Origin of the sequence: Prauserella sp. PE36 (assembly GCF_003311655.1) — a bacterium.
GTDB lineage: Bacteria > Actinomycetota > Actinomycetes > Mycobacteriales > Pseudonocardiaceae > Prauserella_A > Prauserella_A endophytica.
Window position 1 is genome coordinate 55,125 of sequence record NZ_QEQT01000101.1, and the last position, 97,458, is coordinate 152,582.

86 protein-coding genes and 2 pseudogenes (1 of these 88 cut by a window edge) are annotated in these 97,458 nt (G+C 72.3%); 46 read left to right on the plus strand and 42 right to left on the minus strand.

What is annotated here, in order from left to right; translation table 11 throughout:
- Nucleotides 1-1,227 carry the 5' portion of an aldehyde dehydrogenase family protein gene (locus DI005_RS32600; RefSeq protein WP_170200550.1) on the minus strand. It extends 231 nt beyond the left edge of the window, so the window shows 1,227 of its 1,458 coding nt (coding positions 1-1,227); its start codon is at nucleotides 1,225-1,227; its stop codon lies beyond the left edge, outside the window.
- A gap of 173 nt (nucleotides 1,228-1,400) precedes the next feature.
- On the opposite strand from DI005_RS32600, the gene DI005_RS32605 reads away from it, so the two are divergent.
- The 4 genes from DI005_RS32605 to DI005_RS32620 all read left to right on the plus strand — a co-directional run bounded on the left by DI005_RS32605 (nucleotide 1,401) and on the right by DI005_RS32620 (nucleotide 8,895).
- Entirely contained in the window at nucleotides 1,401-1,571 is a 171-nt protein-coding gene (locus DI005_RS32605; protein ID WP_233520399.1) for a hypothetical protein, read from the plus strand.
- A gap of 2 nt (nucleotides 1,572-1,573) precedes the next feature.
- Nucleotides 1,574-2,314 carry a GntR family transcriptional regulator gene (locus DI005_RS32610; RefSeq protein WP_228713928.1) on the plus strand — a complete coding sequence of 247 codons (741 nt, stop codon included), beginning with the start codon at nucleotides 1,574-1,576 and terminating at the stop codon, nucleotides 2,312-2,314.
- A 190-nt stretch (nucleotides 2,315-2,504) separates the two neighbouring features.
- Nucleotides 2,505-8,003, plus strand: a complete 5,499-nt coding sequence (locus DI005_RS32615) for a carboxyl transferase domain-containing protein (RefSeq protein WP_113644643.1) — start codon at nucleotides 2,505-2,507, stop codon at nucleotides 8,001-8,003.
- Nucleotides 8,004-8,010: 7 nt separating this feature from the next.
- Nucleotides 8,011-8,895, plus strand: coding sequence for a MurR/RpiR family transcriptional regulator (locus tag DI005_RS32620; RefSeq protein ID WP_113644644.1), 885 nt, complete (start codon nucleotides 8,011-8,013; stop codon nucleotides 8,893-8,895).
- A 52-nt stretch (nucleotides 8,896-8,947) separates the two neighbouring features.
- On the opposite strand, the gene DI005_RS32625 is transcribed toward DI005_RS32620, so the two are convergent.
- Both DI005_RS32625 and DI005_RS39805 read right to left on the minus strand, forming a co-directional pair.
- Nucleotides 8,948-9,868 carry a sulfite exporter TauE/SafE family protein gene (locus DI005_RS32625; protein WP_113644645.1) on the minus strand — a complete coding sequence of 307 codons (921 nt, stop codon included), beginning with the start codon at nucleotides 9,866-9,868 and terminating at the stop codon, nucleotides 8,948-8,950.
- Nucleotides 9,869-9,931: 63 nt separating this feature from the next.
- Entirely contained in the window at nucleotides 9,932-10,054 is a 123-nt protein-coding gene (locus tag DI005_RS39805) for a putative leader peptide (protein ID WP_369973642.1), read from the minus strand.
- A gap of 166 nt (nucleotides 10,055-10,220) precedes the next feature.
- Between DI005_RS39805 and DI005_RS32630 the strand changes: the two genes are divergently transcribed.
- The gene (locus tag DI005_RS32630; protein WP_113644646.1) at nucleotides 10,221-11,408 is read left to right on the plus strand and encodes an ROK family transcriptional regulator; all 1,188 of its coding nucleotides are present in this window, start codon (nucleotides 10,221-10,223) and stop codon (nucleotides 11,406-11,408) included.
- Nucleotides 11,409-11,774: 366 nt separating this feature from the next.
- On the opposite strand, the gene DI005_RS32640 is transcribed toward DI005_RS32630, so the two are convergent.
- From DI005_RS32640 to DI005_RS32690, 11 genes are read right to left on the minus strand one after another with little or no spacing between them, the layout of a single operon-like run.
- A complete protein-coding gene (locus tag DI005_RS32640; RefSeq protein ID WP_113644648.1) occupies nucleotides 11,775-13,613 on the minus strand; it encodes a long-chain fatty acid--CoA ligase in 1,839 nt (612 codons plus the stop codon).
- A gap of 14 nt (nucleotides 13,614-13,627) precedes the next feature.
- Nucleotides 13,628-14,242 (minus strand): VirB8/TrbF family protein, encoded by a 615-nt coding sequence (locus DI005_RS32645; RefSeq protein WP_113644649.1) that lies wholly within the window; start codon nucleotides 14,240-14,242, stop codon nucleotides 13,628-13,630.
- Entirely contained in the window at nucleotides 14,242-15,441 is a 1,200-nt protein-coding gene (locus DI005_RS32650; protein WP_113644650.1) for an MlaD family protein, read from the minus strand. The genes DI005_RS32645 and DI005_RS32650 overlap by 1 nt, the downstream gene beginning before the upstream one ends.
- Nucleotides 15,438-16,475: an MCE family protein gene (locus DI005_RS32655; protein ID WP_113644651.1), complete on the minus strand. Its 1,038-nt coding sequence runs from the start codon at nucleotides 16,473-16,475 to the stop codon at nucleotides 15,438-15,440. Before DI005_RS32655 ends, DI005_RS32650 begins: the two co-directional genes overlap by 4 nt.
- Complete coding sequence (locus DI005_RS32660; RefSeq protein ID WP_113644652.1) at nucleotides 16,472-17,569, minus strand: MCE family protein; 1,098 nt, start codon at nucleotides 17,567-17,569, stop codon at nucleotides 16,472-16,474. Before DI005_RS32660 ends, DI005_RS32655 begins: the two co-directional genes overlap by 4 nt.
- On the minus strand, nucleotides 17,566-18,555 hold the full coding sequence (locus tag DI005_RS32665) for an MCE family protein (protein ID WP_113644653.1): 990 nt from the start codon (nucleotides 18,553-18,555) through the stop codon (nucleotides 17,566-17,568). Before DI005_RS32665 ends, DI005_RS32660 begins: the two co-directional genes overlap by 4 nt.
- Nucleotides 18,552-19,547 carry an MCE family protein gene (locus DI005_RS32670; RefSeq protein WP_113644654.1) on the minus strand — a complete coding sequence of 332 codons (996 nt, stop codon included), beginning with the start codon at nucleotides 19,545-19,547 and terminating at the stop codon, nucleotides 18,552-18,554. Before DI005_RS32670 ends, DI005_RS32665 begins: the two co-directional genes overlap by 4 nt.
- Nucleotides 19,544-20,773, minus strand: coding sequence for an MCE family protein (locus DI005_RS32675; RefSeq protein ID WP_113644655.1), 1,230 nt, complete (start codon nucleotides 20,771-20,773; stop codon nucleotides 19,544-19,546). Before DI005_RS32675 ends, DI005_RS32670 begins: the two co-directional genes overlap by 4 nt.
- 2 nt (nucleotides 20,774-20,775) lie before the next feature.
- Nucleotides 20,776-21,624, minus strand: a complete 849-nt coding sequence (locus DI005_RS32680; protein ID WP_112268767.1) for an ABC transporter permease — start codon at nucleotides 21,622-21,624, stop codon at nucleotides 20,776-20,778.
- Nucleotides 21,624-22,433 carry an ABC transporter permease gene (locus tag DI005_RS32685; RefSeq protein ID WP_113644656.1) on the minus strand — a complete coding sequence of 270 codons (810 nt, stop codon included), beginning with the start codon at nucleotides 22,431-22,433 and terminating at the stop codon, nucleotides 21,624-21,626. The genes DI005_RS32680 and DI005_RS32685 overlap by 1 nt, the downstream gene beginning before the upstream one ends.
- A complete protein-coding gene (locus DI005_RS32690) occupies nucleotides 22,433-23,320 on the minus strand; it encodes an oxygenase MpaB family protein (protein WP_113644657.1) in 888 nt (295 codons plus the stop codon). Before DI005_RS32690 ends, DI005_RS32685 begins: the two co-directional genes overlap by 1 nt.
- Nucleotides 23,321-23,462: 142 nt before the next feature.
- Here DI005_RS32690 and DI005_RS32695 point away from each other — a divergent pair, with 142 nt between their 5' ends.
- Entirely contained in the window at nucleotides 23,463-24,656 is a 1,194-nt protein-coding gene (locus DI005_RS32695; protein WP_112268773.1) for a TetR/AcrR family transcriptional regulator, read from the plus strand.
- Nucleotides 24,657-24,753: 97 nt separating this feature from the next.
- Here DI005_RS32695 and DI005_RS32700 read toward each other — a convergent pair whose 3' ends face one another.
- From DI005_RS32700 to DI005_RS32715, 4 genes are all read right to left on the minus strand, one after another.
- A complete protein-coding gene (locus DI005_RS32700; RefSeq protein WP_113644658.1) occupies nucleotides 24,754-25,338 on the minus strand; it encodes a TetR/AcrR family transcriptional regulator in 585 nt (194 codons plus the stop codon).
- A gap of 108 nt (nucleotides 25,339-25,446) precedes the next feature.
- Nucleotides 25,447-26,346: a triacylglycerol lipase gene (locus DI005_RS32705; RefSeq protein ID WP_113644659.1), complete on the minus strand. Its 900-nt coding sequence runs from the start codon at nucleotides 26,344-26,346 to the stop codon at nucleotides 25,447-25,449.
- 152 nt (nucleotides 26,347-26,498) lie between these two features.
- Complete coding sequence (locus DI005_RS32710; protein ID WP_199543411.1) at nucleotides 26,499-26,750, minus strand: hypothetical protein; 252 nt, start codon at nucleotides 26,748-26,750, stop codon at nucleotides 26,499-26,501.
- Nucleotides 26,751-26,878: 128 nt separating this feature from the next.
- Nucleotides 26,879-27,631 (minus strand): TetR/AcrR family transcriptional regulator, encoded by a 753-nt coding sequence (locus DI005_RS32715; protein WP_113644660.1) that lies wholly within the window; start codon nucleotides 27,629-27,631, stop codon nucleotides 26,879-26,881.
- A gap of 97 nt (nucleotides 27,632-27,728) precedes the next feature.
- Between DI005_RS32715 and DI005_RS32720 the strand changes: the two genes are divergently transcribed.
- Both DI005_RS32720 and DI005_RS32725 read left to right on the plus strand, forming a co-directional pair.
- Nucleotides 27,729-28,664, plus strand: coding sequence for an ATP-binding cassette domain-containing protein (locus DI005_RS32720; protein ID WP_113644661.1), 936 nt, complete (start codon nucleotides 27,729-27,731; stop codon nucleotides 28,662-28,664).
- On the plus strand, nucleotides 28,661-29,461 hold the full coding sequence (locus DI005_RS32725; RefSeq protein ID WP_113644662.1) for an ABC transporter permease: 801 nt from the start codon (nucleotides 28,661-28,663) through the stop codon (nucleotides 29,459-29,461). Before DI005_RS32720 ends, DI005_RS32725 begins: the two co-directional genes overlap by 4 nt.
- A 127-nt stretch (nucleotides 29,462-29,588) precedes the next feature.
- Here DI005_RS32725 and DI005_RS32730 read toward each other — a convergent pair whose 3' ends face one another.
- Nucleotides 29,589-30,119: a hypothetical protein gene (locus tag DI005_RS32730; RefSeq protein WP_112268785.1), complete on the minus strand. Its 531-nt coding sequence runs from the start codon at nucleotides 30,117-30,119 to the stop codon at nucleotides 29,589-29,591.
- A 159-nt stretch (nucleotides 30,120-30,278) separates the two neighbouring features.
- On the opposite strand from DI005_RS32730, the gene DI005_RS32735 reads away from it, so the two are divergent.
- The 8 genes from DI005_RS32735 (at nucleotide 30,279) to DI005_RS32770 (ending at nucleotide 38,667) form a co-directional block, all read left to right on the plus strand.
- On the plus strand, nucleotides 30,279-30,794 hold the full coding sequence (locus tag DI005_RS32735) for a DinB family protein (RefSeq protein ID WP_112268787.1): 516 nt from the start codon (nucleotides 30,279-30,281) through the stop codon (nucleotides 30,792-30,794).
- A gap of 217 nt (nucleotides 30,795-31,011) precedes the next feature.
- Nucleotides 31,012-32,187 carry a MalY/PatB family protein gene (locus DI005_RS32740; RefSeq protein WP_113644663.1) on the plus strand — a complete coding sequence of 392 codons (1,176 nt, stop codon included), beginning with the start codon at nucleotides 31,012-31,014 and terminating at the stop codon, nucleotides 32,185-32,187.
- Nucleotides 32,184-33,425: an MFS transporter gene (locus DI005_RS32745; protein WP_113644664.1), complete on the plus strand. Its 1,242-nt coding sequence runs from the start codon at nucleotides 32,184-32,186 to the stop codon at nucleotides 33,423-33,425. Before DI005_RS32740 ends, DI005_RS32745 begins: the two co-directional genes overlap by 4 nt.
- Entirely contained in the window at nucleotides 33,422-34,003 is a 582-nt protein-coding gene (locus DI005_RS32750) for a hypothetical protein (protein ID WP_113644665.1), read from the plus strand. Before DI005_RS32745 ends, DI005_RS32750 begins: the two co-directional genes overlap by 4 nt.
- A gap of 71 nt (nucleotides 34,004-34,074) precedes the next feature.
- Entirely contained in the window at nucleotides 34,075-34,878 is an 804-nt protein-coding gene (locus DI005_RS32755; protein WP_113644666.1) for a PPOX class F420-dependent oxidoreductase, read from the plus strand.
- 77 nt (nucleotides 34,879-34,955) lie between these two features.
- Nucleotides 34,956-36,377 carry an APC family permease gene (locus tag DI005_RS32760; RefSeq protein ID WP_112268796.1) on the plus strand — a complete coding sequence of 474 codons (1,422 nt, stop codon included), beginning with the start codon at nucleotides 34,956-34,958 and terminating at the stop codon, nucleotides 36,375-36,377.
- Nucleotides 36,378-36,470: 93 nt separating this feature from the next.
- Nucleotides 36,471-37,655 (plus strand): beta-1,3-glucanase family protein, encoded by a 1,185-nt coding sequence (locus DI005_RS32765; RefSeq protein ID WP_113644667.1) that lies wholly within the window; start codon nucleotides 36,471-36,473, stop codon nucleotides 37,653-37,655.
- A gap of 13 nt (nucleotides 37,656-37,668) precedes the next feature.
- Complete coding sequence (locus tag DI005_RS32770; protein WP_113644668.1) at nucleotides 37,669-38,667, plus strand: chitinase; 999 nt, start codon at nucleotides 37,669-37,671, stop codon at nucleotides 38,665-38,667.
- On the opposite strand, the gene DI005_RS32775 is transcribed toward DI005_RS32770, so the two are convergent.
- Nucleotides 38,656-39,162: a 2'-5' RNA ligase family protein gene (locus tag DI005_RS32775; protein ID WP_113644669.1), complete on the minus strand. Its 507-nt coding sequence runs from the start codon at nucleotides 39,160-39,162 to the stop codon at nucleotides 38,656-38,658. The two genes, DI005_RS32770 and DI005_RS32775, sit on opposite strands and share 12 nt — an antisense overlap.
- Nucleotides 39,163-39,323: 161 nt before the next feature.
- Here DI005_RS32775 and DI005_RS32780 point away from each other — a divergent pair, with 161 nt between their 5' ends.
- Nucleotides 39,324-41,333, plus strand: coding sequence for a sorbosone dehydrogenase family protein (locus DI005_RS32780; RefSeq protein ID WP_233520400.1), 2,010 nt, complete (start codon nucleotides 39,324-39,326; stop codon nucleotides 41,331-41,333).
- A 100-nt stretch (nucleotides 41,334-41,433) separates the two neighbouring features.
- Here the strand turns inward: DI005_RS32780 and DI005_RS32785 are convergent, their stop codons facing one another.
- A complete protein-coding gene (locus DI005_RS32785) occupies nucleotides 41,434-42,183 on the minus strand; it encodes a sigma 54 modulation/S30EA ribosomal C-terminal domain-containing protein (RefSeq protein ID WP_112268805.1) in 750 nt (249 codons plus the stop codon).
- A gap of 74 nt (nucleotides 42,184-42,257) precedes the next feature.
- Nucleotides 42,258-42,932 carry a phosphoribosyltransferase gene (locus DI005_RS32790; protein ID WP_112268807.1) on the minus strand — a complete coding sequence of 225 codons (675 nt, stop codon included), beginning with the start codon at nucleotides 42,930-42,932 and terminating at the stop codon, nucleotides 42,258-42,260.
- 148 nt (nucleotides 42,933-43,080) lie between these two features.
- Between DI005_RS32790 and DI005_RS32795 the strand changes: the two genes are divergently transcribed.
- Together DI005_RS32795 and DI005_RS32800 are read left to right on the plus strand one after the other, a co-directional pair.
- A complete protein-coding gene (locus DI005_RS32795) occupies nucleotides 43,081-44,142 on the plus strand; it encodes an NAD(P)-dependent alcohol dehydrogenase (RefSeq protein WP_113644702.1) in 1,062 nt (353 codons plus the stop codon).
- Nucleotides 44,143-44,262: 120 nt separating this feature from the next.
- The gene (locus DI005_RS32800; protein WP_113644671.1) at nucleotides 44,263-44,865 is read left to right on the plus strand and encodes a hypothetical protein; all 603 of its coding nucleotides are present in this window, start codon (nucleotides 44,263-44,265) and stop codon (nucleotides 44,863-44,865) included.
- A 44-nt stretch (nucleotides 44,866-44,909) separates the two neighbouring features.
- Here DI005_RS32800 and DI005_RS32805 read toward each other — a convergent pair whose 3' ends face one another.
- On the minus strand, nucleotides 44,910-45,206 hold the full coding sequence (locus DI005_RS32805) for a dsRBD fold-containing protein (protein WP_112268811.1): 297 nt from the start codon (nucleotides 45,204-45,206) through the stop codon (nucleotides 44,910-44,912).
- 760 nt (nucleotides 45,207-45,966) lie between these two features.
- Here DI005_RS32805 and hpnC point away from each other — a divergent pair.
- From hpnC to hpnH, 7 genes are read left to right on the plus strand one after another with little or no spacing between them, the layout of a single operon-like run.
- Entirely contained in the window at nucleotides 45,967-46,833 is an 867-nt protein-coding gene (gene hpnC / locus DI005_RS32810; protein WP_112268813.1) for a squalene synthase HpnC, read from the plus strand.
- The gene (locus DI005_RS32815; protein ID WP_112268815.1) at nucleotides 46,830-47,687 is read left to right on the plus strand and encodes a squalene/phytoene synthase family protein; all 858 of its coding nucleotides are present in this window, start codon (nucleotides 46,830-46,832) and stop codon (nucleotides 47,685-47,687) included. Before hpnC ends, DI005_RS32815 begins: the two co-directional genes overlap by 4 nt.
- The gene (hpnE, locus tag DI005_RS32820) at nucleotides 47,684-49,015 is read left to right on the plus strand and encodes a hydroxysqualene dehydroxylase HpnE (protein ID WP_113644672.1); all 1,332 of its coding nucleotides are present in this window, start codon (nucleotides 47,684-47,686) and stop codon (nucleotides 49,013-49,015) included. The genes DI005_RS32815 and hpnE overlap by 4 nt, the downstream gene beginning before the upstream one ends.
- The gene (locus DI005_RS32825; protein ID WP_112268819.1) at nucleotides 49,012-50,019 is read left to right on the plus strand and encodes a polyprenyl synthetase family protein; all 1,008 of its coding nucleotides are present in this window, start codon (nucleotides 49,012-49,014) and stop codon (nucleotides 50,017-50,019) included. Before hpnE ends, DI005_RS32825 begins: the two co-directional genes overlap by 4 nt.
- Nucleotides 50,020-50,024: 5 nt before the next feature.
- Nucleotides 50,025-51,926 (plus strand): squalene--hopene cyclase, encoded by a 1,902-nt coding sequence (shc, locus tag DI005_RS32830; protein ID WP_233520405.1) that lies wholly within the window; start codon nucleotides 50,025-50,027, stop codon nucleotides 51,924-51,926.
- The gene (locus DI005_RS32835; RefSeq protein ID WP_113644674.1) at nucleotides 51,910-53,430 is read left to right on the plus strand and encodes a 4-hydroxy-3-methylbut-2-enyl diphosphate reductase; all 1,521 of its coding nucleotides are present in this window, start codon (nucleotides 51,910-51,912) and stop codon (nucleotides 53,428-53,430) included. The genes shc and DI005_RS32835 overlap by 17 nt, the downstream gene beginning before the upstream one ends.
- Nucleotides 53,427-54,437, plus strand: coding sequence for an adenosyl-hopene transferase HpnH (hpnH, locus tag DI005_RS32840; RefSeq protein ID WP_112268825.1), 1,011 nt, complete (start codon nucleotides 53,427-53,429; stop codon nucleotides 54,435-54,437). Before DI005_RS32835 ends, hpnH begins: the two co-directional genes overlap by 4 nt.
- A 264-nt stretch (nucleotides 54,438-54,701) precedes the next feature.
- Here hpnH and DI005_RS32845 read toward each other — a convergent pair whose 3' ends face one another.
- The 4 genes from DI005_RS32845 to DI005_RS32860 form a co-directional block, all read right to left on the minus strand.
- Nucleotides 54,702-55,442 (minus strand): SDR family oxidoreductase, encoded by a 741-nt coding sequence (locus tag DI005_RS32845; RefSeq protein ID WP_113644675.1) that lies wholly within the window; start codon nucleotides 55,440-55,442, stop codon nucleotides 54,702-54,704.
- Nucleotides 55,439-56,329: a DMT family transporter gene (locus DI005_RS32850; RefSeq protein ID WP_113644676.1), complete on the minus strand. Its 891-nt coding sequence runs from the start codon at nucleotides 56,327-56,329 to the stop codon at nucleotides 55,439-55,441. Before DI005_RS32850 ends, DI005_RS32845 begins: the two co-directional genes overlap by 4 nt.
- Complete coding sequence (locus DI005_RS39600) at nucleotides 56,326-58,713, minus strand: wax ester/triacylglycerol synthase domain-containing protein (protein WP_113644677.1); 2,388 nt, start codon at nucleotides 58,711-58,713, stop codon at nucleotides 56,326-56,328. The genes DI005_RS32850 and DI005_RS39600 overlap by 4 nt, the downstream gene beginning before the upstream one ends.
- 82 nt (nucleotides 58,714-58,795) lie before the next feature.
- Nucleotides 58,796-60,385 carry a hypothetical protein gene (locus tag DI005_RS32860; protein WP_113644678.1) on the minus strand — a complete coding sequence of 530 codons (1,590 nt, stop codon included), beginning with the start codon at nucleotides 60,383-60,385 and terminating at the stop codon, nucleotides 58,796-58,798.
- A gap of 237 nt (nucleotides 60,386-60,622) precedes the next feature.
- Here DI005_RS32860 and DI005_RS32865 point away from each other — a divergent pair, with 237 nt between their 5' ends.
- Nucleotides 60,623-61,972, plus strand: coding sequence for an MFS transporter (locus DI005_RS32865; protein WP_158559933.1), 1,350 nt, complete (start codon nucleotides 60,623-60,625; stop codon nucleotides 61,970-61,972).
- A 4-nt stretch (nucleotides 61,973-61,976) separates the two neighbouring features.
- On the opposite strand, the gene DI005_RS32870 is transcribed toward DI005_RS32865, so the two are convergent.
- Nucleotides 61,977-63,641 carry a CdaR family transcriptional regulator gene (locus DI005_RS32870; protein WP_113644680.1) on the minus strand — a complete coding sequence of 555 codons (1,665 nt, stop codon included), beginning with the start codon at nucleotides 63,639-63,641 and terminating at the stop codon, nucleotides 61,977-61,979.
- 126 nt (nucleotides 63,642-63,767) lie between these two features.
- Between DI005_RS32870 and DI005_RS32875 the strand changes: the two genes are divergently transcribed.
- Nucleotides 63,768-64,220 (plus strand): heme-binding protein, encoded by a 453-nt coding sequence (locus DI005_RS32875; protein ID WP_112268839.1) that lies wholly within the window; start codon nucleotides 63,768-63,770, stop codon nucleotides 64,218-64,220.
- A 4-nt stretch (nucleotides 64,221-64,224) separates the two neighbouring features.
- On the opposite strand, the gene DI005_RS32880 is transcribed toward DI005_RS32875, so the two are convergent.
- The 8 genes from DI005_RS32880 to DI005_RS32915 form a co-directional block, all read right to left on the minus strand.
- Entirely contained in the window at nucleotides 64,225-64,653 is a 429-nt protein-coding gene (locus tag DI005_RS32880) for a RidA family protein (RefSeq protein WP_112268841.1), read from the minus strand.
- Nucleotides 64,646-66,226: a gamma-glutamyltransferase family protein gene (locus DI005_RS32885; protein ID WP_233520401.1), complete on the minus strand. Its 1,581-nt coding sequence runs from the start codon at nucleotides 66,224-66,226 to the stop codon at nucleotides 64,646-64,648. Before DI005_RS32885 ends, DI005_RS32880 begins: the two co-directional genes overlap by 8 nt.
- Nucleotides 66,226-66,582, minus strand: coding sequence for a non-heme iron oxygenase ferredoxin subunit (locus DI005_RS32890; protein ID WP_113644682.1), 357 nt, complete (start codon nucleotides 66,580-66,582; stop codon nucleotides 66,226-66,228). Before DI005_RS32890 ends, DI005_RS32885 begins: the two co-directional genes overlap by 1 nt.
- A gap of 11 nt (nucleotides 66,583-66,593) precedes the next feature.
- Complete coding sequence (locus tag DI005_RS32895; protein ID WP_113644683.1) at nucleotides 66,594-68,033, minus strand: aldehyde dehydrogenase family protein; 1,440 nt, start codon at nucleotides 68,031-68,033, stop codon at nucleotides 66,594-66,596.
- On the minus strand, nucleotides 68,030-69,244 hold the full coding sequence (locus DI005_RS32900; protein WP_112268847.1) for an NAD(P)/FAD-dependent oxidoreductase: 1,215 nt from the start codon (nucleotides 69,242-69,244) through the stop codon (nucleotides 68,030-68,032). The genes DI005_RS32895 and DI005_RS32900 overlap by 4 nt, the downstream gene beginning before the upstream one ends.
- Nucleotides 69,245-69,246: 2 nt before the next feature.
- The gene (locus DI005_RS32905; protein ID WP_233520402.1) at nucleotides 69,247-69,570 is read right to left on the minus strand and encodes a Rieske 2Fe-2S domain-containing protein; all 324 of its coding nucleotides are present in this window, start codon (nucleotides 69,568-69,570) and stop codon (nucleotides 69,247-69,249) included.
- A gap of 24 nt (nucleotides 69,571-69,594) precedes the next feature.
- Complete coding sequence (locus tag DI005_RS32910) at nucleotides 69,595-70,308, minus strand: TenA family transcriptional regulator (RefSeq protein WP_112268851.1); 714 nt, start codon at nucleotides 70,306-70,308, stop codon at nucleotides 69,595-69,597.
- A 132-nt stretch (nucleotides 70,309-70,440) separates the two neighbouring features.
- Nucleotides 70,441-71,661 carry a CdaR family transcriptional regulator gene (locus DI005_RS32915; RefSeq protein WP_113644684.1) on the minus strand — a complete coding sequence of 407 codons (1,221 nt, stop codon included), beginning with the start codon at nucleotides 71,659-71,661 and terminating at the stop codon, nucleotides 70,441-70,443.
- Between the two features lie 188 nt (nucleotides 71,662-71,849).
- On the opposite strand from DI005_RS32915, the pseudogene DI005_RS32920 reads away from it, so the two are divergent.
- The 5 genes and pseudogenes from DI005_RS32920 (at nucleotide 71,850) to DI005_RS32940 (ending at nucleotide 76,652) form a co-directional block, all read left to right on the plus strand.
- Nucleotides 71,850-72,641, plus strand: a pseudogene (locus DI005_RS32920) (ABC transporter ATP-binding protein).
- On the plus strand, nucleotides 72,634-73,368 hold the full coding sequence (locus tag DI005_RS32925; protein WP_113644685.1) for an ABC transporter ATP-binding protein: 735 nt from the start codon (nucleotides 72,634-72,636) through the stop codon (nucleotides 73,366-73,368). The pseudogene DI005_RS32920 and the gene DI005_RS32925 overlap by 8 nt, the downstream one beginning before the upstream one ends.
- Nucleotides 73,369-73,396: 28 nt before the next feature.
- Complete coding sequence (locus DI005_RS32930; RefSeq protein WP_112268859.1) at nucleotides 73,397-74,275, plus strand: branched-chain amino acid ABC transporter permease; 879 nt, start codon at nucleotides 73,397-73,399, stop codon at nucleotides 74,273-74,275.
- On the plus strand, nucleotides 74,275-75,324 hold the full coding sequence (locus DI005_RS32935; protein WP_112268861.1) for a branched-chain amino acid ABC transporter permease: 1,050 nt from the start codon (nucleotides 74,275-74,277) through the stop codon (nucleotides 75,322-75,324). The genes DI005_RS32930 and DI005_RS32935 overlap by 1 nt, the downstream gene beginning before the upstream one ends.
- Nucleotides 75,321-76,652, plus strand: coding sequence for an ABC transporter substrate-binding protein (locus tag DI005_RS32940; protein WP_113644686.1), 1,332 nt, complete (start codon nucleotides 75,321-75,323; stop codon nucleotides 76,650-76,652). The genes DI005_RS32935 and DI005_RS32940 overlap by 4 nt, the downstream gene beginning before the upstream one ends.
- A 495-nt stretch (nucleotides 76,653-77,147) precedes the next feature.
- On the opposite strand, the gene DI005_RS32945 is transcribed toward DI005_RS32940, so the two are convergent.
- Complete coding sequence (locus DI005_RS32945; protein ID WP_112268865.1) at nucleotides 77,148-78,293, minus strand: cysteine--tRNA ligase; 1,146 nt, start codon at nucleotides 78,291-78,293, stop codon at nucleotides 77,148-77,150.
- 124 nt (nucleotides 78,294-78,417) lie between these two features.
- Between DI005_RS32945 and DI005_RS32950 the strand changes: the two genes are divergently transcribed.
- Entirely contained in the window at nucleotides 78,418-79,611 is a 1,194-nt protein-coding gene (locus tag DI005_RS32950; protein WP_112268867.1) for a CaiB/BaiF CoA-transferase family protein, read from the plus strand.
- Complete coding sequence (locus DI005_RS32955; RefSeq protein WP_112268869.1) at nucleotides 79,608-80,381, plus strand: enoyl-CoA hydratase/isomerase family protein; 774 nt, start codon at nucleotides 79,608-79,610, stop codon at nucleotides 80,379-80,381. The genes DI005_RS32950 and DI005_RS32955 overlap by 4 nt, the downstream gene beginning before the upstream one ends.
- 15 nt (nucleotides 80,382-80,396) lie before the next feature.
- Here the strand turns inward: DI005_RS32955 and DI005_RS32960 are convergent, their stop codons facing one another.
- Both DI005_RS32960 and DI005_RS32965 read right to left on the minus strand, forming a co-directional pair.
- Nucleotides 80,397-81,161, minus strand: coding sequence for an IclR family transcriptional regulator (locus DI005_RS32960; protein ID WP_199543413.1), 765 nt, complete (start codon nucleotides 81,159-81,161; stop codon nucleotides 80,397-80,399).
- A gap of 63 nt (nucleotides 81,162-81,224) precedes the next feature.
- On the minus strand, nucleotides 81,225-82,568 hold the full coding sequence (locus DI005_RS32965; protein WP_112268873.1) for an SLC13 family permease: 1,344 nt from the start codon (nucleotides 82,566-82,568) through the stop codon (nucleotides 81,225-81,227).
- Nucleotides 82,569-82,712: 144 nt separating this feature from the next.
- Between DI005_RS32965 and DI005_RS32970 the strand changes: the two genes are divergently transcribed.
- Nucleotides 82,713-83,888 carry an alanine--glyoxylate aminotransferase family protein gene (locus tag DI005_RS32970; protein WP_113644687.1) on the plus strand — a complete coding sequence of 392 codons (1,176 nt, stop codon included), beginning with the start codon at nucleotides 82,713-82,715 and terminating at the stop codon, nucleotides 83,886-83,888.
- Entirely contained in the window at nucleotides 83,885-86,773 is a 2,889-nt protein-coding gene (locus DI005_RS32975; RefSeq protein WP_112268877.1) for an FAD-binding and (Fe-S)-binding domain-containing protein, read from the plus strand. Before DI005_RS32970 ends, DI005_RS32975 begins: the two co-directional genes overlap by 4 nt.
- Before the next feature lie 105 nt (nucleotides 86,774-86,878).
- Here DI005_RS32975 and DI005_RS32980 read toward each other — a convergent pair whose 3' ends face one another.
- Nucleotides 86,879-87,745: a LysR family transcriptional regulator gene (locus tag DI005_RS32980; RefSeq protein WP_113644688.1), complete on the minus strand. Its 867-nt coding sequence runs from the start codon at nucleotides 87,743-87,745 to the stop codon at nucleotides 86,879-86,881.
- Between the two features lie 70 nt (nucleotides 87,746-87,815).
- On the opposite strand from DI005_RS32980, the gene DI005_RS32985 reads away from it, so the two are divergent.
- Nucleotides 87,816-88,754 carry a DMT family transporter gene (locus DI005_RS32985; RefSeq protein WP_228713934.1) on the plus strand — a complete coding sequence of 313 codons (939 nt, stop codon included), beginning with the start codon at nucleotides 87,816-87,818 and terminating at the stop codon, nucleotides 88,752-88,754.
- Nucleotides 88,660-90,036 carry a pyridoxal-dependent decarboxylase gene (locus DI005_RS32990; protein WP_113644690.1) on the plus strand — a complete coding sequence of 459 codons (1,377 nt, stop codon included), beginning with the start codon at nucleotides 88,660-88,662 and terminating at the stop codon, nucleotides 90,034-90,036. Before DI005_RS32985 ends, DI005_RS32990 begins: the two co-directional genes overlap by 95 nt.
- Here the strand turns inward: DI005_RS32990 and bluB are convergent.
- Nucleotides 89,934-90,665 (minus strand): 5,6-dimethylbenzimidazole synthase, encoded by a 732-nt coding sequence (gene bluB, locus DI005_RS32995; protein ID WP_233520403.1) that lies wholly within the window; start codon nucleotides 90,663-90,665, stop codon nucleotides 89,934-89,936. The two genes, DI005_RS32990 and bluB, sit on opposite strands and share 103 nt — an antisense overlap.
- Complete coding sequence (locus tag DI005_RS33000; RefSeq protein WP_112268885.1) at nucleotides 90,662-91,180, minus strand: ATP-binding protein; 519 nt, start codon at nucleotides 91,178-91,180, stop codon at nucleotides 90,662-90,664. The genes bluB and DI005_RS33000 overlap by 4 nt, the downstream gene beginning before the upstream one ends.
- Nucleotides 91,181-91,515: 335 nt before the next feature.
- Between DI005_RS33000 and DI005_RS33005 the strand changes: the two genes are divergently transcribed.
- The 7 genes and pseudogenes from DI005_RS33005 to DI005_RS33035 form a co-directional block, all read left to right on the plus strand.
- On the plus strand, nucleotides 91,516-92,805 hold the full coding sequence (locus tag DI005_RS33005; RefSeq protein ID WP_112268887.1) for a sensor histidine kinase KdpD: 1,290 nt from the start codon (nucleotides 91,516-91,518) through the stop codon (nucleotides 92,803-92,805).
- Nucleotides 92,802-93,245, plus strand: coding sequence for a roadblock/LC7 domain-containing protein (locus DI005_RS33010; RefSeq protein ID WP_168213907.1), 444 nt, complete (start codon nucleotides 92,802-92,804; stop codon nucleotides 93,243-93,245). The genes DI005_RS33005 and DI005_RS33010 overlap by 4 nt, the downstream gene beginning before the upstream one ends.
- A gap of 58 nt (nucleotides 93,246-93,303) precedes the next feature.
- Nucleotides 93,304-93,645 (plus strand): DUF742 domain-containing protein, encoded by a 342-nt coding sequence (locus DI005_RS33015; protein WP_112269582.1) that lies wholly within the window; start codon nucleotides 93,304-93,306, stop codon nucleotides 93,643-93,645.
- Nucleotides 93,620-94,267 carry an ATP/GTP-binding protein gene (locus DI005_RS33020; RefSeq protein WP_113644691.1) on the plus strand — a complete coding sequence of 216 codons (648 nt, stop codon included), beginning with the start codon at nucleotides 93,620-93,622 and terminating at the stop codon, nucleotides 94,265-94,267. Before DI005_RS33015 ends, DI005_RS33020 begins: the two co-directional genes overlap by 26 nt.
- Nucleotides 94,260-95,492, plus strand: coding sequence for a styrene monooxygenase/indole monooxygenase family protein (locus DI005_RS33025; protein ID WP_113644692.1), 1,233 nt, complete (start codon nucleotides 94,260-94,262; stop codon nucleotides 95,490-95,492). The genes DI005_RS33020 and DI005_RS33025 overlap by 8 nt, the downstream gene beginning before the upstream one ends.
- Nucleotides 95,493-95,544: 52 nt before the next feature.
- On the plus strand, nucleotides 95,545-96,777 hold the full coding sequence (locus DI005_RS33030; protein WP_113644693.1) for a styrene monooxygenase/indole monooxygenase family protein: 1,233 nt from the start codon (nucleotides 95,545-95,547) through the stop codon (nucleotides 96,775-96,777).
- A 358-nt stretch (nucleotides 96,778-97,135) separates the two neighbouring features.
- Nucleotides 97,136-97,458, plus strand: a pseudogene (locus DI005_RS33035) (IS1380 family transposase); the annotation flags it as partial.

Consider the following 97,458-nt stretch of genomic DNA (forward strand, 5'->3'; position numbering starts at 1 on the left):
CGCGTCGTCGGTGTCGCGGAACGGGATCACCGAGAGCACCGGGCCGAAGATCTCCTCCTGCGCGATGGTCGAGTCGGGGTCGACGTCGGCGAACACCGTGGGGGAGACGTAGTAGCCGCGCTCGAACCCGGCCGGGGTGTCCGCGCCGCCGGTGACCAGGCGGGCGCCTTCTTCGACGCCCTTGGCGATGAAGCCGCGTACCCGTTCGCGCTGCGCGGCCGACACCAGCGGGCCGAGCTTGGTCTTCGGGTCCAGCGGGTCGCCGGGGGCGAACCCGGCGGCGAACTCCCCGGCCAGTTCGGCGGCCTCGGCGTGGCGGTCGGCGGGCACCAGCAGGCGAGTCCACGCCGTGCAGGTCTGGCCGCCGTTGAGGAACGCGTTGGCGACGCCGACCTTGACCGCGGTCCTGAGGTCGGCGTCGTCGAGCACGACGTTGGCCGACTTGCCGCCGAGTTCCAGGGTGACCTTCTTGATCGTGCGCGCTCCCAGCTCGGCGACGCGCGAGCCGGCCCGCACCGAACCGGTGAACGACACGTGGTCCACCTCGGGATGCGTGGCGAGGGCCTCGCCGACGACGGGACCGCGCCCGTGCACGAGGTTCACCACCCCGGCCGGCAGGCCGGCCTCGTGGATCGCGTCGAACAGCGCGACGGCCGCCAGCGGGGCCACCTCGCTTGGCTTGATCACCACGGTGCAGCCCGCGGCCAGCGCGGGGGCGAGCTTGCAGGTGATCTGGTGCAGCGGGTAGTTCCACGGCGTGATCGCGGCGACCACGCCGATCGGCTCCTTCACCACGAGGGTGTTGCCGATCTTCTCCTCGGGCTCCTCCCGCGTGAGCAGGTCGACGTAGCTCGAGATGTCGGTCAGCGGGAGGGAGGCCTGGATGCGCGAGGCGATGCGCATGGGGGTGCCGACGTCGGTGGCGATGAGCTCGGCGATCTCGTCGACGCGCTTGGCAAGACCGTCGTGCAGCTTCCGCAGGTACTCCGCCCGCTCGGCCCTGGGCGTGGCCGCCCAGCCGGGGAAGGCGCGCCGGGCCGCGCGGACCGCCCTGTCGACGTGCTCGGCGGTGCAGTCGGGCACCTCGCCGATCGTCTCCTCGGTGGCGGGGTTCTCCACGGCGATCGCCGCGCTACCCGCGGCGACCCACTCACCGTCGAGGTAGAGGTCGCTTCGATGACTCACTGGATCTCCTTCGATCGCGGTACGTCGCCATCTTGACTGCATTCTATAGAATGTGCAAGATGAGCCGGTCACTGTCAGCCACATCACGAGATGGCCCGCCCGGTTCCGGTGGCGGTGGCCCGCGGGCACATCCACGGTGTCCATGCGAAAGGGAGATACGTGACCAGGTCAAGTCCCGGCGACAAGTTGGCGGGAGCGGACCAGGAGCGCCTCGCGTGCGGCCGAGGCCTGAACGGCTCGCGGACGCGATCGCCGCGCACGAGGGCGTGTTCGAGAAGGCGCCCCTGACGTACAAGGAGCTGGCACGGCGTTCGGCTCCGTCGGGCGACGCCAACCAGGGGGCGGCAGAGGCCGGTCAGGCCAGGAAGGCGCCCTCTAGAATATAGAAATGGCGCGACTCGCGGGTGACGGGATGATGGACGGACACGGCGGGCGGCCCGCCACGGCCGGTACTGCTCCGGCGCGGCGCGCCAGCTTCGGCGGCAAGCAGCAGCTGAGCGAGCGAGTCGCCGCCTATGTCCGCGAGGGCATCATGGTCGGGCAGTTCCCCGCCGGGGAGTTCGTGCGCACCGAGCACCTCGCCGAGGAGCTGGGCGTGAGCCAGACGCCCGTGCGCGAGGCGTTGATGATCCTGCACAGCGAGGGGTCGGTGCGCTGGGAGCCCCGGCGGGGGTACCGCGTCGTGCCGATCACCAGCCGCGACGTGCGGGATCTCTTCGACGTACAGGCCTACATCGCGGGCGAACTGGCCGGCCGCGCGGCCACGCGCCTCGACGAGGCGGAGCTGGACCGGCTCGACGAGATCCAGAGTCGTCTCGCCGAGTCCGAGCGGGCAGGCGACACCGAGCTCGTCGACAGCCTCAACCACGAGATCCACCGCACCATCAACAAGGTCTCCGGCTCCCTGCGGATGGCCTCGCTGCTGAACCTGACGGTGAGCTACGTGCCGCTGCGCTTCTTCGGCAAGATCGAGGGGTGGGCGTCGGCGTCGGCGCACGACCACTCGGCGATCTTCGCGGCGCTGCGTGCCCGCGACGCCGAGGCCGCGCGCACGGCGATGGCGGAGCACATCCGGCACATCGGCGAGCTGCTCGTCGACCACCTCGCGAGGCAGGGCATCCTCAGCTGAGCGCCGGTTAGCGCAGGCGGTGCGGGGGCCCCTTTGGCGACACCCTACAAAGCCGGGGCGCGGGGCGTGGTTGAGTCCGATCATTTGCCGACCCGCCGGTAACCGGAAGAGTACGAGGCAAGGTGCAGGCGACGGCCGCGAACCGGTCGTCGCCTTTCGTGTTGCTCGTGAGTTGTGAGGTTTGCCGGTTTTGTTCACTCGCATCGCCATCGTGAATCGGGGAGAGGCCGCGATGCGGCTGATCCATGCCGTCCGGGAGCGCAACGCCGAAGGCGGGCCGCGGATGGAGACCGTCGCCTTCTACACCGACGCCGACCGCACCGCGACCTTCGTGCGGGAGGCCGACCACGCCTACCTGCTCGGCCCCGCCTCGGCGCGCCCGTACCTCGACCTCGCCGTGCTGGAACGCGCCCTGGTCGAGACGAGGGCCGACGCCGCGTGGGTCGGCTGGGGCTTCGTGGCCGAGGACCCGGCGTTCGCGGAGCTGTGCGAGCGGCTCGGCGTGACCTTCGTCGGGCCGAGCGCGGAGGCGATGCGCAAGCTCGGCGACAAGATCGGCGCGAAGCTCATCGCGGAGGAGGTCGGCGTCCCGGTGGCGCCGTGGAGCCGCGGCGCGGTCGAGAACCTCGACGCCGCGCTGCTGGCCGCCAAGGAGATCGGCTACCCGCTGATGCTCAAGGCGACCGCGGGCGGCGGGGGCCGGGGCATCCGCGTCATCACCTCCGACGAGGAGCTTGCCGACGCCTACGAGCGCACCAGCCAGGAGGCCGCCCGCGCCTTCGGCAGCGGCGTCGTGTTCCTGGAGCGGCTGGTCACCGGCGCGCGGCACGTCGAGGTGCAGGTGATCGCCGACGGTCAGGGCACCGCGTGGGCGCTCGGCGTCCGCGACTGCTCCGTGCAGCGGCGCAACCAGAAGGTGATCGAGGAGTCCGCGTCGCCGCTGCTGAGCGAGGAGCAGACCCGCGAGCTCAAGGCCTCGGCCGAGCGCCTCGCGGTCACGGTCGGCTACCGCGGCGCGGCCACCGTCGAGTTCCTCTACCACCCCGGCCAGAAGATGTTCGCCTTCCTCGAGGTGAACACGCGCCTGCAGGTGGAGCACCCCATCACCGAGGCCACCACCGGCATGGACCTCGTGAAGGCGCAGCTGCACGTCGCCTCGGGCGGCACCCTCACCGGCGAGATCCCGCGCGAGCTCGGCCACGCCGTCGAGGCCAGGCTCAACGCCGAGGACCCAGACCGCGACTTCGCGCCCGCGCCCGGCCGCATCGCGCTGCTCGGCCTGCCCGCTGGCCCCGGCATCCGCGTCGACACCGGTGTCAGCGAGGGCGACACGATCCCCGCCGACTTCGACTCGATGATCGCCAAGATCATCGCCTACGGCCGCACCCGCGACGAGGCGCTGGCCCGCCTGCGCCGCGCCGTCGCCGAGACCACCGTGCTCATCGAGGGCGGCGCTACCAACAAGAGCTTCCTGCTCGACCTGCTCGACCAGCCCGAGGTGATCGACGCCAGCGCCGACACGGGCTGGATCGACCGGGTGCGAGGCGAGGGCCGCCTCGTCTCGTGCCGGCACTCCGGCATCGCGCTCGCCGCGGCCGCGATCGAGGCGTACGAGGACGAGGAACGCACCGAGCTGCAGCGGTTGCTGTCCACCGCGTACGGTGGCCGCCCGCAGGTGCAGCACGAGAGCGGCCGCCCCATCGACCTCAAGCTGCGCGGCGCCGGCTACCGCGTGAGCGTCGCGAGGACCGGCGCCCGCCGGTTCCGCGTCGGCATCGACGGCGGCGCCGAGGTGCGGCCCGTCGACGTCGAGATCGACCGGTTCGACGCGCGCTCGGGCCAGCTCGTGGTGAACGGGCGGCGGTTCCGGTTCGTCACCGGCATCCACGGCCCGATCCACCTCGTCGAGGTGGAGGGCGTCACCCACCGCATCAGCCGCGACGAGGGCGGTGTCGTGCGCTCGCCTGCGCCCGCGCTGGTGGTGGCGACGCCCGTCGAGGTGGGAGCCGAGGTGGAGGCCGGCGCGCCAGTCCTCGTGCTGGAGAGCATGAAGATGGAGACGGTGCTGCGCGCGCCGTTTCGCGCGACGCTCAAGGAGCGGCCCGTCTCCGTGGGCAGCCAGGTCGAGACCGGCGCGGCGCTCCTGCGCCTCGAGCCCGTGGCCGACGCCGACGACGAGGCCGCCGGGGAGAGCGCGCCCGGCGCGGACCTCGAGCTGCCACCGGAGCCACGCGATGTCACCGCGCGGCAGCGCGTCGAGCGTGGTCTGGACGACCTGCGCAGTCTGCTGCTCGGCTACGACGTCGACCCGCACGACCAGGGCCGCGTGCTGTCGGACTACCTCGCGGCCCGCGCGGAGCTGGCGGCTTCGGGCGAGCGGCCCGTCGGCGGAGAGGTGGAGCTGCTGCGCGTCTTCGCGGACCTCTCCGAGCTCACCCGCAACCGGCCCGCCGGTGAGGAGGACCGCGCCGACACCCGCGTGCACAGCGCCCGCGAGTTCTTCCACACCTACCTGCAGAGCCTCGACGTCGAGCGCGCCGGGCTCTCCGAGACGTTCCAGAACCGGCTCTCGCGCGTGCTCGCCTACTACGGCGTCACTGACCTGGAGCGCACGCCGCAGCTGGAGGACGCCGTCTTCCGGATCTTCCTCGCGCAGCAGCGAGCCGCCGCCGACGTGGTGGTGGTGACCACGCTGCTGCAGCAGTGGCTCACCGAGCCCGCGCCGGGCAACTCCGTGCGCGAGGCGGTGGGCCAGGTGCTGGAGCACCTCATCGTCGCCACCCAGCTGCGCTTCCCCGTGGTCGGCGACCTCGCGCGGAGCCTGGTGTTCCGCTGGTTCGCCCAGCCCATGCTGCGCCGCAACCGCGCGGAGATCTACACCCGTGTCCGGGCCCACCTGCGCTACCTCGACGCTCACCCCGCCGCGCCCGACCGCGAGGAGCGCATCGCGGAGATGGTCGCGAGCCCCGAGCCGCTGGTGCGGATGCTGGGGCAGCGGATCGGAAGGCCGGGCACGGACCTCGCGCCGCTGCTGGAGGTGCTGAGCCGCCGCTACTACCACAGCAGGAACCTGCAGGACGTGCGCAACCTGCGGGTGGCGGGCCGCTCGTGCGTCGCCGCGGAGTACGACCTCGACGGCAGCAGGCTGCGGCTCGTGGCCACCGCCGCGGACTTCGCCGAGCTGACCGACGCGCTGCGCGCGGTCGCCGAGGTGGCCGGAGGCGCCGAGGCGCCGGCCGCCCTCGTGGCCGACGTCTACCTCACCTGGGCCGATCAGCCCGAGGACGTCGACGCGATGTCGGCGCGGCTGCGTGAGGTGCTCGCGGCGGTGCCGCTGCCGGGTCAGGTCCGGCGGATCACCACGAGCGTCGCCGGGCGCAGCGGGGCCGCCATGCACCACCACTTCACGTTCCGGCCGTCCGCGGCGGGGCTGACGGAGGAGCGGCTCATCCGGGGACTGCACCCGCTCATCGCGCAGCGGCTGCAGCTCAAGCGCTGGCAGAACTTCGACCTCACCCGGCTGCCCTCGGCGGACGAGGAGGTCCACCTGTTCCGGTGCGTCGCCCCGCAGAACCAGTCCGACGAGCGGCTCGTCGCCATGGCGCAGGTGCGCGACCTGACGCCGCTTCGCGACTCGGAGGGCCGCATCCTCGCCCTGCCCGCCGTGGAGGGCACGCTCGACGCGTGCCTCGACGCGATCCGGAACGTGCAGGCGCGGCGGCCGGCGAAGAAGCGGTTCGACACCAACCGGGTGCTGCTCTATGTGTGGCCGCCGAGCGAGCTGACGATGGACGAGCTCAAGGCCATCGCCCGGCGCGTCCTGCCGACCACGGCGGGCGCGGGCCTCGAGGAGGTGCTCTTCCTCGGCAGGCAACGCGCCCCGGAGTCGGGCGAGCTGACCGACATCGCGGTGCGGATCTCCTACCACGTCGGCTCCGGCGTGCGCGTGCGTGTCACCGACCCGCCGACGGAGCTCATCCAGCCGCTCGACGACTACGGCCAGAAGGTGCTGCGCGCGCGGCGCCGCGACACGGTGTACCCCTACGAGCTCACCGACATGCTCGCCGGGCCGGAGGGCACGTTCACCGAGCACGACCTCGACGACAAGGGCGAGCTCGTGCCCGTCGACCGGCCGAAGGGACGGAACAAGGCCGGGATCGTGGCCGGGGTGGTGACCACGCCGACGGCGCGGCACCCCGAGGGCGTCACGCGGGTCGTGCTGCTCGGCGACCCGACCAAGGCGCTCGGCGCGCTGTCCGAGCCCGAGTGCGCGCGGGTGATCGGCGCGCTCGACCTCGCCGAGCGGATGCGGGTGCCGGTCGAGTGGTTCGCCCTGTCGGCCGGCGCGCGGATCGCGATGAACTCCGGCACCGAGAACATGGACTGGGTCGCGGCGGCGCTCAAGCGCATCGTCCACTTCACCCAGGACGGCGGCGAGATCAACATCGTGGTGGCCGGGATCAACGTCGGCGCGCAGCCGTACTGGAACGCCGAGGCCACGATGCTCATGCACACCAAGGGAATCCTGGTGATGACGCCGGACTCCGCGATGGTGCTGACCGGCAAGCAGTCGCTGGACTTCTCGGGCGGCGTCTCGGCCGAGGACAACTTCGGCATCGGCGGTTACGACCGCGTGATGGGCCCCAACGGCCAGGCGCAGTACTGGGCGGCCGACCTCGCCGGGGCGCGGGACGTGCTGATGTCGCACTACGACCACACCTACGTGGTGCCGGGCGAGGGCGGTCCGCGCCGGGCCCCGACCTCCGACCCGGTCGACCGGGACGTGTCGGACTTCCCGCACAACGTGGTCGGCAGCGACTTCACGACCGTTGGCGAGATCTTCTCCCGCGAGGCCAACCCGGACCGCAAGAAGGCGTTCGACATCCGGACCGTGATGCGCGCCGTGGCCGACCAGGACCACCCTGTGCTGGAGCGCTGGGCCGGCATGGCTGACGCGGAGACCGCGGTGGTGCAGGACGTGCATCTGGGTGGATATCCGGTGTGCCTGCTCGGGATCGAGTCGAGGTCGGTGCCGAGGCGCGGGTTCCCGCCGACCGACGGCCCGGACACCTACACCGCGGGCACGCTGTTCCCGCGTTCGTCGAAGAAGGCGGCGCGCGCGATCAACGCGGCGAGCGGCAACCGGCCGCTCGTGGTGCTGGCGAACCTGTCCGGGTTCGACGGTTCGCCCGAGTCGATGCGCAAGCTGCAGCTGGAGTACGGCGCCGAGATCGGCCGCGCGATCGTCAACTTCGAGGGCCCGATCGTGTTCTGCGTGATCTCGCGGTACCACGGCGGCGCATTCGTGGTGTTCTCCAAGGCGCTCAACCCGTCGATGACGGTGCTGGCCGTCGACGGCTCGTTCGCGTCGGTCATCGGCGGGGCGCCCGCCGCGGCGGTGGTGTTCGCGGGCGACGTCAACGCGCGCACGGCGGCGGACGAGCGCGTGCGGGAGCTCGAGGCCCGGATCGCCGAGGCGAGTGGAGGGGAGCGCGCGGAGCTGAGCACGCGGCTCGCCGACGTGCGCGCGGCGGTGCGCGCGGAGAAGCTGGGCGAGGTCGCCGCCGAGTTCGACGGCGTGCACAGCATCCGGCGGGCCGTCGAGGTCGGTTCGGTGGACGCCGTGATCCGGCCGCAGGACCTGCGCCCGGAGATCATCGCGGCCATTGAGCGGGGCCGCACGGCATGATGGGGGCATGACGACCGACGCACCCGCGACGTTCGACGAGCTGGCCGGGCGGCTGCAGCGCACGCTGCCCGAGCTGTCGCGCTCCCACCGGCTGCTCGCCGAGCGGGTGCTGGCCGACCCCGAGGGCGTCGCGTTCATGACCGTGTCCGACCTGGCGTCGGCGGTGGGCGTGAACGAGGCGACCGTGGTGCGCTTCGCCACCGCGGTGGGCTTCAAGGGGTTCCCCGAGCTCAAGCGGGTCTGCCGGGAGCGGCTGCGCGAGCAGGCCCAGCTGCTGCGCCGGTTCGACAGCCTCGAACAGCGGGGCGACGGCGGGGGCGGCTGGCTGCCCCGGCAGGCCGCGGAGCTGGACTCGGCCAACATCGCGAGGACGTTCGCGCGGCTGGACGACGCGAGCTGGGACGCCACCGTGCGGCTGCTGGCGGAGGCCCCCCGCGTGCACGTGCTCGGGCTGCGCAAGTGCCACGCGCCCGCTTATCTGCTCGGCTACCTGCTGCGGATGGTGCGGGAGGACGCCGAGACGATCACGGGGGAGGCCGGGTCGCTCACCGACAGCCTGCGCAGGGTTCGCGACGGCGACGCGTTCGTAGCGATCTCCATCCACCGCTACAGCGCCGACACGGTGCGCGCGACGGAGTGGGCGAGCAAGCGAGGGGCGCGGTGCGTGGCGCTGACGGACAACGCGTCGTCGCCGCTGGTGCCGCTGGTGGAGCAGGCGTTCTTCGTGGACGCGGCCGGCCCGGCGGTGCTGCGCTCGGTGACCGCGTTCACGGCGCTGACGCAGGCGCTGGTCGCCGGGGTGGCGCAGGTGCTCGGCCACGAGGTCAGGGACACCCTGCTGCGTGACGAGGCGCTGCTGGACGAGTTCGGCGTCTACGAACAGCGCGGTTGACGCGAGCCGGCCGCCGCGGTGATCCACCGCGGCGGCCGGTCCTGTTGCGGGCTCAGGGAGCCGGCTGACGCTCCGGGTCGGCGTCGGTCTCGCCGGCGATCTCGTTGACCCGCTTCTCCTCGCGGACCGAGCGGATCGCCGCGGCGAGTCCCACCGCCCAGAGCACGCCGATCGCGGTGAGCACGACCGTGGTGAGCGTGTCACCTGCCTCGAACTCCTTGAGCAGCGTCCTGGCGTTGGTGAAGACGATCAGCCCGCCGGCCGCGGCGCCCAGGATGCGGGGCGGCAGCCTGCGCACCAGCCACGCGGCGAACGGGGCGGCGATGATGCCACCGATCATCAGCCCGGCGACCACCGTGTAGTTCAGGTCGTGCTCGTCGGAAAGGGCGAACAGGAAGCCGACGCTCGCGGCCAGCGCGACGATGAACTCGGACGTGTCGACCGAGCCGACCACCTTGCGCGGCTCGAGCCTGCCCGAGGAGAGCAGCGTGGTGGTGGCCACCGGGCCCCAGCCGCCGCCACCGCTCGCGTCCACGAACCCGGCCACCAGGCCCAGCGGCGCCAGCATGCGGGCGCCGGGGCGCTTCGTGGTGATCAGCTTGCCGAGCTTGAGGAAGGCGAACCGGATGAGCACGTACAGGCCGAGCACGAGCAGGATCGTGGTGATCCAGACGGAGGCGGACTCCGTCGAGAGCGAGGTCAGCACGTAGGCCCCCAGCACCGCGCCGAGCGCGCCGGGGAGCGCGAGAATACCCACCGTGCGCCAGTCGATGTTGCGGAACTTCCAGTGGGAGATCCCCGAGGCCAGCGACGTGCCCACCTCGGCGAGGTGCACGGCCGCCGAGGCCACCGCGGGCACGGTGCCCGCCGCGACCAGCGTCGTGGTGGCCGTCACGCCGAATGCCATGCCGAGCGAGCCGTCGACGAGCTGCGCGAGAAAACCGGCCAGTCCGAACAGCAGGAGTGTTTGCATGCAGACCTCAGCTTCGAAGGAAACCGCGAGCGTTCAGCGCCGCGGTGAGGGCGGGGACGTTGTTCAGAAAGCGCGGCACAAGGCGGAACCGACCCGCAGCAGGTCGATGTGCCGCCGCTCGACGAGCACTGCCGATTGCCCTCCCATGCCCCGATCGTGGCAGACGTCCACGAGCTGGTCCAACATTTCTCACGATTTGAAAGGATTACTTGCAAGGTGTTTCTTAATGCGTGAAATTAAATCATTGGTAATGCCGTGAAATTAACTGTGGCGATCATCCCGAGTGCCGGAATCGTTTGACAGGGCAGCGACGGACGTATTGATTTCACCCGTGAAGAAAGCGAGGTTGGGTGTGGCGAAAAGGTTGCCCGCGGCGGTCCGGGACGTGCCGGGGGCCGGAGGGGTCCGCGAGTCCAACGCCGCGGCGGTGCTGGGCGCGATCAGGGCGGACGGCCCGCTCTCGCGCGCGGCCATCGCGCGGCTCACGGGGCTGAGCATGCCCACCGTGAGCCGTCAGGTCGCCGCGCTCGCGGAGCTGGAGCTGCTGCGCGAGGTGCCCGGCCTGCCGGCCACGAGGGAGGTGGGCAGGCCCACGGTGCCGGTGGACCTCAACGACGACGTGATCGCCGCGTGTGGCGTGCACATCGGCATCACGACCACCACCTACGGCCTCACCAACCTGCGCGGCGGGCTGCTCGGCAGCGAGCGCATCGCGACCCCGTCGGGCGAGCCCGAGAAGGTGCTCGGCGCCATCGCCGACGAGGTCGGGGCGTTCCTGCGAGGCTGGCCGGAGCGCAAGATCATCGGCGTCGGCCTCGCCATCGGCGGGCAGGTGGACGCCGAGCACGGGCTGCTCCACCACGGCCCGCTGGGCTGGCGCGGCGTGCCCGCCCGCGCCGTGCTGGAGGGTGTGACCGGGCTGCCGGTGCACCTCGACGGTCACGTGCCCGCCATGGCCACCGCGGAGCTGCTGTTCGGCGCGGCGGGCAGGGCGCACAGCTCGTTGTACTTCTACGCGCGCGAGATGGTCGGCGTCGCGATCGCGGTGGACGGGGTGCTGCACCGGGGGCCCGGCCAGTCCGGCAGCATCGCCCACCTGCCCGTGGGCGGTGACGTGCGCTGCGCCTGCGGCCGCACCGGCTGCCTCGAGGCGACGGTCGCCGAGCGGGCCGTGGTGGAGCGGGCCGTGCGCGCGGGCGTGATCGCCGAGCCGCACTTCGGCCTGCTCCGCGGCGCGGCCGCGGCCGGGGACCAGGACGCCGACCGGATCCTCACCGAGCGCGCGAGAGCGCTCGGGCGCGCCGTCGGCATCCTGCGTGACGTCGTCAACCCCGAGCTGGTGGTACTCGGCGGGCAGGCCGTCACCGACGCGCCCGCCTACCTGGAGGAACTGCTCGGCGCGTTCCGGGAGACCACCGCGCTACCGGGTACCGATCTGGTCGAGGTGACCCAGTTCGGACCCGACGTGCAGGCGATGGCGGCGTGCACGGGCCTGCTGACGCAGCTCTACGACCACCCCCTCTCGATCCTGGGCGCGTAGCCCGCGCGAGTTCCGCGCTCGGGACGGCGAGTCCCCCGTTCGGGACGGCGAGTTGCGCGCTCGGGACGGCGAGTTGCGCGTTCGGGACGGCGAGTTCTGCGCTCGGGCCCGCGAGTTGCGCGCTCGGGACGGCGAGTTGCGCGTTCGGGACGGCGAGTTGCGCGCTCGGGACGGCGAGTCCCCCGTTCGGGACGGCGAGTTGCGCGTTCGGGACCGCGAGTGCCCCTTCCGGGCGTGAGTTGCCCGTTCCCGCCCCCGGGCCGAAGCGAACCGGAACGCACGACTCGCGAACCGGAACGCACGACTCGCGGACCGGAGTGCGCACTCGCGGACCGGGGTGCGCGACTCGCGGGCGGGAACGCACGGTCACTGTGTGGTCTTTACCTCCGTCGCGTAGAGGGACTCGATGTCGGCGGCGTAGCGGTCGGCGATGACGCGCCGTTTGAGCTTCAGCGTGGGCGTCAGCTCGCCGCTCTCGGGTGTCCACGGCCTCGCCAGCACGTGGTAGCGCTTCACCTGCTCCGGCCGGGACAGCTCCTCGTTGGCACCGTCGACGGCGCGCTGCAGTTCCTCCCGCACGACCGGGTGCGCCGCCAGCTCGCCGAGGTCCGTGGTCTCGAGGCCGCGCGCCTTGGCCCACGCGGGCGCCGCCTCCTCGTCGAGCACCAGCAGCGCCGTCACGTACGGCCGCTGGTCGCCGATGACGGCGGCGTAGCCCACCAGCGGGTGCGTGCGCAGCAGGCCCTCGGCCCTGCTGGGAGCGATGTTCTTGCCGCTGGAGGTGATGATCAGCTCCTTCTTGCGGTCGGTGATCCGCAGGAAGCCGTCGTCGTCGACGGTGCCGATGTCCCCGGTGGCGAGCCAGCCTTCGTCGTCGGTCGCGCGTTCGATGGTGCCGTCGGCGGAGAGATAGCCCTCGAACACCAGCGGGCCGCGCACCTCGATCTCGCCGTCCTCGGCCAGCCGCAGCTCCATGCCCGGCATCGGCATGCCCACGGTGCCCGCCCGGTACTTGTCGACGAACGTCGTGGTCGCCGCGCCCGTCGTCTCCGAAAGGCCCCACACCTCCATGATCGTGATGCCGAGGCTGCCGAAGAACTCCAGCACCGAAGCGGGAATCGGCGCCGCGCCGCTGCCGAAGCGGGTCGCCTTGTCGAGCCCGAGCTGCTCGCGCAGCGGCCGCAGCACCGCGCCGTCCGCCTGTCCGAACGCCGCCGCGACCTCGGCGGGCGGCTCGCTGCCGTCGGCGCGGATCTCGTACACCCGCGCGGCCACCTCGCGGGCCTTGTCGATCGGCGCGCGGTGCGCCTGCGGCAGGGATCCGAGGATGCCCTGGATCCCGGCGGCCATCTTCTCCCACACCCTCGGCACGCCGAAGAAACCGTGCGGGCGCACCTCTTTCAGCGTGGGCAGCAGCTGTGTCTGATCAGGACAGACGGTGACGTGGGCCGCGCTGAACACCGGCAGGTACATGCCGAGCACCCGCTCGGCGATGTGGGCCAGCGGCAGGTAGGCCACCAGACGGGGGTTCGGCTCCACCGGGTTGAGCAGCTCCTGCGCCGCGCTCTGGTAGATGACGTTGGTGTGGCTGAGCACCACGCCCTTGGGGGTGCCGGTGGTGCCCGACGTGTAGATCATCGTCACCGGGTCGGCGGCCCGGACGGCGTCGGTCCAGCGCTCCAGCTCGGCCGGATCCCGGCGGTGCAGCTCGCCGCCGCCGCTCATGAGGTCGTCCCACGCGACGAACCGGGCGTCGCCCTCCGGGATCGCGGTGGCGTCGAGGACGACCACGGCGCGCAGCGCGGGCAGCGCGCCGAGCACCGGGCCCCACCGGTGCAGCTGGGCGGCGCCCTCCAGCACGATCACGGTGGCCGCGCTGTGGGTGGCGACGTGGCGGACCTGCTCGGTGCTCAGGGTCGCGTAGGTCGTGCACGGCAGCGCGCCGAGGTGCACGGCGGCGAAGTCGGCGACCCAGTGCTCCGGCCTGGCGGAGACGTCGATGAGCACGCGGTCGCCGTGCCGCAGCCCGGCGGCCTTGAGCCCGTGGGCGGCGAAGGCCACGGCCTCGCGCAGCTCCGCCCAGCTCAGCGTCGTGCCGTTGCCGGTCAGCGCCGGTTTACCGCCGTGTTCCCTGGCGTTGCGGCGGATCAGGGACGGGACCGTCCAGGTCCCGGCGCTCTCGCGGACTTCGGATGCGGTTGTCACAGCGGGTGCTCCTCTCACAGCAGCTTGACGTCGTCGACGAGCCAGCGCTCGTCCTGGTGCAGCAGGGTCATCTGCATGCGGTTGCGGTCGATGCGTGGCTGCGGGCTGTTGGTGTTGGTGATGGTCTGGTCCACGAAGAGCACCACGACGGCGCGGTCGCTGTCGGCCTCGACGACGCCGGCCGTCAGCACCGCCCCCTTGGAGACGGCCTCGTGCTGCTTGATCAGCTCGGTGAGGTTGCGGCTCACCTGCCGGTACTGCTCGGCGAACCTCCCGGTGGCGCCTGCCTCGACGGCGCTGAAGTTGCCCTGGAGGTCGTTGAAGTCGTACGACGAGAGATCGGTGGCGTAGCGTTTCGCCGCGGCGAGCGCCTCGGTGCGAGCCGTCTCGGCGGCCTGGTGCGCCGCGAACCGGGCGCCCAGGTAGCCGCCCGCGCCCAGCAGCGCCGCGACGGCGAGCACGGCCAGCAGCAGTCTCGGCCTCGGCCGCCTTGACCTCTGCTCGGGCGGGTCCTCCTCGGTGGGCGGGGTGTCGTCGGTGGTGCCGGCCTCGTCCTCGTCCTCCGGCTTCTCGTCCACTGTGGACCTGGGTTTCGGCGACGGCTTCCGGTCGGCGATGGTGATGCGCATCATTGGACTCCTTGCAACAGGATCGAGGACCAGGACCGGGGGCCGAGCACGGAGCTCTGCCCGCCCGTCGCGCCGAGCCGGAAAGGCATCTCCTGCCCGGACGCGGCGTCGTAGGCGGGGACCGGGGCCGGTGTCCCGCCAGGGCGTGGCGCGTTGAGCGCGCCGCGCTGCTCGAGGTCGGCCGAGGGCACGCAGTTCCACGTGAGCACCGGCTCGCGCGGTGCGGTGTCGGTTGGCGTGCGGCGTGGTGTGTCGTTGTAGCACACCGGTCCCTGCGTGCCGACGAGGTAGAAGCTCGCGGTGTCGCCCTTGACGATGCCGCCCAGCTCGCCGAACGCTTGCGGCATCGAGATGAGCAGCTGTTCCACGGCGGGCGCCCGCATGCCCACCAACTGCGTGGTGCTCACGAGGTTGCCGAGCAGCGTGGCGAGCGCGGGTTCGTTCTCCCGCATGAGGTCCACCACCTGGCGCGTGGGCGCCGGGACGTCGTGCAGGAGCGTGCGGATCGCGGGCTCGTTGCCGCGCAGGCTGCCGGTGAGCGACCGCAGTGCCGAGGTCAGCTCGCGCAGCCTGCCGCCGTCGGCGAGCAGCCTGCCGTTGTCGATGATCCGCTGGATCTGCGGTGTTCGTTCCCTGGCGAGGTCCAGCAGCTCGCGGACGTTGTCCACGGTGCGGGTCAGCTCGGGCGCGGTGCCGCTCAGTCCCGTGGCGAGTGCCTCGCCGACCACGGCCACGTCGTCGGCGGGCAGCGTGTCGGCGAGCGCCATGAAGTCTTCGAGCAGGGTCTCCAGCGGCAGCGGCCTGCGGGTGTCCTCGCCCTCGATGACGGCGCCGTCGGCGAGGTAGGGCGGGTTCTCGTGCTCCGGCCGCAGGTCGACCCGCAGGATCGCGAGCGGGCTGTCCATCGTGACCACCGCGGTCGCACCGGCCGGGATGCGGCTGTCCGGGTCCACCGACAGCACCACGTCCACGCCGGTCCCGCTCCCGGCGATGCGCACGTCGGTGACCTCGCCGACGCCCACACCGCGGTAGGTGACCTGGGAGCCGATCGTCGCGCCGCCGGTGTCGGGCATCCGCACCGTGACGGTGAGCGGGTCGCGCAGCGCGGTCGGGCCCAGCACGTTGGTCGCGACGTAGTAGCTGCACGCCAGGCCGATGACGGCGAACAGGGCGAGCTGGACGACGGCGAGGCGGTTCACCTGGCACCGCCTTCCAGCAGGGCGGTCAGGTCGCCGACCACCGGCTGGGACGCGCCACCGAAGTCGGGGTTCAGGATCTCCGCGATGGTCAGCGGCACCTCCAGCGTGCCGTCGAGCATGAGGTAGTCGCCGGGGGTCGCTTCCCGCAGCAGCACGGTGAAGTTCTGCAGGCTCGTCAGCGTGGGGCCGAGCCTGCCCTGAAGGGATGCGAGGTTGTCGAGCACGGGCCGCAGCCGGGCCAGCTGGCCGGTGAACGCCGAGCCGGTCTCGTCGAGCAGGCCCTGTGCCGCGGTGCCCAGCGAGTTGACGTTGCCGAGCAGCGCGGTGAACCGCTCGCGTTCGGCCAGCAGTGCCCGCAACGCCGGCTCGATCTCGGTGAGCGCGCGCTCCAGCGTGGGCCGGTTCGCTGCGAGCTGACCAGACAGCGCGTGCATCGAGTCGATCGCGCTGACGAGCTCACCGCTGCGGGCGTCGAGGGAACCGAGCACCGTGTCGAGCTCGGCGAGCAGGCCGCGGACCTTACCCGCGCGGCCGCCGAGCGCCGTGTTGGCCTCGCTGACGATCGTGCGAACCTGGTCGATGCCGGAGCCGTTGAGCAGCGTGCCCACCACGGCGAGGGTGCTCTCCACATCGGGGCCGCGGGAGGTGCGCTCCAGCGGGATGGCCGGGCGCTGCGCCAGCGTCGGCCCGTCCCGCCGCGGCGGCGGCTCGAGCACCACGAACTCCTCACCGAGCGCGGAGGTCAGCTCCAGCCTGGCGCGCGTGTTCGCGGGAAGCTCCACATCGGACTGGATGTCGAGCTCGACGATCGCGCGGTAGTCCTCGGTGCGGATCTCCGCCACGCGGCCGACCGTGGCCTGGCCGATCTGCACCATACCGCCGACGGGCAGGCCGGCGGCGTCGGTGAACTCGGCCGTGACGCGGTAGACCGGGCCCTCGGCGCCGGAGATGCCCGCGGCGTTCTGCAGGCTGAGCCCGCAGCCCGACGCGAGCGCGGCGGTGGCGAGCAGGGGCAGCCACGCGAGGCGTCTCATCGGCCACCTCCGTTCAGCGCGGCGTCGAGCCCGAGCGCGTCCGGCACCCGGGGCGGGAACGGGATCGGGTTGTAGAGGCCCGCGCCGGAGCAGAGCGGGATCGGGATCCGCTCGCACAGCCGCGCGGTGGCGGGGAACTGGCTGAGGTTGGTGGAGATGTCGAGCCGGAGCCGTAGCCGCTCGTCGTCGGTCACGGCGCGGCTGAAGTTGTCGAGCGCGAGTGGCAGCGTGTCGATCGTCTCGGCCAGCTCCCGCTGGTGCGCCACGAGGTTGGTGCTCAGGTCGGTCAGCCGGGACAGGTCGCCGGTCAGCTGGTCGCCGTGCTCGTCCAGCAGCCTGCCGAACGTGCCGAGCGCGCGGGAGAGCTGGTCGATGGACCGGGTCACCGCGTCCTGCTGCTCGGCGAAGTCGCCCGCCGCCTGGGACACCGTGGTGGTCAGCGTGTCCACTGTGGATCGGTGGTCGGCGAGCAGCCGCGCGAGCCGGTCCACGTTGTCGAGCACGGCGCCGATGTCGCCGGTGCCGCCCGCGACGAGGTCGGTGGCCTGGGTGATGTCGGTGACGGCGTCGCGCAGGGCCTGCCCGTTGCCGCCGAGCGAGTCCGCGGCGCTGCTCAGGAGCGCGCCGACGCCGCCCTCGGCGTTGGCCCCGGTGGGGCCGAGCGCGGTGAGCAGCTCGTGCAGCGAATCCGTCAGCTGGTCCCACTGCACGGGCGTGTGCGTGCGCTGGACCGGGATCACGGCGCCGTCGGCGAGTGCGGGGCCGCCGGTGTGGGCGGGGGAGAGCTCGACGAACCGGTCGCTGATCACGGCGGGGCTCATGATGTAGGCGTGCGCGTCGCGCGGGACGCGCGTGTCCGAGGGCAGGCTCATCGTCACCCGCACCGTCGCCCCGCGGGGCTCGACCTCCTCGACGGTGCCGACGGGGACGCCGAGCACGGCGACGCGGCTGCCGGCGAAGACGCCGCTCGCCGAGGGGAAGTCGGCGGAGATCCGCAGCTGCGGCTCCGGCCGGAGGAACGTGTACCAGCCGACGGCCGCGACGAGCGCCAGCGCGAGGACGACGGAGAGCGTGCGGGAGAGCGAGCGTGTCATCGGCAGCCCTCCAGCAGTCCGGCGAGGCACAGCAGGTTGTCCGGGATCGGCCCGGCCGGTCCGGCGACCTCGCCCCACGGCCCGTTGCCGGTGGCGTTGGCGAGGTATCGGCTGCCGGGCCCGAGCAAGCGCAGCACCTCGCTGATCGCGGCGTCCCCGCGCGCGAGCGTGTCGGTGACGGTGTGCAGGTCGTTCAGCAGCGGGCCGAGCAGTGGCTCGTTCTCGCGCAGCAGCTCGTCGAGGGCCGTGGTGAGCGTGTCGACGTCGGTGATCAGTTGCCGGATCACCGCGCGGCGCGAGTTCAGCGTCTGCGCCACCAGCTCGGCGTCGCCGAGCATCGTGACGAGGGTTTCGCGCTGGTCGAGCAGCTCGGTGGTGAGCGTTCGCACGCCGCCGAGCAGGTCGCGGAACTGGCCGTTGCGGTCGCCGACGATCTCGGTCGCGCGGCTGACCCCGCCCAGCGCCTGGCCCAGCAGCTCCCCGTTCGGCGCCTTGTCCTGCAGCGTCGCGATCATGGTGCGCAGCCGCCCGGTGTCGAGCTCCTCGGTGGTGCGCACGGCGTCGGTGCCGAGGGCGTCGAGGCTGTAGGGCACCTGGGTGCGGTGCAGCGGGATCGTGCCGTCCGCGAGCGTTCCGGACCCGCCCGGCCGCACCGCGAGGTAGCGGGTGCCGAGTACGGTCGCAAGCTTCACCGCGGCGGTGGTGGTCTCGCCGAGCGGCTGGCCGTTGTCGAGCCGGAACCGCACCCGCACCCGGTCGCCGGCGAGCTCGACGCCGGTGACCCGCCCTGCCGGAACGCCGGCGACGTGCACCTGGTCGCCCTCGGTGAGCCCGGCCGCGTTGGCGAACTCGGCGGTGTAGGCGTCGGTCGACGCCTGGAACGTCAGCCTCGGCACGAGAATGGCGGCGCCGACGAGCACCGCGAGCGCCAGCGCTGCGACGGCGCCGCCGAACGCCGGGCCGCGGCGAGCGAGGAAACCGCTCATCGGCAGACCTCCGAATGCGGTCCCATGCCGAGGTCGAGCGGGGCGCCGCCGATGATGTCGATGCTGAGATTGCAGACGTAGACGTTGACCCACGTGCCGTAGTCGAGGGTCCGCCCCACCGTGCCCATGAAGTCGGGCATCCCCCGCAGCAGCGTCTCGAAGCGTTCCTGGTTGGCGACGAGCTCGCCGCTCACGGTCTTGAGCGCCCGCACATCCCCCGTCAGGTGTGGCTCGATGTCGCCGAGCAGGCGGGTGAGCGAGCCGGCGAGCGCGGAGCCGCTGTCGAGCGCGGCGGCGATCTCCCCGCGGCTGTCCGCGGCGAACGACGTCAGGTCGGCGAGGCTCGTGACGAGCCCGCGCAGGTCGTCGCGGTGGGCGTTCATCGTGTCCATGGCCGCGGTCAGGTTGGTCATGACCTCGCCGAGCACCTCGTCGCGGCTGTCGAGTGTGCCGGTCAGGGAGATCACCTTGCTGAGCAGCCCGTCGATCGACGTGGTCTCGCCCTGGAAGACGGCGACGATCTCGCCCGCGAGCTGGTTAACCTGCCCGGGGTCGATCGCGTCGAACAGCGGCTTGAACCCGTTGAACAGCGCGGTGAGGTCGAGCGGGGGCCTGGTGCGCTCCACCGGGATCGTCGCGCCGGGCTCCAGCTCGCCCTCTCCGTCGGTGAGCGCGAGGTAGCGGGAGCCGAGCAGGTCGGCGTAGCGGATCACGGCCTGCCCGTTCGCGGCGACGCGCTGGTCCGCCCGCACCTCGAACGTCACGTGGGCCCGGCCGTCGCGCAGCTCCAGCGCGGTGACCTTGCCGACGCGCACGCCCGCGACGTTCACCCGCGAACCCGGGTTCAGTCCCTGCGCGTCGGTGAACACGGCGTGGTAGGTCACCGTGTCGCCGGTGAGCGGATCGGTGAGCGTGTTGATCACGAGCACCGCCGAGAGCGTGCACACGGCGACGAACGCGGTGAGCTTGGCGAGGGTGGCGCGGACGTTCACGGGACCACCACCCGCGAGCCGCGCAGCAGCGGGCCGAGCAGCAGCGTGAGCAGGTCGGGCTGCTGGTTCCGTGCGGTCGGCTCCGGCAGCAGCGGCGTGAGCTCCTCGACCGTCCGTTTCTCCTGCGGGCTGCCCACCGGGCCGGTGAGCCCGCCCGGCGCGGGTGTCCGCTGTTCGGACCGCGCGGGCACCGGATCGCCGCAGTTGGGGCCGTCCAGGCCGGGATAGCGAGGGCAGTCCTCGGCGGTGTAGGGGTAGGGCTGGTCGAACGTCAGCGCCGCGCTGATCTTGAACCGGCCGGTCGCGAACACGCGTTCGGCGCCCTGGAGGAAGAAGCCGGCCGCGTCGAGCACCTCCTCGGCGGCATCGGGGTGACGGCCGAGGACGTCGGCGATCGGCTCGGTGCTGTGCGCGAGCCGGATGACGCGATCGGCATTGCCGACGAGCATGCGCTCCGACTGGGCAGTGAGGTCGATCCCGGCGGCGAGCACCTCACCGAGCGACCGCCGCTCGGCCACCACGGTCCGCGACAGGGCCACGGCGTCGTCGAGGGCACGCATCAGGTCCGGCGCGCTCGCCGAGAGGTCGCGGACCAGCTCGGCGACGGTGGTGAGGTCCTCGCCGAGCGAGTCGATCAGTGGCCGCGCCGTGCCGGTGAGCTCGGCGGCGTCGTCGATCATGGCGCCCAGCTCCGCACCCCGGCCACGCAGCGTGTCGGCCAGCGCCGTCAGCGCGGCCTGCAACTCGGCCGGGCGCAGCGCCGTGATCAGCTCGTAGAGGCGCGCGTAGGCGTCGTAGAGCCGCACCGTGCGGCCCGAGGTGTCGGCCGTGAGCACGGCGCCCCCGGCGAGACTGCCCTCCGGCTCGGCGCCCCGTGGCACGGCGAGGTCGATGTACTGGTCGCCGAAGAGCGTCCTGGGCAGCAGCCGCACCTGGACGTTGGCGGGAACCCGGTCCAGCAGCGCCGGATCCAGGTCCAGGCTCAGGTTCGAACCGCCGGGACCGCCGTCGACCGCGGCGAGCCTGCCGACCGGCACACCCCGGAACTGCACGGGCGAGTCGTCCCGGATCGGACCCGCCGAAACCGGGAGGGTGGCGGTGACGGCGGCGCCGCCGCTGGACGAGCCCTCGCCGGTGGCGACGAGCGCGACCGACCCCGTCACGAGCGCGATCGCGACGGCGAGCCCGCGCAGCGCGAGCGAGGCCCTGCTGGTCTCCCGTGCCATGCCTACGTCCCCAGTCCCGGCAACGTGGGCCTCGGGCCCCAGAACGCGAGCGTCAGGACGACGTCCAGCACCGTCACGGCGACGATGCTCGTGCGCAGCGCGCGGCCAGCCGCCTTGCCGACGCCCTCGGGCCCGCCGCCGGCGTAGTAGCCGTATCCACAGTGGACCAGCGTGATGATCATCGCGAAGATCACGGCCTTGAGCAGGGAGTACCCGACGTCGGTGGGCGTGAGCACCAGGTGGAAGTAGTAGTCGTAGGTGCCACTGGACTGGCCCTTGATGTTGACCACGGCGAGGTTGGTCGCCGCGTAGGAGGCGAACAGGCCCACCAGGTACAGCGGGATCACCGAGATGAACGCCGCGGCCATGCGCGTGCTCACGAGGAATGGCAGCGAGGGCACGGCCATCGTCTCCAGCGCGTCGATCTCGTCGGAGATCCGCATGGCGCCCAGCTGGGCGGTGAACCCGGTCCCGACCTTGGCGGCGAGCGCGATGCTCGCCACCACAGGGGCGATCTCGCGGGTGTTGACGAGCGCGGACATCAGGCCGGTCATGGGGGAGAGGCCGATGAGGTCGAGCCCCCGGTAGCCCTCGAGGCCGATCTGGGTGCTGGCGACGGCCGACATGGCGAAGACGACGCCGATGGTGCCGCCCCCGGCGAGCAGCGACGCCGAGCCGAAGCTGATCTCGCTGACGTGCCGGATGACGTGCCGCCAGTACCGCCGCATCGCGGTGGGCACGTGCAGCAGGACCCTGGCGTAGAACGTCGAGTGCAGGCCGAGCGCGGCGAAGGCGTCGACCACCGGTCTGGCAGCGCGTGCGGGGTACCCGCCGAGGATGCCGACCGCCATCAGTACGCCCCGCGTGCGGGCACGATCGCCGAGTACAGCTCGGTGAGCACGGTGTTGGCGACGAACACGAGGATGAACGCCAGCACCACCGCCTCGTTCACCGCGTCGCCGACGCCGCTCGGACCGCCCTTGGCCGTGAGCCCCTTGAAGCACGCCACGAGCGCGGCGAGGATCCCGAAGCACACGGCCTTGAGCTCGGCGACGAGGAAGTCCTCCAGCCGGGAGAACTGGGTCAGGCTCGCCAGGAAGCTACCCGGCGAGTCGCCGAGCACGATCACCTGGAACGCGAAGCTCGCGGTGATCCCGACGGCCATCACGAGGCAGGCCAGCAGCGCGGTGACGAGGATCGCCGCGAGCACCCTGGGCACCACGAACCGCTCCACCGCGGGGATGCCCATCACCTCCATGGCGTCGACCTCCTCGCGGATCTTGCGAGCGCCGAGGTCCGCGCACATCGCGGAGCCGCCGACGCCGGAGATCATCAGCGCGCAGATCAGCGGGGAGGCCTGCGCGACGATCACGAACGCCACCACCGCGCCGCCGTAGCCCTCGGCGCCGAGCTGTCCCGCCATCGAGCCGACGTTGAGCGCCACCACCACGCCGAGCGGGATCGTGACGAGCAGGGACGGGAAGGTGGTGACGGACGCGAGGAACCATGCCTGCTCCAGCACCTCACGCCAGGCGAGCCTGCGCCGGGCGAGGACGGTGCCGAGTGTGGAGAAGGTGCGCACGGAGAAGTTCAGCAGCATGCCGACCTGCGTGAACGCGTCGCCGAGCGCCGTGCGGGACGGTGGCGCCTCGAAGCTCATCACGCCGCCCGTACGGACCTTGGTGAACCGGTATTCGCACGCGCCCTCTTGCGGGCGCGGAGCACGACCCCGTAGGCGAGCGGGGCGAGGCGCAGCGGCTCGGGTGCCCTGCGGTACATCGCCCGCACCGTGCGGGCGAAGCGTTCCAGCCTGCGCTGGTCACGATCGGTCCACGGCAGGCCGAGCCGTTCGCGCAGCACGGGAGGCAGGGTACCCACCGTCGTCATCCGCACCAGCCTGCCCGACGGCACCGCAACGACCTTCCACAGTGGATCCGGGAGCAGTGGCCACGGCTTCTTCGGGTGGGTGAGCGCGGCCAGCACGTCCTCGGTGCTCCGGTTGGCCTCCAGCGTCGAGTTCACCATCTCGTCGAAGTGCGACTGCGCGGCCTTCCAGCCGGGCGCGAGGTGCTGAGGCTTGATCCCGAGGGCGAGGCCGACGGCGCGGAACTCGCGCCACATCCGCTCCAGCTCGGCGTCGGTGAAGGGCTCGCCGAACCACGCGGCGGTGTCCACCATGTACTTCGCGAGCGTGAGGTGCACCCACGCGTAGGCCTCGGGATCGAGCGCGTGGTAGCGCCTGCCCTCGGAGTCGACGCCCTTGATGCCCTTGTGCAGCTCGAGCAGCCTGCGGCCCTCGGCGTGGGCGCCCTGGCCCATGCCGTACACGAAGCGGATGGTCGACAGGTGCGTGCGCCAGGCCCGCACCCACGGCTTCTCCTTGAACTCGGAGTGGTCGAGCACCCCGGCGCCCACCACCGGATGCGCCACCTGCAGCAGCAGGCCGGTGCCCGCCAGGAAGACCCCCGGTGCGGCGGCGAAGCGTTCCCACGTCACCGAGCCGGGCCCGGGCAGCTCGCCCGCTCCGGCCATGGTGTCGTCGTCCATGACTGGCCTCCGTGATGGCACCGTTGCGAATCCCGATTAACCTAGCTGTTTGACATGGGTCGTTGTCAAGTCGTGCTCGATCCGCCCGAGTAGAGTCGAATCGTTAGCCAGGACAACGGTTGTGCGAGTCGGAGGTCACGCGATGAAGCAGTCGGAGCCCGTGCCCGCGGCGCCGACCCGGAGCCGGACCGACCGAAAATCCCAGCTCGCCACGATCGCCGCGAACCTGTTCTGCGAACGCGGCTACCACGCCGTCGGCCTCGGGGACATCGCGACCGAGGCCGGCATCACGGGCCCCGCGATCTACAAGCACTTCCGGAACAAGCAGGCGATCCTGGCCTACGCGGCGGCGGACCTCGCCTCGGCGATCGAAGGGGTGCTGGCCGAGGTGCCCGCTTCCGGACCGCCGTGGGAACGGCTCGACCAGGTGGTCCGCGCGCTGAGCGCCGTCGTGGTCGAGCGGCGCCGGGGCGTGCAGCTCTACCAGTGGGAGCGCCGCTACCTGGACGCGGACGACCACGCGCGGTTCACCGCGACGATCACCTCGCTCGTCGGCGCGATCGCCGACCTCCTCGGCAAGGCCCGGCCCCGGCTGCCCGCCGCCGACCGCACGACGCTGGCGGCCGCGGCGTGCAGCGCGATCGCGAGTCTCTCCACCCACCGCACGCAGGTCTCCCCGAGGGTCGCCGCGGCTGGGCTGCGCGCGATCGCGCTGGGCGTGCTCGCCACCGGGCTGCCGCCCCGGCTCGCCGCCGCCGGGAACGGGCACCCGCTTCCGGCCGCCATCGGCGACTTCGTGTCCCGCCGCGAGCGGCTACTGGTGTCGGCGCTGCGGCCGTTCCGCGAGCGCGGGTTCCACGCCGTGACGATGGAGGACATCGGTGCCGCCGCCGGTATCGGCGGGTCCAGCGTGTACCGGCACTTCGCCAGCAAGGGCGACCTCCTCGCCGCCGTCTACTACCGGGCGGCCGACCGGCTCGCCGTCGCCACGAGCACGGCGATCGAAGGGGCGCGCGACCCTGGGGAGGCGCTGCGCAGGCTGGTGGACGCCTACATCGAGTTCTCCTATCTGGACAGTGACCTGGCCGCGGTCTACCTGTCGGAGTACGGGAACCTGCCCGCCGACGACCGGCACGCGCTGCGCAAGGTGCAGCGCGAGCACGTGGAGCAGTGGGTGCGGCTCGTGGTCGCCGTGCGGGAGGACACGCGCACCAGCTACGCGCGGCTGGCCGTGCACGCGGCGCTCAACATCGTGCACGACCTCTCGATGGCCCGGCACCGGCACACCGACGCCGACCAGATCAAGCACCTGGTCTTCGCCGCGCTCGCGAGCTAGCGGCGCGGCTCAGGCTCGGCAGTGAAGGCCACCTTCACTGCGTTGGGCGCAGTGAAGGTGGCCTTCACTGCGGTTCGGCCCCTGCGCTCCGGCGCCCTCAGCCGCGTTCGCCGAAGAGCAGGCCTGCCGTGTTCCGGAAGAGGTCCTCGGGTGCGCGATCGGCCACGAGGCGGCGGAGGTTGTCGCCCCGCCACAGGGTCGCGAACCCGTGGGCGAGCGACCACGCGGCGATCGTGGCGAGCCCAGTGTCGTCGCCCCGCCGGGCGGCCGGCATCGCGGCGACCCCGTCGCGCAGCACCCGGCCCGTGCGTTCCTGCGCGGCGACGAGCTCGGGCGCGTCGCGGTGGTGCAGGTCCGGCCGGAACATCACCTCGAAGTGCGCGGGATGGTCCAGCGCGAAGCGGACGTAGCGCACCCCCAGCTCCTCCAGCCTGGCCGAGCCGGCGCCGAGTGCCTCCCCGAACGCCGCCGCGAGCAGCTCGTACCCCTCCACGGCCAGCGCGGTGAGCAGGCCGGCCTTGTCCTTGAAGTGATGCGCGGGCGCGGCGTGGGAGACGCCGGCGCGCCGGGCGAGGTCACGCAGGCTGACCGCGCCTGGGCCCTCCGCGGTGATCACCTCGATCGCGGCGTCGAGAACGGCACGGCGCAGGTCGCCGTGGTGGTACGAGCGGAGTGCGGCCATGCGGGCATCCTACGACGAGTCTAGTCATTGACAAGTTTAGGGCCCGGCTGACGCAGAAGTGCTCATGCGCGGGGTGCCCGGCCTGGTCCGGTGGCTGTGGCGGCCCCGTCAGCACACGGGCGGGCTCGCGTTCGCGGGATCGAGGGCGTTCTCAACGAGCCGCAGTGCCGCCGGGTCGTAGGAGATCCCGACGTGCTCGGTGAGCCTGCCGGGGCAGAAGTCCTGCAGCGTCTGGTTGGTGACGTTCGGAGCCGGCGCGAGGAACGAGGACGTGTACGGCGTCACCACCTCGTCGAAGACGGTGGCGATCACGGTGTAGTCCACCGCCGGATCGGTCTCGCCGTCCGCGTTCAGCTCCGTGAGGAAGTCCGAGCCCGCGAACTGCTGGCGGCACGCGGCGCACAGCAGGTTGACGAGCTCGGCGGGGATCACGTTCAGCAGCTTGCTCAGCCCGAACAGCGTGGTGCCGTGGTTGGACGGCGTGAGCGCCACGAGCGAGGCGACCTCGGCCGCGCCGCCGAGGTTATCGATGTAGTACCGCGGCATCAGGCCGCCCTGCGAGTGCCCGACGAGGTCGACCTTCTCGGCGCCGGTCGCCGCGAGGACGTCGTCGACGAACGCGGCGAGCCGGGCGGCGGACGCGGGAATGTCGCCGGTGCCCTGGATCGGGTTCCCGGCAAGGCCGCCGTAGTTCAGCGCGAAAACGCAATAGCCCTGTTCCGCGAGCCGGGGTGACAGTGCGGCCCAGTTGTTGTAGCGGTTCTCGAACGTTCCGTGCACCAGCACCACCGGATTCGGATGTTCCGGTCCGGGGCGGCACGAGAAATCGTTGGCGCCGGGCGGGGTCGCCGTCGGGTGGGCGAGCGAATAGGCGAGCGCGGAGACGAAGTTGTTCTGGGGCGGAGCTTCCGCTTGTGGTGTGGCCTGGGCGGTTCCGGCCCCCAGCGCGGTGACGGTGGCCAAGGCGAAAGCGGCGAGTGCGCGGGCGAAGGGCGGTCGTCTCGTCATTGAGCTTCCTCGGTTCTCGGGGCCGGAATTGCCGTACGAGAATGGTGGCGGGAAAGCTCCGGGCTCAATACCCCGTCCGGGTGGACGCCATTTCTTTGTCATCGGCGTGACAAATGGCCGATCCGTTCTCCGGCGGGCCGTGCCAAACGCCCTCAGGCGGCGACCGGCTGCTTCGCGACCAGTTCCCGCCCCGCGTCGGTGAGCACGGCGGGCACCCGTTGCCCGATCAGGCCGGGTCTGCCCGGCCTGATGAGCCCGTGGTGGCTGAGCGCGTGCGCGGTGAACTGGTCGCAGCACGGCACGCCGTCGACGAACAGGTCGGGTTCGCGGCTGCACGTGAGCTGCGCGCGGCCGGCGGCGACGGCCTTCAGCATGGCCAGCGAGCGGCGGCTGGTGGTGTCCATGGCGGGCTCCTTCCGAGGTCCTTCACCAGTACGTCGGACCCGGCGGCGCGAATTCGACACCGGCCCGCACATCTCCTCGGACTCTTTCCGGAGCCGGACCGTTCCCCGGCAGGTGTGCGGAAGCGGGCTCAGCCTCGCCTGGCCGCCACGTAGGCCTCGATGCCGTCGAGGACCCGCCGCACGCCGAAGTCGAGATCGAGGTCCACGCCCTCGTCGGCCAGGCCGGACGGTGCGAAGGCGCCCTCGCTGACCAGCTTCGCCAGCGAGGGGAAGCGCTCGGCGTCCACGAACTCGCGTAGCAGGGCGTCGTAGCCTGCCTCGGACTCCGCCGCGCTGATCCCGGCCTGCGCGCGGGCGCGCTCGACACCGAACGCGATCCCGGCCAGCTCCCGCACGGCGCCCAGCAGGAACATGACCGTCGAGATCAGCTCGCCGTCGGTCAGTCCAGCGTGGGCGAGGGGCCGCAGCGCCGCCTCGAACCAGGCCAGCTGGCCCGGCCCGATGGGCGGGGCGCTCACCTTGGCCTCGAGCGCCCACGGGTGCAGCCGGTACATCGCCCACAGCGCGCGGACCCACGCCTCGATCTCCTCGCGCCAGTCCCGCACCTCGCCGGTGAAGACCGGCGGCCCGTCGGAGGCGCGGTCCAGCATGACCTCCACGAGCCGCTCCTTGCTCGGCACGTAGCGGTACAGCGACATGGTCGTGAAGCCGAGCTCCTTGGCCACGCGCTGCATCGACAGGGCCTCCAGGCCCTCCTCGTCGGCGACGCGCACCCCGGCGGCCACGATGTCCTCCAGCGTCAGCTTGGGCTTCGGGCCCCGGCTCGGCCGCTCGGAGGCTCCCCAGAGCAGCTCGACGCGCTTCCTCGGATCTTCCGCCATCACACCCCAACTCGTCGTGCTTGACGACCATCCTAAAACTGTGTATCACTTACACGAAATAGTGTAGGTGATACACAGTTGGATAGGGGGCTCCACGATGGAGCAGGCGATCGAAGTGCGGGGGCTGCGGAAGTCCTACGGGGACATCGAGGTGCTCAAGGGCATCGATCTGAGCGTCGAGCGGGGGAGCCTGCTCGCGCTGCTCGGTCCCAACGGCGCGGGCAAGACGACGACGGTGCGGATCCTCAGCACGCTGCTCGAACCCGACGGCGGCGTCGCGAGGGTCAACGGTCACGACGTGGTGGCGCAGGCGGCGGCGGTGCGCGGGTCGATCGGGCTGACCGGGCAGCAGACGGCCGTCGACGAGCTGCTCACCGGCTACGAGAACCTGGTGCTGATGGGCAGGCTCTTCCGCCTGCGCACGGGCGCGGCGAGACGCCGGGCCCGGGAGCTGCTCGCCAGGTTCGACCTCGAGGACGCCGCTGACCGGCTCGTGCGGACGTACTCGGGCGGGATGCGGCGCAGGCTCGACCTCGCGATCAGCCTCGTCACGTCGCCGCCGGTGCTGTTCCTCGACGAGCCCACCACCGGGCTCGACCCGCGCAGCCGCGGCGGCGTGTGGGAGACGGTGCGGGACCTGCTGGCGAGCGGGGTGACCGTGCTGCTCACCACGCAGTACCTGGAGGAGGCCGACCAGCTCGCCGGGCACGTCGCCGTGGTGGACGGCGGCCGGATCGTCGCCGAGGGCAGCCCCTCGGAGCTCAAGCGGCACGTCGGCGCCGAGCGGCTGGAGCTGACCTTCGCCGACGAGGGGGCGCTCGCGGCGGCGAGCCGGGTCCTCGCGGCCGAGGAGCCCCGCGCAGGCGGCCCGCTGGCCCTGAGCCTGCCCGTCGAGCACGCCAAGGACGTCAAGCGGATGCTCGACCAGCTCGCGGAGTCCGGTGTGGAGCCCGACCGGCTCTTCGTCGCCGAGCCCACGCTCGACGACGTCTTCCTGACCCTCACCGGACAGCCCACCGGAGGCACCCGATGACCACCGTGACCCCGCCCGCCCCTGCCGGCCCTTCGGCGTACTGGGCGCTCAACGACTCGCGCGCGCTGATCGGCCGTTGCCTGCGCCACATCGCGCGCAGCCCCGAGCAGCTGATGCTCATGTTCTTCCTGCCGATCATGCTGCTGCTGATGTTCCGTTACCTCTTCGGTGGCGCGATCAGCACCGGCGGCGTCTCCTACGTCAACTACGTGCTCGCCGGGATCATCACGGTGGCCGTCACCTTCAACGCCACCGCCACGAGCGTCGCGGTGTGCTCGGACCTCCAGGAAGGGATCGTCGAGCGGTTCCGGTCGATGCCGGTGCGGGGATCGGCCGTGCTCGTCGGGCACGTGGTGGCCGCGCTCGTGCGCCACGTCGTTTCGATCGCGGTGATGATCGGTGTCGGCTTCCTGATCGGCTTCCGGCCGCAGGCCGGGTTCGGGCAGTGGTGCGCGGCGCTGGGGCTGCTCCTGCTCTTCGCCACCGCCGTGTCGTGGATCGCCGCCGTGCTCGGGATTGTCGCCAAGACGGTCGAGGGCGCCAGCGGGCTGAGCATGCCGCTCGTGTTCATTCCGTACGTCGGCAGCGCGCTCGTGCCGCCGAGCACCATGCCCGACGGGCTGCGGGCGTTCGCGGAGAACCAGCCCGTGAGCCACGTCGCCGACGCGGTGCGGGCCCTGTTCACGGGCGCGCCGGTGGGAGACGCCGCCTGGCTCGCGGTGGTGTGGTGGGCGGGCATCATCGTCGTGGTCGTGCCGCTCGCGGGCCGGCTGTTCCGGCGCCGGGCCGCGGGGTGACCCATCAGCTCGGCAGTGAAGGCCACCATCACTGCGTGGAATCAGACTCAGCGGCGCGGAGCGCCTCCGTCTGGGTGGTGGAGGGAGACGGGCGGGCGCAGGCAGGGTGGCCTTCACTGCGGACGGGTCAGCCGCGGCACCGGCGCCGGTAGTAGGCGACGGTGACCGCGGCCAGCAGCGGTCCCCACAGCAGCAGCGGCAGGTAGCAGGCGAGCAGCAGCGCCTTCCAGCCGTCGCCGGTGAACTCCAGGCCCGCAAGGGTCGGGTCACGGAAGGCGAAGAGCCAGATCGCCTCCACCGCCACCGCTCCCAGCGCGGCGGGCACGATCGCGGCGAACGGCCTGATCCGCCTGCCGCCGAGCACCGGTACCCAATGCGGCAGCCGCTCGCCCCACGGCCGCACCAGGCCCAGCGTCAGCAACGCCAGCAGCTCGATACCGATGCTGAGGCCGATCACGTAGGCGGTGTCCGCGCCGTGCAGGTGCACTTCCTGCCCACCGTCGCGCAGCCCGAGCGGCAGGCCCAGCCCGAGCAGGATCCGCCAGAGCCCGGACGGCAGCGTGACGAGGGGGACGAGGTGCGCGGCGACCACCGCCCAGCGCGGGGCTGGACGGCCGTCGCGAGCGAGCGGGTCGGCGGTGGCGAGAGCTGTGGTCATGGGTTCCACGGTCGTCGCGCACGCCGGGCGCGGCCTCCCGCCGGAGCGGGTCCCGCGCCCCTCCCGAGAGGGAGAAAAACCTCTTCCGATTGCGGACGAAAAGTGGCCGGAATCGCCCGTAGTGTTCAGGTCGTCAGCCAGAACCGAGAGGACGGGACCATGACCACCATCGCCATCGAGAAGACGGTCACCGGCGAGCGCGCGGACCTCCTGGAGACGCTCGGGAAGCACCGGTTCTTCCTCGCCTTCACCGCCCGCGGCCTCACCGACGAGCAGGCCGCCGCGCGCACCACGGTGAGCGAGCTGTCCATCGGCGGGCTGATCAAGCACGTGACCGCCGTCGTGCACAGCTGGCTCGACTTCGTCGAACGCGGACCCGAGGCGATGTCGGGCGGCGGGGACGGCTGGGAGGACGGGTTCCGCATGCTGCCCGGCGAGACGCTCACGGGCTTGCTCACCGCATACGAGGAGGCCGGGCGCCGCACCGACGCGCTCGTGGCGAGCCTGCCCGACCTCGACGCCTCGCACCCGCTGCCGGAGGCGCCGTGGTTCGAGCCGGGCGCCCGCTGGTCAGCCCGGCGGGTGCTGCTGCACCTCATCGCCGAGACCGCCCAGCACGCCGGGCATGCCGACATCATCCGCGAGGCCATCGACGGCGCGAAGACGATGGGGTGACGATCAGGTCCAGCGAGCACGAGACCGACGGTGCCGAGCACCAGCGACGCGAGCGCGAGCCCCTTGCGGCCGGGCCGGGACCACGGCGCGATCGTCCTCTGTGGACAGCTAAGGCCCCCTTCCCTCGGGTTGGCGACCCGTTATCGCGGTGCCGTGACGTCTCGTTACCGGCAAACCCGCTTGTGGCCGTCACGGTCGCGGTGACACGATCGCTGGTGTGAGCCATCCGTTCGACACCGTCACCGTCGAGAGCCTGCGGGCGCGGGGCGGTGTCAAGTGGACACTGCACAGCGACGACCACCTGGGCGCCTTCGTCGCCGAGATGGACTTCGGCACCGCCCCGCCGATCCTGGCCGCGCTGCACGCCGCCGTGGACGGGATGAACTTCGGCTACCTCTCGCCGGGGCTCGCCGAGCCGATGGCCCGCGCCTGCGCCGGCTGGCAGGCCCGCCGCTACGGCTGGACCGTGCCCGCCGAGCGGATCTTCCCGCTGCCCGACGTGGTCAAGGGCCTCGAGGTCGCCATCGCGCACTTCTCCGCGCCGGACAGCCCGGTGATCCTCCCGACCCCGGCGTACATGCCGTTCCTCGAGGTGCCGGGACTGCTCGGCCGACGGCTTCTCCAGGTGCCGATGGCCCGCGACGGCGGACGGTACGTGTTCGACCTCGACGCGCTCGCCGCCGCGTTCCGCGCCGGCGGGAACCTGCTGGTGCTCTGCAACCCCGGCAACCCGGTCGGGCGCGTGTTCACCGAGGCGGAGCTCGCCGCACTGTGCGAGGTGGTGGACGCCCACGGCGGGCGGGTGTTCTCCGACGAGATCCACGCGCCGCTCGTCTACCCCGGCCACCGCCACGTGCCGTACGCGTCGCTGTCCGAGACCGCCGCCGCGCACACGGTCACGGCGACCTCGGCGTCGAAGGCGTGGAACCTGCCTGGTCTCAAGTGCGCCCAGCTGATCACGAGCAACGACGCCGACGCGGCCCGCTTCGCCGAGGTCGGCATGTTCGCCATGCACGGCGCGAGCAACCTCGGCGTCGTCGCCAACACCGCCGCCTACACCGAGGGCGAGCCGTGGCTCGCGGACGTCCTCGCCTACCTCGGCCACAACCGGGCCGCGCTCGGCGAGCTGCTGGCGGAGCAGCTGCCCGGTGTGCGGTGCACGCTGCCCGAAGGCACCTACCTGGCGTGGCTGGACTTCCGTGAGCTCGGGCTCGGCGACCACCCGGGCACGTTCTTCGCCGAGCACGCGCGCGTCGTGCTCGTCGACGGCCCCGAGTGCGGCGAGGCGGGGCGCGGGCACGCCCGGCTCAACTTCGCCACCCCGAGGCCGATCCTGGAACGCGTCGTCACCGACCTGGCCGCCGCGGTGCCCGCGGCCGGTGCGGGCGCGTGAGCGCGGTGGTGCCCGCCGAGCGGGCGGCCGTGCAGCGGCGGACGGTGGCCGTGCTCTCGGCCGCGCAGGTGCTGGGCGGGCTCGGCGTGGCGGTCGGCATCGCCGTCGGCGGGCTCATCGCCGCCGACATCGCCGGCACCGACGGTGTCGCGGGACTGGCACAGACCCTCGGGGTGCTCGGCGCGGCCGTCGCGGCGGTGCCGCTCGCGTGGCTCACCCGGACCCGCGGCAGGCGTACCGGCCTGGTGTCCGGGCTGTTCACCGGTGCGGCGGGCGCGGCACTCGTGGTCACCGCGGCGACGCTGCGCTGGCTCCCGCTGCTGTTCCTGGGACTGCTGCTGTTCGGCGCCGCGACCGCCGCGGGGTTGCAGGCCCGCTACGGCGCCACCGACCTCGCCGCGCCCGGCCGCGCGGCGCGGGCGCTGTCGACGGTCGTGTGGGCGACGACGGTCGGCTCGGTGCTCGGCCCCAACCTGACCGAACCGGCCGGCAGGCTCGGCACGGTCATCGGCCTCCCTCCGCTCGCGGGACCGTTCCTCGTCACGTTCGTCGCCTTCACCGTGGCGGCACTGCTGCTGTTCGCGCTGCTGCGCCCCGACCCGCTGCGGCTCGCCGGGCTCGGCGCCGCAGCGACCGGGCACGAGCGGACCGGCTTCGCGGCGTCCCTGCGCGACATCGCCGCCCGGCCAAGGGCGCTCGTCGGGCTGTGCGCCATCGCGTCGTCGCACGTGGCGATGGTGTCGGTGATGGTCATGACGCCCGTGCACATGCACCACGTCGACGTCTCGCTGACGGTCATCGGGCTCGTCATCAGCGTCCACATCCTCGGCATGTACGGCTTCTCGCCGCTCGTGGGCTACCTCGCCGACCGGGCGGGCCGCGTCCCCGTGATCGTCGCGGGCGCGGTGATCACGGCCACCGCCGCGGCCGTCAGCGGCGCCGCGGCCGCGGACAACGCCGTCCAGCTCGGCATCGGGCTCTTCCTGCTGGGCCTCGGCTGGTCGTGCGGGCTGGTCGCGGGCTCGGCCCTGCTGTCGGAGTCGGTGCCCGCGCCCACGCGCACCGCCGCGCAGGGCGTGTCCGATCTCGTGATGAACGGGTCGGCCGCGATCGGGGGCTCGCTCGCGGGCGTGGTGGTCGCCTTCGCCTCCTACGGCTGGCTGGCCGCGGGCGCGGCGGCGCTGATGATCGGCATCGGGCTGTACTCGGCCGCCCGGGGGAGAGGGGAGCCGGCGTGATCCTCACCCACGCGGTGACCAGGGGCGTCGCCGAGGGAACCGTCACGGCCGTGTACCGCCGGTGGACCCGGTCCCGCGTGCGGCCAGGGGACACCCTGACGACGGCGTGGGGCGTCGTGCGGATCGAGTCGGTGACCCCGGTGGACCCTTCGGCGATCACCGACGCCGACGCGGCCGAGGCGGGGGAGCGGTCTGCGCGTGCGCTGCTGGCGTCGCTGCGCGGCCCGGCCGACGCGCCGGTGTTCCGCATCGGCGTCGGCTGGGGCGGTGAGGACCCCCGGCACGCGCTCAGCGCCGAGACCGACCTGACGCCTGAACAGCTCGCCGACATCGCCGCCCGCCTCGCGCGGCTCGACCGGCGAGTTCGGCACAGCCCGTGGACGCACGAGGTCCTGCGGGCCGTCGCGGCGCATCCCGGCCTGCGCGCCGCAGACCTCGCGGAACTGCTGGGCCGCGAGAAGGACGAGCTGAAGCTCGACATCCGCAAGCTCAAGAACCTCGGCCTCACCCACAGCCTCGACGTCGGCTACCGCATCTCCCCGCGCGGGGCCGCCTACCTCGCCTCCCTCGGCACCTGAGGCGTCACATTCCCCGCCACCGTCTCGTCAACGCCTCACACACCGTCGGGACAACGGGAGGGTGAGCAGCGATGACCGCACGGCAACGCGGGGCACAGGTATTCGTCGAGGTGGTGACCGTACTCGCCGGGCTGGGGATGCTGGCCGCCGGGATCTGGGCACTCGCGGCGCCGGGCTCGTTCGCCGACTTCACCGGCTTCACCGGGTCCTCGTCGCACGTGCACTTCCTGCACGACGCGGGCGCGTTCCAGATCGGGCTGGGCACCGGCCTGCTGCTCGCGCTGATCTGGGCCGACGCGCTCGCGACCGTGCTGGCGGGCTTCCTCCTCGCCAACACCATCCACACCGTCAACCACGGCACCGACCTGGACCTGGGCGGGAACGTCGCGCAGGCGGCGGCGCTGGGCGTGGTGTCGGTGCTCGTGGCCGCCGCGCTGGTGCTGCGGCTGCGCTGGCGCGGCTACGTGGTCGGCGCCGTGACCGCCGCGACCGTTCCCGCGCTGGTCCCCTTCGCCGACCAGAAGACCGTCAGCCTCACCACCTACCGCCGCGACGGCAGGCCGGGCGCGAGCCCCGTCAGCATCGCGGTGGAAGGCGACCACGCCTACGTGCGCAGCTTCGAGAAGTCGCTCAAGACCCGGCGGCTGGCCAGGGACCCGAGGGTGGAGCTCGCTCCCTCGACCGGCAGGGGCGTGCCCACCGGGCCCGCCGTCTCCGGCAAGATGCGCAGGCTGACGGGGGAGGAAAACCGGCACGCCGCGAGGATGCTGCGCCGCAAGCACCCGCTCCTGCACGGCGTCGTCGTGCCACTCACGCACCGGCTGGCCCGGGCCAAGACCGGCCGGACCGTCCATTTCGAACTGACACCGATGTGACCCGCCCGCGCCCTTGACGCGAGCCGCCGGGATCAGCACCCTGTTGATCTCCGGCGGCACGGAAGGGATGTGGGCACATGACCGACCACACCACCAGGGGCGGCTTCGTCCGGGTGCTCGGCAGGCTGGACGTGCTCGCGATCGCCTTCGGCGCGATGATCGGGTTCGGCTGGATCGTGCTGACGGGCGGCTTCCTCGAGGACGCCGGCAGCCTCGGTGCCGCGCTCGCCTTCGTACTCGGTGGCGTCGTCGTCGCGCTCGTGGGGCTCACCTACGCCGAACTCGTGTCGGCCATGCCGGCCGTCGGCGGCGAGCACAACTACGCGCTGCGGGCCCTCGGCTCCCGCCCCGGGTTCATCACATCCTGGACGCTCGTGCTCGGCTATGTGTCGGTGGTGGCCTTCGAGGCGGTCGCGCTCCCCCAGACGCTCCTCTACCTCGTGCCCGAGCTGCCCGCGGGCAGGCTGTGGTCCATCGCGGGCTACGACGTCTACGCCACGTGGGTCGCCGTCGGCGTCGCAGGCGCCGTCGTGATCACGGCCCTCAACTACGTGGGGGTCCGGCCGGCGGCGGTCTTCCAGGGCATCGCCGTGCTGTTCCTGCTCGCGGTCGGGGTGCTGCTCACCATCGGGGCCTTCGTCGGCGGGTCCACGGCGAACATGGAGCCGCTGTTCTCCGGAGGGCTGTCCGGGCTGCTGGTCGTGCTGGTCGCGACCCCGTTCCTGTTCGTGGGGTTCGACGTGATCCCGCAGTCGGCGGAGGAGATCAAACTGCCGCCCCGCCGGCTCGGCACACTGCTGATCGTCTCCGTGCTGCTCGCGGTCACCTGGTACGTGATGATCATGCTGACGGTCGGCTCCGGGCTCGCGCGCGACCAGCTGGCCGGTGCCGAACTGCCCACCGCCGACGCCATGTCCGCGCTCTGGAACAGCCCCGCGATGGGCACGGTCCTCGTGCTCGGCGGGATCGCGGGCATCCTGACCAGCTGGAACGGCTTCCTGATCGGCGCGAGCAGGCTGCTGTTCGCGATGGCGTCGTCCCGGATGCTGCCGCGCTGGTTCGCGAGGGTGCACCCTCGCTTCGGCACGCCCTCCAACGCTGTGCTCTTCGTCGGCGGGCTGTCGGTGGCCGCGCCTCTGTTCGGCGAGCAGATGCTGGTGTGGCTGGTCGACGCGGGCAGCCTCAGCATCATCGCGGCCTACCTGATGGTGGCGCTGAGCTTCCTCGTCCTGCGCAGGCGTGAGCCGGACATGGCGCGCCCGTTCCGCGTGCCGGCCGGCCGCACGGTCGGTGTGCTCGCCATCGTGCTGAGCCTCGGCACGGGCGTGCTGTTCCTGCCCGGCATGCCCGCGCAGCTCATCTGGCCATGGGAGTGGGTCATCGTCGGGCTGTGGTGGCTGGCCGGGGTCGTGCTCGTGCTGCGCCTGCCGCGGATCGGGCCGGGGGCCGACGCCGAGGACCGGCTGATCGATGCGGTCCGTGTGGGGGACAATCGCTGACAAGACGCGACAACTTTTCGCCTTTCTCTTGCGGCGAGTCCCCCATGCCCGCATATTGGTTCGAACCACTTCGCCTACGAAGGGTTCATACCAATGCTGGGTCGCAGAAGTTTCCTCGCCGGGCTTGGGGCCGCGGCGCTCGCCCTGCCCACGGGAACGGCGTGGGCGCGCGGGACCGCGCAGGCCACCCTCCCGCTGACGATCGTCAACGAGTCCGGTGAGTTCGCCGGGAGTTCGGTCTGGGTCTACATCGTCGGCACGGACCTGGTCTCAAACGTCCAATGCAGAGTGACACCGGACGGCACAGCGGTGCCGGTGTCGTTGTCGGACAACGGATCCGACGGGTTCACCGACTACGCCATCCCGCTCGCCGCGAGCGGCCCCACCCGGCTGAACCTGCCCACCATGTCCGGTCGCGTGTACGTCGCGCTCGGCCGGAAACTCAGGTTCAAGGCCGTCGCCGACGGCGCGGGCCGGGCCGCCCTGCAGTACCCCGCCGGCTGGGTGGAATCCGACCCGAACTTCCCGGTGCTGCACGACTTCGTCGAGTTCACCCACGTCGCACCGGGCACGCCGAACCTGCGGCCAGGCATGTACTGCAACACCACGATGGTCGACCAGTTCAGCGTGCCGCTCGCCATCCGGCTCGACGGCGAGCGCTCGCAGACCACGGGCACGCTCGCCGACGGCGGACGGGACCGGATCTTCGCCGACCTCGCCGCCCAGCAGGACTTCGGCTCGCTCGTGGTCGACGACCTCCGCGTGATCGCACCTGGCCACGGGCTCGACTCCGGGCGGTTCCGCGCCGACTACTTCGCCACCTACATCGACGAGGTGTGGAACCGCTACTCGGGCACCGACCTGCGGATCGAGACCGAGGGCGGCGGCTTCACCGGCCGCGTCGACGGCGCGGGGAACTTCGTGTTCACCAAGGACACCGGCGAGACCACGCGGCCCTTCGCGAAACCGTCGACGCGGGACGTGCTGTTCTGCGACGGCGCGCTGGCGGCGCCCAACGACGGCGTGACCGGGCCGGTCGCGGCCGTGCTCGGCGCCGGGTTCAACCGCTCGATCCTGCACACGGGGTCCGCGCAGCCCGGCACCGACCCCGGCTCGTTCTACGGGCACGCGGTGACCAACCACTACGCCCGTGTCCTGCACGCCAACACGGTGGACGGCAAGGCCTACGGCTTCGCGTTCGACGACGTCGCCGGGTTCGCCTCCTACATCGAGGATCCCGCGCCGGCCTCGGTCACCGTCACCCTCACCCCGTTCTAGGAAAGGACCTCCGATGAGGATCCCGCGCCGATTCTCCCGGCTGCTCGCCGCCGCGGCCACGGGTGCCGCGCTGCTGCTCGCCGGGGCCACCGCCACGGCGGAGCCGACGCCCGCCGGGGCGCTGCCCGGCAAGCAGCTGACCGGTTACTGGCAGAACTTCGTCAACGGCGCCACCCCGCTGCGGGTCGCCGACGTCTCCGCCGCCTACGACGTGATCGTGCTGGCGTTCGCCGAGGCCGACCCGGCGCGCCCGGGCGCGGTCACCTTCGGCGTCGACCCGGGCCTGTCGAGCGCGCTCGGCGGCTACGACGAGGCCGCGCTCAAGGCCGACATCGCCGCCAAGAAGGCGGAGGGCAAATCCGTGGTGCTCTCGATCGGCGGCGAGCGCGGCGACGTCGACCTGGGCGGCTCCGCGAACGTGACCAACTTCGTCGACTCGTTCGCCGCCATCGCCGCCGAGTACGGCATCCAGGGCCTCGACGTGGACCTGGAGCACGGCTTCGACGTCGCCAACATGGCGAGCGCGATCCAGCGGCTGCGCGAGCGGATGGGCGAGGGCTTCCTGCTCACGATGGCGCCGCAGACCCTCGACGTGCAGCCGGGCGGGGCCTACCTCCAGCTCATCGACCAGGTCAAGGACCTGATCACGGTGGTGCACACGCAGTACTACAACTCCGGGTCGATGAACGGCTGCCACGGCCAGGTCGTCACACAGGGCACGGTCGACTTCATCACCGCGCAGGCGTGCATCCTGCTCCAGCGCCTGCGCCCCGATCAGGTCTCGCTCGGCCTGCCGGCGACGTCGTCGGCCGCGGGCAGCGGGTACGTGAGCCCCGACGTGGTGACCGCCGCCCTCGACTGCCTCACCACGGGCAGCCGCTGCGGGTCCTACGTGCCGGAGACTCCGTTTCCCGGGCTCAGCGGCGTGATGACGTGGTCGGTCAACTGGGACGCGGCGAGCGGCGGCTCGTTCTCCGGCCCGGTGCGCGCCCACCTGGACTCACTCACCTAGCGGTATCGCGCCGACGTCCTCGAGGCGCGGTCCCCTCGGCGAGGAGTGGTCGGCGACCAGCAGCACCTCGGTCACCCGCCACGCCGCCTCGATGGCCGTCCCGGACAGCTCCCGGGGCGGCCGTCCGCGCGCGAGCACCAGCTCGCCCCGGAACGGCTGCGGATGCGTCACCGGAACCAGCGGCTCCGTCGCCGCGAAGATGTCGGCCGCCAGCTCGTCGAGCCCGTTGACGGGCACCGACAGCCACTGGCCCGCGAGCCGGTGGGTGGCGGGCCCGAGCCTCGCGAGCGGTGCCGGCGCACCGTCGAGCGCCGCTGCCGCGGCGCCGAGCAGCGGCTCGCGCAGGGACGACGGCACGTGGCCAAGCGGCCGCAGCTTCACGATCCACTGCTCCGGCAGTGACCAAGTGGTCCGAGCCAGCGCGGGCCGGGGGAGGGCGGCGACGACCGCGCGCACCGCCTCCGGTGGGCGCACGGCGAACGCGAGCCGGACCATGCGCCTCATTGTGACCGAACCCGGTCACTGCTTGCTTACCCGCGCCCACGGGCTGTAGAGTCTGCAAGCGCTTTCAGGAAAGCGCTTTCAAGGCGGACCCGGACTCGAGGATGAGTGTGATGTCAAAGCCGAGATGGTCTTTACTGGCAACGGTCGCCCTGGTGGCCACGTTGCTGTCGGGCACGCAGGCGGCCGCGCAGGCCGACGCGCCCATCATGGATCCGATCCCCGAGGACCCAGTGACCTCCGGGCTCGGGCTCACGGTCGAGGAGGTCGCCCAGTTCCCGAAGTCCGAGCCGACACCGGCTCCGACCGACCCGCGCCTGATGCGGCACGCGCGTATCAACTACCTCGGTGAGCTGCCGGACGGCTCGGGCAGGCAGTACGTGCCCGACCTCAACGGAAACCTGTACTTCCTCTCCGACGACGACGATCCGTACGTCTACCTCGACGTCAAGGCCAGGTTCCCGGACTTCTTCTCCGGCAGGGGGATGGGGCAGGGCTTCGGGTTCGTCGCGTTCGACCCGCGGTTCCAGCGCAACGGGAAGTTCTACACCGTCCACACCGAAGCCGGTGCGGCGCTGGAGAAGCCGACGACGTACCCGGCGCAGCCTGGCACGCGGTACCACGGCATCGTCACCGAGTGGATCGCCGACGACCCGGAGGCCGACGTCTTCAGCGGCACCCACCGGGAGGTTCTGCGGTTCGGGTTCGCCCAGCAGATCCACGGCATCCAGCAGATCGACTTCAACCCGACGGCCTCGCGCCACGACGAGGACTACGGCCTGCTCTACGTCGCCGTCGGCGACGGCGGGCTGGGCGTGTCCAGCACCGAGCCGCAGGACCTGAGCACGCCACACGGGAAGATCCTGCGCATCGACCCGGACGGCGCCGGCAGCGGCAACGGCCAGTACGGCGTGCCCACGGCGAACCCGTTCGTCGGCCAGGAGGGCGCGCTCGGCGAGATCTGGGCCTACGGCATGCGCGATCCGCACCGGTTCAGCTGGGACCCGAGGAGCCCGCACCGGATGTACCTGGGCCACATCGGCCAGCACGCGATCGAGGCGGTCTACGAGGTGCGCGAGGGCGACAACCTCGGCTGGAGCGAGCGCGAGGGAACGTTCCGCTACGAGCGGGGCGACGGCTGCTGGCTGTACCCGCTGCCCGAGGACGACGACAAGTACGGCTACGTCTACCCCGTGGCGCAGTACGACCACAACCCGCCGCCCGACTGGGACTGCGGTGACGTCGGCCGCGCGATCAGCGGCGGATTCGTGTACCGGGGCGACATCCCGGAGCTGCGCGGCAAGTACCTCTTCGCCGACCTGGTGGACGGCAGGGTGTTCTACACCGAGCAGAACCAGATGAAGCGGGGCCACGACCCGGCCACCGTCCACACGCTGATGATCTACGACGAGCACGGCAACCGCGTCAGCACGCCCGAGCTCGCCGGTGACGCCCGCGTGGACCTCCGCTTCGGCCGCGACGCCGAAGGCGAGCTGTATCTGCTGGCGAAGGCGAACGGCAAGATCTGGAAGGTCACCGGCGCGCGGAAGTTCTCGAGCTGTGGCACGGCGGGCGCCGGGGTCGGCGACGCGATGGACGCCGGCAGCTGGGCTCCGGTGACACCGGAGAAGTGGCGGTTCCCCGGGCGTGAGGTGGTCCTTGCCGAGGCGGGCGAGGCGCGGCCGGGTCCGCGCAGGCCCTTCGAGTACGCCGTGCTGACCAAGGGCGGGGAGTACGGTTCGGTGCGCGTCGACGCGGAGGTCCGGCTCGATACCCCCGTGACGGAGGCCAACCGGGACGTGATCATCGTCTTCGGGTACCGCTCGGACACGGAGTTCTACTACGCGCATCTGTCATCGGACAACTCGATCTACCCGCACAACGGCATCTTCAAGGTGAACAACGCCGACCGGGAGCGCATCGACGACCAGTGGAACGCGACGGTCTCGCGGGGCGCGGCCCCGGCGATCACCGACGCCAGCTGGCACGACGTGCGCGTGACCCACTGCGCGGCCACCGGTGAGATCGCGGTGTACGTCGACGGTGCACGCAACCCGCTGATGACGGCGGTCGACACGACGTTCGCCTCGGGCCGCGTCGGCTTCGGCTCGTTCGACAACATCGGCAGGCTGCGAAACCTGGAGGTGAGCGGCACCAGGGCCTGACCGCGGCCGGAGCCCTTCCGGCCGCGGTGAACCGCAGTGAAGGCCACCTTGCCTGCGTTCAACGCAGGGAAGGTGGCCTTCACTGCGGCCGGGTCGCGGTTCAGGCGGGCGTGATCAACCCGTAGTGCCCGTCGTAGCGCCGGTAGACCACCGAGCCCCGGCCCGTCTCGTGGTCGCGGAAGAAGGCGAACGGCAGCTCGGTGCGGTCGAGCCCCGCCGCCGCCCCGGCCGCGCTCTCCACCGGCACGGGCCGCGGCCGGACCGTGAGCGGCACGGCAGGCCGGTCTCGCGGTGGCACGGGGGAGTGCAGGCGGGCCAGCCGGTAGCCCGTGGGGCCCGCGCGGTAGACGACGCTGTCCTCGCCGGTGTCGGCGTCGACGAACAGGTGGAAGTCGTAGTCGCGGAGGTCCATCGTGAACGCCGCCTCGGCGGGGTCGCACCGGCAGAGCGGAAACTCCTTGCGCCGCACGATCTCCCTCGGCCCCCGGGACCGCGCCGCGGGTACCTCCGGGGCAGCCCCGCGCCACGGCCGGAAAGTCCTCGGCCCGGTGAGCGACGCCACCTGCTCGCGCAGCCGGGCCCGCAGCAGGCCGCCGGCCTCGGCGAAGAACGCGGCCGCGACCTGCGCGCGCACCGCCCGCCCCGCGACGTCGAGATTCGCCTGTGCCAGCGCGGGAACGGGCGCGCTCGGCTTCGCGAACGCGACCAGCTTCACGCGCGCGGACACCAGCCGGTCCGGCAGCTTCCGTGCCAGTCCGGCGATCTGCTTGCGCACGTAGTCCCGCGCACCGTCCAGCACCTCGCCCCTGGTCTGCACGACGACGCCACCCGTCCAGCGCTGCCTGCCCATCCGGGCCTCACCACCTTCCGCTCACGCCCCGATCATCATCGGCGGGGCGGGCCGGGGCAAGGCGGGTGATCGGTTCAGCGGTCTCGCGAGCGGCCGGTGACCTGCTCCGGCACGTCGTCGGCGGGGTCGGGCAGGAGGGCGACCACGTCGGCGTCGGACACCTCGGAGAAGTCGCGGTACCAGTTGCCGACCGCGCGCATCCAGACGCGGGGGTTCGGGCAGACGGTGTGGTCGGTGCTGTGGGAGAGCTCCTCGAGCACGTCGGCGGGAGCGACGGGGACGGCGAGCACGATCCGGCTGGCGCCGCGGGCCCGCAGCACCCGCAGTGCGGCCTTCACCGAGGCGCCCGTGGCGATGCCGTCGTCGGCGAGCACGACGGTCCGGCCGGTCACGGGCAGGGGAGCGCGGCCACGGCGCAGCACGAGGGCGCGCCGGTCGAGCTCGGCGAGCTCCCGCCGGGCCGCCTCGTCCACCTCCTCAGCGGTGAGCCGCAGCCTGCGCAGGATGTCGGCGTTGGTGACGAGCACGCCGCCCTCGCCCACGGCCCCGATGGCCAGCTCGGGACGGCCCGGCGCGCCGATCTTGCGCACCAGCAGCACGTCCAGCGGTGCCCCGAGGGCGTCGGCGATCTGCCGGGCCACGACGACACCGCCACGGGGAAGCCCGAGCACGATCGGGTGGCGTCCGCGGAGGTACCCCAGTCGGCCCGCGAGTTCGCGGCCGGCTTCCCGGCGGTTCTCGAACTCCATGGTTCTTCCCTCCAGGTGGGTTACCGCTGATGCTCGGCCACACGGACTCCCTGGTGAAGAGTCGAAGGTCCCTCGGTGGCGGGGCGCCGGAAAGTGTCCGATGGTGGTGGCGGAAGGGCTCGACCCCGCGACGAAGAAGGGTGTCGGAATGCGAGCGTTGCGTCTCCTGGCCTGGAAGTCCGAGCCCGAGTTCGCCGACGTCGAGGAGCCGAGGCCCGGCCCCGGCCAGGTCGTGGTGCGGATCGCGGGCGCCGGCGTCTGCCATTCGGACCTGCACCTGATGCACGACTTCGAGCCCGGGCAGTTGCCGTGGGGGCCGCCGTTCACACTCGGCCACGAGAACGCGGGCTGGGTGCACGCGCTCGGCGAGGGCGTTACCGGGCTCGCGCCGGGACAGCCCGTCGCCGTGTACGGCCCGTGGGGCTGCGGGGTCTGCCGCAACTGCCGGGTCGGCGTCGAGACCTACTGCGAGAACCCGGAAGGTGCGCCCGCGCCGGGCGGTGGCGGCGGCCTCGGCGTCGACGGCGGGATGGCCGAGCTCATGCTCGTCCCGCACGCCCGGCACGTCGTGCCGGTGCCGGAGGGGCTCGACCCCGTGCTCGCCGCGCCGCTCACCGACGCGGGGCTGACGCCGTACCACGCGGTGCGCCGGTCGTGGCCGAAGCTCGTCCCCGGCTCCACCGCCGTGGTGATCGGCGTCGGCGGGCTCGGGCACCTGGCGCTGCAGATCGTCAAGGCCACCACGGCGGCCAGGGTGATCGGTGTCGACGCGCGCGAGGAGGCGCTGACCCACGCGCGAGAACTCGGCGCCGACCTCGCGCTGCCCTCCGGCGACGACACGGCGGCGCGGATCAGGGACGTCACGCGCGGTGTGGGCGCGGACGTGGTGATCGACTGTGTCGGCAACGACGCGACGCTGGCGCTGGGCGCGGCCTGCGCGCGGCAGCTCGGCGACCTCACGATCGTCGGGATCGGCGGCGGCACCCTCCCGGTGTCGTTCTTCACGCTTCCCTATGAGCTCTCGGTGCAGACGACGTACTGGGGGAGCAGGCCGGAGCTCATCGAGGTGCTCGACCTCGCCGCACGCGGGCTGCTGCGCACCACGGTCACGCGGTTCGCCTTCGACGAGGCCCCCGAGGCCTACGCGCGGCTGGCGCGCGGCGAGCTGACCGGTCGCGCGGTGGTGACGCCGCCGGCGGACGGAGCGTGACCGGATCGCTCCACTGTGGAACGGCTGGGCCGCCCAGCGCGGTTGAGGTCGAAGGACTCTTCGCGTGCGGCCGCCTTCCGGTCCATCCTGGTGGGTGAGGACGGGAGGAGGTCGGCCACGATGAGCGACTCCACGACTTCGACCTGCCTGGGGCGGTTTCTGCGGAGCCTGTTCCCCGGCCGCAACCCGGTCGCCCGCACCTCGGACCGGATCGAGGCCGCCGTGCTGCTGCTCGCGATCGTCGTCCCGCTGCTGGCACTGCCGATCGCCGCCGCGCTCGGGTCCGACACCTACGCCAGGGAGTCGCGGGCCGCGGAGCTGGAGGCGAGCACCCGGTACGAGTCCACGGCCGTACTGCTCACCGACGCGGTGCTGGAGTCTCCGACGATGTACGCGGGCGGCAGGCAGACGGTGCAGGTGCGGGCGGAGTGGCAGCGGCCGGACGGCTCTCCCGGAACCGGCCTCGTCGTCGCCGAGGCCGGGCTGGAGAAGGGCAGCGAAGTCCGCGTCTGGCTCGACGAGAGCGGTGAGCGCGTGCAGCCGCCGCGCACGCAGGCCATGGCGGCCTGGAACGCCGCCGCCGTCGCGATCACGGCCTGGCTGAGCGTCACCCTCGTGTGCGCGCTCTCCTGGTGGGCCCTGCACGCACTGCTCGACCGTGCCAGGCGGCAGCGCTGGCAGCGGGAATGGGACGAGCTGGACCGCGAGATCCACGGCCTGTGAGGGGCCTGCAGTGCACAAAGGACGGTAATACCGTCGCCAGTGGACTACTTCGGCGTGGGGGTCAGGCTCGGTGCGGGGGAGCCGAACGCGGGGCCCCCGATCGCCGACTCGATATCGGCGGCGACCGCGGTGAGCAGTTCCTCGGTGAGGTCGGTCAGCGCGCGCGCCACGGCGAGCTCGCCGGCCACCTGCGGTACCCGGGCGACGTCCACTCCCCGGTGGGCGAGCCCTATCCCGTCGAAGTGGTTGCCGCGGTCGTCTCCGAGCCGCACTCGCGCACGAGTCGTGCCGTTGTTCTCCTCGAGGACGACGCTCATCGTCCACTGGGCAGGTCGTGCCATATCTCTCCTCCGAGCCGCGGCATCCACACTCGCAGTCCCGGCGGCGCGAGCCTAGGGTCGTTCGTCCCTATCCGAGGCGTCAAGGGGCCGGAAATCGGTCCCCGGATCGACGAAAGACACAATCGCGCACTTCGTCTCGAACGATGTGGACAGTTGAATGCGAACGTGCCGATGACGAGTAACCGGTCAGTACACAGTGGACGAAAACACAGGGGTCTCGCGTCGCCGTGTCCGGGCCTTCCCGCTCCGGCGACCCGTGTCCGGGAAGCTCCACGTATTGTACGCCTTTCCGGGCCGGTCGTGTCAGCTCGCGGGACCAATCTCGTTAACACTTTTCACCGAGCGAAGTTCGCCCTGTCGGCGTCACGGAAAACTGTTGCGCTGACCGGCCGGGGAAATAAGATCATGGTCGGTGGACGCGGCAGCCGGAATAGTGGGCCCGCAGGGCCCTCAACCCGCCAGATGCCAGGCGCCGGGTGCTCCGTCCCGGTGCTCCGAGGGGGCCGGAATGGGAGTTGCCCGTAGTCAGGGCGTTGAACGACAATGGTGTCCTCTCCGCTCCGGCGCCCGGTGCACTGGCCGAATGGGACGAGGCGGTTCGGATGGACGCGCTCGGCGAGTACGACCCGGTCGGCGGCCTCGGGGCGCCGGTGGCACAGCCACCTGGCCTGAACCAGAAGGACCGTGCCGGGCCGGTTCGCCGTCCGGGCGCGGCGCCACCGCAGACCTCCCGAGTCCCTGCTTCGTGTTGGAGGCGTGATTGACACCCGCGGAACGGTCGACACTCCAGGAGCCCGCCGCGCTGCGGCGCGTGCTCGCCAAAGCCCGGGACGAGAACTTCCCCGTGGCACTGCGGCTGCTCCCCGCCGCCCAGCGCGGGCACCTGCTCGCGCTGTACGCCTTCGCCCGGATGGTCGACGACCTCGGCGACGAGGCCGAGGGTGACCGGCTCCGGCTGCTCGACGCGGTGTCGCACGACCTCGACCGGATCTACGCGGGCTCGCCGCCGCCAGAACCGCTCTACCAGCGGCTCAGCACCACGATCTACGCATGCGGCCTGCCACGTGAGCCGTTCGAGCGGCTGGTCGAGGCCAACCGGCGTGACCAGACCGTGCGCCGCTACGCCACGTTCGGCGACCTGCTCGGGTACTGCGCGCTCTCGGCGGACCCGGTGGGACGGCTGGTGCTCGGGGTGTTCGGCGTGGCCACCGAGGAACGCCTGCCGTTGTCCGACCGGGTCTGCTCGGCACTGCAGGTGCTGGAGCACTGCCAGGACGTCGCGGAGGACGCGCGGGCGGGCCGGATCTACCTGCCCGCCGAGGACCTCGACCGGTTCGGTGTCGCGGAGGGCGACCTGCTGTCCGGCCGCGCGAGCCGGGAGGTGCGCGCGCTCGTCGGCTACACGGCGCAGCGGGCGGTCGCGCTGCTCGACGAGGGCGAGCCGCTGGTCGGCACGCTCTCCGGCACGGCCAGGCTCGCCGTCGCGGGCTACGTCGCGGGCGGCAGGGCGACCGCCGTCGCGCTCGCCGGCGCGGGCTTCGACGTCCTCGCCACGACCCCGAGGCCGTCGAAGGGCCGCACGATCGCGGAATGGGTCCGGCTGCTGGTCACGGGTGGTGCGCGATGAACGTGGCCGACGCGTACGAGGAGTGCGAGAGAATCACGCGGCAGCAGGCGCGCAACTTCTCCTACGGCATCCGGCTGCTGCCGCCCGCCAAGCGCAGGGCGCTCAGCGCCGTCTACGCCTTCGCCCGCCGCATCGACGACATCGGCGACGGTGACCTCGCGGGCGAGGTGAGGCTGGAGGCGCTGGAGAACGCCCGCAAGGCGCTGCACAGCCTCGACGAGCCGGGCGGGGACCCGGTGCTCATCGGGCTCGGCGACGCCGCGGAGCGGTTCGGGCTGCCACTCGGGGCGTTCGACGAGCTCATCGACGGCTGCCGCGCCGACGTGCTCGGCACGACGTACGAGACGTTCGACGAGCTGCACCACTACTGCCGGTGCGTCGCCGGGTCGATCGGCAGGCTCTCGCTGGCCGTGTTCGGCGGCGCGCACCCGCGGCGTGACGCGCGGCTGGCCGACGACCTCGGCATCGCGCTGCAGCTGACCAACATCCTGCGCGACGTGCTGGAGGACCGCCGCAACGGCCGGATCTACCTGCCCGCCGAGGACCTGCGCCGGTTCGGCTGCACCCTCGACCTCGACGAGGGCGGATGGCTCGCCGACTCCGAGGAGGCGCTGCTGCCCCTGCTGGAGTACGAGGCCGCCAGGGCGGAGGAGTGGTACGGCCGCGGGCTGGTGCTGCTGGACTCCCTCGACGCGCGCAGCCGCGCGTGCTGTGCCGCGATGGCGGGCATCTACCACCGGCTGCTGCGGCGGATGGCGCTGCGGCCCGGCCTCGTCCTGCACGGCCGCACGTCGCTGCCCGACTGGGAGAAGCTCACCGTGGCCGCGAGAGCGCTCGCCGGGGCGCGGCCATGAGCGCGCACGTGGTGGTCGTCGGTGGCGGGCTCGCCGGCCTGACCGCCGCGTGCGACCTCGCCGACGACGGGCTGCGGGTGACCCTGCTCGAGGCGCGGGGCAGGCTGGGCGGCGCCACGTTCTCGTTCCGCCGCGACGGTCTCTCCGTCGACAACGGCCAGCACGTGCTCCTTCGCTGCTGCACCGAGTACCGGGCGCTGCTGGCCCGCCTCGGCACGGCGGAGGGCATCGCGATGCAGGAGCGGTTCCGCATGCCGGTGCTCGCGCCCGGCGGGCGGCTCACCGAGCTGACCCGGACCGGGGGGCCCGCGCCGCTGCACCTGGTGGCCGGCCTGGCCCGTTACGGCGCTCTGCCGGTCACCGACCGGCTCCGCGCCTTCCGCGCGGCCGCCGCCATGCGCCTGCTCGACCCCGACGACCCCGCGCTCGACGAGCGCGGCTTCGGCGACTGGCTGCGCGGGCACGGGCAGAACGGCGCCACGCTCGCCGCGCTGTGGAACCTGATCTCGGTGGCGGCGCTCAACTGCGACGCCGATGAGGCCTCGCTCGCGCTCGCCGCGAAGGTGTTCCGCACCGCGCTGCTCGACCGCGCCGACGCCCCCGACATCGGCGTGCCGCGGTGGCCGCTGGAGGACCTGCACGTCCGCCCCGCCGAGAAGTACCTGCTGGCCCGCGGGGCCGAGATCCGCACGCGCAGCGCGGTGCGGGCGGTGGAGCGACGCGATCGCGGCTTCGCGGTGCGGCTCGACGGCGAGACGCTCACCGCCGACGCCGTCGTGGTGGCCGCCCCGCCGGAGCCCTCGGCGAAGGTGTGCCCGGCCGAGGCCGGGGTCTCCGGCGCGCGGCTCGCGGGGCTCGGCGCGGCGCCGATCGTGAACGTCCATGTTGTCTACGAGCGGCCCGTCACCGACCTGCCCTTCGCGGCGACCACCGGCTCGCCCGTGCAGTGGATCTTCGACCGCACGGACGTCGCCGGGCTCAGCGCGGGGCAGTACCTGACGATCTCGCTGTCCGCGGCCCATACCTGGCTCGACACCCCCGTGCCCGAGCTGAGGGAGATCTTCCTGACGGAGCTGGGCAGGCTGCTGCCCGCCGCCAGGACCACGCCATGCACGCGGTTCTTCGTCACCCGCGAACGGCGGGCCACCTTCCGGCAGGCGCCGGGCACGGGGCGGCTGCGCCCCCAGCCGGAGACCCGGCTGCCCGGACTCGTGCTCGCCGGCTCGTGGACCGCCACCGGGTGGCCCGACACGATGGAGGGAGCCGTGCGAAGCGGACACCGAGCGGCCGGACTCGTCAGCGCACACGCCTGGGGAGGTGCGCGATGACCGCGACGCTGCCCTCCGAGGTGACCGCCACCCAGGCGCTCGTGCAGCCCGCACTGCGCGACGCGGTGGGCGAGCTGCGCCCGCCGATGCGCCGGATCGTCAGCTACCACCTCGGCTGGACCGACGAGCACGGCCAGGCGCGCAACGGTGGTGGCGGCAAGGCGCTGCGGCCCGCGCTGGCGCTGCTCGCCGCGCAGGCCGTCCGCGCAGGCCCCGAGGCGGCACTGCCCGGGGCGGTCGCCGTGGAGCTCGTGCACAATTTCTCGCTGCTGCACGACGACGTCATGGACGGCGACCTCGAGCGCAGGCACCGGCCCACCGTGTGGCGGCTGTTCGGCACGCCGGCCGCGATCCTCGCCGGCGACGCGCTGCTCACGCTCGCGGTGGACGTGCTCGAACGCGCCGCCGACCCCACCGCCACCCGCTGTCTCACCGCGTCGGTGCAGGACCTGATCGCGGGCCAGAGCCAGGACGTCGGGTTCGAGACCAGGATGGACGTCGGCCTCGACGAGTGCCTGGAGATGGCGGCGGGCAAGACCGCGGCGCTCATGCGCTGTGCCGCCGAGGTCGGGGCGCTGCTCGGCAGGGCGAGCCCGGTGGCCTCCGGGCTGCTCGCCGAATTCGGCCGCTGTCTCGGCATGGCCTTCCAGCTCGTCGACGACCTTCTCGGCATCTGGGGGAGTCCCGACGTCACCGGGAAACCGGTGCTGGCGGACCTGCGCGTGCGGAAGAAGTCCGTGCCCGTGGTCGCCGCGCTGGACTCCGGCACCGGGCCCGGCGCGGCGCTGCGCGAGCTGTACGGCAGACCCGATCCGCCCACGGAGGAGGAGCTCCGCACGATGGCAGAGTTGATCGAGCGGTCCGGCGCGCTGGCCTGGACCCGCGACCGGGCGCAGCGCTACGTCGTGGAGGCGAGGTCGTGTCTCGACCGCCTCGCCCCGCCCGAACCCATCCACGCCGCGCTGAGCGATCTCACGCGGTTCGTCGTGGAGCGTGACCGGTGAGCGGCGTGATCGAGCGGACGACGGCCCCCGCCGCGGCGAGGGAGGCGGCCGAGCGGGCCCGCGAGTACCTGGTCTCGCTCCAGCACGAGGAAGGCTGGTGGAAGGGCGAGCTCGAGACCAACGTGACGATGGACGCCGAGGACCTGATGCTCCGGCGCTTCCTCGGCATCCTCGACGAGCAGACGCTCGCCGAGTCGGCGCGGTGGATCCGCTCGTGCCAGCGGGAGGACGGCACGTGGGCCAACTTCCACGGCGGTCCCGCCGACCTCTCCACCACCGTCGAGGCCTATGTCGCGCTCCGCATGGCGGGCGACCCGGTCGGCTCGGAGCACCTGCGCAAGGCGCGCGAGTACATCCTCGCCCACGGCGGTATCGAGGCCACCCGGGTCTTCACCCGCATCTGGCTCGCACTGTTCGGCGAGTGGTCCTGGGACGAGCTGCCCGTGCTGCCGCCGGAGATGGTGCTGCTGCCGGACTGGTTCCCGCTCAACATCTACGACTGGGCGTGCTGGGCCCGGCAGACCGTGGTGCCGCTGACCGTGGTCGGCGCGGCGCGGCCGTGCCGCGCGCTCGGCGTGAGCGTGCGGGAACTGCGCACCGGACGGCCGAGACCGGAGCCGGCTTCGCTGCTGACGTGGGCGGGGGCCTTCCAGCGCCTCGACGGGGTGCTGCACGTGCTCGAGCGCGTCCCCGTCAAGCCGCTGCGCGGCGTCGCGCTGGCCCGCGCGGAACGGTGGATCCTCGACCGGCAGGAGGCGGACGGCGGGTGGGGCGGCATCCAGCCGCCGTGGGTGTACTCGATCCTCGCGCTGAACCTGCGTGGCTACGGCACGGACCATCCGGTGCTGCGCAAGGCACTCGACGGGCTCGACGGGTTCACGATCCGCGAGCGCACCGCCGAGGGCATGGTGCGGAGGCTGGAGGCATGCCAGTCGCCGGTGTGGGACACCGCGCTCGCGATCATCGCGCTGCTCGACGCCGGACTGCCTCCCGGCGACCCGGCGCTCGTGCGCGCCACCGACTGGGTGCTGCGCGAGGAGATCAGGAGCGACGGCGACTGGAGCGTGCGCAGGCCGGACCTGACGCCGTCCGGCTGGGCGTTCGAGTTCGCCAACGACCACTACCCGGACACCGACGACACGGCCGAGGTTGTGCTTGGCCTGAACCGCGTCCACCATCCCGAGCCCGCCCGGCTCGGCGAGGCGCTCGACCGGGCGGTGGCGTGGACCACCGGAATGCAGTCGCGCGACGGCGGCTGGGGCGCGTTCGACGCGGACAACACCAGGACGCTGCCGGAGAAGCTGCCGTTCTGCGACTTCGGCGCCGTGATCGACCCGCCCTCGGCCGACGTGACCGCGCACATCGTCGAGATGCTCGCCGCCCGCGGTGAGGCGGACGCCCACCCCGCGCGGCGTGGCGTGCGCTGGCTGTTGCGGCACCAGGAACGGGACGGCTCGTGGTTCGGCCGGTGGGGCGCGAACCACGTCTACGGCACCGGTGCCGTCGTGCCCGCGCTGGTCGCCTGCGGGATCCCGGTGACGCACCCCGCGATCCGCCGCGCGGTCGGCTGGCTCACGCGGCACCAGAACCCCGACGGCGGCTGGGGTGAGGACCTCCGGTCCTATGTGGACCCGGCCTGGGTGGGCAAGGGCGAGTCCACGGCGTCGCAGACGGCGTGGGCACTGCTCGCGCTGCTCGCCGCGGGGGAGCGCGGCGATCCCGTGGTGCGGGGCGTCGAGTGGCTCACTCGCACCCAGCGGGAGGACGGCGGCTGGGACGAGCCCTGGTTCACCGGCACCGGCTTTCCCGGCGACTTCTACATCAACTACCACCTGTACCGGCTCGTCTTCCCGCTCATGGCGCTCGGCCGATACGTGGAGGTGACCAGCGATGAAACCACCGGATGACGACCTGATCGTCGTCTCGCCGCTGCTGCTGGAGGCCCGGAGCGTCCGGCGGGGCCTGCGCGGTCCCTCCGGTGGGCACGTGGTGCTCGCGGGACCGCACGCGCGCCGGGCCAAACGCGTTGCGCGGGCCCTGCGGCAGTACCCGGACCGGCCGGTGGCCGTCGCGGGGGTCGCCGGCGCGCTCGTGCACGGCCTCCGGCCGGGGGACCTGGTGGTGGCGAGCGAGGTCCGCTCCGCGCAGGGCACGCACCACTGCCGGTCGGCGCCGCTGCTCGCGGCACAGCTGCGCAAGCTCGGGCTGACCGTCCACGTCGGACCGATGGTGGAGACCGACCACGTGGTGTGGCAACCGGAGGGCGCGCGGCTCGCGCTCGACGGGGCGATCGCCGTGGACATGGAGTCCGCGCGGCTGCTGGACATGATCGGGTCCCGTCCCGCCGCCGTGGTGCGGGCGGTGGTGGACACCCCCACGCGGTCGCTGCTGCACCCGGCGACCGTGCCGGGCGGCATCGCCGCGCTGCGGTCGCTGCGGGCGGTCGGGCCCGCGTTGCGCCGGTGGGCGGCCGCGACCGGCGACCGCACGGTGCTGCTGGCCGGCCCGCGATCGTTCTGCGCCGGTGTGGACCGGGCGGTGGAGATCGTGGAGCGCCTGCTCGACCGGCACGCGCCGCCGATATACGTGCGCAAGCAGATCGTGCACAACTCGCGCGTGGTGGGCGAGCTGGAACGGCGGGGCGCGGTGTTCGTCGACGAACTCGACGAGGTGCCGGAGAACGCGACCGTCGTGTTCTCCGCGCACGGCGTCTCCCCGGCGGTGCGGGAGGCCGCCGAGGAACGCGGGCTCGACGTGGTGGACGCGACGTGCCCGCTCGTGGCCAAGGTGCACGGCGAGGCGAGGCGGTTCGCCCGCGACGGCGACACCGTGTTCCTCATCGGGCACGCCGGGCACGAGGAGGTGGAGGGGACGCTCGGCGAGGCGCCGGAACGCACCGTGCTCGTGGAGCGGCCGGAGGACGTCGCGGGACTCGAGGTCGAGGACCCCGACCGTGTCGCCTACCTCATGCAGACCACCCTCGCGATGGACGAGGCCGCGGGGGTGGTGGACGCCCTGCGCGACCGCTTCCCGGCTTTGCGGGGTCCCGGCTCGGACGACATCTGCTACGCCACCACCAACCGGCAGGACGCGGTGCGCGTGGTGGCGCGCGAGTCGGACGTCGTGCTCGTGGCGGGTTCGGGCAACTCGTCCAACTCCCGCCGCCTCGTGGAGGTGGCCCAGCGTGAGGGCGCCAGGGCCTACCTGGTGGACAACGTGAACGAGATCGACCTCGATTGGCTGGTGGGCGCCCGCACGGTCGGGCTGTCCGCCGGCGCGTCGGCGCCGACGGTACTGGTGGACGAGATCGTCGACGCGTTGGCCGGTCTCGGGGCGGTGGAGACGAGGGAGCGCACCACCGCGACCGAAACCGTGAACTTCAGCCTTCCCAAGGAGGTGCGGCACCGATGAACATGCCCCTGCACCAGGCGATCCGCGTGGCGAGGCACGTGGCCACCCAGAAGCTGCGCAAGCGCGACAAGTTCCCGTTCATCATGGAGCTCGAACCGATCCTGGCCTGCAACCTCAAATGCGGGGGCTGCGGGAAGATCCAGCACCCGGCCAACATCCTCAAGCAGCGGATGCCCGTCGAGCAGGCCGTCGCCGCCGTGGAGGAGGCCGGCGCGCCGATGGTGTCGATCGCGGGCGGCGAGCCGCTCATGCATCCCGAGATCGACCGGATGGTCAACGAGCTCGTCAAGCGCAAGAAGTACGTCTTCCTGTGCACCAACGCGGTGCTGCTGCGCAAGAAGATCGACAAGCTCGACCTCAAGCCGTCCAAGTACTTCGCGTTCACCGTGCATCTCGACGGGCTCCGGGAGCGGCACGACGCGGCCGTGGCGAAGGAGGGCGTGTTCGACGAGGCCGTCGCGGCGATCCGGGAGCTGAAGCGGCGCGGGTTCCGCGTCACCACCAACACGACCGTGTTCAACACGGACACCCCGCAGAGCGTCATCGACGTGCTCGACTACCTCAACGACGAGCTCGAGATCGACTCGCTCATGCTGTCTCCCGCCTACGCCTACGAGAAGGCGCCGGACCAGGAGCACTTCCTCGGCGTGCAGGAGACCAGAGAGCTCTTCCGGAAGGCCTTCGCGAACGGCAACCGCAAGCGCTGGCGGCTCGTGCACTCGCCGTTGTTCCTCGACTTCCTCGAGGGCAAGGTCGATTTCGAGTGCACCGCGTGGGGCGTGCCGCTGTACACGCTGTTCGGCTGGCAGAAGCCCTGCTACCTCATGGGCGACGGGTACGTGAAGACGTACCGGGAGCTGGTCGAGACCACCGAGTGGGAGAAGTACGGCCGCGGCCGGGACCCGCGCTGTGCCAACTGCATGGCGCACTGCGGGTACGAGCCGACGTCGGTACTGGCGACCATGAGCTCCCTGAAGGAGTCGATCCGCGCGGCCCGCGAAACCTGACGCCGAGCTCGCGAGTCCCCCGCTCCGACCCGCGAGTCCCCCGCTCGGGCCTGCGAGTTGCCCGCTCGGGCGCGTGAGTCCCCCGCTCCGACCCGCGAGTTGCCCGCTGGGGCGCGTGAGTTGCCCCTTCCGGACCCCGAGTCGTGCGTTGCCGAACGCGCGAACGCAGGGCCGGCGGTCCGGAGCGGGGGACTCGGCGTCCGGAGTGCAGAACTCGGCGTCCGGAGCGGGGGACTCGCGGGCTGGAGCGGGGGACTCGCGGGTTCAGGCGAAGCGGCGTTGCAGGGCGTCGGTGAGGGCCGGCGCCACTCCGCGCAGGCGTGCGGGCAGGCGAAGCCAGCGGGGCACGAACACCTCCGCCCGATTCCGCTCGACGGCGGCGACGAGGGCCGCCGCCACTCGCTCCGGGGGTACCGGGCGCGGGCTGCGCCGCGTGTACGGCGTACCCCGTCGCGCGAAGAACGGCGTGTCGACCACGCCCGGCACCACCACCGACACGCCCACGCCGCGACCGGCCACCTCGCCCCGCACGCTCGCGGCGAACGCGTCCAGCCCCGCCTTCGTCGCCGAGTAGACGGCCTCGCCCGCGACGCTCATGCTCCCCGCGATCGACGAGACGAACACGAGATGCCCGCGCCCGCGCTCCACCATCCCCGGCAGCACCGCCCGCACCAACAGGATCTGCGCCAGCAGGTTCACGCGCACGAGGGTCTCGGCGTCCGTCTCCGGCATGTCCTCGAGGCGTCCCGCCCAGCCGACGCCCGCATTGCACACCAGCAGGTCCACGTCGCCCGCGGAGGCCAGCACCCGCGCGGCGGCACCGGAACCGGCGAGGTCGGCGGCACACGCACGGGCACCGGTGCGCCGCGCGACGGCCTCCAGCGCCGCGGGGTCGCGGCCGGTCACCAGCACGTCACACCCACGCCGGGCAAGCACCGACGCCGTCGCGGCGCCGATACCCGACGAACCGCCCGTCACCACCGCGGTCGTTCCGGCTCCGATCACCCGTTCTCCCTTCCCGGCGTGCTCACCTGCGGGGCCCGCTGGCTGAGCAGCGCGATGCCGGCGATGGCGACCGCCAGCCCGAGCACCTGGCCCGCGATCCTTCCGGCGCCGCCCGGCAGCTCCTCGCCGAGCCACAGCGCGCCGACCCCGATGCTGACGAGCGGGTCGAGCGCGACGATCACCGCGAGCGCGGGAGCCAGCGCCACCCCGACCCGGAACGCGTTCTGGCTCAACAGGAACCCCGTCACCCCGCACGCCACCACGACGTAGAAATGCCAGTGCGTCAGCAGCGCCACCACACCGCGCCGGAGGTCGTCGGCGGCGAGCTTGGTGACCCCCGCCGTGACGCCGTACAGCACCCCGGTGGCCGTCGCCAGCGCCAGGACCCGCACCCGGCCAGCGAACCGTACCGCGAGCCCGACCGCGACGGCGATCATCGCGGCCAGCCCCGTCGCCAGCGGCAGGACGTCGCGCAGCTCCAGCGTGCCGTGCCCGGCCTCCGGTCTGGCCACGAGGAAGAACAACGCCAGTCCCGCCACACACAGCCCCGCACCGAGCAGCACCAGGCCGTCCGGGCGCTCCCGCCGCAGTGCGCTGCTGCTGAACACCGCGAACACCAGCGACGTCACGAGCAGCGGCTGCACGAACACCAGCGGCGCGGTGCTGAGCGCCAGCCACTGGAACACGATCCCGAGCCCGTTGGCCAGCAGCGAGGCCAGCCAGAGCGGCTGCCGCAGCAGCGTGAACACCAGCCCCCATCGCACGGGGCCCCCGCCCTCGACGCGACGGGCCGCCCTGTGCTGCAGCGCTCCGGTCACGCCGAACGCCGCCGCGGCCAGGATCGCGGCGGGCACCGCGATCCCCAGGACGGTGTCCTGGCCGGTCATGGGCCGGCGTGGTCACCGGCCAGCTCGGCGAGGAGGGCGTCTGTGCGCGTCGCGATCCCGTCGACGAACGCGGCCTGCGCGGGGGTGCCCGTGAACACCATCGTGATCCAGCGCCCCCACGTCATCGCGCCCCACGCGAGCCCGCTGCCGGGCGCCAGCGCGAGCACGGGGTAGGCCTCCGACATCACCGACCCGTGCCAGCGGATCTCCCGCCGTGGCCCCGGCATGACGGTGCCGATCGCGTTGAACCAGTCGCCTCGGTAGACGCTCCTGGCGGCGAGCGCGTGCAGCCGGGGCGGCAGCCTGCCGATGAGGCGCACCACGGCGTGCGCGGCCTCGGGCACCCCGGCGTCGATGCGCTCCCGCAGCCCGTTGGCCACGAGCGAAGCCCGGGTGCGCAGGTCCATCGGGCCGACCGGCAGGTCCACCGACACCGCCCCGGTGTGGTTGCCCGCCGCGCGCAGGCTCCCGGTGCCACGCAGGGACCACGGCGCCATCAGCCGGAACCGCGCGCCGGGCTGCGCTCCGAGCACGTCGTGCACGGCCTCGGCGAACACCGCTTTGAGCAGGTCGGCCGGTGCGACGCCGAGGGCGCGGGCGGCCTGCCGGACCTCCTTGCCCGGCAGCCGTACGACCGCGTGGTGACGGTCGGGTCCGGTGATCGCGACGTCCAGCGGCGTCGCGGGCGCCCTGCCCGCCCGCGCCAGCTCCCACAGCCCTCCGGCGAGCTTGCCCGGGGCGGGCCGGAAACCGTTGCCGCCCACCGAGGTCGTTGGCCGGATCGCCCAGGAGAGCCCGGTGCTGGTGTCGGTGTCGGACAGCAGGGCCTGCAGCACGGTCATCCCGTCGCCCAGCGCGTGGTGCAGCTTGACGAGCAGGGCTCGCCGCTGGCCGGGCAGGCCCGTCACCAGCCGTGCGGCACCGAGCGCGCGGGTGGTGTCGAGCGGCACGGAGAAGAACGCGTCGACGGAGCGGGCCAGATCACCGGCCACGACCTCGTCGACCAGCGAAAGCGGGTCGGCGTCCTCGCCGGGGTCCCAGCGCGCCCGTCGCACGAGGGTCGCCGGGAGCAGCCTGCCGCCGACGCCCGGCACCGCGGCGAGCATCCCGGCGGCGTCCTTGCGCGTGAGCGGCGGCCCCGGTTCGAACACCAGCGCCGTGCCGACGTACTGCGGCACCTCTGGAGTGCTGGCGTGCAGGAAGAGCGCGTCGGGCGCGGGCAGCGGACGTGCCCGCGCCGCACCGGGTTGCCGGGCGAATACGCGCAGGTCGTCGTCGAGCCGGTGAGCGCTCGTGTGCCGGCGGGCCGCCTCCTCCAGCGCGCGCAGGCGCTCCGGCCGGGTCACCAGCTCGCGCACCGTGCGGGCCAGCTCACCCGGCCCCGCGCACACCCTGGCGAGTCCCGCCTCCTCCAGCAGGCGGGCGTTGGCCTTGCCGTGTCCCGGGATCGGGTCGTGCAGCACCACGGCGCGACCGCACGCGAGCGCCTCCAGCGCCGTCGCGCCGCCCGCGTTGGTCACCACCAGGTCGGCCGCGGTCATGAGCGTGGCCATGTCGTCGACCCAGCCCAGCACCCGTACGCGCTCGTCGCCGGCGAACCCGCGTTCCAGCCGGCGCCGCAGGCGCTCGTCGCGCCCGGTCACCACCACGACGCACGCGGCCGGGCCGCCGCCCAGCAGCTCCCGGACGGCGCCGCTGGGGTCGCCGAAGGCCAGCGAGCCGCACGACACGACGGCCAGCGGCCCCGCGTCCGGAAGCCCCAGCCGTTCCCGTGCCGCGCCGCGGTCACCGGGAGCGAACCGTCCTGGCACAGGGGGAGCGGACACCGCGACCGGAGCGCCGGGCACGCTGCGCCGTGCGGCCTCCACGGCCACCTCGTGCATGACCATGTTGACGGTCACGCCCTTGTGCACCCACGACGGGTGCGGCGCGATGTCGGAGACCCACGCCGCCGTCGGCACCGACAGTCCCCGGTGCCTGCGCAGCCACTCCAGCCCGGTGCTGCCCATCGGGTAGGTGGAGACGATCGCGTCGGGACGGGCCGCGTCGATGACGGAAGCGAGCCGCCGCCCGCTCCACGCGCCGATCACCCGCTTGGCGGCTTTCGCGAACCAGCGGTGGTGCCACACCGAGGTGTAGAAGAACTCGTAGAGCCACGGCAGCCGCTCGACGCTCGTCGCGTAGATCCAGCGGAACACGGGTCCGGTGCCGCGGCCCATCACGTCGAGCACGTCGGCCCACTCCACCTCGATGCCGGGCCACACCCGTTGCGCCGCCGCCCGCAGGGCGCGCGCGGTCGCGTTGTGGCCCTCGCCCATGGTCGCCGAGACGATCAGCAACCGGGCTGGGCCCTCCGCCTCCGGACTCGCGCTCGTCGTCACCACCGCCCATCCGTGCCCGCTGCCAGGATTCAATCACGATTCCCGGGCGAGCGTGACCCTCTGGAGTGGACGGCTGTAGCGCGTGTCAGCCGAGAAACACCACGGAGAACACGGTGGCGGCCAGGAGCCCCGCCATGACGGGGAGGAAGCAGCGGCGGGCGAGGTCGAGCACGGGCACCCTGGCGAACCCGGCCACCGCGATGAGCGACGACCACGCGACGAGCGTCCCGCCACCGGACCAGATGTTGCCCATCTGGCCGAGCGCGGCGAGGGTCGTGTCGTCGATGCCCGCGCCGGCGCCGAGGCTGCCCGCGAGCGCGCCCGTGAGCGGCAGACCGGAGAAACCGGAGCCGTCGAGACCGGCGACCACGCCGACGAGCAGGATCGCGAAAGCCGCGATGAACCCGTTCTCCGGAATGTGGTCCTGCACCGCGGCCACGAGGTCGAACAGGATTCCCTGGCCCCGGATCTCGGTGCCGAGGATCTGGGAGGCGAACTCGGCGTTGCCGATGAAGAAGAAGCCGGCGATGGGCAGCACGATCCCCATCGCCTTGAATGCGAAGACCAGCCCGTTCACCACGTGGGTTGCCGACGTTTCCAGGAAGCCGCGGCCGTCGCCGACGAGGGCCGCCATGAAGACGATGAGCGCCGCGACGCCGCCGACGAGCCCGGCGGCCTGGCCGGACTCCAGGTCGGGCACGCTCGGTGAGATCTTGGCGACGATCATGTAGCCGATCAGGGACAGGTAGGCGAGGGGCACGAAGACGGCGAAGAACGTCGATGCCCTCGGGTACTCCCGTGCCGGATCGGCGGAAGCCGGGTCACCACCGTCCACAGTGTCCGGTGAGCCGCCAAGGAGCGGTGCGGCCGGCGGAGGTTCCGTGCCGTCGCCGTCAGAGGCCACACGCGCCCCGGCTCCGGTGGGCACCAGCTCGCGCTGCCTCGGCGCTGCCTCGGCGGTTTCGGCGGCCTGGCGCGGTTCCGGCGTGGCGAACTGCCGGCCGCTCGCCTCCCATTCGGTGAGCAGCCGCGCCGAGGGCTTGCGCATCTTGCGGAACTCGAGCGCGTAACCCACGAGCAGCGCCACGCCGCCGACCACCAGCGAGAGCACCATCGCCTTGTCGGCCACCGCGTTCGGGTCCATGCCACCCGCCTGCGCGGAGAGCCCGGGTGCGACGCGGATGACGTAGTCCGACGACAGTGCCATGCCCTGTCCCGCGCACGCCATCACCATGCCCACCGCCATCGGCCGCAGGCCCGCGCGGATCGCGACGGGCACGAGGACCGCGCCGATCAGTGGCACCGCGGGCGTTGGCCAGAAGAACAGCGAGATGAAGTAGGTGACCACCAGGAGTGCCCAGAACGCCAGATGCCCGTTGCGCATCACCCGGCGGAAGGGCGCCACCATCTTCCGGTCGGCGCCCAGAACCTGCAGCGAATGGAGCATCGCGGTCACGAGCGCGATGATCAGGAAGATGTTGAACAGGTTCGTCGCGGCGACCAGGCTCGCGTCGAACACCGCGGTGATGCCGGTGATCAGGCTGCCGGAGAACACCAGCGCGGTCAGGAACGTCGCCGCCACGGCGGGGACGACGATGTTCTTCCTGGCCATCATCGTGCCGAGAATGACGATGACACCGGCCAGGTATATCCAGTGGGCGGCTGTGAGTGGCATGGGCTTCCCTTCGGCTGGAAGTCATGGCGTTAACGGAAGAGGTTCCGCGTGCGGGCGGTGTCCCGTCTACCAGTCATGTGCACACCGCGCGGGGCCAAGTTTGTGCACGTTGCCCTGGTGCCACCGGTTGTAACCGGGGCAGTCTGAAATGGATCTCGGCGCAACCGCACCGTAACCGCCGCGCGACATGGACTGGCCCGGTGCGTGCTCGCCCGCGAGTCCTGGAGGTCCGTTCCGGTGGGGGAAGTCCGCGCGCCCGGTGCCCGGGTGTTGTGCACACTGCTGGCGGTGACGCTGCTCGGCACCGTCTGCAACAACGTGCTCAACGTGCCGTTGCGCGAGATCTCGCTCGACCTCGGCGTGCCGCTGCCCGCGGGTGTGCTTGCGGTGAGCTCCTTCGCGCTGGTGCTCGCCGTGACGATGCCGCTGGTGGGCTGGGTTGGTGACCGTGTCGGCCGCACGCGCACGCTGCTCGTCGCGCAGGTGCTGATGGCCTGCTCGATGGCGGGTGCCGCGCTCGCGCCGTCGCTGCCGGTGCTCGCGGTGTGCCGGGGACTCCAGGGACTCGCGTGCGCGGCGGCTCCGCCGTGCGTGATGGGGCTCCTGGCGAGCCTCTACGGCCTCCAGCGGCGTAACCGCGTGATGGGCGCGTGGGCGGCGGCCAACGGCGTGGGCCAGGCACTCGGCCCGCCGCTCGGCGGGCTCGTGGCCGAATCACTCGGCTGGCGGGAGATCTTCTGGGTACTCACGCCGGTGAGCGTGTTGCTGGTGGCCGCGCTCGCGTGGCTGGTGCCCGCAGAGCCGGCCAGGCCCGCGCGCCTGCACTGGCCGGGCACGATCACGTTCACGCTGGGAACCGCCCTGCTCATGGCGGCGGCCGCCCTCGCACCGGGCGCGACGATCCCGTTGCCGGTGCTGGCCGGGCTCGCCGCCGCGGGCGCCGGCTTGCTGACGGCGTACGCCCTGCTGTCCCGCAACGTCGCGGACCCGTTCATCCCGCCCCGGCTGATCACGGAGACCCGATTCCTGCGCAGCGGGTTCGCCGCATGCGCACAGATGTTCTGCCTCGGCGCGACGCTGGTCGCGATGCCGTTGTACGCCACGGGTTCGCTCGGACTGCGCACGGCGATGGCGGGCCTGCTGGTGTTCGCGCTGCCGCTTACCATGGCGGTGCTGGCCGGCGTGGCCGGCGTGGTCGGCGTGCTCAGCGAGCGCACCCGGCCCCGCTGGGTGCTCCGCGCCGGGCTGGCGCTGCTGGTGGTCGCGGAGATGGCGATCGGCTGCTACGTCGGCGCCCGCGGCCAGAGCCTCGCGGCGGTGGCGGCGTTGCTGGCCGCGATCGGCTGCGGGGTCGCGCTGGTGCAGACCCCGGCGGCCGCCGGAGCCACCCGCTCGGCAGCGGGAAGCGCGGGTGCCGCACTCGGCCTGTTCAACACGTTGCGCTTCGGCGGGGCGGCCCTCGGCGTGGCGTGGGTCGGCCTGATGTACCCCGTGGTCTCGCCGCCGGTGCTCTTCGGCGGGTGTGCCGTGTTCGCGCTCGCCGGCCTCGCCGTGAGTTTCGCGGGCCGGAACCCCGCGCCGGGCTGAGGCCTCACTCCGGGCGCAGTTCCCGGTCGACCTCCGCAGTGGTCCTGGCCAGCAGGTCGAGCTTGTACGCCAGCCACAGCGCGAACTGGTGCTCGGCCTCCCGCAGGTCGAAGTGCAGCATCCGGGACGCGCGGTCGAGTTTGTACAGCATCGTGTTGCGGTGGACGTGCAGCCTGCGGGCGGCGGCGTTGACGTTGCCGCCGCACTCGAGATAGGCGAGCACCGCGCGGTTCAGCTCGGCACCGCTCGCGCCCGCCGAGCGCAGCGGCGCCAGCAGGTCCTCGGCGAAGGTGCGCCCCTGCTCGCTGCCCGCGAGGTCGGCGAGTGCGGCGAAGACCCGCAGTTCGTGGAAGCCGCACGCGGTCTCGATACCCAGCTGGGTGCGCAGGCGCAGGGCGATCCGGGCCTCCCGGTAGCTGCCGGTGATCCGCACGGCGCCGCTGACCGGCCGCCCGTAGGCCAGCCGCACCGGCGCGCCCGCACGCTGCGACAGGTCGCGCTCCAGCGCCGTCGCGAACTCGGCGACCATCCGGCCGGCGGCGTCGGGGGCGGCCCGTCGGGGCAGATCGAACTGGTAGACGACGGCGAGCACGTCCCCGATCGCCGCCGCGAGGGTATGGGTGCCCTGGGGCGGGGTCAGCCTGCTCGCCTCCCGCGCGAGCGCGGACGCGGTCGTGAGCGCGTCGCCCTCGGCCACGAGCACCCCGTAGGTCGCCGACGTGGGGAACCGGTAGTGCGCGGCGCGGGCCTCGAGGTCGGAGGCGTTGCCGAACCGCCCGTGCAGCAGGGCGTGCACGAAGTCGCCCCTGGCGCGCTCCTCGGCCTCGGAGATGCTGCGCACCCGCAGCATCTCGGTGCCGACGATCGTCACGGCCTGCTCCACCACCACGCGGTGCTGAGCGAGGTCGTGCGGGTGCGGTGGGCTCGCCGGCTCGATCAGCACGACCCAGCCGTCGTGTCGCCCGCCGAGCACGATCGGGCCCACGACGCACGTGACGGTGGCGCCGCCGATCTCGGCCTCGCCGACCGCCGGCCCGTGCCCGCCGAGAGAGGCGCCGATCAGCTCCGGCGGCTCGTCGGCCAGCACGCGCCCCAGCTCGTCCGCGTCGAGGGTGCCGGTGGCGGGCTGGACGAAGGCGAGCACCCGGCGCCGGTCGTCGAGTACGGCGACCGCGCAGTGCGAGAGCCGGGACAGCTGGTGGCACAGCGCGGAGATCCCGGCGCCGCGGTAGAGCAGCTCGGCCAGCGCGCGGTGGACGGTAACGCCGTAGCGCAGCACGTGGGCCTCGTGCGCCAGCGCCAGCTCGGCCACCAGCCTGCCCACCTCCCGGAAGCTCACGTGCTCGCCTGCCGAGACCACCGGGACCGGATCCGTCACCGCCGCCCAGCGCCCCGCGTCCGGAGTACCCGAGACCAGCACGGCGGCGGGCTCGCGGCGGCACAGCCGGGCGAGCTCGCCGGGATCGAGCTGCGCCTCGTGGGCGAAGACGAGGACACCGGCGAGCGAGGACGTGCCCGCGGCGGCCTGCTCCCACGGCAGGCACCACGTGACGACCCGCTCGGTCGGACCCGCGACACCCGCCTCGCGCAACACCCGTTCCTGCAGGAGTCTCGCCAGCGTCAGCTCGGTGGCGGTGCCGGTGTTCTCGCGGTTCGGGGTGGTCGTCAACGCTGCCCCCTCATGGACAAGTTGCACAGGTTTTCGCGGCGTCGTCACGGCAGCTTGACCATTGCCGCCCCGTCAGCGCAAGCGGCAGATTGGTCACGACACCGCTACAGCCGAGGAGGACCCGACGTGCACACGGTCAACCGGATCACGCTCGACGACGCGTTGCCCATGCTCGCCGCGGCGCGAGCGAAGGCCGAGGAGATCGGCGTCCGGCAGACGATCTGCGTCTGCGACGACGGCGGCAACGTCATCGCGCTGCACCGGCTACCGGGAGCGCGGCTGACGGGCGTGGAGATCGCGATCGCCAAGGCGTTCACCGCCGCCGGGCACGAGCGGGCCACGCACAAGTTCAACGAGCCGCCGGACGGGCCCGCGCTGCCCGGCAACGAGGCGTTCGGGATCAGCCACATGCTGCCCGGGAAGTTCGCGACGTTCGTCGGCGGGTTTCCCGTCGAGTACGAGGGCCAGATCGTCGGCGCCGTCGGCGTGAGCGGCGGCAACGGCGAGCAGGACAAGGCCGTCGGCGCGGCGGCGCTGCGCGCGTTCGCCGAGCACGTCGCCGCGACGCCGGTGGCGTGACCGGTCAGCGCACCGCCGCGGTGAGCTCCACCTCCACCGGCGCGCCGGAGGGCAGGCACCGGACCCCGGCGGCGGTGCGCACCACCGCGCCGCGCTCGCCGAGCCACGCCCGCAGGCTGCCGGAGGCACCGTCGGCCACGGCCGTGTGCTCGGTGAACTCCGGCGTGCACGCGAGGTAGACCGTCAGGCGCAGGCAGCGGTCGATCCGGTCGAGCCCGCCCGCGGCCTCGGCGATGGCCAGCAGAGCGTTGCCCGCCGCGAGCGCGGCCGCCTGTCTCGCCCTCGGTATTCCGAGATCCCGGCCGACGAGCCCGTGCACCAGCAGCCTGCCGTTGACACGCGGTGTCATGCCCGCGCTGACGGCGAGTCCGTTGTGGACGATCGCGGGCCGGTAGTCGCCCTGCGCGATCGTCCGCGCGAGCCGCTCACTCACCGAGCACCACCCCGTCCTGGCGCGGGTCCGCGCCGCCCGAGAGCACGCCCCGGTCGTGGTCGAGGCCCACGACGAGCGCGGAGCCGCCCGCTTCCCACGGGCCGAGCGCGCGGACCCGGTGCCCTCGCTCGGTGAGCCCGGCGAGCACGTCCGGACCGAGCCGGTCCTCGCAGCGCAGTTCCGCCTCGGCACCGAGGGCGTCGGCGTCGCTGCCGGGATACACCGTGAACCTCGGCGCCGACACCGCCTGCTGCGGGTCGAGCCCGTGGTCGGCGAGGTGGGAGAGCACCTGTACGTTCCACTGCACCTGGCCGTCGCCGCCGGGCGTGTTGCCCACGAAGCGCAGCCTGCCGTACGTGTCGGTGGCGAGCCACGCGTTGAGTGTGTGCAGTGGCCGCCGCCGTGGCCTGGCCTCGTTCGGATGCCCAGGCAGCAGGTAGGCGCCGCGGCCGAACCGGTTGTTCAACACGATCCCGGTGCCCGGTACGGTGATCCCGGCTCCGAACGTGAACGCGAGCGAGTGGATGAAGCTCACCGCCCTGCCCTCGGCGTCCACGGCCACGGTCGAGGTGGTGTCGCCGTCTGGCCGGGCGCCCGCCGGAGGGGCGAGCACCCCGGCGGCGAGGTCCGCCCGCGCCGCCTTCACCGCCGCAGGCTCCAGCAGGTCGCGCCAGGCGTCGTCAGCGCCGCAGTGGGTGAACCGGTCGTGGAAGGCCCGCCGCGCCGCCGCCGCGAGCCGGTGCACGGCCTCGGCACCCAACGCCGGCAGCGATGCCAGCACGCCGTCGCAGAGCGCCGCCTGCTGCAGCATCATCCAGCCCGGAGTCGGCAGCGGGGTCTGGTGGACGGTCAGCCCGCCGTAGGCACCGGTGATCGCGGGGCCGGTGAGCGGGCTGGCGCCCTCGGTCCACTCGTCGCCGGAGAACGGCGCCCCGGCTCGCCGCAGCGCCGTCACGGCCCGTTCGGCGATCGCGCCGGTGTAGAACGAGCCCGGATCCGCGGCCAGTGCGCGCAGCGACGCCGCCAGGTCGGGGAAGGTGAGCCGGGTACCGATCGCGGGCACGGAGCCGCCCCGTAGGAACATCGCGGCGAGGCCAGGATCGGCGCGCAGGAGCGCTTCGTGCTCCAGGACGTCCTGCCGGGTCTTGGCCGAGCACGGCGTGCCGCGCTCGGCGAATGTGATCGCGGGCAGCCACAGCCGCCGCAGCGGCAGGCTCGCCCCGCGCTCGTGCAGTGCCGTCAGCGCGCCGAGCGCGCCGGGAACGGCGACCGAAAGGGCACCCCGGGACGGGAGGCCGTGCTCGGCGTAGAACGCGGGATCGCCTCCGTCCGGGCCGAAACCGCTGCCGCCGACCGTCCACACGGTGCCGTCGGGCTCGCGGACGACGGCGAACGCGTCACCGCCGGCACCGCACTGGCCCGGCAACGTCAGCCAGCACAGCGCCGCCATCGCGAGCGTGGCGTCCACCGCGTTGCCGCCGTCCGCCAGCACGCGGTCGCCCACCGCGCTGACCGCGGGGTGGCTGGCGACGACCATCCGGCTCGCGGCCAGTACCGCGTTGCGCGCGGGCACTAGCGGCCCGCCTTGCGCCTGCGCGGCCCGCCCTCTGCGACGTCCTGCTCGGTCACACCCACGAAGATCTCGCCGTCCTCCTCCCGCACCGGGTAGGTGCGGATCGGCTCGGTGGCCGGCGGGCAGACGGGCTCGCCCGTCTCCAGATCGAACACGCTGCCGTGGCACGAGCAGCCGATGCCCTCGTCGACGAGCTTGCCCGACGAGAGCAGGCAGTCCAGGTGCGTGCAGTAGTTGGACGTCGCGTACGGCTTGCCGCGCAGGCGCGCCACCGCGATCTCGAGCTCCCCGGCGAAGAACCGGCGGACGTAGCCGTCCGGCACCTGGCCGGAACGGGCGACCCTGACGTACTCCATGGCTCTTCCCCTCATCCGTTGCCGACGTAGACCGTCTTGTCGACGGTGTAGAAGTGCGACATGGTCTCGCCCGCCTGTTCCTTGAACGTCTGCGTACTGGAGCCCTTGACACCGCCGAACGGCGCGTTCATGGCCATACCGGTGGTGGGCTGGTTGACCTTCACCAGTCCACTGTCGACACGCTCGGCGAACTCCAGCGCCCGGCCGAGATCACGCGTGACGACCGAGGCCGACAGCCCGAAGCAGGTGTCGTTGGCCAGCCGGACGGCCTCGTCGAACGAGCCGGCGCGCAGGAACGCCAGCACCGGGCCGAACACCTCCTCCCGGGCCAGCCGCGACGACGGCTCCACGGCCGAGAACACGGTGGGGCGGAAGAAGTGCCCGTGTGCGACCGCGTCACCCCCGGGCGGCGTGCCGCCGGTGTGCAGCCGCGCCCCCTCACGCATGGCCAGCTCGACGTACCCCGCGACCGTGGCGAGCTGTTCGCGGGTGGCGAGCGGCCCCAGGTGGACGCCCTCGGACATGCCGTCGCCGACCCGCAGCGCCTCGGCGCGGCGCACGACCCGGGCAAGCAGCTCGTCGTGGACGGCGTCGTGGGCGATCACCCTGCTCGTGCCGGTGCAGGCCTGACCCGAGAGCCCGAACGCGCCGGCGACCACGAGGCCCGCCGCGCGGTCGAGGTCGGCGTCCTCCAGCACCACCACCGGGTTCTTGCCGCCCATCTCGAGCTGACAGCGCCTGGCCGGACCCACGGCGCCGTGGATGCGCCCGCCGACCGCGGTGGACCCGGTGAACGTCACCGCGGCCACCCGGTCGTCGGCCACGAGCGCCGCACCGGCCTCGGCGCCGCCGTGCACGAGCGCGATCGCACCCGGGGGCAGACCCGCCTCCAGCAGCGCCTCCACCAGCCGCCGCGCCAGCAACGGCGTCACCTCGCTCGGCTTGAACACCACGCCGTTGCCCGCCGCGAGTGCGGGACCGAGCTTGCGAGACGGGATGTTGAGCGGGAAGTTCCACGGCGTGATCGCCGCGACGACCCCGACCGGCTGCCGGGTGGTGTAGACCAGGCCCCGCGCCGCCGGGTAGGTCCGGCCGGTCATGCGCACCGCCTCGCTCGCGTAGTACCGCAGGTTCGCCGGCGTGCGGCGGACTTCCCCGAGCGCCTCCGCGAGGGTCTTGCCCTCCTCGGCCACGAGCTCGGCCGCCAGCTTCTCGGGATCGCGCTCCAGCACGGCCGCGGCGGCGGCCAGCACCTCGGCCCTGCGCTCGGGGCCCGCCTGCGCCCACTCGTCATAGCCCTCCGCCACGGCGGTCACGGCGTCGTGCACGTCGGCCGCCGTGGAGTCCGGTGCGGAGGCCACGACCTGCCGGGTGTCCGCGGGGTTGCGCCGTTCGACGAGCCGGCCACCGGACGCGCCGGTCCACTCGCCGCCGATCAGGTTCGCGGTCACGAGACCCCTTCCATCGCCAGGTCGAACAGGTCGGTGTCCTCGTCGCGCAGCACGGCAGGGTCGACCGGGGCCGCCTGTGCGATCAGTTCCTTTGCTGCCATCACGTCGGTGCCGCGCTCGGCGGCGAAGGCCGCCCTCGGTACCCCGGCGCGGAGGAAGAACGCGCAGAAGTCGAGCTCGGCGGGCGTGCCGCGCACGACGATCTCGTCGCAGCCCGCGGCGTGCCCAGCGAACTGCAGGTTCACGCCGTACTGGTCCGACCAGCACCAGTGCGGGTCGGCGAAGACGGCCTGCCTGCCCAGCATCGTGTCGGCCACCACGGTCGCCAGCCTGTTCGCCGACTCGACGTGCTCGGCGCGGATGCGCTCGCCGAAGAGCGGGTGCTCGTGGTTGGCGACGTCACCCGCCGCGTAGACGTTCGCCAGGCTCGTGCGGCCGGAGGGGTCGACGAGGATGCCGTTGTCCACGGCGACTCCCGACCGCTCGGCGATCTCCGTGGCGGGCACGATGCCGGCCGCGACCACCAGCGCGTCGGCTTCGAGGCGCTCGCCGCTCGCGGTCCGCACGCCTATGCCGTCGCGGCCCTCGGCGACCGACTCGACGGGGTCGCCCAGCCGCAGCCGCACCCCGTTCGCCCGGTGCAGCTCGGCGCACACGCCTCCCAGCTCGGCGCCCACCACGCGCAGCAGCGGCGCCTCGAGCGGGTCGAGCACGACGACGTCCGCGCCGCGCGCCCTCGCCGTGGCCGCCAACTCCGAGCCGAGGAACCCGGCTCCGGCGATCACGATCCTCGCACCGGGCCGGAGCCGTTCCCGCAGGCGGTCGGCGTCGGCCCGCGTGCGCAGGGTGTGCACGTGCTCGCCCGCGACACCGGGCAGCGTGCGCGGACTGCCGCCGGTGGCGATGAGCACGGCGTCGGCGGGCAGCCCGGTTCCGTCGGCGAGACGCACCAGCCCGGGCTCGACGGCGACCGCGCTCGTGCCGAGCCGCAGCCGCACGTCCTGCTCCTCGCACCACTGCTCGGTGAGCAGCCACAGCCCTTCCTCGACGGTGTTCTCCAGGTACTCCTTGGACAGCGGGGGCCGCTGGTACGGCCGGTCGAACTCGTCGCCGACGAGCTCGATCCGGCCGTCGAAGCCGCGCCTGCGCAGCGTTCGTGCGGCCACCGCGGCGGCCTGGCCCGCGCCTGCCACCACGACGGTTCTCAGCACTGCTACCTCGATTCCACGGGAATTCGCTGACGCTGCACCAGGTTCACGTACACCCGGCCGTCGGTGACGCGGACGTCGTACGTGGGCTGGCACAGCTCCTGGTCCTCGGCCCTGCCCGTCGCCGGGTCGAACTTCCACTGGTGCCCAGGGCACACCACCCGGCCGTGCAGCACCGTGCCCTTGCTCAGCGAGCGCTGCTTGTGCACGCACACGTCGTGCAGGGCGTAGACCTCACCGTCCACAAGGAACAGCGCGATGCTCTCGCCGTCGGCGACGACGAGCTTCTTCTTGCGCCGCATCAGTTCGCTCAGGTCGGTGAGATACACCCACCGCTCACCGGCGGCCATCGGTCAGGCCGCGACGAGGTCGGGCGCGACGTAGGTGTCGTAGAGCGACTTCGTGTACGCGAACCGCATCTCCGCACCCCACCGCACGAACCGCAGGCACCGCTGTTGCAGCTGCGGTGTGTCGGCGTGGTCGAGCACGATCTGGAACCCGCGCTCGCCGTGCACCTCGTCGGAGGTGATGTGCAGGTCGAAGAACTCGATCTCGTCCTCGGTGAAGCCGTAGACCTCGCGCAGCGGGACGATCTGCTTCTTGTAGATGCTCGGCACCTGCGATTCCAGCCCCACCACGAGCGCGGCCGTGGCGACGGCGAAGTGCTCCCGCATGGACACGGTGTAGCACCAGGCCTGCAGCCCACGGGTCACCGCGTTCATGTTGTCCGGGTTCTCGATGCGCTCGCGCGTGGTGCCGCACGACTCGGCGAACCGGATCAGCAGGTCTGTGTGCCGGATGTCGGCGAGCTCCTCCTCGTACATGTTCTGCAGGAGGAAGTCCTTCGCGCCCGTGCACGAGTCCGGGGTGTTGCCGTAGATGTAGCCGAGGTAGTCGGCGAACGGTCCGACGTAGTGGTAGTGGTTCTCAGCCCAGCGCGCGAAGTGGTGCCGTTCGAGCCTACCCTCCGCCCAGGCCGTGCTGAACGACGCGTTCTTGGCCTCGCGGCCCTTGATGGCGTCCTCGAGTGCGGCCCGGAACTCCGCGTGCGATAGCAGTTCGGTCATGTGATCACCTTCTGGCCGTAGGTCTGCTGTCGTCACCGAAGCTACGGAGCGGCGGGCACCACGCTCCATGGACACAGTGCACACGAGTGCGGCTCATTCCGTGTGCAGGATGAGGGATGCCGGACCGAGGACTCAGTGCTGCCTGCGCGCCATGAGCCCCAGCGCGAGCAGCAGTCGGTCGCGAGGCTCGGCGACCTTGCGCCCGGTGGCCGACTCGATGCGCTGGAGCCGGTAGATCACCGTGTTGCGGTGGCAGTACAGGCGCTGCGCGGCGTGCGTGGGAGAGCCGCCGCTGTCGATCATCGCCTCCAGTGTCTTGAACATCGTTTCCCGCTCCGGCTCCGGCAGGTCGAGCAGGCCGCCGAAGGCCACCTGCTGCAGCCGGGGGGTGAGGTGCGGGTTGCCGACGAGCAGCGCCTCCGGAAGCCGGTCGTCGAGGAACGCGACGCCGGGCTCGCGCAGGGTGCGCGCCGCGGTCTGGGCGAGGGTGTAGGCGTCGGCGACGTCGGCGAGCCGGTGCACCACCGGCGAGGCGCCCGCCCGGCCCGCCACCGCGGGGCCGAGCGCGTCGAGCACGGCGGCGGGGGAGCGGTCGCCCAGCGCGACCAGGCCCACGATGTCGGAGGGCCGCACGTGCCACGACGAGACGATCCCGTGTGCCGCCAGCACGTCGCGGGGCGAGCGCAGCGGGTCGTCCCGCGGGGAGTCCACCGGGGCGACGACGCACAGCATCGGCCCGCTCGTGGGCAGTCCCAGCGCGGTCGCGGCCTCCTCGGCGAGCGCCGGGTCGCCACCGCGGCCCTCCAGCAGCGCGTTGAGGAACGCGTGCCGCCTGCTCAGCTCCTGGCTGCGCAGCCGCGCCTCCTCGAGCCGGTAGGCGTCGACGAGCGCCGACGAGCTGGAGTCGATCACGCGCCACACGTACCCGGCCGCGTCGAGCAGCGCGTGGTCGTAGTACCCGGTGAACCGTTCCCGGGAGGTCTGCAGCAGTCCCTCCCAGATGACGCGGCCCCCGAGCCGGTAGGCGCGCAGCACCGCCTCCAGCGGCACGTTCTGCCGGGCGCGCAGGCGGCCGGTCTCTCGGGAGGTGTCCTGCGGGTCCTCGCCCGTGGGCACGTTGCCGCCCAGCGACTGCAGGCCACGTTCGATGTTGCCGCGCAGGTTCTCCCGCAGCTCGTCGGGGGCCGCGATGCCGAGCTGCGCGTAGGCAGGCTCGCGTTGCAGCACGATGATCGTCAGCCGGTCGGCGAGCGCCTCGAGGTTGTCGAGCAGCACGCGGCTCAGTTTGTGCAGCGCGTCCTTCGCGGGTTCGGGGCAGTCGAGCGCTCCGGTGCCCTCGGCCGACGATCTCATTCGCCGACCTTGGCACGGACCGCGGCACGAGGTCCAGCCGTTCCGGGCGGACAGCCCATAAATCGGACACATCTTTGGGCGCGGCGCCTATGGCCGCGATTGGGCGCCGCGCATCACCCTTAGGACCCTCGAAACCCCAACGGTGGGAGGCGCGAGTCGTGACGTTGCCGGAAACATCCGAGACGAGGTTGCCCAGCGCCCGGTCCGACCCGGCACCACTGTTCGCCGCCGACGGCGTCACCGTGCGGTTCGGCGGGCTCGTCGCGCTCGACGACGTGTCGCTCGCCGCGCAGCCGCACGAGGTGCACGGCGTGATCGGGCCGAACGGCGCGGGCAAGACCACGTTCTTCAACGTCTGCTGCGGGTTCGTCAGGCCCGACACCGGAACCCTGTGGTGGCGGGGCGAACCGGTGCCCGCGCTGCGGCCGGCTCAGCTGGCCGGGATGGGCATCGCGCGCACGCTGCAGGGGCTCGGGCTGTTCGCGGGCCTCACCGTGGCGGAGAACGTGATGGTGGGCGCGGATCGCTTCCGCCGCACGGGTTTCGCCTCGGCGCTGTTCGCGCTGCCCCGTGCGGGGGCCGATGAGCGGCGGCTGCGGGAGCGCGCGGCCGCCGCGATGCGCGAGGTTGGTGTGGAGGACTACGCGGCCCGCCATCCGGGCAGCCTGCCCTACCCCGTGCGCAAGCGTGTCGCGCTCGCGCGGGCACTGGCCGCCGATCCCGAGCTGCTGCTGCTCGACGAGCCGGCGAGCGGGCTCGGCGCCGACGACATGGCCGAGCTCGGCGAGCTCGTGCGCGCGCTGACCTAGCGGATGACGGTGATCCTCGTCGACCACCACATGGACCTCGTCATGTCCGTCTGCGACCGGATCACCGTGCTCGACTTCGGCCGGGTCGTGGCCGAGGGCAGCCCCGCGCAGGTGCGCGACGACCCCGCGGTGATCGACGCCTACCTCGGCGAGGAGGCCCGGCATGGCTGAGCCCCGCGGCACGCTGGACATCAGGGGACTCTCCGCCCGCTACGGCCCGGTGACCGCGCTCGACGCCGTCGACATCACCGCCTCGCCGGGGCAGGTCACGGCGGTGCTCGGCGCGAACGGGGCGGGCAAGACCACGTTGCTGCGCACGATCTCCGGCCTCGTCAAGGGCGCCGACGGCAGCGTGCTCCTCGGCGGGCGCGACCTCACCGGCGCCTCGGCGGAGACCATCGCGCGCGCCGGGATCGCGCACGTGCCCGAGGGCCGCGGCGTGATCACCGAGCTCACCGTCGAGGAGAACCTGCGACTCGGCGAGCTGCTCGGTACCGCGCGAAGGGGGAAGGGCGGCAGGGAGCACCGGCTCGACACGGTGTACGAGATGTTCCCCGCGCTGGCGCAGCGGCGGCGCAGGGAGGCCAACTCGCTCTCCGGCGGTGAGCGGCAGATGCTCGTGATCGGCCGGGCGCTGCTGTCCGCGCCCGAAGTGCTGCTGCTGGACGAGCCGTCGCTCGGTCTGGCGCCCCGGATCGTGGCGCAGCTCTTCGCGCTCATCCGTGATCTCGTCGACCGCGAGGGGATCACGGTGCTGCTGGTCGAGCAGAACGCGCGCAGCGCCCTGTCCATCGCCGACACCGGCTTCGTGCTCAACCTCGGCCGCGTCGTGGCGGCGGCCGACGCGGCCTCCCTCGCCGGCGACGCCGACCTCCGCCACGCCTACCTCGGGTTCTAGCCGTCTGGCAGGGAGGACGACGCAGACCATGCAGCAGTTCGTCAACATCACGCTGAACGGGCTCAGCCAGGGGGCCATCTACGCGGCCTTCGCGCTGGCGCTCGTGCTCATCTGGCGGGCGACCAGGATCATCAACTTCGCGCAGGGCGCGATGGCCATGTTCACCACCTACCTCGCGCTGACCCTCATCGAGAGCGGGCAGTCCTACTGGGTCGGCTTCGCCGCGGCGCTCGTGGCCGGGCTGGTGCTCGGCGCGCTCGTGGAGCGGATCGTGATGCGGCCCGTGGAGGGCGGTCCCGAGCTGAACGCGGTGATCGTGACGCTCGGCCTGTTCGTCGCGTTCCAGGCGCTCGCGGCGATCCTCTTCGGCGCGACGTTCCAGTCGTTCCCCGCGCCGTTCGGGCTGCGCGGGTTCACCGTCGGGGAGTTCACGATCGCGTTCACGCCGTTCAGCGTCTTCGTCATCGGCTCGGTGCTGGTGGTGATGCTCGCGCTCACCGCGCTGTTCCGGTTCACCGACCTCGGCCTGCGCATGCGCGCGTCGGCGTTCAGCCAGGAGGTGTCGCGGCTACTCGGAGTGCGCGTCGGCCGGATGCTCACGCTCGGCTGGGCGTTCGCCGCCGTCGTCGGCTCGCTCGCCGGGCTGCTCATCGCGGGCGGCAACCTGGTGCATCCCGCGTACATGGACGCGGTGATCGTGTACGGCTTCGTCGCCGCCGTGCTCGGCGGGCTGGAGAGCCCCGGGGGCGCCGTGGCGGGCGGGCTGATCACCGGGCTCGCACTGTCCTATGTGAGCGGTTACCTCGGCAGCGAGCTGGTGACGCTCGCGGCGCTGGGCATCCTCGTGGCGGTGCTGCTGGTACGCCCGCGCGGGCTGTTCAGCCGTGTCGCGGAGAGGAGGGTCTGATGCGTGCCGTCCTGCGTCGTCTCGTGCCCCGGTCGTTGCTGCTGCGCAACCTGCTGGGCGTGGTGGCCGGGCTCGTCGTCGTGGTGCTCGTGCTGGAGACCACGAGCCCGTTCCGGAACTCGCAGTTCGCCACGATGTCCTACTACGCCATCGCGGCGGCCGGGCTGACCGTCCTCACCGGACTCAACGGGCAGATCTCGCTCGGCCACGGCGCGCTGATGGCCGTCGGCGCCTACACCACCGCCCTGCTGCTGGAGGGCGGCTCCGTGCCGTTCCCGCTCGCGATGCTCGCGGCGGCCGCGGTGACGGCGGTGGCCGGTGTCGTCGTGGGCGCGGCGGCCGCCCGCCTGCACGGGCCGTACCTCGCCGGTGCGACGCTCGCGCTCGCCGTGGGAGTGCCGGGCCTGGCGATCTACTTCGACGGCCTGCTCGGTGGTGAGCAGGGACTGAGCGTGCGCTCGCCGCGCCCGCCCGACTGGTTCGCCGACGCGCACTACTTCCTCACCGCGGGCGAGCTCGGTGGCGCCAAGTACCTCGCGTATGTCGGCTGGATCACGCTGCTCGTGGTGGTGCTCCTGCTGGCGAACCTGATGGCGGGCCGGTACGGGCGGGTGTGGCGGGCGGTGCGTGACGACGAGGTGGCCGCCGAGCTCGCCGGCATGCGGCTCGGCGGGCTGAGGATCCTAGCGTTCGTGGTGAGCGCCGCGTGCGCGGGTCTCGCGGGCTCGGTGCTCGCGATGGTGGTGCGGCTCGCCGCGCCGAGCGGGTTCACGATCGTGCTCTCGCTGTCGCTGCTGACCGCCGTGGTGGTGGGCGGGCTCGGCAGCCTCACGGGCGCGTTGCTGGGCAGTGCGCTGCTGGTGTTCCTGCCGCCGGCCGTGACGAACCTGGGCACCGGTGCGGGCCTGACCGGCGTGCAGGCGGCGCAGCTCGCGCCGTTGGTCTACGGCGTGGTGCTCGTGGTGGTGATGCTGCTCGCTCCAGGCGGGGTGATGGGACTGCTCCGCCGGCTCTGGCGTCGGGGAATCAACCAAGGAGGAAGCACATGAGGCGACCGGGACATCGCGGTCTCGCGATCGGGGCCCTGGCGACGATCGCGGCGCTGCTGATCTCGTCGTGCGGCGCGGGCGGACGACCGGAGGACGGTGAGGGCGGTGGCGCCTCCGACGTGGGGGTGACCGCGGAGAGCGTCAAGGTCGGCGCGCACTTCCCGCTGACCGGCGTCGCCGCGCCGGGCTACAGCGAGATCCCCACCGGGACGAAGGCGTACTTCGACTACGTCAACGCCAATGGGGGCGTGCACGGGCGCACGATCGACTACGTCTACCGCGACGACGCGTACAACCCGACCAACACGAGCCAGGTCGTGAACGAGCTGGTGCTGCAGGACGAGATCTTCGCGATGGTCGGCGGGCTCGGCACCCCGACCCACAGCGCGGTGCTCGACTTCCTCAACGGCGAAGGGGTGCCGGACCTGTTCGTGTCGTCCGGCTCCCTGCTGTGGAACCAGCCGGGGAAGAACCCGCAGACGTTCGGCTGGCAGCCCGACTACGAGGTCGAGGGCAAGATCATCGGCCAGTACGTCAAGCAGCACATGCCGGACGCGAAGGTGGGGCTGTTCCTGCAGGACGACGACTTCGGCGATGACGGAGAGAAGGGCGCGCGGGCCTACATCGGCGACCAGATCGTGGCGGCGGAGCGGTACGCGCCCGGCAACACCGACGTGGCGCCGCAGATCGCCGCGCTGCAGGCGGCCGGCGCCGAAGTCGTGATCGGCTTCAACGTGCCGTCCTACACGGCCTTGAGCCAGCTGACGGCGATGCGGCTCAACTACCGTCCACAGTGGATCTACAGTAACGTCGGCTCCGACCCGGCACTGGTCGGGTCCCTGCTGAGCCGGTTCTCCGAGGGCAAGGTGACCGACGCGGCGATGCTGGACGGCGCGATCACCACGGAGTACCTGCCGGGCGTGGACGCACCGGAGAATTCGTGGACGAGGCTGTGGCAGAAGGTGTGGGACGCCCACGGCGGCAGGGGCGAGCTGACCAACTACCGGATCTACGGCATGTCGCAGGCGTACACCTTCGTGCAGGCGTTGCAGGCGGCGGGCCCGGAGCCGACGCGGGAGGGGATCGTGCGGGCACTCGAGGAGATCGGCGGCGAGCTGCGTGGTCCGGCCTTCGTGCCGTACCGGTACTCGGCCGACTCGCACGCCGGCCTAGCCGGTGTGAAGGTGGTCCGCATCGAGGGCGACGCCACGGAGGACCTCAGCCCGGTGCTGGTTACCGGCAACGGCGACACCGAGATCACGGAGTACACCGAGCAGCACGCCGGCCCTCCGCAGACCGGCATCCCGAACGTCCAGCCGGCGAGCTGACGCCGGCCCGCGAGTCGCCCGCCCGGGATGGCGAGTTCTGCGTTCGGGACGGCGAGTGCTGCGTTGGGGATGGCGAGTTGCTCGTTCGGGATGGCGAGTTCTGCGTTCAGGACGGCGAGTTGCCCGCCCGGGATGGCGAGTTCTGCGTTCAGGACGGCGAGTGCTGCGTTCGGGACGGCGAGTTCTGCGTTGGGGACGGCGAGTCGTGCGTTCGGGATGGCGAGTCGTCCGCCCGGGACCGCGCGAGTTCTGCGTTCAGGACGGCGAGTTGCCCGCCCGGGATGGCGAGTTCTGCGTTCGGGACGGCGAGTTGCCCGCCCGGGATGGCGAGTTCTGCGTTCAGGACGGCGAGTCGTCCGCCCGGGATGGCGAGTGCTGCGTTGGGACGGCGAGTCGTGCGTTCGGAGCGGGGGACTCGCGGTCCGGAGTGGGGGACTCGCCCGTCGGAGTGGGGGACTCGCCGTTCGGGGCGGGGGACTCGCGGTCGCGGTTCGCTCAGGTCAGGCCTAGGGCGGCGGTGAGCAGGCGGGCGGCGCCGCCGCCCGCCTCGATCGCCACGTCGAGGGCCGCCGAGACGCCGAGGTCGTCGGCGAGCAGGGCACGGATGCGCTCGATGTCGGCGTCGCCCGCCTCGATCGGGCGCCCAGCCGCGCGGTGTAGCCGCTCCAGCCGCGTCGCGGCGGCGTCGAGCACCGCCGGCGTGTAGTCCCAGCTCCGCGCCCACGGACGGTCGATGATCGCCAGCCGCACGACCGAGGCCGGGTACCGCGCGAGGAGGTCCTCCAGCAACACCAGGTTGCCCGTGGACTTGGCCATCTTGACGCCGTCGACGGTCACCGTCCCGACGTGCAGCCACGCACGCGCGTACGGGGTGACGCCGGACAGCGCCTCGGCCATCGCCGCGTGGTAGGCGTGGTGCGGGAACCGCAGGTCGGCGCCGCCCGCGTGGAAGTCCACGCCAACGCCGAACACCGACTCCGACATCGCCACGCACTCGGCGTGCCAGCCTGGCCGTCCCGGTCCCCACGGCGAGTCCCACGCCGGGTAGCCGGGCTCGCCCGCCTGCCACACGGCGACGTCCAGGGGATGCTCCTTGGCGGGATCGTCGGGCCTGCCGCCGTACTCGGCCGCGAGCCGCAGCGCCTCCGCCTCGGTGAGCCCCGCGCGCTCGGCGACCTGCCTGCCCCGGAAGTAGACGCCGCCGCCGCGCTCGTACGCGGCGTCCGCGTCGAGCAGTGCCGCGGCGAGCCGCAGCACCGCGTCGACGTAGCTGTGGGCCCTGGGCTCGAAGTCCGGCGCGCGCACGCCGAGCGCGGCCATGTCGCCCTCGAAGTTGAACTGCTGGAACGCCGCGAGCTGGTCGTACGGGGCGCCCGTCTGCCTCGCCGCCTCCACGAGAATGTCGTCGACGTCGGTGACGTTGCGGCACACGATGGGCTCGACGCCGAGCACGCGCAGCACCCGGCGCAGCGTGTCGACCCACACGAACGTCGCGGCGTGACCGAGGTGGGTCACCTCGTAGGGCGTGATGCCGCACGCGTAGATCCGTGCCCGGTCGAGCAGCCGCACGGGCCTGCCCGCGAGCGTCACCGCGGTCGCGCCGGCCATCGGGCGCTTTCTCGTCATCGACTCGAACGTCATGCCCACCCACGATGCCGCACGCGCGGCCGGGACGCGACTCCCTTGACCGGCCGATCGCCGCGACCGTACAGTCGTGCCGTAAGACGACAACCGTGCCGTATTACGGCACAGTCAGCGAGGGACTATGGCGTTCGCGCTGGGACACCTGAAGGTCATCGACCTGACCCAGGTCATGGCCGGCCCGTACTGTTGTCAGCTCCTCGGCGACCTCGGCGCCGACGTCGTCAAGGTCGAACCCGTCGGCAAGGGCGACGCCACCCGCCAGGCGACCGGCCACCGGTTGCCGCACGGTGAGAGCGCGGCCTTCCTCGCCGTGAACCGGAACAAGCGCAGCATCGCGCTGGATCTGAAGAGCGACCGTGGCCGCGAGGCGTTCTACCGCCTGGTGCGCGACGCCGACGTCGTGGTGGAGAGCTTCCGGCCCGGCGTCGCGGCGAAGCTCGGGGTCGACTACCCCTCGCTGAAGGCGGTCAACGAGCGGATCGTCTACGCGTCGATCTCCGGGTTCGGCCAGACCGGCCCCTACGCGGGCCGCCCCGGCTACGACCTGATCGCGCAGGCGATGTCGGGCGTCATGAGCGTCACCGGCGACGCGGGCGGCGACCCGGTGAAGAGTGGCGTGCCCGTCGCCGACATGTCCGCGGGCCTGTTCTGCGCGGTCGGCATCCTCAGCGCGTGCCTCTCCCGCGAGGTGACCGGCCAGGGCCAGGCCATCGACACCTCCCTCTACGACGCCGCGCTGGCCCTGTCGATCTGGGAGACCTCCGAGCTGTGGGCCACCGGTGAGGCGCCGGGACGCCTCGGCTCCGCGCACCGGGTCAACGCGCCGTACCAGGCGCTGCCGACGCGCGACGGCCACCTCACCGTCGGCGCCAACAACGACCGGCTCTGGCAGCGGATGTGCGCCGTGCTCGGCCGGGAGGACCTGCTGGCCGACGAGCGCTTCACCGGCAACACCGACCGCGTGCGGCACCGCGAGGAGCTCGCCGCCGAGCTGAGCACGACGCTCAAGGAGCGCGACACCGACGAGTGGGTGGACGCGCTGCTCGAGGCCGGCGTGCCCGCCGGGCCGATCCGGGACTACGCGCAGTCGTGCTCGGATCCGCACACGCTCGCCAGGGAGATGGTCGTGGAGCTGGACCACCCCACGGAGGGGAAGGTTCGTTCGCTCGGGATCCCGGTGAAGCTCAGCGGGACCCCTGGCAGCATCCGCCGCGTCGCGCCCGCGCTGGGCGAGCACACCGACGAGTTGCTGCGCGCGGCCGGCTGGACCGACGAAGAGATCGCCACGCTGCGAGCCGAGGGAGCCGTGGGATGACCGACCAGGTACTGACCGAGTTCCGCGGCCCGGTGGCGGTCGCGACGTTCAACCGCCCCGAGGCGCGCAACGCGATGACGTGGGAGATGTACGACGCGCTCGTCGAGTTCTGCGAACGCGTCGACGCCGACGAGGACGCGCGCGTGGCCGTGCTGCGCGGCGCGGGCGGCAAGGCGTTCGTCGCGGGCACCGACATCGCGCAGTTCCGGGAGTTCCGGGGCGCCGACGACGGGCTCGCCTACGAGAATCGCATCGAGGGCGTGCTGTCGCGCCTGGAGCGGGTGCGGGTGCCGACGATCGCCGCAATCGACGGCTACGCCACCGGCGGCGGGCTGTCGATCGCGGCGGCTTGCGACCTGCGCATCGCCACGCCGAAGGCCAAGTTCGGACTGCCCATCGCCCGCACGGTCGGCAACTGCCTCTCGATGGGCAGCTACGCGCGCCTCGCGCAGCTCGTCGGCGCGACGCGGGCCATCCATCTCGTCTACACCGCGGGCTTCGTCGGCGCGCAGGACGCAGAGCGGGCCGGGCTCGTCTCGGAGCTGGTCGCCGAGTCCGAACTGGACGATCGCGTGACCGCGCTGTGCGAGCAGCTCGCCACGCAGGCGCCGCTCACCATGCTGGCCGCGAAGATCGCGCTGCGGCGGCTGCGCGAGCACGCGCTGCCGCCCGGCGACGACCTGATCGCGATGTGCTACGGCAGCGAGGACTTCCAGGAGGGCGTCGCCGCGTTCACCGAGAAGCGCACCCCGCAGTGGCGTGGCCGGTGACGGGCCGTGCGCGGCTCACACCGGAAGCCGGTAGCCGAGCGTGGCGCTGATCCGCTGCGCGGCCTCGATCACGAGCTCGCCGTAGCCCTCCCTGAGGTCCTCGGTCATCCTGCTGCCCGGCGCCGAGATCGAGATGCTCGCGACGGGCGTCCCGTCGTGGTCGAAGATCGGCGAGGCGACGGCCGTGATGTCGGTGCGCCACTCACCGACGTTCGAGGCGTAGCCGCGCTTGGCCACGCGGTCGAGCTCGGCGAAGAACTCGTCCCAGTCGACGATCGTCCTGCCCGTGTAGCGTTCCAGCTTCCCGCCGAGGATCTCGCGCACCTGTTCCCGCGGCAGGGACGCCAGCATGGCCTTGCCGTTGGAGGATCCGTGCAGCGGCACGGCGCTGCCGAGGGGGATCACCGCGCGGATCGGGTGCTCGGTCTCGACGCGCTCGATGAGCACGGCGCGGTCGCCCTCGCGCACCATCAGGTGCGAGGTCTCGCCGGTCTCCTTGCGCAGCTCGTGCATGATCGCCGTCGCGGCGTCGCGCACGCTGAGGTCGGCGATCGCGCGCTGGCCGATGTGCAGCGCCCGCGTGGTGAGGACCCAGCGCGTCACCTCGGCGCCGTCGGGGCAGATCCAGCCCGCTGTCCACAGTGTCCGGAGGGCGCGCTGCACGGTGCTCTTGGGCAGGCGCAGCCTGCGGGCCAGCTCGCCGACCCCGACCGGCTGCGTGTACGCGACCTCCTCCAGCACGCGGAAGGCGGAGAGGACGGTGCGCATTCCCTCACTCATGACCGAAGTCTAACCGCCAGTGGAGCGGAGGGAGCCCGCCGACACCGGCGGGCTCCCCACGGCTCACAGCCAGCCGGGCACCACGAAGATCAGGCAGGTGACCACCGGCGCGACGGCGATCATGCTCATGCCCCAGATCATCAGACGCCGGAACATCGTGTCCCGGTGCTCCTGCGGCGTGCTCGCCACGACGAGGGCGCCGCTGGTGGAGAACGGCGACGAGTCGACGATCGACGAGGAGAGCGCCAGCGCGATGATCATGCCGACCGCGCCGACCTGACCGGTCTGCAGGAACGGCACCGCCAGCGGGATGAGCGCGCCGAGGATGCCGGTCGTGGACGCGAACGCCGACACCGCGCCGCCGATGAGACAGATCACGAACGCGGCCAGCAGTGGCACGCCGATGCCGGCGACGCTGTCGCCGAGGAACTCGATGGTGCCCACGCGCTCCATCAGGCCCACGTAGGTCACCACGCCGCAGATCAGCAGCACGGTGGGCCACGCGACCTCGCCGAAGCAGGTCTTGGTCTCCTTCGGCGACAGCAGGCAGATGACGGTGGCGATGCTCAGTGCCAGCAGGCCCACGTCGAACTCCAGCGCCAGCGCGCCGACCGCGAGCACCACCAGGCCGACCAGGGTCACCGTGCGCTGGGCGTTGAGAGTCGTCACCTGGGTGACGGGCTGGGTGCTCGTGCGCGTCACCGTCGTGGCGCCGCCACCACCGCCGCCGCCCACGGGCTCGCCGGCGCCGCCCGGCTCGTCGACGGGCGCGCCGCCCTCCTCGTCGGTGGTGACTCGCCGGCGCAGCAACTGCTTGCCACCGAAGAGGAAGAACACCACGACGCTCAGCAATGCGTTGAACAGGAACGAGCTCACCCACAGCAGAACCGGGTTCCCGGGAAGGCCGCTGCGTTCCACGACACCGTTGGTGATGCTGCCGAAAATGCTGATGGGCGAGAAACCACCCGCGCTGGCGCCGTTGATGATGAGCAGGCCCATGAGCATCGGGTTGATGCGGTAGCGCGTCGCGAAGTTCAGCCCGATCGGCGCCATGATGGCGACCGCGCCGGGCACCACGGCGCCCACCATGGTCAGCAGGCTCGTGACCAGGAACATCACCCACGGGATGAGCGCGATTCTTCCCTTCACGGCGCGGACGCCGGCGTGGATGAGCCAGTCGACTGTGCCGTTCGCCTTGGCGATGGCGAACAACAGGGTCACGCCGACCAGCACGACGAAAAGGTCGCCGGGAAAGCCGGAGAACAGATCGTCCGCGGACTCGTCGTAAATGAAGGTACCGATCAGGAAGGCACCGAGAAAGGCCACCGCTCCCATGTTCACCGATCGCAGAGTCGCGAGGAGAAAAATGAGAACCAGGCCGATGATCGAATAAATCTCTATGGACATGTGGCTCCTCGAGGCAGGCGTTGGCTCGCGGCCGCGACGGAATTCAGTGATTCCGCAATGCGAAAGCGTGGTCTCGCACCGAGGAAGTATGGCGCGCGACACTTTTGACCGTCAAGAGTCCTGAATAGACCAATGGAGAATCCGATGGCACAGCCGATCGGCCGGCACTTCCTGCAAATTCCCGGCCCCACCAACGTTCCCGAGCAGGTGCTGCGCGCGATGTCCGCGCCCACGATCGACCACCGCGGCCCCGAGTTCGCAAGCCTGACGCTCGATCTGCTCGAGGCGGTGAAGCCCGTTTTCGGGACCACGGGACCGGTCGTCATCTACCCGTCGTCGGGCACCGGAGCGTGGGAGGCCGCGCTCGTGAACACCCTCAGCCCTGGCGACCGCGTGCTCGCGTTCGAGACCGGCCACTTCGCCACGCTGTGGCGGGAGATGGCGGAGAACCTGGGCCTCGAGGTGGAATTCGTCCCCGGCGACTGGCGGCACGGCGCCGACCCCGAGGCCGCGGCCGATCGGCTCGCCGCCGACCGTGAGCACCGGATCAAGGCCGTCTGCGTGGTGCACAACGAGACTTCGACCGGCGTGACCAGCCGGATCGCCGAGATCCGGCGCGCGCTCGACGACGCGGGGCATCCCGCTCTGCTGCTGGTGGACACCATCTCCTCGCTGGGCTCCATCGACTACCGGCACGACGAGTGGGGAGTCGACGTCACGATCTCGTGCTCGCAGAAGGGCCTGATGCTCCCGCCGGGACTCGGCTTCAACGCCGTCAGCGAGAAGGCGCTGCGGGTGAGCGAGACCGCTGGCCTGCGACGGTCCTATTGGGACTGGAAGCCGATACTGGAGGCCAACCGGCGCGGCTTCTTCCACAGCACTCCGGCGACGAACCTGCTCTACGGCCTGCGCGAGGCGCTGCGCCTGCTCGACGAGGAGGGGCTGTCCAACGTGTACGCCCGCCATCTGCGGCACGCCGAGGCGACCCGCGCGGCGGTGCGCGCGTGGGGACTGGAGGTGCTGTGCCTCGACGAGCGCGAGCACTCCGCCGCGCTGACGGCCGTGGTGGTGCCGGACGGCCACGACGCCGACAAGATCCGCGAGCTGATCCTCGACTCGTTCAACATGTCGCTGGGCGCGGGCCTCGGCAAGCTCAAGGGCACCGTCTTCCGCATCGGGCACCTCGGGCACTTCAACGACGTCGCGCTGGCCGGAACGCTTTCCGGCGTGCAGATGGGCCTCGAACTGGCGGGCGTGCCGATCGACCAGGGCGGTGTCGCGGCGGCCCTGCGGGTGCTGACCGGGAAGGCGGGCGCATGACGAGCGAGCTGGAACGGCGCCTCGCCGCGGACCTCGCGGGCGAGGTGGCCTTCGACGACTACACTCGGCACCTCTTCTCCCGCGACGCGAGCATGTACTCCATCCGCCCGCTGGGTGTGGTGTTCCCCCGTGGCGCCGACGACGTCGCCGCCGCGGTGGCCGCCGCGCGCGACCACGACGTCCCGGTGGTGCCCCGGGGCGCGGGCACGAGTCTCGCGGGCCAGACCGTCGGGCCCGGCATCGTGCTCGACCTTTCCCGGCACTGCAACCGCATCCTGGAACTGGATCCGGAGGCGCGCACCGCCCGCGTGGAGCTGGGTGTGGTGCAGGACCAGCTCAACCGCGCGGCGGCGCAGCACGGGCTGATGTTCGGACCCGACACCTCCACCAGCAACCGCGCGACGCTCGGCGGCATGATCGGCAACAACTCCGCCGGCAGCGGCTCGGTGCGCTACGGCATGACGATCGACCACGTTCGCGAGCTCGACGTCGTCCTCTCCGACGCCACCACGGCGCACTTTGGGCCGGTGGACGAGGCGGAGCTGGCGCGCAGGGCCGCGGCGCCGACGCTCGAGGGCGCGCTCTACCGCGAGCTGCCGAAGATCGTCGAGGAGAACCGCGACGCGATCGCCAGTGGTTTCCCCGAGTTCTGGAGGCGGGCCACCGGCTACCGGCTCGACCGGCTCGCCGACCCGACGCCGTTCGACCTCGCGAAGTTCGTGGTGGGCGCCGAGGGCACGCTCGTGGTGGGGACCAGTGCGCTCGTCGACCTCGTGCCCAAGCCGAAGCACACGGTGATCGCGGTGGGGCACTTCGTCTCGACGCCCGCGGCGATCGCGGCCACCGAGGACGCGCTCGCCTGCGACCCCTCCGCGGTCGAGCTGATGGACCGCACGATCCTCGACCTGTCCCGCCAGAAGATCGAGTACGCCTCGCTCGGCTCGATCCTGGAGGGCGATCCCGACGCGCTCCTCTTCGTGAGCTTCACCGGCGACGACCTCGACGAGCTCGTGGGCAGGCTGCGGCGGCTGACCGCGGCGTGGCGCAAGCACGGGCACGGCTACCACACGCTGGAGGCCGTGACCCCGCAGCAGCAGGCTTCGCTGCTCAAGGTCCGCAAGTCCAGCCTGGGCCTGCTCATGGCCGCGAGTGTCGGGGCTCGCAGGCCGCTGGCGTTCGTCGAGGACACCGCCGTGGACCCGAAGCACCTGCCGGAGTACACCACCAAGTTCAAGGAGATCCTCGACCGGCACGAGATGGAGGCCGGGTTCTACGGGCACTGTTCCGTCGGCTGCCTGCACATCCGCCCGTTCGTCGACCTCACCGAGCCCGGCGGGGTGGAGAAGATGCGCGCGGTGGCCGAGGAGGTCAAGGACCTCGTGACCGCGTACGGCGGCGTGAACTCCAGCGAGCACGGCGACGGCCTCGCGCGCAGCGAGTTCAACCGCGAGATCTTCGGCGACGAGCTGTACGAGGCGATGCGCCAGGTGAAGCGGCTGTTCGACCCTCGGGGCACGCTCAACCCCGGCAAGATCGTCGACGCGCCGTCGATGACCGACAACCTGCGCGACCCCGCGCTGCCCGAGCCGGGACCGCTGCGCACGAAGCTGTCGTTCGAGGTGGTGGGCGGCATGCGCGCCGCGGCCGACCGGTGCATGAACATCGGGTTGTGCCGCAAGCAGGAGAGCGGCGCGATGTGCCCGTCCTACATGGCCACGCTCAAGGAGGAGGACTCAACGCGCGGCCGGGCGAACGCCCTCGTGAAGGCACTGTCCGAACCGGACCCGAAGGCGGCGCTCGGTGACGAGCGGCTGCACGAGGTGCTCGACCTGTGCCTGATGTGCAAGGCCTGCAAGAGCGAGTGCCCGCTCGGCGTCGACATGGCCAAGCTCAAGAGCGAGACACTGGCGCACCACCACGACGTGCACGGTGTGCCGATGCGCTCGCGGGTCTTCGGCTCGATCCGGGCGCTGAACCGGCTCGGCGCGGCCACGGCACCGCTGTCGAACCTGCCGGGTCGCCTGCGCCCGGTGCGCAGGCTCCTGGAGCGTTACCTCGGGATCACCGCGAACCGCCCGCTGCCGCACTTCGAGCGCAGTCACCTCGGCGCGTGGTTCCGCAGGCGGGGCGGCACGGGGAAACCCGCGCCACACGGGGAGATCGTGTTCCTCGCCGACTCGTTCACCACCTACACCGAGCCCGCGATCGGCCGTGCGGCGGTGGAGCTGCTCGAACGGGCCGGGTACGCCGTGCGGATGGTCACGCGCGGATGCTGTGGCCGGTCGAGCCTGTCCAAGGGGCTCGTCGACGACGCCAAGCGCAAGGCGGCGGCGCTCGTCGGGCAGCTCGCCGAGACCGACGCGCCGATCGTGGGCTGCGAGCCGTCGTGCGTGCTGACGCTGCGGGACGAGACGTTGTCGATGCTGCCGGGCGACCCCGCCGCCCGGGAGGTCGCCGGGCGGGTACGGCAGATCGAGGAGGTGCTCGCCGAGGCGATCGACGACGGACGCCTCGAGCTCGACCCCGGCGCGTGGCCCTCGGGCAGGCGCGTGCTCTTCCACGGCCACTGCCACCAGAAGGCGGAGGTCGGCACCGCGGCGACCGTGGGGCTGCTCCAGCGCATCCCGGGCGCCGAGGTGGTGGAGCTGGACGCGGGCTGCTGCGGCATGGCCGGTTCGTTCGGGTTCGAGGCCGAGCACTACGACGTGTCGATGAGCGTCGGCTCCGACCGGCTGTTCCCCGCCGTGCGGGCGGAGCCGGCGGAGACCGTGATCGCGGCGACCGGAGTGTCGTGCCGCCAGCAGATCGCCCACGGCACCACCCGGCAGGCCCGGCACCCGCTGGAACTGGTGATGGCCGCGGTGCGCGCGCGGCCCGCAGCCTGACCTCCCCAACGGTGCCGTTCGCGGATCGGGCCGAATGCAGTGAAGGCCACCATGCCTGCGTTGAACGCAGGCATGGTGGCCTTCACTGCCTAGGTTCAGGGCCCCTTACTCGTCCAGCTGCTCCCGGACGATCTCGCGCGCCAGCCGGGCCAGCGCGGGCGTCGCGGGGTGCGCGTCACCGCGTCGCCACGCCAGCACGAGCGGGATCGGCACGGCGTCGGTGACGGGCACGAACGCCACACCGGGATATTTGTGCACCCCGGCGGTGGCCGCCGAGGTCACGCCGGCCGCCCTGCCCGCCGCGACCGCGGCCAGCCAGTCGTCGGTGTTGGCCACGGTCACCACGCGGCCGGGGCGGATCTGCCGCGGCCACAGTTCCAGCGACGTCACGCCGGAAACGGAGTTGAGCGCGATCGGCTCGTCCGCGAGGTCGGCGAGCGTCAGCGACTTCCGCGCGGCGAGCGGGCTGCCCGTAGGCACCGCGGCGACCCTCGGTTCGGTGCCGAGGAAGTGGGTGACGACTCCCTCCGCGGCCACCGGCCCGCGCAGCAGCGCGGCGTCGACCCGCCCACTGAGCAGACCCGCCGTGCGGTCGTCGACGCGCAGCAGCTCCAGCGGCGTGCCGGGGTGGTCCCGTTCCCAGCGGCGGAGCAGCGTCGCCGTCGCCGCGCCCAGTGCCGACCAGGCGTGCCCGAGTCGCAGCGGCGGGCGGGTGAGCGAGGCGGGGTCGAGCGCCGCGTCGGCGGCGGCCACCACCGCGGCCGCGCGCTCGCGGAACGCCTCGCCCTGCGCGGTGAGGGTCAGGTGGTGGGTGGAGCGGTCGACGAGCCGCACACCCAGCCGCTGTTCCAGCTGGCGCAGCGTGCGCGACACCGCGGGCTGGGTCAGATGGAGAACGGCGGCCGCGCGCGTCAGGTTGCGCTCCTCGGCGATCGCGAGGAAGCACCGGAAATGCCGCAGCTCGATAGTCATGCGTGCCGAGCATAACCCGAGCTGGATCGGCATTTCACAGCCGTCCTCGCGGTGCCTAGCTTCGGATGGCGTGACCCGGTCCTCCACCACCTCCGTGGCGCTCGTGCTCGGCGGCGCGCTGTCGCTGCAGTTCGGCTCCGCGCTCGCCGCCCTGCTGTTCCCCCGCGCCGGTGCGTTCGGCGTCGTGACTCTGCGGCTCTGCTTCGCCGCGGTGCTGCTGCTGGCCGTCTGCCGCCCGCGGCTGCGCGGCCACTCACGCCGGGACTGGGCGCTCGTCGCCGCGTTCGGGCTCACGCTCGCCGGCCTGAACACCCTGTTCTACCAGGCGATCGAGCGCATCCCGCTCGGTGCGACGGTGACGCTGGAAGTGCTCGGCCCGCTGGTGCTTTCGGTCGCGGCGTCGCGGCGCATGCTCAGCGTCGTGTGGGCGGCCCTCGCGCTCGCCGGCGTGGGGCTGCTCGGCCGGGGCGGGCTCACCGACCTCGACGGCGCCGGCGTCGCGTTCGCGCTCGCCGCCGGGGTGCTGTGGGCGTGCTACATAGTCCTCAGCGCGCGGGTGGGCAGGCGGTTCGCGCGGGCCGACGGGCTGGCGCTGGCCCTCGGCATCGGGGCGGTGGTGAGCCTGCCGTCCGGCCTGGTGAGCGCGGGCCCCGCGTTGCTCGACCCGGTCACTCTCGGCCTCGGCGCCGTGGTGGCGCTGCTGTCCTCGATGCTGCCGTACACGCTGGAGCTGCTGGCCCTGCGCAGGCTCGCCGCGGCGACGTTCGCGGTGCTGATGAGCCTCGGGCCGGCGATCGCGGCGCTCGCCGGGTTCCTCGTGCTGGACCAGGGCCTCGCGCCGGCCCAGCTCGTCGGCATCGCGCTCGTCGTCGGAGCGAGCGCCGGAGCCGTGAGCATGCGTAGAGTCCAGCGACATGGAGCAGACGTGGGAGTTGCTCGGGGAGGCGGCGGCGACGGCGATCCGCTACCGGGAGACGTTGTCCGGCCGGCCGGTCGCGGGACCGGTTGACCCCGCCGCGATCCGGGAGGCGTTCGGCGGCGAGCTGCCGTCGGAGCCCTGTCCGCCGGGACAGGTGCTCGAGGAGCTGCGCCGCGCCGCCGAGGGCGGGCTCGTGGCCACGACGGGGCCGAGGTTCTTCGGCTTCGTCACCGGCGGTTCCCTGCCCTCGGCGACGGCGGCCGACATCCTCGCCGTGGGCTGGGACCAGTGTGCGGGCCTGACGGTCGCCTCGCCCGCCGCCGCGGCGGCCGAACAGTGCGCGGGGGAGTGGCTCAAGGCCCTGCTGGGCCTGCCCGCCTCGGCGTCGGTCGGCTTCGTGATCGGCGGGCAGGCGGCGAACACGGTCGGCCTGGCCGCCGCGCGGCACCACCTCTGCGCCGAGGCGGGCTGGGACGTCGAGCGCGACGGGCTCGCGGGCGCGCCACCGGTCCGCGTCGTGGCGAGCGCCGAGCGGCACGCGACGATCGACCGGTCGCTGCGGCTGCTCGGGTTCGGCACCGCCGCCGTCGAGGAGGTGCCCGCCGGCCGCGACGGCGCGATCGACACAAGTGCGCTCGCGGAGGTGCTGGCACGCGGCGGGCCCGCGATCGTGTGCCTGCAGGCGGGCAACGTCAACACGGGAGCGTGCGACGACCTGCGCACGGCGTGCTCGCTCGTGCGTGACCACAGTGGATGGTCCCATGTGGACGGTGCGTTCGGGCTCTGGGCCGCCGCGAGCCCGCGAACGGCCGCGCTCGTCGACGGCATCGAGCTGGCGGACTCGTGGGCGACCGACGGGCACAAGTGGCTCAACGTCCCCTACGACTCGGGGTTCGCCTTCTGCGCGAGGCCGGACGTGCACACCGCCGCCGTGTCCTACACCGCGCCCTACCTCGTCACCGAGGGCGGCACCATGGGCCCCGCCGACTACACGCTGGAGTCGTCGCGCAGGGCCCGCGGCTTCGCGGTGTGGGCGGCGCTGCGGGAGCTGGGCCGCGACGGCGTCGCGGAGCTCGTGGACCGGTGCTGCCTGCTCGCGAGGCGGTTCGCCGCCGCGCTCGCCGAGGGCGGCGCGGAGATCGGCAACGACGTGGTGCTGAACCAGGTGCTCGTGCGCTTCGACGACGACGCGCGCACCGACCGCGTGGTGGACGGCGTGCAGCGCGAGGGCACGTGCTGGCTGGGCGGCACCACCTGGCGTGGCAGGCGCTACCTGCGCGTGTCCGTGTCGAACTGGTCGACCACCGAGGCCGACGTCGACCGCTCGGCCGAGGCGATCCTGCGGGTGGCGGCGTCGGCCTCCTCGGGGTAGCGCTCGGCGTGCACCACCGCCTCCAGCGGAAGGCGGTCGCGCCAGCCGTGCCGTTCGAGGTCGGGGACCTCGGCCAGCCGCGTCACCGGGCCAAGGCACAGCCACGCGACGGGCCGCACCCGGTCCGGCATGCCGAGGAGGTCGCGCAGGAACGGCTCGCGGTAGAAGCTCACCCAGCCGACGCCGAGGCCCTCGGCGGTCGCCGCGAGCCACAGGTTCTGGATCGCCAGGCACACCGAGTACAGCCCCGCGTCGGCGATCGCGTGCCTGCCGAGCACGGCGGGGGAGCCGCGTTCCGGGTCGTAGGCGACGACCACCGACAGCGTCGACTCGAGAATGCCCTCGACCTTGATGCGCGAGAACGTCTCCGCGCGCTCACCGGTCAGCTCGTCCGCGAACACCGCCCGCTCGGCCAGCACGTGGTCGCGGAACCGTTGCCGCGTCGCGAGATCGCGCACGAGCACGAAGTCCCACGGCTGGCTCATGCCCACGCTCGGCGCCGCGTGCGCGGCGGCGAGGATCCGGTGCAGCACCGCGTCGTCCACCGGCTCGCCGGTGAACTCGGCGCGGACGTCGCGGCGCCGGTGCAGCACGTCGTAGAACGCCTCGCCGGGCGGGAGCCGGCTCACCAGTCGTTGCGCTTGAGGCCGACCAGCACGCGGTCGACCAGTGCGGGATCGGGACCGCCCGGCCGCGGCGGTTCGGGCGGCAGGTCGGCGCCCGCGAGCGGCGAGCGTCGCTCGTCCCGCCTCGGCAGTCGCACGCCCGAGGCCGACATCCCGCCCGGCAACGGGATCTCGCACCACACGAGCTTCCCCCTGCCGTCGATGGGCACCGCGCCCGTCTGCCTGCCGTCCACCGTGGGCGCGCGGTCGTGCATGCGCGCGAGCTGGTCGTCCTCCACCTCGATGACCAGGCAGTCGCCCGCCAGCCGCAGCCGCAGCGTCACGAAGCCAGGCGCGCGCGGGTCCGTGGTGTCGATGACGGCCTGCACGAGTCTGCGTGCCGCTCTCGTGACGTCGTCGCGCATGGCGGGCAGCGACCACTCGGTGAGCGAGAAGCGAACGAAGAGGTCGCTGCAGTTGAGGGCGCTGGGCAGTGCGACGAGCCGGAGATCGTCCACCTGCGTGGTCTGGGAGTTCACTCAGGATCCTTCCACGGTCGCGTGCCACTCGAGCTGCAAGCTGCTCCCGGAGGCCCGTATCTTGCCAAGGCCCGAACCCGGTTGTCGACGCAGGGTGGTGTTGCCCGGTCACATAACGCGACTACGACATCCGGGTGAGGAACGGGGGCTTTCGGTACCGACCGTGACGGCCGCGCGCATCGCCCGAGGCCAGCGGCGGAGCGGGGTTTCACTGCCAGCGACGAAACGGGGACCGGTTGTGGACAAGCACCGCGGTGTCTGCTTGCATAGCGTCCGTTGGCCATCGGGGGTGGCCGATCCACAGGGCCCGTACGCGACGAGAAAGTAGTGGATGCATGGCGAGGCGGGCGAGAGCGCGAGAATTCCTGGATCGCTCACGTGTGCTGCTCGACCGTTCCCGGGTGGCGGCGGCACAGTTTCTCGATCCACCGCGGTACCTCTCGGAAAGACCGGCGCTGGAGGCCGCTCCGGCGGCGCCACAGCACGATCAGCCCGACATCCGGGACGGCGCACCCGAGACAGCACTGGTCGACATCTGCGCGAGCATCGCGCTGCGTGACCTCAACCTCGTGGACTCCCTGCTCTCCCAGCTGGAGGAGATGGAGACCAAGGAGGACAACCACGACCGCCTGAGCCAGCTGTACCGGCTCGACCACCTCGCGACGCGGTTGCGGCGCAACGCGGAGAACCTGCGTGTGCTGGCCGGCCGGGACGCGAGCGAGACGTCCTCGGAGACGTCGTCGTTGGTCGACACGGTGCGCGCGGCGATGTCGTCGATCGACCAGTACTCCCGGATCACCATCGGGCGCATCGTCTCCCTCGGCGTGGTCGGCTTCGCGGCCGAGGACCTCAGCAGGCTGCTGGCGGAGCTGCTCGACAACGCCGCGAACCAGTCGCCGCCGAACTCGCCGGTGCGGGTCAGCGCGCACCTGACGGAACAGGGCAGCGTGCTCGTCCGCATCGAGGACGAGGGCATCGGCCTCCCGCCGGAGCGGTTGCGCGAGCTCAACGACCGGCTCTCGCACGCGCCGGTGCTCGACGACGACGCCGTGCGGCACATGGGACTCGCCGTGGTGCGCAGGCTCGCGGGCAGGCACGACATGCGCGTGACGCTCGACCGCCGCGTCCCCCACGGCACCACCGCAACCGTGCTGCTGCCCGCGAGCCTCGTGTCGGAGCTGCCCGAGGCGACGTGGTCGGGCACCCAGACCGTGATCTTCGCGCAGGGTGGCCGAAACCACTCCACGCCGCAGGACCAGCCAGAGCCGGTGCCGTCGGCCGTGCTCACCGAGGAGCCCGGCGCGATCTCCGGCGAGCTTCCCCGGCGCGGGGCGCACCGCAACGACACGCCGTCGCCGCGGCCCCGGCACGTGCCGTCGTCGCCGGTCGTCGGCGGCACCACCGCCAGCGGGCTGCCCCGGCGCGTGTCGCGCAGCCTCAAGAACCCCTCGGGGGAGAAGGACGTCACGCCGGCCGCATCGCCGGCCGACGACGCCGAGTCGATCGAGGCCGGTCACGACCAGCTGCTCGCCGACCTCGGCGCGTTCTCCGACGGGGAGCAGGCGGCCCGGGACGAGCAGCGCAGCAGTGACGAAGCCGACCCGAGTTCTGAAGGAAAGCAGTGACAGCCGACATCGACAGCTCCCAGGGCCAGAACTTCTCGTGGCTGATCAACGACTTCGTCCGCAAGGTCCACGGTGTCACGCACGCGTTGATCATGTCGGCCGACGGCTTCCCGTTGACGGCCTCGGAGGCGGTGAGCAACGAGGACGCGGAGCAGCTCGCCGCGATCGCGAGCGGCCTGCTGAGCCTCGCCCGCAACAGCGCGACGCTGTTCGACAAGGGCACGTGTGAGCAGATCATCATCCGGCTCACCCACGGCTACTTCCTGTTCATGGGCATCGGTTCCGGAGCCGGCCTCGCCGTGCTCACCGGCCCCGACTGCGACATGAAGGTCGTCGCGTACGAGATGACACAGTTCGTGCGGAACGCCGGCCACGCGCTGACCCCCGAGATCCGTGCCGATCTGCGACGCGTGCTGACCGCCCGGCGGGCGCAGGCGTGACCCGGGCGAGGAAGTGATCACTGTGTCCACAGAGAACGGATCCGCGCACCACAAGAAGATGCGCAGCAAGCGGATCCGCCCTTACGCGCTGACCGGGGGTAGAACGAAGGCCCGGTACGACCTGCTGGTCGAGACGCTGATCTCGGTGCCGCACTACGACCCGAGCCTGAGTGACTCGCTGATGCCGGAGTCACGCATGCTGTACGAGCGTGCGCGCACGCGTGTGTCCATCGCCGAGCTGTCGGTCCTGCTCACGATCCCGCTCGGTGTCGTGCGGGTCCTCGTGAGCGACCTCGCGGCGCAGGGTGCGATCTACATCCACCCGACGGCACACGCCTACCAGCACGACCGGAACGTACTCGAGAGGATCCTCGATGGACTCAAGCGGCTACCGGTCTGAGGCGGCGGCCGTGGCCTCGGACACCGACGCCGACGCCGGGCTGCTCACGGTTTCCGCGAAGATCGTGATCGCCGGTGGTTTCGGGGTCGGCAAGACGACGTTCGTCGGCTCGGTCTCCGAGGTTCCGCCGCTCAACACCGAGGCCTGGATGACCGAGGCAGGCACCGGCGTCGACGACCTGCCGCCCGACGGCACGAAGTCGACCACCACGGTGGCGATGGACTTCGGCCGCATCACGCTGCACTCGGACCTGCTGCTGTACCTGTTCGGCACGCCGGGGCAGGCTCGGTTCTGGTTTCTGTGGGACGACCTCTCGCGCGGCGCGCTCGGCGCGATCGTGCTGGTGGACACCCGGCGGATCGACCAGTCGTTCGCGGCCATCAACTACTTCGAGAACGACTCGGACCTGCCGTTCATCGTCGCGGTCAACCGCTTCGACGGCACCATCGAGCACGACCTGGACGAGGTCGGGGACGCCCTCGCCCTCGACCCGTCGGTCCCGCTGATCACCTGTGACGCTCGCGATCCGGCGTCCACCGCGGAGGCGTTGCGTGCGCTGGTCACGTATACGTTGTCGCTGGCGGAACTGACGGAACCGGGAAGGGTAAGAGCACATGCCTAAGGTCCTCGTGGTCGGCGCGGGTCAGTCCGGCCTGCAACTCGCGCTGAGCCTGCGGGAGCACGATTACGACGTCACGGTGATGTCGGCGCGCACGCCGGACGAGATCCGCAAGGGCCGGGTCATGTCCACGCAGTGCATGTTCCACGACTCGCTCGAGCACGAGCGCAAGTACGGCCTGAACCTGTGGGAGGAGCAGACCGTCAAGGTCGAGGGGCTCGGCGTGTCCATCGCGGGCCCCGACTCGAGCCGGGTGCTGGACTGGGTCGGGCGGCTGGACGACTACGCGCAGTCGGTGGACCAGCGCGTGAAGATGGCCGGCTGGCTGGAGCTGTTCGAGCAGCGTGGCGGCAAGCTCGTGATCCACGGGGTCACCACGGCCGACCTGGACAAGCTCGCCGGGATGTACGACCTCGTCGTGGTCGCGGCGGGCAAGGGCGAGCTCGTGGAGCTCTTCGACCGCGACCCGTCGCGCTCGCCGTACACGACGCCGCAGCGCGCGCTGTCGGTCGCCTACGTGCACGGCATGACGCCGAGGCCGGAACACCCGGACTTCTCCGCGGTGCGGTTCAACATCATCCCCGGGGTCGGGGAGCTGTTCGTCATCCCCGGCTACACGTTGAGCGGGAACTGCGAGATCCTGTTCTTCGAGGGCATCCCCGGCGGTCCGCTGGACTGCTGGCAGGACCGGCCCGGGCCCCAGGAGCACTTCGAGCGGTTCCTCGGTCTCGTCCAGAAGTACCTGCCGTGGGAGTACGAGCGCTGCGCGAACGCGGAGCTCACCGATCCGAAGGCGACGCTCGCCGGCGGGTACACCCCGGTGGTGCGGCACCCGGTCGGCGAGCTGCCGTCGGGCAACGCCGTGCTCGGCATCGCCGACGTGGTGGTGGCCAACGACCCGATCACCGGCCAGGGCTCCAACAACGCCGCCAAGTGCGCGGCGGTGTACCTCGAGCGGATCCTGGAGCGGGGCGACAAGCCGTTCGACCGTGAGTGGATGCAGGGCACGTTCGACCGCTACTGGGACTACGCCCAGCACGTGACACAGTGGACGAACGCGATGCTGCAGCCGCCGCCCCCGCACGTACTAGAGATCATCGGAGCCGCTGGCCAGATCCCCGCCGTGGCAAAGCGGTTCGCGAACGGCTTCACGGATCCGTCCGACTTCCAGCACTGGTTCCTCGACCCGGAGAAGGCCGCCGCGTACCTGGCGAGCGTCTCGGGCTGAGGGACGGGGACGGGCGACGGGACAACAGAACACTGGGAGGGTTCGCGTCTCGATGCGCAAGATTCTGATTGTCGGCTCGGGACAGTCGGGGCTGCAGCTGGCGCTCACGCTGCGGCAGCACGGATACGACGTCACGATGATGTCGGCGCGGACTCCTGACGAGATCCGGGCAGGCCGGGTGTTGTCCACCCAGTGTATGTTCCACGACGCCCTGACGATCGAGCGGTCGCACGGGCTCAACCTCTGGGACGACAAGGCTCCGGCGATCACCCATCAGGGTCTTTCGCTCGCGGGTCCCGATGGCAACCGCCTCCTCAACTGGGAGGGCGAGTGGGTGGGGCCCGCGCAGTCGGTGGACCAGCGCGTGAAGATGGCCGAGTGGCTCGAGCTGTTCGAGGAGCGGGGCGGCAAGGTCGTCGTCCACGGCGTCACCACGGCCGACCTGAACGCGCTCGCCCGCATGTACGAGCTCACGATCGTCGCGGCGGGCAAGGGTGAGCTCGTGCAGCTCTTCGACCGCGACAACGAGCGCTCGCGGTACACCCGGCCGCAGCGGGCACTGTCGGTGTCCTATGTGCACGGTGCCGGACAGCGGCCGGAGCGGCCCCCCGGCTCCATCGACGTGTGGATGAACAACTCGCCTGGCACCGGGGAGAACATCAACATCCCCGGCTACACCCTCAGCGGCGCGTGCGACATCGTCTTCATGGCCGGCATCCCCGGCGGCGACTTCGACTGCTTCCGCGACCAGCCCGGCTCGCAGGAGGTGTGGCGGCGCCAGCTCGAGAACATGCGGAAGCACTTCCCGTGGGAGTACGAACGGTTCCGCGACGCGGAGCTCACCGACGAGCGGGGCACGCTCGTGGGCGGCTACACGCCGATCGTGCGCAACCCCGTCGGCGAGCTCCCATCGGGCCAGATCGTGCTCGGCATGGCCGACGTGGTGGTGGCCAACGACCCGATCACCGGGCAGGGTTCCAACAACGCCGCGCGGTGCGCTCAGTACTACCTCGAGGGAATCCTGTCGCGCGGTGACCGGCCGTTCGACGCGGACTGGATGCGGCAGACCTTCGAGTCCTACTGGGACCACGCGCAGTGGGTAACCAAGTTCACCAACACCATGCTCGAACCGCCGCCCGAGCACGTCCAGCAGGTCCTCGGCATCGCACAGGAGAACCAGGCGGTCGCCGACCGGTTCGCCAACGGCATGAACAACCCGGCCGACCTCGCGGAGTGGTTCTTCGAGCCGGAGAAGCTGCAGCGGTACCTGGCAAGCCTCAACTAGCGGCAAGCGCCGTGCAGTGAAGGCCACCTTCACTGCGTTGAACCTGGATCCGCTGAAGGTGGGGTGGTTGTTGGCCGTGTTGTAGGCGGGCAGATGCCCTCTGACTTGGGATGATTGGTCTTGCGACAGTACCGATCAACTCTGAGTGAGAGGGCATCTGCTGGATGCGATCGTCTCATACGGCGGGCGCGGTGTCCGCGTTGTTCGATGATGGGAATCTTGTGTCGGACGCGGGGCTGGTGGCCTTGGTGCGGCTGGGGGAGCGTGTCGGGTTGCCCGCGTTGGCGGATGAGCTGGTCCGGTTGGGGGTAGCGCGGGCGCGAAGCCCGCCGCGAAGATCACCACGATCGTGGCGGGCATGGCGTCCGGCGCGGACTCGATCTCTGATCTTGACCGGTTGCGGTCGGGGGCGATGGGCAGGTTGTTCACCGATGTCCGGGCCGCCTCGACGATCGGGACGTTCCTGCGGTGGTTCACGCCCGGGCATGTGGCGCAGTTGGAAAAGCTGGGCGGCGAGGTGTTGCGGCGGCTGACCGAGCACACGCCGCTGTTGCCCGGAGCGGACCGGTTGGCGTTTCTGGACCTGGATTCCAAGATCACCCGCGTGTTCGGCCGGGGCAAGGAAGGCGCGGCTTACGGCTACACCGGGCAGTGGGGCCTGAATTTCCTGGCGGGCACGCT

What these genes read in the sequence shown, in the direction of transcription:
- DI005_RS32835 (WP_113644674.1), top strand. Translation starts at nt 51,910, where the DNA reads ATGAAACCACCGGATGACGACCTGATCGTCGTCTCGCCGCTGCTGCTG.
- DI005_RS32730 (WP_112268785.1), bottom strand. Translation starts at nt 30,119, where the DNA reads ATGACCACAGCTCTCGCCACCGCCGACCCGCTCGCTCGCGACGGCCGT.
- DI005_RS32715 (WP_113644660.1), bottom strand. Translation starts at nt 27,631, where the DNA reads ATGGCGGAAGATCCGAGGAAGCGCGTCGAGCTGCTCTGGGGAGCCTCC.
- DI005_RS32785 (WP_112268805.1), bottom strand. Translation starts at nt 42,183, where the DNA reads ATGGGCAGGCAGCGCTGGACGGGTGGCGTCGTCGTGCAGACCAGGGGC.
- DI005_RS32805 (WP_112268811.1), bottom strand. Translation starts at nt 45,206, where the DNA reads ATGGCACGACCTGCCCAGTGGACGATGAGCGTCGTCCTCGAGGAGAAC.
- DI005_RS33020 (WP_113644691.1), top strand. Translation starts at nt 93,620, where the DNA reads ATGGACTCAAGCGGCTACCGGTCTGAGGCGGCGGCCGTGGCCTCGGAC.
- DI005_RS33025 (WP_113644692.1), top strand. Translation starts at nt 94,260, where the DNA reads ATGCCTAAGGTCCTCGTGGTCGGCGCGGGTCAGTCCGGCCTGCAACTC.
- DI005_RS32850 (WP_113644676.1), bottom strand. Translation starts at nt 56,329, where the DNA reads ATGACCGGCCAGGACACCGTCCTGGGGATCGCGGTGCCCGCCGCGATC.
- DI005_RS32790 (WP_112268807.1), bottom strand. Translation starts at nt 42,932, where the DNA reads ATGGAGTTCGAGAACCGCCGGGAAGCCGGCCGCGAACTCGCGGGCCGA.
- DI005_RS32800 (WP_113644671.1), top strand. Translation starts at nt 44,263, where the DNA reads ATGAGCGACTCCACGACTTCGACCTGCCTGGGGCGGTTTCTGCGGAGC.
- DI005_RS32685 (WP_113644656.1), bottom strand. Translation starts at nt 22,433, where the DNA reads ATGAGCTTCGAGGCGCCACCGTCCCGCACGGCGCTCGGCGACGCGTTC.
- DI005_RS32645 (WP_113644649.1), bottom strand. Translation starts at nt 14,242, where the DNA reads ATGCGCATCACCATCGCCGACCGGAAGCCGTCGCCGAAACCCAGGTCC.
- DI005_RS32935 (WP_112268861.1), top strand. Translation starts at nt 74,275, where the DNA reads ATGCGTGCCGTCCTGCGTCGTCTCGTGCCCCGGTCGTTGCTGCTGCGC.
- DI005_RS33030 (WP_113644693.1), top strand. Translation starts at nt 95,545, where the DNA reads ATGCGCAAGATTCTGATTGTCGGCTCGGGACAGTCGGGGCTGCAGCTG.
- DI005_RS32660 (WP_113644652.1), bottom strand. Translation starts at nt 17,569, where the DNA reads ATGACACGCTCGCTCTCCCGCACGCTCTCCGTCGTCCTCGCGCTGGCG.
- DI005_RS32610 (WP_228713928.1), top strand. Translation starts at nt 1,574, where the DNA reads ATGGCGCGACTCGCGGGTGACGGGATGATGGACGGACACGGCGGGCGG.
- DI005_RS32710 (WP_199543411.1), bottom strand. Translation starts at nt 26,750, where the DNA reads ATGGACACCACCAGCCGCCGCTCGCTGGCCATGCTGAAGGCCGTCGCC.
- DI005_RS32680 (WP_112268767.1), bottom strand. Translation starts at nt 21,624, where the DNA reads ATGGCGGTCGGCATCCTCGGCGGGTACCCCGCACGCGCTGCCAGACCG.
- DI005_RS32925 (WP_113644685.1), top strand. Translation starts at nt 72,634, where the DNA reads ATGGCTGAGCCCCGCGGCACGCTGGACATCAGGGGACTCTCCGCCCGC.
- DI005_RS33005 (WP_112268887.1), top strand. Translation starts at nt 91,516, where the DNA reads ATGGCGAGGCGGGCGAGAGCGCGAGAATTCCTGGATCGCTCACGTGTG.
- DI005_RS32700 (WP_113644658.1), bottom strand. Translation starts at nt 25,338, where the DNA reads ATGGCCGCACTCCGCTCGTACCACCACGGCGACCTGCGCCGTGCCGTT.
- DI005_RS32690 (WP_113644657.1), bottom strand. Translation starts at nt 23,320, where the DNA reads ATGGACGACGACACCATGGCCGGAGCGGGCGAGCTGCCCGGGCCCGGC.
- DI005_RS32950 (WP_112268867.1), top strand. Translation starts at nt 78,418, where the DNA reads ATGGCGTTCGCGCTGGGACACCTGAAGGTCATCGACCTGACCCAGGTC.
- hpnE (WP_113644672.1), top strand. Translation starts at nt 47,684, where the DNA reads ATGAGCGCGCACGTGGTGGTCGTCGGTGGCGGGCTCGCCGGCCTGACC.
- DI005_RS32755 (WP_113644666.1), top strand. Translation starts at nt 34,075, where the DNA reads ATGACCGCACGGCAACGCGGGGCACAGGTATTCGTCGAGGTGGTGACC.
- DI005_RS32945 (WP_112268865.1), bottom strand. Translation starts at nt 78,293, where the DNA reads ATGACGTTCGAGTCGATGACGAGAAAGCGCCCGATGGCCGGCGCGACC.
- DI005_RS32770 (WP_113644668.1), top strand. Translation starts at nt 37,669, where the DNA reads ATGAGGATCCCGCGCCGATTCTCCCGGCTGCTCGCCGCCGCGGCCACG.
- DI005_RS32665 (WP_113644653.1), bottom strand. Translation starts at nt 18,555, where the DNA reads ATGAGCGGTTTCCTCGCTCGCCGCGGCCCGGCGTTCGGCGGCGCCGTC.
- hpnH (WP_112268825.1), top strand. Translation starts at nt 53,427, where the DNA reads ATGAACATGCCCCTGCACCAGGCGATCCGCGTGGCGAGGCACGTGGCC.
- DI005_RS32970 (WP_113644687.1), top strand. Translation starts at nt 82,713, where the DNA reads ATGGCACAGCCGATCGGCCGGCACTTCCTGCAAATTCCCGGCCCCACC.
- DI005_RS39805 (WP_369973642.1), bottom strand. Translation starts at nt 10,054, where the DNA reads ATGTTGGACCAGCTCGTGGACGTCTGCCACGATCGGGGCATGGGAGGG.
- DI005_RS33015 (WP_112269582.1), top strand. Translation starts at nt 93,304, where the DNA reads ATGCGCAGCAAGCGGATCCGCCCTTACGCGCTGACCGGGGGTAGAACG.
- DI005_RS32675 (WP_113644655.1), bottom strand. Translation starts at nt 20,773, where the DNA reads ATGGCACGGGAGACCAGCAGGGCCTCGCTCGCGCTGCGCGGGCTCGCC.
- DI005_RS32815 (WP_112268815.1), top strand. Translation starts at nt 46,830, where the DNA reads ATGAACGTGGCCGACGCGTACGAGGAGTGCGAGAGAATCACGCGGCAG.
- DI005_RS32930 (WP_112268859.1), top strand. Translation starts at nt 73,397, where the DNA reads ATGCAGCAGTTCGTCAACATCACGCTGAACGGGCTCAGCCAGGGGGCC.
- DI005_RS32825 (WP_112268819.1), top strand. Translation starts at nt 49,012, where the DNA reads ATGACCGCGACGCTGCCCTCCGAGGTGACCGCCACCCAGGCGCTCGTG.
- DI005_RS32975 (WP_112268877.1), top strand. Translation starts at nt 83,885, where the DNA reads ATGACGAGCGAGCTGGAACGGCGCCTCGCCGCGGACCTCGCGGGCGAG.
- DI005_RS32990 (WP_113644690.1), top strand. Translation starts at nt 88,660, where the DNA reads ATGGAGCAGACGTGGGAGTTGCTCGGGGAGGCGGCGGCGACGGCGATC.
- DI005_RS32725 (WP_113644662.1), top strand. Translation starts at nt 28,661, where the DNA reads ATGACCACCGTGACCCCGCCCGCCCCTGCCGGCCCTTCGGCGTACTGG.
- DI005_RS32695 (WP_112268773.1), top strand. Translation starts at nt 23,463, where the DNA reads ATGAAGCAGTCGGAGCCCGTGCCCGCGGCGCCGACCCGGAGCCGGACC.
- DI005_RS32760 (WP_112268796.1), top strand. Translation starts at nt 34,956, where the DNA reads ATGACCGACCACACCACCAGGGGCGGCTTCGTCCGGGTGCTCGGCAGG.
- DI005_RS32735 (WP_112268787.1), top strand. Translation starts at nt 30,279, where the DNA reads ATGACCACCATCGCCATCGAGAAGACGGTCACCGGCGAGCGCGCGGAC.
- DI005_RS32625 (WP_113644645.1), bottom strand. Translation starts at nt 9,868, where the DNA reads ATGCAAACACTCCTGCTGTTCGGACTGGCCGGTTTTCTCGCGCAGCTC.
- DI005_RS32955 (WP_112268869.1), top strand. Translation starts at nt 79,608, where the DNA reads ATGACCGACCAGGTACTGACCGAGTTCCGCGGCCCGGTGGCGGTCGCG.
- DI005_RS32720 (WP_113644661.1), top strand. Translation starts at nt 27,729, where the DNA reads ATGGAGCAGGCGATCGAAGTGCGGGGGCTGCGGAAGTCCTACGGGGAC.
- DI005_RS32910 (WP_112268851.1), bottom strand. Translation starts at nt 70,308, where the DNA reads ATGACCGAACTGCTATCGCACGCGGAGTTCCGGGCCGCACTCGAGGAC.
- DI005_RS32960 (WP_199543413.1), bottom strand. Translation starts at nt 81,161, where the DNA reads ATGAGTGAGGGAATGCGCACCGTCCTCTCCGCCTTCCGCGTGCTGGAG.
- DI005_RS32915 (WP_113644684.1), bottom strand. Translation starts at nt 71,661, where the DNA reads ATGAGATCGTCGGCCGAGGGCACCGGAGCGCTCGACTGCCCCGAACCC.
- DI005_RS32795 (WP_113644702.1), top strand. Translation starts at nt 43,081, where the DNA reads ATGCGAGCGTTGCGTCTCCTGGCCTGGAAGTCCGAGCCCGAGTTCGCC.
- DI005_RS32860 (WP_113644678.1), bottom strand. Translation starts at nt 60,385, where the DNA reads ATGCCACTCACAGCCGCCCACTGGATATACCTGGCCGGTGTCATCGTC.
- DI005_RS32655 (WP_113644651.1), bottom strand. Translation starts at nt 16,475, where the DNA reads ATGAGACGCCTCGCGTGGCTGCCCCTGCTCGCCACCGCCGCGCTCGCG.
- DI005_RS32940 (WP_113644686.1), top strand. Translation starts at nt 75,321, where the DNA reads ATGAGGCGACCGGGACATCGCGGTCTCGCGATCGGGGCCCTGGCGACG.
- DI005_RS32775 (WP_113644669.1), bottom strand. Translation starts at nt 39,162, where the DNA reads ATGGTCCGGCTCGCGTTCGCCGTGCGCCCACCGGAGGCGGTGCGCGCG.
- DI005_RS32765 (WP_113644667.1), top strand. Translation starts at nt 36,471, where the DNA reads ATGCTGGGTCGCAGAAGTTTCCTCGCCGGGCTTGGGGCCGCGGCGCTC.
- DI005_RS32620 (WP_113644644.1), top strand. Translation starts at nt 8,011, where the DNA reads ATGACGACCGACGCACCCGCGACGTTCGACGAGCTGGCCGGGCGGCTG.
- DI005_RS32890 (WP_113644682.1), bottom strand. Translation starts at nt 66,582, where the DNA reads ATGGAGTACGTCAGGGTCGCCCGTTCCGGCCAGGTGCCGGACGGCTAC.
- DI005_RS32965 (WP_112268873.1), bottom strand. Translation starts at nt 82,568, where the DNA reads ATGTCCATAGAGATTTATTCGATCATCGGCCTGGTTCTCATTTTTCTC.
- DI005_RS32980 (WP_113644688.1), bottom strand. Translation starts at nt 87,745, where the DNA reads ATGACTATCGAGCTGCGGCATTTCCGGTGCTTCCTCGCGATCGCCGAG.
- DI005_RS32705 (WP_113644659.1), bottom strand. Translation starts at nt 26,346, where the DNA reads ATGACGAGACGACCGCCCTTCGCCCGCGCACTCGCCGCTTTCGCCTTG.